Source organism: Methylophilus sp. DW102 (genome assembly GCF_037076555.1).
Classification (GTDB): domain Bacteria; phylum Pseudomonadota; class Gammaproteobacteria; order Burkholderiales; family Methylophilaceae; genus Methylophilus; species Methylophilus glucosoxydans.
Genome location: NZ_AP029023.1, coordinates 461,093 through 575,926, shown reverse-complemented (window position 1 = coordinate 575,926; position 114,834 = coordinate 461,093). Strand labels below are relative to the sequence as shown.

The 114,834-nt window shown below is 51.9% G+C and carries 116 protein-coding genes (2 of these 116 only partly in view); 40 read left to right on the top strand and 76 right to left on the bottom strand.

Features of this window, described 5'->3' with window-relative positions:
- A protein-coding gene (gene queA, locus AACH41_RS02745) for a tRNA preQ1(34) S-adenosylmethionine ribosyltransferase-isomerase QueA (RefSeq protein ID WP_338656574.1) crosses the window boundary here: on the top strand, positions 1 to 987 show its 3' portion. The gene continues 39 nt to the left of window position 1, outside the view; only the last 987 of its 1,026 coding nucleotides appear in the window; its start codon lies beyond the left edge, outside the window; the stop codon is at positions 985 to 987.
- A 71-nt stretch (positions 988 to 1,058) separates the two neighbouring features.
- A complete protein-coding gene (locus AACH41_RS02740) occupies positions 1,059 to 1,931 on the top strand; it encodes a hypothetical protein (RefSeq protein WP_338656572.1) in 873 nt (290 codons plus the stop codon).
- Between the two features lie 74 nt (positions 1,932 to 2,005).
- Here the strand turns inward: AACH41_RS02740 and AACH41_RS02735 are convergent, their stop codons facing one another.
- From AACH41_RS02735 to AACH41_RS02670, 14 genes are all read right to left on the bottom strand, one after another.
- Positions 2,006 to 2,650 carry a lytic transglycosylase domain-containing protein gene (locus AACH41_RS02735; RefSeq protein ID WP_338656570.1) on the bottom strand — a complete coding sequence of 215 codons (645 nt, stop codon included), beginning with the start codon at positions 2,648 to 2,650 and terminating at the stop codon, positions 2,006 to 2,008.
- 65 nt (positions 2,651 to 2,715) lie between these two features.
- Positions 2,716 to 4,425 carry a proline--tRNA ligase gene (locus AACH41_RS02730; RefSeq protein ID WP_313986080.1) on the bottom strand — a complete coding sequence of 570 codons (1,710 nt, stop codon included), beginning with the start codon at positions 4,423 to 4,425 and terminating at the stop codon, positions 2,716 to 2,718.
- Between the two features lie 67 nt (positions 4,426 to 4,492).
- A complete protein-coding gene (locus tag AACH41_RS02725; RefSeq protein ID WP_338656567.1) occupies positions 4,493 to 5,092 on the bottom strand; it encodes a hypothetical protein in 600 nt (199 codons plus the stop codon).
- 46 nt (positions 5,093 to 5,138) lie between these two features.
- Complete coding sequence (locus tag AACH41_RS02720; RefSeq protein WP_338656565.1) at positions 5,139 to 5,648, bottom strand: TPM domain-containing protein; 510 nt, start codon at positions 5,646 to 5,648, stop codon at positions 5,139 to 5,141.
- A 9-nt stretch (positions 5,649 to 5,657) separates the two neighbouring features.
- On the bottom strand, positions 5,658 to 6,479 hold the full coding sequence (locus AACH41_RS02715) for a YgcG family protein (RefSeq protein ID WP_338656563.1): 822 nt from the start codon (positions 6,477 to 6,479) through the stop codon (positions 5,658 to 5,660).
- A 54-nt stretch (positions 6,480 to 6,533) separates the two neighbouring features.
- Positions 6,534 to 7,130 carry a LemA family protein gene (locus tag AACH41_RS02710; RefSeq protein ID WP_194749326.1) on the bottom strand — a complete coding sequence of 199 codons (597 nt, stop codon included), beginning with the start codon at positions 7,128 to 7,130 and terminating at the stop codon, positions 6,534 to 6,536.
- Between the two features lie 121 nt (positions 7,131 to 7,251).
- The gene (locus tag AACH41_RS02705; protein WP_338656561.1) at positions 7,252 to 8,013 is read right to left on the bottom strand and encodes a hypothetical protein; all 762 of its coding nucleotides are present in this window, start codon (positions 8,011 to 8,013) and stop codon (positions 7,252 to 7,254) included.
- Positions 8,014 to 8,023: 10 nt separating this feature from the next.
- Positions 8,024 to 8,485: a ribosomal protein S18-alanine N-acetyltransferase gene (gene rimI / locus AACH41_RS02700; protein ID WP_338656560.1), complete on the bottom strand. Its 462-nt coding sequence runs from the start codon at positions 8,483 to 8,485 to the stop codon at positions 8,024 to 8,026.
- Positions 8,486 to 8,492: 7 nt separating this feature from the next.
- The gene (tsaB, locus tag AACH41_RS02695; RefSeq protein ID WP_338656559.1) at positions 8,493 to 9,194 is read right to left on the bottom strand and encodes a tRNA (adenosine(37)-N6)-threonylcarbamoyltransferase complex dimerization subunit type 1 TsaB; all 702 of its coding nucleotides are present in this window, start codon (positions 9,192 to 9,194) and stop codon (positions 8,493 to 8,495) included.
- 10 nt (positions 9,195 to 9,204) lie between these two features.
- Positions 9,205 to 10,014, bottom strand: coding sequence for a 3-methyl-2-oxobutanoate hydroxymethyltransferase (gene panB, locus AACH41_RS02690; RefSeq protein WP_338656557.1), 810 nt, complete (start codon positions 10,012 to 10,014; stop codon positions 9,205 to 9,207).
- A 60-nt stretch (positions 10,015 to 10,074) separates the two neighbouring features.
- Positions 10,075 to 10,719 carry a deoxynucleoside kinase gene (locus tag AACH41_RS02685; protein WP_338657569.1) on the bottom strand — a complete coding sequence of 215 codons (645 nt, stop codon included), beginning with the start codon at positions 10,717 to 10,719 and terminating at the stop codon, positions 10,075 to 10,077.
- Positions 10,720 to 10,726: 7 nt separating this feature from the next.
- Complete coding sequence (gene folK / locus AACH41_RS02680) at positions 10,727 to 11,221, bottom strand: 2-amino-4-hydroxy-6-hydroxymethyldihydropteridine diphosphokinase (protein ID WP_338656556.1); 495 nt, start codon at positions 11,219 to 11,221, stop codon at positions 10,727 to 10,729.
- The gene (gene pcnB, locus AACH41_RS02675; RefSeq protein ID WP_275356659.1) at positions 11,221 to 12,567 is read right to left on the bottom strand and encodes a polynucleotide adenylyltransferase PcnB; all 1,347 of its coding nucleotides are present in this window, start codon (positions 12,565 to 12,567) and stop codon (positions 11,221 to 11,223) included. The genes folK and pcnB overlap by 1 nt, the downstream gene beginning before the upstream one ends.
- Before the next feature lie 33 nt (positions 12,568 to 12,600).
- Complete coding sequence (locus AACH41_RS02670; RefSeq protein WP_338656553.1) at positions 12,601 to 13,152, bottom strand: cob(I)yrinic acid a,c-diamide adenosyltransferase; 552 nt, start codon at positions 13,150 to 13,152, stop codon at positions 12,601 to 12,603.
- A 62-nt stretch (positions 13,153 to 13,214) separates the two neighbouring features.
- On the opposite strand from AACH41_RS02670, the gene murI reads away from it, so the two are divergent.
- Positions 13,215 to 13,997, top strand: a complete 783-nt coding sequence (gene murI / locus AACH41_RS02665) for a glutamate racemase (protein WP_338656551.1) — start codon at positions 13,215 to 13,217, stop codon at positions 13,995 to 13,997.
- An 836-nt stretch (positions 13,998 to 14,833) separates the two neighbouring features.
- On the opposite strand, the gene AACH41_RS02660 is transcribed toward murI, so the two are convergent.
- Together AACH41_RS02660 and AACH41_RS02655 are read right to left on the bottom strand one after the other, a co-directional pair.
- Complete coding sequence (locus tag AACH41_RS02660; RefSeq protein WP_194749319.1) at positions 14,834 to 15,022, bottom strand: zinc-finger domain-containing protein; 189 nt, start codon at positions 15,020 to 15,022, stop codon at positions 14,834 to 14,836.
- A gap of 31 nt (positions 15,023 to 15,053) precedes the next feature.
- Positions 15,054 to 15,989: a branched-chain amino acid transaminase gene (locus AACH41_RS02655; RefSeq protein WP_275356657.1), complete on the bottom strand. Its 936-nt coding sequence runs from the start codon at positions 15,987 to 15,989 to the stop codon at positions 15,054 to 15,056.
- Between the two features lie 112 nt (positions 15,990 to 16,101).
- On the opposite strand from AACH41_RS02655, the gene AACH41_RS02650 reads away from it, so the two are divergent.
- The 4 genes from AACH41_RS02650 (at position 16,102) to AACH41_RS02635 (ending at position 18,196) form a co-directional block, all read left to right on the top strand.
- The gene (locus AACH41_RS02650) at positions 16,102 to 16,692 is read left to right on the top strand and encodes an SCO family protein (protein ID WP_275356656.1); all 591 of its coding nucleotides are present in this window, start codon (positions 16,102 to 16,104) and stop codon (positions 16,690 to 16,692) included.
- A gap of 164 nt (positions 16,693 to 16,856) precedes the next feature.
- Complete coding sequence (gene bfr / locus AACH41_RS02645) at positions 16,857 to 17,345, top strand: bacterioferritin (RefSeq protein WP_338656548.1); 489 nt, start codon at positions 16,857 to 16,859, stop codon at positions 17,343 to 17,345.
- Between the two features lie 12 nt (positions 17,346 to 17,357).
- Positions 17,358 to 17,834, top strand: a complete 477-nt coding sequence (gene bfr, locus AACH41_RS02640; protein ID WP_194749315.1) for a bacterioferritin — start codon at positions 17,358 to 17,360, stop codon at positions 17,832 to 17,834.
- A gap of 134 nt (positions 17,835 to 17,968) precedes the next feature.
- Positions 17,969 to 18,196, top strand: a complete 228-nt coding sequence (locus AACH41_RS02635) for a (2Fe-2S)-binding protein (protein WP_194749314.1) — start codon at positions 17,969 to 17,971, stop codon at positions 18,194 to 18,196.
- Between the two features lie 169 nt (positions 18,197 to 18,365).
- Here AACH41_RS02635 and AACH41_RS02630 read toward each other — a convergent pair whose 3' ends face one another.
- The gene (locus AACH41_RS02630; RefSeq protein WP_194749313.1) at positions 18,366 to 18,992 is read right to left on the bottom strand and encodes a TetR/AcrR family transcriptional regulator; all 627 of its coding nucleotides are present in this window, start codon (positions 18,990 to 18,992) and stop codon (positions 18,366 to 18,368) included.
- A gap of 147 nt (positions 18,993 to 19,139) precedes the next feature.
- Here AACH41_RS02630 and AACH41_RS02625 point away from each other — a divergent pair, with 147 nt between their 5' ends.
- The 4 genes from AACH41_RS02625 (at position 19,140) to AACH41_RS02610 (ending at position 25,941) form a co-directional block, all read left to right on the top strand.
- Entirely contained in the window at positions 19,140 to 20,315 is a 1,176-nt protein-coding gene (locus tag AACH41_RS02625; RefSeq protein ID WP_275356653.1) for an efflux RND transporter periplasmic adaptor subunit, read from the top strand.
- 9 nt (positions 20,316 to 20,324) lie between these two features.
- Positions 20,325 to 23,420, top strand: coding sequence for an efflux RND transporter permease subunit (locus AACH41_RS02620; RefSeq protein ID WP_338656545.1), 3,096 nt, complete (start codon positions 20,325 to 20,327; stop codon positions 23,418 to 23,420).
- Between the two features lie 27 nt (positions 23,421 to 23,447).
- On the top strand, positions 23,448 to 24,854 hold the full coding sequence (locus AACH41_RS02615) for an efflux transporter outer membrane subunit (protein WP_275356651.1): 1,407 nt from the start codon (positions 23,448 to 23,450) through the stop codon (positions 24,852 to 24,854).
- A gap of 178 nt (positions 24,855 to 25,032) precedes the next feature.
- Complete coding sequence (locus tag AACH41_RS02610; RefSeq protein WP_338656541.1) at positions 25,033 to 25,941, top strand: DMT family transporter; 909 nt, start codon at positions 25,033 to 25,035, stop codon at positions 25,939 to 25,941.
- 12 nt (positions 25,942 to 25,953) lie between these two features.
- Here AACH41_RS02610 and AACH41_RS02605 read toward each other — a convergent pair whose 3' ends face one another.
- The 5 genes from AACH41_RS02605 to glyQ are packed head-to-tail and all read right to left on the bottom strand — an operon-like array spanning position 25,954 to position 30,981.
- Positions 25,954 to 26,667, bottom strand: a complete 714-nt coding sequence (locus tag AACH41_RS02605) for a SprT family zinc-dependent metalloprotease (protein WP_338656539.1) — start codon at positions 26,665 to 26,667, stop codon at positions 25,954 to 25,956.
- On the bottom strand, positions 26,664 to 27,377 hold the full coding sequence (locus AACH41_RS02600; protein ID WP_338656537.1) for a lysophospholipid acyltransferase family protein: 714 nt from the start codon (positions 27,375 to 27,377) through the stop codon (positions 26,664 to 26,666). The genes AACH41_RS02605 and AACH41_RS02600 overlap by 4 nt, the downstream gene beginning before the upstream one ends.
- Positions 27,377 to 27,919, bottom strand: a complete 543-nt coding sequence (gene gmhB, locus AACH41_RS02595; RefSeq protein WP_194749307.1) for a D-glycero-beta-D-manno-heptose 1,7-bisphosphate 7-phosphatase — start codon at positions 27,917 to 27,919, stop codon at positions 27,377 to 27,379. The genes AACH41_RS02600 and gmhB overlap by 1 nt, the downstream gene beginning before the upstream one ends.
- A 21-nt stretch (positions 27,920 to 27,940) precedes the next feature.
- The gene (glyS, locus tag AACH41_RS02590) at positions 27,941 to 30,040 is read right to left on the bottom strand and encodes a glycine--tRNA ligase subunit beta (protein ID WP_338656535.1); all 2,100 of its coding nucleotides are present in this window, start codon (positions 30,038 to 30,040) and stop codon (positions 27,941 to 27,943) included.
- Complete coding sequence (gene glyQ / locus AACH41_RS02585; RefSeq protein WP_338656533.1) at positions 30,037 to 30,981, bottom strand: glycine--tRNA ligase subunit alpha; 945 nt, start codon at positions 30,979 to 30,981, stop codon at positions 30,037 to 30,039. The genes glyS and glyQ overlap by 4 nt, the downstream gene beginning before the upstream one ends.
- Positions 30,982 to 31,152: 171 nt before the next feature.
- Here glyQ and AACH41_RS02580 point away from each other — a divergent pair, with 171 nt between their 5' ends.
- From AACH41_RS02580 to AACH41_RS02565, 4 genes are all read left to right on the top strand, one after another.
- Entirely contained in the window at positions 31,153 to 31,590 is a 438-nt protein-coding gene (locus tag AACH41_RS02580) for a hypothetical protein (RefSeq protein ID WP_338656531.1), read from the top strand.
- Between the two features lie 63 nt (positions 31,591 to 31,653).
- A complete protein-coding gene (locus AACH41_RS02575) occupies positions 31,654 to 32,946 on the top strand; it encodes a TolC family protein (RefSeq protein WP_275356644.1) in 1,293 nt (430 codons plus the stop codon).
- Positions 32,943 to 34,031, top strand: a complete 1,089-nt coding sequence (locus AACH41_RS02570; RefSeq protein WP_338656528.1) for an efflux RND transporter periplasmic adaptor subunit — start codon at positions 32,943 to 32,945, stop codon at positions 34,029 to 34,031. The genes AACH41_RS02575 and AACH41_RS02570 overlap by 4 nt, the downstream gene beginning before the upstream one ends.
- A 2-nt stretch (positions 34,032 to 34,033) precedes the next feature.
- Positions 34,034 to 37,108: a CusA/CzcA family heavy metal efflux RND transporter gene (locus AACH41_RS02565; protein WP_338656526.1), complete on the top strand. Its 3,075-nt coding sequence runs from the start codon at positions 34,034 to 34,036 to the stop codon at positions 37,106 to 37,108.
- A gap of 497 nt (positions 37,109 to 37,605) precedes the next feature.
- On the opposite strand, the gene lnt is transcribed toward AACH41_RS02565, so the two are convergent.
- The 6 genes from lnt to phoB form a co-directional block, all read right to left on the bottom strand.
- Positions 37,606 to 39,084, bottom strand: coding sequence for an apolipoprotein N-acyltransferase (gene lnt, locus AACH41_RS02560; RefSeq protein ID WP_338656524.1), 1,479 nt, complete (start codon positions 39,082 to 39,084; stop codon positions 37,606 to 37,608).
- Positions 39,075 to 39,926, bottom strand: coding sequence for a ChbG/HpnK family deacetylase (locus AACH41_RS02555; protein WP_338656523.1), 852 nt, complete (start codon positions 39,924 to 39,926; stop codon positions 39,075 to 39,077). Before AACH41_RS02555 ends, lnt begins: the two co-directional genes overlap by 10 nt.
- Positions 39,923 to 40,309, bottom strand: a complete 387-nt coding sequence (locus AACH41_RS02550) for a GtrA family protein (protein WP_275356639.1) — start codon at positions 40,307 to 40,309, stop codon at positions 39,923 to 39,925. The genes AACH41_RS02555 and AACH41_RS02550 overlap by 4 nt, the downstream gene beginning before the upstream one ends.
- 7 nt (positions 40,310 to 40,316) lie before the next feature.
- On the bottom strand, positions 40,317 to 41,294 hold the full coding sequence (locus tag AACH41_RS02545) for a glycosyltransferase family 2 protein (protein WP_338656521.1): 978 nt from the start codon (positions 41,292 to 41,294) through the stop codon (positions 40,317 to 40,319).
- Between the two features lie 45 nt (positions 41,295 to 41,339).
- On the bottom strand, positions 41,340 to 42,968 hold the full coding sequence (locus AACH41_RS02540) for a hypothetical protein (RefSeq protein ID WP_338656520.1): 1,629 nt from the start codon (positions 42,966 to 42,968) through the stop codon (positions 41,340 to 41,342).
- Between the two features lie 112 nt (positions 42,969 to 43,080).
- Complete coding sequence (gene phoB, locus AACH41_RS02535) at positions 43,081 to 43,788, bottom strand: phosphate regulon transcriptional regulator PhoB (protein ID WP_194749295.1); 708 nt, start codon at positions 43,786 to 43,788, stop codon at positions 43,081 to 43,083.
- 156 nt (positions 43,789 to 43,944) lie between these two features.
- Between phoB and AACH41_RS02530 the strand changes: the two genes are divergently transcribed.
- From AACH41_RS02530 to nusB, 3 genes are read left to right on the top strand one after another with little or no spacing between them, the layout of a single operon-like run.
- On the top strand, positions 43,945 to 45,618 hold the full coding sequence (locus AACH41_RS02530) for an OFA family MFS transporter (RefSeq protein ID WP_338656518.1): 1,674 nt from the start codon (positions 43,945 to 43,947) through the stop codon (positions 45,616 to 45,618).
- Positions 45,619 to 45,678: 60 nt separating this feature from the next.
- Entirely contained in the window at positions 45,679 to 46,128 is a 450-nt protein-coding gene (gene ribH / locus AACH41_RS02525; RefSeq protein WP_194749293.1) for a 6,7-dimethyl-8-ribityllumazine synthase, read from the top strand.
- Positions 46,125 to 46,595, top strand: a complete 471-nt coding sequence (gene nusB / locus AACH41_RS02520) for a transcription antitermination factor NusB (RefSeq protein WP_194749292.1) — start codon at positions 46,125 to 46,127, stop codon at positions 46,593 to 46,595. Before ribH ends, nusB begins: the two co-directional genes overlap by 4 nt.
- A gap of 99 nt (positions 46,596 to 46,694) precedes the next feature.
- Here the strand turns inward: nusB and AACH41_RS02515 are convergent, their stop codons facing one another.
- The 5 genes from AACH41_RS02515 to AACH41_RS02495 all read right to left on the bottom strand — a co-directional run bounded on the left by AACH41_RS02515 (position 46,695) and on the right by AACH41_RS02495 (position 51,072).
- Positions 46,695 to 47,441 (bottom strand): UDP-2,3-diacylglucosamine diphosphatase, encoded by a 747-nt coding sequence (locus tag AACH41_RS02515; protein WP_338656515.1) that lies wholly within the window; start codon positions 47,439 to 47,441, stop codon positions 46,695 to 46,697.
- 3 nt (positions 47,442 to 47,444) lie between these two features.
- The gene (locus AACH41_RS02510; RefSeq protein ID WP_313985980.1) at positions 47,445 to 47,939 is read right to left on the bottom strand and encodes a peptidylprolyl isomerase; all 495 of its coding nucleotides are present in this window, start codon (positions 47,937 to 47,939) and stop codon (positions 47,445 to 47,447) included.
- Between the two features lie 44 nt (positions 47,940 to 47,983).
- The gene (locus AACH41_RS02505; protein ID WP_275356634.1) at positions 47,984 to 48,547 is read right to left on the bottom strand and encodes a peptidylprolyl isomerase; all 564 of its coding nucleotides are present in this window, start codon (positions 48,545 to 48,547) and stop codon (positions 47,984 to 47,986) included.
- Positions 48,547 to 49,794 (bottom strand): L,D-transpeptidase family protein, encoded by a 1,248-nt coding sequence (locus AACH41_RS02500; protein WP_338656486.1) that lies wholly within the window; start codon positions 49,792 to 49,794, stop codon positions 48,547 to 48,549. Before AACH41_RS02500 ends, AACH41_RS02505 begins: the two co-directional genes overlap by 1 nt.
- A 120-nt stretch (positions 49,795 to 49,914) precedes the next feature.
- Positions 49,915 to 51,072, bottom strand: a complete 1,158-nt coding sequence (locus AACH41_RS02495) for a tetratricopeptide repeat protein (protein ID WP_275356632.1) — start codon at positions 51,070 to 51,072, stop codon at positions 49,915 to 49,917.
- 266 nt (positions 51,073 to 51,338) lie between these two features.
- Here AACH41_RS02495 and cysS point away from each other — a divergent pair, with 266 nt between their 5' ends.
- Positions 51,339 to 52,700, top strand: a complete 1,362-nt coding sequence (cysS, locus tag AACH41_RS02490; protein WP_338656483.1) for a cysteine--tRNA ligase — start codon at positions 51,339 to 51,341, stop codon at positions 52,698 to 52,700.
- Between the two features lie 37 nt (positions 52,701 to 52,737).
- Positions 52,738 to 53,964 (top strand): bifunctional glutamate N-acetyltransferase/amino-acid acetyltransferase ArgJ, encoded by a 1,227-nt coding sequence (gene argJ, locus AACH41_RS02485; RefSeq protein ID WP_338656482.1) that lies wholly within the window; start codon positions 52,738 to 52,740, stop codon positions 53,962 to 53,964.
- Between the two features lie 146 nt (positions 53,965 to 54,110).
- Here argJ and arfB read toward each other — a convergent pair whose 3' ends face one another.
- Positions 54,111 to 54,512 (bottom strand): alternative ribosome rescue aminoacyl-tRNA hydrolase ArfB, encoded by a 402-nt coding sequence (gene arfB, locus AACH41_RS02480; RefSeq protein WP_275356629.1) that lies wholly within the window; start codon positions 54,510 to 54,512, stop codon positions 54,111 to 54,113.
- A gap of 19 nt (positions 54,513 to 54,531) precedes the next feature.
- Positions 54,532 to 56,478 carry an ATP-dependent DNA helicase gene (locus tag AACH41_RS02475; protein WP_338656481.1) on the bottom strand — a complete coding sequence of 649 codons (1,947 nt, stop codon included), beginning with the start codon at positions 56,476 to 56,478 and terminating at the stop codon, positions 54,532 to 54,534.
- Between the two features lie 174 nt (positions 56,479 to 56,652).
- Here AACH41_RS02475 and AACH41_RS02470 point away from each other — a divergent pair, with 174 nt between their 5' ends.
- Positions 56,653 to 57,207, top strand: coding sequence for a C40 family peptidase (locus AACH41_RS02470; RefSeq protein WP_194749282.1), 555 nt, complete (start codon positions 56,653 to 56,655; stop codon positions 57,205 to 57,207).
- A 46-nt stretch (positions 57,208 to 57,253) separates the two neighbouring features.
- Here AACH41_RS02470 and AACH41_RS02465 read toward each other — a convergent pair whose 3' ends face one another.
- On the bottom strand, positions 57,254 to 57,541 hold the full coding sequence (locus AACH41_RS02465) for a SelT/SelW/SelH family protein (protein WP_338656480.1): 288 nt from the start codon (positions 57,539 to 57,541) through the stop codon (positions 57,254 to 57,256).
- A 172-nt stretch (positions 57,542 to 57,713) separates the two neighbouring features.
- Between AACH41_RS02465 and AACH41_RS02460 the strand changes: the two genes are divergently transcribed.
- From AACH41_RS02460 to AACH41_RS02450, 3 genes are read left to right on the top strand one after another with little or no spacing between them, the layout of a single operon-like run.
- Positions 57,714 to 59,141, top strand: a complete 1,428-nt coding sequence (locus AACH41_RS02460) for a S41 family peptidase (protein WP_338656479.1) — start codon at positions 57,714 to 57,716, stop codon at positions 59,139 to 59,141.
- Positions 59,142 to 59,195: 54 nt separating this feature from the next.
- Complete coding sequence (gene coq7, locus AACH41_RS02455; protein WP_338656476.1) at positions 59,196 to 59,837, top strand: 2-polyprenyl-3-methyl-6-methoxy-1,4-benzoquinone monooxygenase; 642 nt, start codon at positions 59,196 to 59,198, stop codon at positions 59,835 to 59,837.
- Positions 59,838 to 59,863: 26 nt separating this feature from the next.
- Positions 59,864 to 60,181, top strand: a complete 318-nt coding sequence (locus tag AACH41_RS02450) for a DUF2322 family protein (protein ID WP_194749278.1) — start codon at positions 59,864 to 59,866, stop codon at positions 60,179 to 60,181.
- Between the two features lie 47 nt (positions 60,182 to 60,228).
- Here AACH41_RS02450 and AACH41_RS02445 read toward each other — a convergent pair whose 3' ends face one another.
- The 7 genes from AACH41_RS02445 to AACH41_RS02415 all read right to left on the bottom strand — a co-directional run bounded on the left by AACH41_RS02445 (position 60,229) and on the right by AACH41_RS02415 (position 65,170).
- Complete coding sequence (locus tag AACH41_RS02445; protein WP_194749277.1) at positions 60,229 to 60,636, bottom strand: VOC family protein; 408 nt, start codon at positions 60,634 to 60,636, stop codon at positions 60,229 to 60,231.
- Positions 60,637 to 60,684: 48 nt separating this feature from the next.
- Positions 60,685 to 61,110 carry an OsmC family protein gene (locus AACH41_RS02440; RefSeq protein ID WP_338656475.1) on the bottom strand — a complete coding sequence of 142 codons (426 nt, stop codon included), beginning with the start codon at positions 61,108 to 61,110 and terminating at the stop codon, positions 60,685 to 60,687.
- A gap of 53 nt (positions 61,111 to 61,163) precedes the next feature.
- Positions 61,164 to 61,577 carry an FKBP-type peptidyl-prolyl cis-trans isomerase gene (locus AACH41_RS02435; protein WP_275356799.1) on the bottom strand — a complete coding sequence of 138 codons (414 nt, stop codon included), beginning with the start codon at positions 61,575 to 61,577 and terminating at the stop codon, positions 61,164 to 61,166.
- Positions 61,578 to 61,870: 293 nt separating this feature from the next.
- Positions 61,871 to 63,280, bottom strand: coding sequence for a D-alanyl-D-alanine carboxypeptidase/D-alanyl-D-alanine-endopeptidase (gene dacB / locus AACH41_RS02430; protein WP_338656474.1), 1,410 nt, complete (start codon positions 63,278 to 63,280; stop codon positions 61,871 to 61,873).
- Positions 63,280 to 64,593: an adenosylmethionine--8-amino-7-oxononanoate transaminase gene (bioA, locus tag AACH41_RS02425; RefSeq protein WP_338656473.1), complete on the bottom strand. Its 1,314-nt coding sequence runs from the start codon at positions 64,591 to 64,593 to the stop codon at positions 63,280 to 63,282. Before bioA ends, dacB begins: the two co-directional genes overlap by 1 nt.
- The gene (locus tag AACH41_RS02420; RefSeq protein ID WP_338656472.1) at positions 64,590 to 64,889 is read right to left on the bottom strand and encodes a type II toxin-antitoxin system RelE/ParE family toxin; all 300 of its coding nucleotides are present in this window, start codon (positions 64,887 to 64,889) and stop codon (positions 64,590 to 64,592) included. The genes bioA and AACH41_RS02420 overlap by 4 nt, the downstream gene beginning before the upstream one ends.
- Entirely contained in the window at positions 64,886 to 65,170 is a 285-nt protein-coding gene (locus tag AACH41_RS02415) for a hypothetical protein (protein ID WP_018987653.1), read from the bottom strand. Before AACH41_RS02415 ends, AACH41_RS02420 begins: the two co-directional genes overlap by 4 nt.
- Positions 65,171 to 65,280: 110 nt before the next feature.
- Between AACH41_RS02415 and AACH41_RS02410 the strand changes: the two genes are divergently transcribed.
- From AACH41_RS02410 to AACH41_RS02400, 3 genes are all read left to right on the top strand, one after another.
- Entirely contained in the window at positions 65,281 to 67,215 is a 1,935-nt protein-coding gene (locus tag AACH41_RS02410) for a U32 family peptidase (RefSeq protein ID WP_338656469.1), read from the top strand.
- Between the two features lie 45 nt (positions 67,216 to 67,260).
- Positions 67,261 to 67,896: a YchE family NAAT transporter gene (locus tag AACH41_RS02405; RefSeq protein WP_338656467.1), complete on the top strand. Its 636-nt coding sequence runs from the start codon at positions 67,261 to 67,263 to the stop codon at positions 67,894 to 67,896.
- 108 nt (positions 67,897 to 68,004) lie between these two features.
- Positions 68,005 to 68,958: a DUF2971 domain-containing protein gene (locus AACH41_RS02400; protein WP_338656466.1), complete on the top strand. Its 954-nt coding sequence runs from the start codon at positions 68,005 to 68,007 to the stop codon at positions 68,956 to 68,958.
- A gap of 130 nt (positions 68,959 to 69,088) precedes the next feature.
- On the opposite strand, the gene AACH41_RS02395 is transcribed toward AACH41_RS02400, so the two are convergent.
- Together AACH41_RS02395 and AACH41_RS02390 are read right to left on the bottom strand one after the other, a co-directional pair.
- The gene (locus tag AACH41_RS02395; protein ID WP_338656464.1) at positions 69,089 to 69,388 is read right to left on the bottom strand and encodes a type II toxin-antitoxin system RelE/ParE family toxin; all 300 of its coding nucleotides are present in this window, start codon (positions 69,386 to 69,388) and stop codon (positions 69,089 to 69,091) included.
- A gap of 2 nt (positions 69,389 to 69,390) precedes the next feature.
- Entirely contained in the window at positions 69,391 to 69,675 is a 285-nt protein-coding gene (locus AACH41_RS02390) for a ribbon-helix-helix protein, CopG family (RefSeq protein ID WP_338656463.1), read from the bottom strand.
- A gap of 181 nt (positions 69,676 to 69,856) precedes the next feature.
- Here AACH41_RS02390 and AACH41_RS02385 point away from each other — a divergent pair, with 181 nt between their 5' ends.
- The 3 genes from AACH41_RS02385 to AACH41_RS02375 all read left to right on the top strand — a co-directional run bounded on the left by AACH41_RS02385 (position 69,857) and on the right by AACH41_RS02375 (position 71,863).
- Entirely contained in the window at positions 69,857 to 70,348 is a 492-nt protein-coding gene (locus tag AACH41_RS02385) for an NUDIX hydrolase (protein WP_275356616.1), read from the top strand.
- On the top strand, positions 70,345 to 71,439 hold the full coding sequence (gene mnmA, locus AACH41_RS02380; protein ID WP_338656461.1) for a tRNA 2-thiouridine(34) synthase MnmA: 1,095 nt from the start codon (positions 70,345 to 70,347) through the stop codon (positions 71,437 to 71,439). The genes AACH41_RS02385 and mnmA overlap by 4 nt, the downstream gene beginning before the upstream one ends.
- A gap of 94 nt (positions 71,440 to 71,533) precedes the next feature.
- Positions 71,534 to 71,863: a hypothetical protein gene (locus AACH41_RS02375; RefSeq protein WP_194749265.1), complete on the top strand. Its 330-nt coding sequence runs from the start codon at positions 71,534 to 71,536 to the stop codon at positions 71,861 to 71,863.
- A gap of 33 nt (positions 71,864 to 71,896) precedes the next feature.
- Here AACH41_RS02375 and AACH41_RS02370 read toward each other — a convergent pair whose 3' ends face one another.
- The 4 genes from AACH41_RS02370 to AACH41_RS02355 form a co-directional block, all read right to left on the bottom strand.
- The gene (locus AACH41_RS02370; RefSeq protein ID WP_338656460.1) at positions 71,897 to 74,095 is read right to left on the bottom strand and encodes a TonB-dependent receptor; all 2,199 of its coding nucleotides are present in this window, start codon (positions 74,093 to 74,095) and stop codon (positions 71,897 to 71,899) included.
- Between the two features lie 250 nt (positions 74,096 to 74,345).
- A complete protein-coding gene (locus AACH41_RS02365) occupies positions 74,346 to 75,002 on the bottom strand; it encodes a PEP-CTERM sorting domain-containing protein (protein WP_194749263.1) in 657 nt (218 codons plus the stop codon).
- Between the two features lie 176 nt (positions 75,003 to 75,178).
- On the bottom strand, positions 75,179 to 75,376 hold the full coding sequence (locus AACH41_RS02360) for a hypothetical protein (protein ID WP_194749262.1): 198 nt from the start codon (positions 75,374 to 75,376) through the stop codon (positions 75,179 to 75,181).
- A gap of 244 nt (positions 75,377 to 75,620) precedes the next feature.
- A complete protein-coding gene (locus AACH41_RS02355; RefSeq protein WP_338656459.1) occupies positions 75,621 to 76,244 on the bottom strand; it encodes a glutathione S-transferase N-terminal domain-containing protein in 624 nt (207 codons plus the stop codon).
- 164 nt (positions 76,245 to 76,408) lie between these two features.
- Between AACH41_RS02355 and nadC the strand changes: the two genes are divergently transcribed.
- Together nadC and AACH41_RS02345 are read left to right on the top strand one after the other, a co-directional pair.
- Positions 76,409 to 77,278 carry a carboxylating nicotinate-nucleotide diphosphorylase gene (gene nadC, locus AACH41_RS02350; RefSeq protein WP_338656458.1) on the top strand — a complete coding sequence of 290 codons (870 nt, stop codon included), beginning with the start codon at positions 76,409 to 76,411 and terminating at the stop codon, positions 77,276 to 77,278.
- A gap of 785 nt (positions 77,279 to 78,063) precedes the next feature.
- Positions 78,064 to 79,854 carry a GspE/PulE family protein gene (locus AACH41_RS02345; protein WP_338656456.1) on the top strand — a complete coding sequence of 597 codons (1,791 nt, stop codon included), beginning with the start codon at positions 78,064 to 78,066 and terminating at the stop codon, positions 79,852 to 79,854.
- 15 nt (positions 79,855 to 79,869) lie between these two features.
- On the opposite strand, the gene AACH41_RS02340 is transcribed toward AACH41_RS02345, so the two are convergent.
- From AACH41_RS02340 to AACH41_RS02230, 23 genes are all read right to left on the bottom strand, one after another.
- A complete protein-coding gene (locus tag AACH41_RS02340) occupies positions 79,870 to 80,403 on the bottom strand; it encodes a cytochrome b/b6 domain-containing protein (RefSeq protein WP_338656454.1) in 534 nt (177 codons plus the stop codon).
- Between the two features lie 8 nt (positions 80,404 to 80,411).
- Entirely contained in the window at positions 80,412 to 80,690 is a 279-nt protein-coding gene (locus AACH41_RS02335) for a PepSY domain-containing protein (RefSeq protein ID WP_275356608.1), read from the bottom strand.
- Between the two features lie 13 nt (positions 80,691 to 80,703).
- Positions 80,704 to 81,750 (bottom strand): alpha-hydroxy acid oxidase, encoded by a 1,047-nt coding sequence (locus AACH41_RS02330; RefSeq protein ID WP_275356607.1) that lies wholly within the window; start codon positions 81,748 to 81,750, stop codon positions 80,704 to 80,706.
- Between the two features lie 4 nt (positions 81,751 to 81,754).
- Positions 81,755 to 82,435, bottom strand: coding sequence for a Fe2+-dependent dioxygenase (locus tag AACH41_RS02325; RefSeq protein WP_275356606.1), 681 nt, complete (start codon positions 82,433 to 82,435; stop codon positions 81,755 to 81,757).
- Positions 82,436 to 82,443: 8 nt separating this feature from the next.
- Positions 82,444 to 84,669 carry a TonB-dependent receptor gene (locus AACH41_RS02320; protein ID WP_338656453.1) on the bottom strand — a complete coding sequence of 742 codons (2,226 nt, stop codon included), beginning with the start codon at positions 84,667 to 84,669 and terminating at the stop codon, positions 82,444 to 82,446.
- Positions 84,670 to 84,966: 297 nt separating this feature from the next.
- Complete coding sequence (locus AACH41_RS02315; protein ID WP_338656452.1) at positions 84,967 to 87,093, bottom strand: TonB-dependent siderophore receptor; 2,127 nt, start codon at positions 87,091 to 87,093, stop codon at positions 84,967 to 84,969.
- Positions 87,094 to 87,275: 182 nt separating this feature from the next.
- On the bottom strand, positions 87,276 to 89,447 hold the full coding sequence (locus tag AACH41_RS02310; protein WP_338656451.1) for a TonB-dependent siderophore receptor: 2,172 nt from the start codon (positions 89,445 to 89,447) through the stop codon (positions 87,276 to 87,278).
- 115 nt (positions 89,448 to 89,562) lie between these two features.
- Positions 89,563 to 90,819 (bottom strand): PepSY-associated TM helix domain-containing protein, encoded by a 1,257-nt coding sequence (locus AACH41_RS02305; protein WP_338657568.1) that lies wholly within the window; start codon positions 90,817 to 90,819, stop codon positions 89,563 to 89,565.
- A gap of 35 nt (positions 90,820 to 90,854) precedes the next feature.
- Positions 90,855 to 93,035: a TonB-dependent siderophore receptor gene (locus AACH41_RS02300; RefSeq protein WP_338656450.1), complete on the bottom strand. Its 2,181-nt coding sequence runs from the start codon at positions 93,033 to 93,035 to the stop codon at positions 90,855 to 90,857.
- Positions 93,036 to 93,105: 70 nt separating this feature from the next.
- On the bottom strand, positions 93,106 to 95,199 hold the full coding sequence (locus AACH41_RS02295; RefSeq protein ID WP_338656449.1) for a TonB-dependent siderophore receptor: 2,094 nt from the start codon (positions 95,197 to 95,199) through the stop codon (positions 93,106 to 93,108).
- Positions 95,200 to 95,257: 58 nt separating this feature from the next.
- Entirely contained in the window at positions 95,258 to 96,091 is an 834-nt protein-coding gene (locus tag AACH41_RS02290; RefSeq protein WP_338656448.1) for an ATP-binding cassette domain-containing protein, read from the bottom strand.
- On the bottom strand, positions 96,088 to 97,161 hold the full coding sequence (locus AACH41_RS02285) for an iron ABC transporter permease (RefSeq protein WP_338656447.1): 1,074 nt from the start codon (positions 97,159 to 97,161) through the stop codon (positions 96,088 to 96,090). The genes AACH41_RS02290 and AACH41_RS02285 overlap by 4 nt, the downstream gene beginning before the upstream one ends.
- Complete coding sequence (locus tag AACH41_RS02280; protein ID WP_338656446.1) at positions 97,158 to 98,102, bottom strand: ABC transporter substrate-binding protein; 945 nt, start codon at positions 98,100 to 98,102, stop codon at positions 97,158 to 97,160. The genes AACH41_RS02285 and AACH41_RS02280 overlap by 4 nt, the downstream gene beginning before the upstream one ends.
- A complete protein-coding gene (locus tag AACH41_RS02275; RefSeq protein WP_338656445.1) occupies positions 98,089 to 98,637 on the bottom strand; it encodes a pyridoxamine 5'-phosphate oxidase family protein in 549 nt (182 codons plus the stop codon). Before AACH41_RS02275 ends, AACH41_RS02280 begins: the two co-directional genes overlap by 14 nt.
- A gap of 139 nt (positions 98,638 to 98,776) precedes the next feature.
- A complete protein-coding gene (gene azu, locus AACH41_RS02270; protein ID WP_338656444.1) occupies positions 98,777 to 99,292 on the bottom strand; it encodes an azurin in 516 nt (171 codons plus the stop codon).
- A gap of 110 nt (positions 99,293 to 99,402) precedes the next feature.
- Positions 99,403 to 99,642: a hypothetical protein gene (locus AACH41_RS02265; protein WP_275356598.1), complete on the bottom strand. Its 240-nt coding sequence runs from the start codon at positions 99,640 to 99,642 to the stop codon at positions 99,403 to 99,405.
- Between the two features lie 102 nt (positions 99,643 to 99,744).
- Positions 99,745 to 100,881 carry a PepSY domain-containing protein gene (locus AACH41_RS02260; protein ID WP_338656442.1) on the bottom strand — a complete coding sequence of 379 codons (1,137 nt, stop codon included), beginning with the start codon at positions 100,879 to 100,881 and terminating at the stop codon, positions 99,745 to 99,747.
- Positions 100,882 to 100,910: 29 nt separating this feature from the next.
- Entirely contained in the window at positions 100,911 to 101,327 is a 417-nt protein-coding gene (locus tag AACH41_RS02255; protein ID WP_194749408.1) for a biopolymer transporter ExbD, read from the bottom strand.
- Positions 101,327 to 102,070, bottom strand: a complete 744-nt coding sequence (locus AACH41_RS02250) for a MotA/TolQ/ExbB proton channel family protein (RefSeq protein ID WP_194749241.1) — start codon at positions 102,068 to 102,070, stop codon at positions 101,327 to 101,329. Before AACH41_RS02250 ends, AACH41_RS02255 begins: the two co-directional genes overlap by 1 nt.
- Positions 102,071 to 102,097: 27 nt before the next feature.
- Positions 102,098 to 102,964, bottom strand: coding sequence for an energy transducer TonB (locus tag AACH41_RS02245; RefSeq protein ID WP_338656440.1), 867 nt, complete (start codon positions 102,962 to 102,964; stop codon positions 102,098 to 102,100).
- A gap of 103 nt (positions 102,965 to 103,067) precedes the next feature.
- A complete protein-coding gene (hemP, locus tag AACH41_RS02240) occupies positions 103,068 to 103,286 on the bottom strand; it encodes a hemin uptake protein HemP (RefSeq protein WP_194749239.1) in 219 nt (72 codons plus the stop codon).
- Positions 103,287 to 103,469: 183 nt separating this feature from the next.
- Positions 103,470 to 104,087, bottom strand: a complete 618-nt coding sequence (gene rpsD, locus AACH41_RS02235) for a 30S ribosomal protein S4 (protein ID WP_338656438.1) — start codon at positions 104,085 to 104,087, stop codon at positions 103,470 to 103,472.
- Positions 104,088 to 104,157: 70 nt separating this feature from the next.
- Positions 104,158 to 104,466: a hypothetical protein gene (locus AACH41_RS02230; protein WP_338656437.1), complete on the bottom strand. Its 309-nt coding sequence runs from the start codon at positions 104,464 to 104,466 to the stop codon at positions 104,158 to 104,160.
- 198 nt (positions 104,467 to 104,664) lie between these two features.
- Here AACH41_RS02230 and ilvB point away from each other — a divergent pair, with 198 nt between their 5' ends.
- From ilvB to asd, 4 genes are all read left to right on the top strand, one after another.
- Positions 104,665 to 106,428: a biosynthetic-type acetolactate synthase large subunit gene (gene ilvB / locus AACH41_RS02225; protein WP_194749236.1), complete on the top strand. Its 1,764-nt coding sequence runs from the start codon at positions 104,665 to 104,667 to the stop codon at positions 106,426 to 106,428.
- The gene (gene ilvN, locus AACH41_RS02220; RefSeq protein WP_018987330.1) at positions 106,428 to 106,919 is read left to right on the top strand and encodes an acetolactate synthase small subunit; all 492 of its coding nucleotides are present in this window, start codon (positions 106,428 to 106,430) and stop codon (positions 106,917 to 106,919) included. Before ilvB ends, ilvN begins: the two co-directional genes overlap by 1 nt.
- Before the next feature lie 52 nt (positions 106,920 to 106,971).
- Entirely contained in the window at positions 106,972 to 107,988 is a 1,017-nt protein-coding gene (gene ilvC / locus AACH41_RS02215) for a ketol-acid reductoisomerase (RefSeq protein ID WP_194749235.1), read from the top strand.
- A gap of 175 nt (positions 107,989 to 108,163) precedes the next feature.
- Positions 108,164 to 109,012 (top strand): archaetidylserine decarboxylase, encoded by an 849-nt coding sequence (asd, locus tag AACH41_RS02210; RefSeq protein WP_338656433.1) that lies wholly within the window; start codon positions 108,164 to 108,166, stop codon positions 109,010 to 109,012.
- 47 nt (positions 109,013 to 109,059) lie between these two features.
- Here asd and pepN read toward each other — a convergent pair whose 3' ends face one another.
- Positions 109,060 to 111,666 (bottom strand): aminopeptidase N, encoded by a 2,607-nt coding sequence (gene pepN / locus AACH41_RS02205; RefSeq protein WP_338656431.1) that lies wholly within the window; start codon positions 111,664 to 111,666, stop codon positions 109,060 to 109,062.
- 150 nt (positions 111,667 to 111,816) lie between these two features.
- On the opposite strand from pepN, the gene AACH41_RS02200 reads away from it, so the two are divergent.
- From AACH41_RS02200 to AACH41_RS02185, 4 genes are all read left to right on the top strand, one after another.
- The gene (locus AACH41_RS02200) at positions 111,817 to 112,020 is read left to right on the top strand and encodes a hypothetical protein (protein ID WP_018987334.1); all 204 of its coding nucleotides are present in this window, start codon (positions 111,817 to 111,819) and stop codon (positions 112,018 to 112,020) included.
- Positions 111,992 to 112,318, top strand: a complete 327-nt coding sequence (locus tag AACH41_RS02195) for a HigA family addiction module antitoxin (RefSeq protein ID WP_338656429.1) — start codon at positions 111,992 to 111,994, stop codon at positions 112,316 to 112,318. The genes AACH41_RS02200 and AACH41_RS02195 overlap by 29 nt, the downstream gene beginning before the upstream one ends.
- A gap of 361 nt (positions 112,319 to 112,679) precedes the next feature.
- Positions 112,680 to 112,871, top strand: coding sequence for a hypothetical protein (locus AACH41_RS02190; RefSeq protein WP_338656427.1), 192 nt, complete (start codon positions 112,680 to 112,682; stop codon positions 112,869 to 112,871).
- Positions 112,864 to 113,967, top strand: a complete 1,104-nt coding sequence (locus tag AACH41_RS02185; RefSeq protein WP_338656426.1) for an LPO_1073/Vpar_1526 family protein — start codon at positions 112,864 to 112,866, stop codon at positions 113,965 to 113,967. Before AACH41_RS02190 ends, AACH41_RS02185 begins: the two co-directional genes overlap by 8 nt.
- Before the next feature lie 161 nt (positions 113,968 to 114,128).
- On the opposite strand, the gene AACH41_RS02180 is transcribed toward AACH41_RS02185, so the two are convergent.
- From AACH41_RS02180 to AACH41_RS02170, 3 genes are all read right to left on the bottom strand, one after another.
- Positions 114,129 to 114,392 carry a Txe/YoeB family addiction module toxin gene (locus AACH41_RS02180; protein WP_338656425.1) on the bottom strand — a complete coding sequence of 88 codons (264 nt, stop codon included), beginning with the start codon at positions 114,390 to 114,392 and terminating at the stop codon, positions 114,129 to 114,131.
- A gap of 8 nt (positions 114,393 to 114,400) precedes the next feature.
- Complete coding sequence (locus tag AACH41_RS02175) at positions 114,401 to 114,655, bottom strand: type II toxin-antitoxin system prevent-host-death family antitoxin (RefSeq protein WP_338656424.1); 255 nt, start codon at positions 114,653 to 114,655, stop codon at positions 114,401 to 114,403.
- Between the two features lie 139 nt (positions 114,656 to 114,794).
- Positions 114,795 to 114,834: the 3' end of a hypothetical protein gene (locus AACH41_RS02170; protein ID WP_338656422.1), read on the bottom strand. 194 nt of this gene lie beyond the right edge of the window; 40 of the gene's 234 nt are visible here — the last part of the coding sequence; its start codon lies beyond the right edge, outside the window; the stop codon is at positions 114,795 to 114,797.

Genomic DNA, 114,834 nt, shown 5'->3' with positions numbered 1-114,834 from the left:
CTGATTGCTCAATATCCGTTACCCAATCGTTCAGAAAGCCGCTTGCTAGAGGTCAATGCGCAAGACGGTTCCATCAAGGATAATTTGTTCCGGCAGATTGGCGAGCAGTTTGCCGCAGGCGATGTGCTGGTCCTGAACGATACCAAAGTCATCAAGGCCAGATTGTTTGGCCAGAAAGCCACTGGCGGACAGATTGAGGTGATGATAGACCGCGTGCTGTCGCCTCAAGAGGCTTATGCGCAAATCAAATCATCCCGCTCCCCAAAGGCAGGGAGTATGCTGCACCTGGCTGGCGAGATGCAGGCTGAGGTGCTCGGCAGGGTGCAGGATATGTTCCATATTCGCTTACTTGGCGAACAGTCGTGGTATGACTTTTTGGAACAGTATGGCCAATTACCTTTGCCGCCGTATATTGAGCACGCGGCAGATGCGACCGACGATAGCCGCTACCAGACGGTGTTTGCCAAGCATGCGGGCGCAGTGGCCGCGCCAACAGCGGGGTTGCATTTTGACGAGATGCTGTTGCAATCGCTAATGGATAAAGGCGTCCATGTGCGTTATGTGACGCTACATGTGGGCGCGGGGACGTTTCAGCCAGTGAAGGTAGACAATATCGCCGAGCACCATATGCATAGCGAGGTTTACCATTTGCCGGAAGAGACCATCTCTACCATCCTCGCAGCCCGTGCTGAAGGAAAACGGGTCACAGCCGTGGGCACCACTTCATTGCGCACGCTGGAAAGCGCAGCACATGCCGGCAAGTTGTTTGCGCACCATGGCGACACGGATATTTTTATTACGCCAGGATTTGAGTTTAAACTGGTGGATCGTTTGATCACCAACTTTCACCTGCCTAAGAGCACTTTGATGATGCTGGTCTCGGCATTTGGCGGTTACGATTTGATACGTGAGGCCTATGCGCATGCCATTGCCCAGTCTTACCGCTTTTTTAGTTATGGCGATGCCATGCTGATCACGCGCAAGTAATCCGCCCAGTATTAAACTTGCAGACTAAAATAACGTCTATTAAACACTGATAAAAACTAGGATACGGAGATATGCAATTCATCCCAAAAACTTTGAGCGGCTTGGCACTGCTATGCCTGACGCTCACCACCCAGGCCGAGATTTTGCCTGAGGCAGAAATCGGCATCAAAATCCCGCTGGCCAAGAAACCAACCACACGCCCGATGGGCGTGGCCTACTTGCCCGCCAACCAGCATTACTACATTGCCGATGGCGGCCTGGCGCCCATGGGCAGCGAGTTTGAAGCGCCCATCTCCAAGTCTGAAGTGCATACGTTTACCGGCGACGGCAAGTATGTGCAGTCAGCCAAACCGGGGTTTGATAACCGCTCGCTCTATTTCAACCCCAATAGCGGCAAGCTGGAGATCATTACTTACAACATTTCTAGCGCGGTAGGCTTTTTGCCTAACACCGGGATTTTCAGCCTGGAAGTGGCCGAGACTGGCGAACTGCTGGGCACTTCTGGCGAAATTTCACAATTCAACCCAGCCTTTGGCGATGCGGCTACCATGCCAAGTTATGACCCAGTGAGCAAACACTATTTCGCCAAGCAAGAGCACGGCAATCTCGTGTTTGTTGTGGATACCAAGCAGCGCGAAAAACTGCAGGAGATCAAGCTGGACTTTGCCAAAGCCAAAGTAGCCCACGATGATGTCAGCGACCATTTTGTCGCCTTCACCGGCGTGGCGGGTAATGAGCTGGCCTTGCTAGACGTAGACCATAAAGCCGTATTGATTTTTGACTTGAACGGGCAATATGTGGGTAAAAGCGCCTTACCCGCCAACATGAAGTTGCGCTCACAAAATCACTTTAATGGACTGGGATACACCAACGGCATGTTATTCATCTATCACGAATCGGAAGGCGAGTTTGGCACCTATTACGGATTCAAGGTCGTCAAGTAACCCATAAAAAACCGCGCTGATTCAAGCGCGGTTTTTTGATTGCTGTCAGGCACACGTCACCTGTAAATCATTTTTTACTGGCTGCTGGTCATATTCACTTTGATCACTTGCGGCGATGGCGTGTAATGCCAATGATTGCGCCAGGCACCCACCACTAGATTGGGATAGTCCGGCTTGCCCAGACTGCCGTTATATCTACCCAAGGCCCGGTAATAATCGCCGCGCTCAATATCCAGATAATGGCGCAATATCGTGCAGCCATAACGCAGATTCAGGCGCATATCAAACAGGTTATGCTCAGGCGTACCAATAGACTGCACCCAGAAAGGCATCACCTGCATATAGCCTCTTGCGCCCACGCTAGAGACTGCATACTTTTTAAAACCGCTTTCAACATGAATCAGGCCAAGCACCAACTGAGGATCCAGCCCGGCGCGTGTGGCTTCATAGTGCACGGACTTGAGAAAATCTTCACGGTAGTGCGCGTCTGGCATGCGCTTGGCCAAGCGAGCTGACATCTCTTGCAACCAGACTTGTGCTGCCTGCTCGGAATCAAAAATCAGACGCGGCGCCGCCAAGTCACTGACGGATTTTTGCATCACAGCTTTAACGCTATTGGCCAGCGGCTCTTCTTTTTGATTGCCCGCCATAGAAGGCGCCGCCCACAGACAAAGGCCGGTGACTAACAAGGCAACCACATAAAAAAACACTTTTTTCATGTTGCCTATTGTAATCACAAGCGGCGTGCGGTGGACGGGCAAAAAGAGGGATTTAATCCCGCTAATTACTCAGCAAGCTTGCGCTGCAAAAAGGCCAAACAATCAGCCACTTGCAGGTTTTGTGCCTCAGCATCGGTGCGGCCTTTGTATTCTACCTTGCCTTCAGCCAGGCCACGGTCACCAATTACCACGCGGTGCGGAATACCCATAAGGTCACTTTCTGCAAACATGACCCCCGGACGCTCGCCACGGTCATCGAGCAAGACATCTACACCCGCCTGTTGCAGTTGCGCATAGAGCTCAAACGCGGCCTGTTTGACGGCCTCACTCTTATCGAGGCCGATCGGGCAGATCACCACCGCAAACGGTGCCATGCTCAAGGGGAAAATAATGCCCTTGTCATCATTGCCCTGCTCAATCGCTGCCCCCACAATCCGTGACACGCCAATGCCATAACAGCCCATTTCCATCACTTGTGATTGGCCGTTTTCGTCCAGGTAAGTCGCCTGCATGGCTTCTGAATACTTGGTGCGCAATTGGAAAATATGGCCGACTTCAATGCCGCGGCACAAACTCAGGGTGCCTTTGCCATCCGGGCTCGCATCGCCTTCTACCACGTTGCGGATATCGGCCACGATGGCTGGCTCAGGCAAATCGCGGCCAAAATTCACCCCTGCCAGGTGAAACTTAGGTTTATTGGCGCCACAGACAAAGTCACTCATCAGGGCCACGGTTCTATCGGCCACCACGCGTACATTGGCATTCACGCCAACCGGGCCAATAAAGCCAGGTGGGCAGTTCAGGTTGGCGCGGATTTCTTCTTCTGTTGCCAGTCGGAACTCTTTCACGCCCTCTACCTTGCCGAATTTCACTTCATTGAGTTGATGATCACCGCGCAACAAGGCCAGCGTAAACACACCATCCACTACCAAGGCCACCGACTTCACGGTTTTGCTCACAGGCACTTCCAGCAATTTGGCCACATCTTCACACGTGGTCTGCTTGGGTGTATCTACTTCACGCATGGCTTCTGTGGCTGCAGCACGGCTGCCAGTCGCCACGGCTTCGGCCAGTTCTACGTTAGCCGCGTAATCAGATTGCTCGCAATAGGCCAGTGCATCTTCACCACTGTCTGCCAGTACGTGAAACTCTTGCGAGCCATCGCCACCAATGGCGCCAGAGTCAGCTTTCACGGCGCGGAATTTGAGACCCAGGCGCGTAAACACATTGCTGTATGCGGTGTGCATGGTGTTGTAGGTATTCACCAGGCAATCGACGCTGGTATGGAAAGAGTAGGCATCTTTCATCAAAAATTCGCGGGCACGCATCACGCCAAAACGCGGGCGAATCTCATCACGAAACTTGGTCTGAATCTGGTAAAAATTTAGCGGCAACTGTTTGTAGCTGCTGATTTCCTTACGCGCGATGTCAGTAATCACTTCTTCATGCGTGGGGCCAAAGCAGAAGTCACGCTCGTGCCTGTCCTGAATCTTGAGCATTTGTGGGCCAAACACCGCCCAGCGGCCGGTTTCCTCCCACAACTCTTTAGGCTGCACGGCGGGCATCAACAGCTCCAGTGCCCCCGCCTTGTTCATCTCGTCGCGCACAATGTTTTCTACCTTGCGCAGCACGCGCAAGCCCAGCGGCATCCAGCTATACAACCCGCTGCCCAGCCTTTTGATCAAGCCGGCACGCACCATCAGTTTGTGGCTGATGAGTTCAGCGTCTGAAGGGGCTTCTTTTTGGGTAGCAATGAAAAATTGTGAGGCGCGCATAAGAATAACTTTAATTAAAATCCGAAAGCGCGATTTTAGCCTTATTCGCTGGCGGCGTCATCCGCGCCTACTCGGCAGTCGCCTCTTTTTGCTGTGGCCGTTGCAAGATCGGACTATCGGTAGGAATGTATCCGTCTTTCCAGGTCGCCATCGGGATGATGGTGGCCGGATAGCCGTTATCGTAGAACCAGCTATCAACCGCATATTCAGCTTGATTGGCCTGCTCACGGATGACGGCGGCCGTATGTGGCCAGCCGGTTAGAAAAAACTTGCGGGTGCGGGTATCCAGAATGTCATGGTAACGGATCAGGCCAGCTTGCTGCATCAGTCGCAGATAGGTCGTACTGTTGATCGCTTCGTCGTTGCAGTCTTGTTGATGCAGGTATTCACTGTTGTTAAACGTCCCGGCACGGTCTGCTGCAGTACCAATTTTGGTACCGACCATGTCCTCCAGCAGGCCGATGGCTTTTGCAATGGCCTCGCGCTCGGCCTCTGCAGTCGCTGGCAGCGGCGTAAATAGTTGCTCGACATTGTCCCATTCGGCAGAACTCAGGCTCAGCACGTCTGACTGGACACAGCCCCCGCCCTGACAAATCTCAAAAGCTTGCAGGGTGGGAGGACTGTGATAAATACGATAGATGTCTTTGAGATCGGCCTGTGCTGGCATCGCGCCCGATAAGCAGGCCAATACAAAACCAGAGAACAGGTGTGCGCTAGAGAATAAGGACGCGGTTAGACAACTCGTTACGCGGCACAGCTTCGGGCGGAAAATGCGCTGCCAAATGTTGGCCAATGGCCTGAATACCGTAAACCACACCTGCTTCAAACTGCCCACTTCTGAACATCCCTTCCATCTGCTGGCAAATCTGCTGCCAGCCTGCTTGCCCCACCTGCCGATGAATACCGCGGTCGGCGACAATTTCTACATCCTGATCGGCCAGACACAGGTAAATCAGTACGCCATTGTTATGCTCGGTATCCCAGATATTCAACTGACCAAACAAGTGAATGGCGCGTTGCCTTGGGGTGAGCCCTAGCAGGATAGCATAGGCAGGCAAGCCAGATTCAATCACCACGCGTATTTCACCGGCATGATGGTGTTCATTTTGTGAGATAGCATTTTCAATATTGGCCAGCGCCTGTGCAGAAAACAGCGCCTTGACCTGGCGAGGATGGCTCCAGGCATGCTTAAACCAGCGTTTGAGAGGATGAATGGGTTTCATGTGTTTAGTTTACCAATCGCCGGAAGCCCCGCCGCCGCCAAAATCACCGCCACCGCCACTGAAAATATCTGGCCCACGGCTGCCGCCTGAGTAGCCGCCAAAGCCGCCCGCAGAATACGGGATACCACTGCCACCGCGCCCGCCCATGGCCAGTGTAAAGACAAATGCCGCCAGGCCGACCAAGCCCATGACCAGCAAAGTGGCCCCCATGAATCCGGCCAGTACACCCAACGCACCGCCAGTCACCAGGCTGCCCGGAAAATCCCCTAACATGCTCTTGAAAATCGCCCCGGCGATAATGGCGGCAAACATCAATATCGGCAGCATGGTCATCCAGCCATCCGCATTTGAGTGATGCGAGGATGATTTATCCGCTGCGGGCAGTTGCTCGCCTTGTATCAGCTTGATCAAGGTATCCGTGGCCAGATTCAGGCCGTTGTAAAACTGGCCCTGCTTGAAGGCCGGCGCCATTTGCTCGGCAATAATGCGCTTGGCAATCGCGTCAGGAATCGCCCCTTCCAGCCCATAGCCGACTTCAATGCGCATTTTTTTGTCGTTTTTGGCGACGATCACAATCACGCCATCATCCTGCTTATCGCGGCCAATTTTCCAGGCTTCGGCCAGGCGAATGCCAAATTGCGCGATGTCTTCTGGCTGCGTGCTGGGCAAGATCAGTACCGCGACCTGCGAGCCAGCTTGCTGTGCAAACTGGCTCAGCTTCTGGTTCAGGGCCGCTTGCTCTTCAGGACGCAAGGTCTGCGTCAAATCGGTAACCGCAGCCTGTAAAGCAGGGATAGCAACCAGATCGTCTGCATGGCTGACCAGCGCCATGCAGAACAGGCACCAGGTAAGAAATAATGCTCTTAAGCGCAAAGCCACCCGCCGTTACTTGCTGTCACCAAAATCGACTTTAGGCGCGCTAGAAATGGCTTTTTCGTTTTCTACCGTAAACGTGGGCTTGGGCTGATAACCAAACATCATGGCGGTCAGGTTGTTTGGAAAGCTGCGTACGGCGACGTTGTATTGCTTCACGGATTCGATGTAACGGTTACGCGCCACGGTGACACGGTTCTCTGTGCCTTCCAACTGCGCCTGCAAGTCCCTGAAACTGGCATCTGCCTTCAGATTAGGGTAGTTTTCTGACACCACCATCAAGCGTGACAAGGCACTGGTCAATTGACCTTGCGCCGCCTGAAACTTGGCAAACGCCTCAGGATCATTCAGCAACTCTGGCGTCACTTGCATGCTGCCGACTTTGGCGCGCGCCTCGGTCACCTCAGTCAGTACTTTTTCTTCATGGCTGGCATAGCCTTTGACTGTCGAAACCAGGTTAGGCACCAGATCGGCCCGGCGCTGGTACTGGTTGAGCACTTCAGACCAATTGGCTTTGGTTTCTTCATCCAGGCTTTGGAACTGGTTATAGCCACAACCAGACAGGCTAAGTGTGGCAGTCAGCAACAACAGAGTGAATAAACGGCGCATATTTGAGACTCCAGTCTTCAATCACTTAAAAATATTTGGTGGTTACGGGCTTGCCACGATTGGTTAGCCACATTCAAACACTTCACAACACTGCAATAGATGCGGCCAAAGAAGTGTTTATTCAAGCCATCAGTTCGCTTTTCTTTGCCAGTAACAGGCACAAGTCCTGCCATACCTCACGCTTGAGCGCAGGTGTTTGCAACATCGCAGCCAAGTCATGCGTCACCACACACGACAAGTCACCCACTGCATGCAACTGACCACGCACGGCTGCGATCTCGGTATGTTGGGCATTTAAAAACTGATTGGCGGCCGCCAGGCCAAATAGCACACAAAAGCGGCTGCTGACCTGTGCGCGTTGCAACGGTTCATGAGTCACGGTCACCTCATCAGCAGGTAACTGCATGGCTTGCATGATGTTTTGCAGCAATTGCTGGCTGGGGGCGTCAACGGGGCGGGTCGAATAGATCAGCCAGGGAGACTGAATCAGCGTTGCAACGCTCTCGGCTGGCGTCTCAGCGGCGATATCCTCTACAGGGTGATCCACCTCAAGCGCCAGTGCTGGCGCGTCAAGCGACACGCTGTGCACGGGGGCCTCTTCAGCAACTTTTGTATCCCAGTTGGAGGGGGAAACATGTGCTGACTCCGCTGTAGCAAGCACTTGGGCCATGGTTGGCGACTCAGTGACAGGTAACTCGGGAGGGGTCTCTGTCACATCTGGAGGGACCGTTTTTTCTGCGACAAGGGTCACTTGCTCGCCCACAGACACAGGCGCTGTTTGCGGCATGGCAGCAGCCATCTCCAGCACTGGCGGCATGCGCACATGCCATGCCGGCAACAACTCCAGTTCACGCAGCATATCGTCACGGGTCAAGCTCATCATGCCCTCCTGCTCATAAGGCCAAGCCCATCAGCACCGCATCCTCGCGGCCGCTCTTAGTCGGATAATAATTGCGGCGTATGCCCATTTCACAAAACCCCAGCGCCTCATACAAGGCAATCGCGGACGCATTGCTGACCCGCACCTCAAGAAACATATTGGCCGCCTGATAGCGGCGAGAGATGGCAATCATCTGCGCCAGCAACGCACGCCCAAAACCCTGCCCCTGAAACGGTTTTGCCACACTGATGTTGAGCAAGTGGGCTTCATCCAGCACCATCATCACCAGCGCATAGCCGACCAACTCGCCCGCCAACTCCATGACCCAGGCGCTATGGCCGGCATTGAGGGAGTCTCTGAAATTGCCCAGGGTCCACGGATGACTGTAAATGGTGGGTTCGATACGCATCACGGCAGACAGATCCTGCTCTGTCATCGGCCTGAAACTGGGTTGAGAATGTGGTAATGCGCTCATATGGCCCTTACAAGGTCTGGCCTTGCGCACGCTCGGCAGCGGTCAACGCCACCCGGTTGCGCACATACAAAGGGGCCGCCTCATGGGCCGCCTGCCCTTGCCCTGCCAAAAACAATGGCTGCGCCAAGTTGAGCATGGCACTGGCTTTAGGCAAACATTCAGTGGCAAATTCACTCACCTGCCCTGCATATTGCGCGGACAAGCCCTCGGCAAACACCAGCCACCCCGAGCCCGCCCCCAACCAACCTTCGCCCGCTATTGCAGGCACCTCATGTGGCTTACACACCACCGGCGGACTCACCGCCAGCCACTGATCCGTTTCGCGGATAAAAGCAGCATGATAGACCTCGCCCATACGTGCATCCAGGCACACCAGCACCTTCTCGGACTGCGTTTGCAGCCACGCTGTCTCAGCCACGGCCAAGACCGAGCTGATCCCTACCACTGGCAAATCTGCACCAAAAGCCAAGCCTTGTGTCACGCCGACGGCAACACGCACACCCGTAAATGCACCTGGCCCCATGCCATAGACGATGCCATCCAACTGAGGCAACTTTACGCCAGCCTTCATCAATAAATGTTGGATTTCCGGCAAGATGCGTTGCGAAGCGGCAGGGCCGGTGACTTCATCAAACGTCAATAACCCGGCCTCGGTTTGCAGGGCCAGAGAAAGCGTTTCGGTGGAGGATTCGATGGCAAGTAATTTCATGGTACGCAGATTAATAACGATGCTTTTCCTCAGGAAAACACCCGGTCTTTACGGCGTGCACATAACTCTCCACCGCGCCCTGCACACTGCCGCCCTGTTGCAAAAAGTTTTGCACAAACCTGGGCGCTTTGTAGTCTTGCGGCGCTTTGTCGGCGGGGCCAGTATAAATGCCCAACAAATCTTGTAATACCAGCACCTGGCCGCTACAGCCTGCCCCGGCGCCTATGCCTATGGTAGGCACCTGAATCGTTTGCGTAATCTGCGTCGCCAGAGCGGCGGGCACCATTTCAAACAGCACCATACTGACGCCGACGGCGGCCATCGCTTGCGCATCGGCCAGCATGGCGCGGGCGCTTTCTTCTGTCTTGCCCTGGATTTTATAGCCGCCCAGCTTTTCAACGGATTGCGGGGTAAAGCCAAGGTGCGCACAGACCGGCACACCGTTTTCAATCAGATAGCGCGCGGTTTCGACCATGTCTCCACCGCCCTCGATTTTGACAATATGCGCGCCTGCCGCGAGTAGGGTTTGTGCGTTAGTGAGCGCAGTTTCCTTATCATGCTCATAGCTGCAAGCAGGCATGTCGCTCATGATGACCGTATGCGGCGCGCCTCTGGCGACCATACGGGTGTGGTAAATCATGTCTTGCATGGTGACGGCGAGCGTGTTGCTGCCGCCTTGTATCACCATGCCTAGTGAGTCCCCGACCAGCAATACATCCACCCCCGCCAATGCCAGCAACTTGGCAAAGGTGGCGTCATAGCAGGTCAGCATGGCAATCTTCTCGCCCGATCTGGCCCTGGTGATCAGAGTATTCAGCATGTCGTTATGTCGTCTTAAAAGGCTGCCCGCAAAAAGCACATGCGTCGCAGCAGACCCGCATCAGAAATTAGGATTAAAGTACTCGCGGCTGCTCTTGATCTGGCTTATGCGTTCGATCAGCAAATCAAAGGCTTCCGGGTCTTTAATGATATTGAGCTTTTCGTTGTTGACGATCAGCAAAGGTGAAGCATCATAAGCATGAAAGAATTCACTGTAAGCCTCAGCCAGACGCGCAATATACTCGCGCGGCATGTCTTGCTCATAGCTGATATTGCGCTCTTCAATACGATCCATCAAGGCATCAACCGGGGTTTGCAGATAGACCACTAGGTCAGGCTTGGGTGCCTTCAGCTGCAAGTGCTGGTAAATTTGATGGTAAAGCGAATACTCTTCATCATCGAGATTCAGGCGCGCAAACAGCGGGTCTTTTTCGAGAAAGAAGTCAGACACCGTAGGCTGGCCAAACATGTCACGCTGCGCCATATCCTCAATCTGCCGTGAACGCTGAAACAGGAAAAACAGCTGCGTAGGCAAGGCGTAGCGTTGCGCATCCTGATAAAAGCGGGTCAAAAAAGGATTGGCTTCGGCTTTTTCGGAGAGTAACTCTACCGAAAACTTGTCTGCCAGCATGCGGGCCAGCGTGGTTTTGCCACTACCAATAGGACCTTCAATGACAACATAAGGAAAGCGGGTAAACATGGAGATTGCTCGTCTAGCGGATTGAATTCGGATCCAGTTTGCGCACGTCGTCGTGCTTGTTTGTTGTCAACCATTCTACAACACTCTGCCCGGATGGCAGCACAAAGTCCGGCACAATTTCAGCCAGCGGCACCACCACAAAGCCGCGCATATGCATGCGTGGATGCGGCAGGGTGAGCAGCGTGGTATCCAACTGCATGCCGTCATAATCGAGCAGATCCAGGTCCAGAATACGTGGCGCATTGGGAAAAGGGCGCTCGCGGCCAAACTGCTGTTCTATCTCCAACAGCAATTTCATGAGGTGTGGCGCCTCGATCTCGGTCGCCATTTGCACCACGGCATTGATAAAGTCTGGCTGGTTATCATACCCCACAGGGGCGGTGGCATAGAGGCTAGAAGCTTGCAGCAGCGTCAAGCCTGGCGTATGCGCCAACACCTCAATGGCTTTGCTAACCTGCCGCTCCGGCTGCTGCAAATTGCCGCCCAGGGCAATCAAGGCAATCGCCATCAGGCCAGGTCTCCACCCGCCGGTTTTTTCTTGCGTGGCTTGCGTCTACGTTTTTTCGGTCCGCTTTCCGGTAGCAGCATAGCGGTACGCTCTTCTGTCCCGGCATCGGCAAAACGCGTCCACCAGTCACCGATTTCTTGCGGCAGCTCGCCAGAGGCACAGCGCAACAGCAGAAAATCATAGCCGGCGCGATAACGCGGATGCGTGAGCAAGGCATATGGCCGCTTGCCCGAGCGCTGTTCAAAGCGCGGCTGCATGGCCCAGATTTCTTTCATGGTGGTCGTATAGCGATTATGAATCGCCATCTTCTCGGCTTGCTTGTCGATGACTTCGTTCATCGCCTCATGCAGCGCAGGAATCATATGTTCGCCACGCTTCTGGTTTTCTTGCCAGGCAAGCAAGACTTCATGCCACAACAAGGTTGCAAACAAAAAGCTGGGGTTGGATGACTTGCCGGACGAAATGCGCTCGTCGGTATTCTTAAGCGCCAGCATGACAAACTTCTCGCCCATGGGCTGCTCAAGTATCACATCCAGCAACGGCAACAAGCCGTGATGTAACTGTTGCGCACGTAAAGCATTGATGCTTTCAATGGCATGCCCGGACAAGAACAGCTTAAGCATTTCATCAAACAAGCGGCTAGGCGGCACGTCTTCAAGTAAATCGGCCAGCTTGCGAATCGGGGTCTCGGTATCTCGCTCCAACTTCAAGCCCAGTTTGGCTGACAAGCGCACGGCGCGCAACATACGCACCGGGTCTTCCTGATAACGCTTGATCGGGTCGCCGATGATACGCAAGGTTTTGGCACGAATATCGGCCACCCCATTATGAAAATCGAGCACTTCCTGCCGCTTGGGGTCGTAATATAAAGCATTGGCGGTGAAGTCGCGGCGCACCGCATCCTCTTCTATGCTGCCAAACACGTTATCGCGAATGATACGGCCACTGTCATTGGTTTCAGCATCGCCCTCACTCAGGTGATGCCCGCGAAAGGTAGACACTTCTATAGTCTCATGCCCCCATAACACATGCACCAGCCGGAAACGGCGGCCAATAATACGCGAACGGCGGAAAACCTTATGCACCTGCTCAGGGGTGGCATTGGTTGCCACATCAAAGTCTTTGGGCGGATGATCAAGCAGCAAATCGCGCACTGCGCCGCCGACGATATAAGCCTGAAACCCGGCCTTTTGCAGCTGGTCGCAGGTTTTGAGGGCCGCCTGGCTGATATGTTTCTGGTTGATTTTGTGCTTGCCCGCCTGGATGATTTGTGCCGCTGGCAATTGAGTGTGTGTATTCGCGCTGGCACGCCGACGGAATACTTTCTGCAGTAATTGTTTAATCATTATTTTGCAATTCGAGCGTCAGCCTGCGCCGCGCTACAGTTTATGTTGGTTATTCCACAAGACATCCGACACACCCGCATGCCGGTTTAAGGTACGACAGAGGACAAACAGCAAATCGGACAAACGGTTCAGGTATTGCAAGGCCACGGGCGTCACCGGTGCTTGCGCATGCAAGGCATGCAACACCCGCTCGGCACGCCGACACACCGTGCGTGCCAAATGACACACCGCGGCTGCCCGACTGCCGCCAGGTAATATAAACTCTTTTAACGGCGTCAATGCTTCGTTCCAGGTATCCAGCGTCATTTCCAAAAACGCGACACGGCCAGCCTGCATAAACGTATGCCCTGGCATACACAATTCACCGCCCAAATCGAACAAGTCATGCTGTATCGCCAGCAGACTGTCACGCACATCCTCAGGCAAGGTTTCAACCAGCAACATGCCTAACACCGCATTCAGCTCATCCACGTCACCCATGGCTTCCACGCGCAGATCAGACTTTGCGACGCGCGTGCCGTCGCCCAGCCCGGTCGTACCGCTATCGCCGGTACGCGTGTAAATCTTGCTCAGCCGGTTGGCCATCCCTGTCACCCGTATAAAATCCGATATAATCCAGCCATTATAAATCATACCGTGCCATTTCGATGTGCTCAGCGATTGCAGTCAACGCCCCAATCGGGGTCATGGATTCCGGGGTCGGCGGCCTCACCGTCCTCAAACACTTAACCCGCCAGCTGCCACACGAGCATTTCTACTACTTTGCTGACAGCGCACATGCGCCTTATGGCAACAAAACGGCGACAGAAATTCAGCAGCGCTGCTTTACCATCGCCGACACCCTCATCACCCAAGGCGCCAAAGCGCTGGTCGTCGCCTGTAACACCGCCACTGCCGCGGCCATCAGCGCCATGCGCGAGCGTTACACTCTACCCATTATCGGCATGGAACCCGCCGTCAAACCCGCGGCAGCGGCCAGCAAAAACGGCATCATCGGCGTGCTCGCCACCACTGGCACCCTCAAAAGTGCGCAATTCGCCGCCCTGCTCGAGCATTATGGTCAGGGTGTACAAGTCGTGACACAAGCCTGCGTGGGACTGGTAGAGTGCATAGAACAGGGGCAGCTGGATACCCCACAGACACTGGCACTTCTGCAGCAGTACTGCCAACCGCTCATAGCTGCAGGCGCAGACACTATAGTGCTGGGTTGCACGCACTATCCATTTGTTAAAAAGCAGATTCAAAAGATTGTGGGGCCTGAAGTCACCTTGATTGATACCGGGGCTGCGGTTGCCAAGCGCCTACATCAGGTGCTGGAGCAAAAGCAGATACTTAATGCAGCTATGGAAGCTGGGGATTTTGTGTTTTTGACCAGTGGAACAGAAGAAACTCAGCAAGTAATGCAAGCCTTGTGGAGCAACTCGGTTTAGCTGATTACGAATAGGGACATCCTAAAAAAGTAATTTTTTATTTATCACTTAAAAGACTCTTCAACTCGTCGCATTCACAGACTACTCTTTCGCCTCTCGTCGAGTCACTTTCTGGTGCTGGTCCCCCAGAAAGTAACCAAAGAGGACGACACCCAGCCATCACGGCCTTGCGGCTCCCTTGCGTTGCTCAACAAAGTAAGCGGTCACGAAACTCGTCCTAGCAGCCTGCACACCCCGCAAGCTGCCGCAGAGCTCAGACAGTCGCTCCCTTGTTTCTTACTTTGTCTCCGCTACTCAGCGTGATGGAATGGGATTTATCTCGCCAAAGTTGCATCGTTGAAGTTTGGACGGTTTGAATCTCCAATTCTTTTGTTGAAACAAATGACGGTTGCGCTCGCATGGTGTTCGGGGTCCCCATCTGCCGCGCCGAGTAGCGCAGACAAAATAAGATTAAGCGAGCGGCTGTTCGAATCCCGCGGTGGCCTGCGTTTTGTGCAGGCCGCTAGGATGAGTTCTGCGAGCGCTTATTTTGACGAGCAACACAGGAAACAAGCGGAAGCTGGGGTGCACTTTCTTTTGGTTACTTTATCTTTGGGCAAGCAAAGAAAAGTAACTCGCCTACAGGCGAAATAGAAGTATGACTATCCAAAGAAATATCCATTTGTACTTCCAACATATGCAACGTTTGCTCTTTTATTACAGCCAAACCAACCCTTCGCCTCGCATGGATTCCAGCCTCCGCGGAATGACGCAGAAATACCAAATGACTTTCCTAAAACTTCTAAACTACGCAACAACCCCACCAAAAAAAACCCACGCGATGCGTGGATTTTGACTTAATGGTGATGCACCTGTGTGCCGGGTTTCAACCGGTATTTCGTCCCGCAGTACGGGCAAGAGACCTGCCCCGTTTTCGCCACATCCAGAAACACTCTTGGATGTGATGCCCACAAAGCAACTTCTTTGGTTGGGCAATGCAATGGCAAGTCTTTGCCGTCTACTTCAAACTCTTTGACATCAGACATTCAAACTCTCCAGCAAACAGGCAACAATTCATTAAACCAGGGTCAGCCAGTGAGCGTACTTGGCGTTTTTCCCTTTAACCACATCAAAATACATACTTTGCAGTTTTTCAGTGATCGGGCCACGGGTGCCTTCGCCAATGGCGCGGTTATCCAGTTCACGAATAGGCGTCACTTCAGCAGCAGTGCCGGTGAAGAAGGCTTCGTCAGCGCTGTAGACTTCGTCACGCGTAATGCGTTTTTCAATCACTTCCAGGCCCAGCTCTTCTTTGGCCAGGTGAATGATGGTGTCACGGGTAATGCCTTCCAGCGCAGAGGTCAGGTCTGGCGTGTACAGCTTGCCGTTACGGATGATGAAAATGTTTTCACCGGAACCTTCAGCCACGAAACCGTCCACATCCAGCAACAGCGCTTCCTGGTAACCATCCTGCGCCGCTTCCTGGTGTGCCAAGATGCTGTTCATATAGTTGCCATTGGCTTTGGCTTTACACATGGTGATGTTGACGTGGTGACGCGCAAAAGAAGACGTTTTTACGCGAATGCCTTTGGTAATCGCCTCTTCGCCCATGTAAGCACCCCAGCTCCAGGCGGCAACAATGACGTGAGTAGATAAGGTTTTGGCAGAAATGCCCATGGCCTCTGCACCATAAAACGCCATCGGGCGCAGATAGCCAGAGTCGAGATTATTCTCACGCACAGCAGCTCTTTGGGCTTCGGAGATGGTCGCTTTATCAAACGGCATTTTCATGCCGAGGATATGCGCACTGCGGAACAAGCGGTCTGTGTGCTCTTTGAGGCGGAAAATCGCTGTCCCCTTGTCAGTTTTGTAGGCACGCACCCCTTCAAACACGCCCATGCCATAGTGCAGGGTGTGGGTTAATACATGGGTGGTGGCGTCACGCCAGTTGACCATTTTGCCGTCGTACCAGATAACGCCGTCACGGTCTGCCATCGAACTCGGTATTGCCATTTAAACTCGCCTTTAATCCGTCAGTCATCAAAAACCAGTATTGTAAACTAATCTGCGCGCTTTTCGCCTATGCTAGAATCCATTTCAATGATGATTTACAAGGATTTTTTGCATGCCTGTGCGATTTAAGTGGCTTTATCTGGTGTTCTCGCTATTGAGCATGCTGCTGGTGGCTTGCCAGCAAGGGCCCTCTGCCCGCTTTATTGGCACCGACCTGACTGGTACCCAGTTTGGGCAGCCGCTGTCTCTCACCGATCACACGGGCAAATTGCGTCATATGAGCGACTTTAAAGGCAAGGTCGTGGTGATGTTTTTTGGTTACACGCATTGCCCGGATGTCTGCCCCACTACCATGACCGACCTGAAAAAGACGATGCAATTACTGGGTGAAAAATCCAACGATGTACAGGTGCTGTTTGTGACGGTGGACCCGGAGCGCGACACGCAAGCGGTGTTGGCGCAGTTCGTCCCCGGCTTTGATGCGCGTTTTATTGGCTTGCGCGGCACCCCGGCTGAAGTGGCGGCCAATTTGAGCGAATATAAGGTGTATGCTGCCAAAGTCAGTGAGCCGGGAAAATCAGGATACACCATGGACCACAGTGCAGGCTTGTATGTGTTTGATAAGACTGGCGCACCGCGTGTTTACGAGGGCTATGGCGAAAAGCCAGAGAATATTGCGCATGACCTCTCGTTGCTGTTATAGCCTCGCTGACTGGAATGATTCACCCCAAGCGCATCAAGAACGATTGTCATTTATGTTTCTATTTAAAATATCATTTAAAATCAAATAGTTACATAAAAATTTCAATTGCATCAATTTATTTTTACTGTATGATGGCTAGCATCTGAAACGTGCAAGGAGCCGTCATGAAGGGCGACAAAAAAATTATAGAGATACTGAACGACTTGCTGGCAGGCGAGTTGTCCGCCACCGATCAATACCTGATTCACGGTGAAATGTATGCCGATATGGGCCTGGTCAGCCTGGCAGAGCATAGCCTGCATGAATCGCTGCACGAACGCGAACATGCACGTGCCTTGATACAGCGCATTCTGTTCCTCGAAGGCAAACCCAATCTGGCCAAGCGTGAATCACTCAATATTGGCAAGGATGTGAAATCCATGCTGGAGTCTGATCTGGCGTTGGAGTACACCGTGGTCAAACACCTGAAAAAGGCTATGGAAGCCTGTGAACAAGCGCAAGATTACGTCACCCGCGAAATGTTGCTGGTGCAACTCGAAGATACCGAAATGGACCACGCCTACTGGCTGGAAAAACAGCTCAATCTGATCAAACTGGTGGGTATCGAAAACTACTGCCAGAGCCAAATGGGTAGCAGCCCTTCTGCTGCATAAGGAGTATCACGCATGCAAGGCGATAAACAAATCATTACCACCTTGAACAAGGTGCTTAAAAACCAACTGACGTCGATCAACCAATATTTTTTGCATGCGCGCATGTTCAAAAAATGGGGGCTCGAGCGACTGAATGACTACCAGTACAAACAATCCATCCGCGTCATGAAAGAAGCGGACGAGGTGATTGAACGCATTCTTTTTCTGGATGGCCTGCCTAACCTGCAAAACCTGGGCAAGTTACTCATAGGCGAAGAGGTGGTGGAATGTCTGCAGGGCGACCTGAGCTTTGAAAAAGAAGTACAGCGCCCGCAACTGGTAGAGGCGATTGCAGAAGCCGAGAAACTGCAAGATTACGTCACACGCGACTTGTTGACCGAGTTGCTTGAAGCGTGTGAAGAAGCCATCGACTGGCTGGAAACCCAGCAAAGCCTGATCGAAGACGTGACCCTACCTAATTACCTGCAATCACAGATTGAGTCTGATTAGCTGATACACGCTAGTGAATCATTGAATTAAGCCGCGAAAGCGGCTTTTTTTATGGCTGCAAGGAACCATATGCCGCTTGACAAAGTCACATTAAATGATAATAATTATCATTAGTGAACTTAATTAGAGGCAATATGTACGTTTGCGTGTGTAATGCAGTGACAGAGCGACAGATTCATCAAGCAGTGAAGAATGGCGCAAAAACCGTCAAGCATTTGAAAGATCAACTGGGCGTAGGGGCAGAATGCGGCAAATGTGCCAGCTGTGCCAAAGCCTGCCTGAAAGAGGCACATGCAGAACAACATCCGGGCCTGGTTAAAAAACTGATCCAGTTAACACCTGTACAATTAGGCGCCGCCTGATTACATACAGTTTCAAAAAAAGGGGCTATCAGCCCTTTTTTATTGCCCGCTTTTGGCAAACATCACTCTTGCCAATCACGATCTTCTCCGCGTGCACAAGTGAGCCAAAAGCAACTCTCAGCGCTTGTCTAATCTCTCAAAACACAGTTACTTTTAACCATCCTACTTGTTAGCTGGCATTTAACTCGTGCTCCAGAACATACCGAATCGTCCTGCCTAACATCGGGATAGTACGTTTCAGTGAAAGGTCAGGATTCCTGATCAACCGGATAGTAAAGCCTTCAAACAAAGAAGCTATCAAATTACAAGCGGTATCTAGCGCCTCTTCTGAGATGTTCATTTGCCGTTGCATCATTCCTTTACGAAAATAACTTTTGATACTTTCCATGGCCGTGGCTTCTGCGCGGCGGATGATATTGGCAATTTTTGGATTGCGTGCGGCCTCGGCAATCACCTCCAGCAATAAGGGCGCATCTGGATCATAGAAAGTATCCATCGCAGTCGTTTCAACGTCAGCAATCAGGGCATCAAAGATATCACCGTCGCCCCGGTTTTGCTCAACGCGGTTAGCAACATTGAGTATTTTGAGCAAATCTTTTTCCACGATCGCCTCAATAATGGCCTCTTTATTCTCAAAGTAATGATAGATGTGCCCAACACTCATGCCCGAAGCTTTGGATATCTGGGACATGCTGGTGCCATGAAAGCCCTGGTTTCTAAAGCACTCAGTCGCGGCCGTCAGCACCTGGTTGCGCCGTAGGTCCGCACGGCTATTCTGTATGTTCGAGAGGGACATGACTTCTCCTGTCATCATTAAAAATAAAAGTTGCTTTTTTAGTATTCTATATTAGAATGATCATTCAATCTAGAATGAATACTCAATCTAATTTAAGGCAACCTGAAAAAAACCAATTTTCATGGCGGCACTTAAAAGGAGAATCCTATGAAACCAACATTACAGACCATGCGTTTGGCGACGGCATTTCCGGTATTGCTCGCTTTATGTGAATTACTTACCAGTTGTCATCAGGGCGCAGCCCCTGCACCGGCAGCCCCTCCGCCAGCAGAAGTGGAAGTCATTAACCTCCAGCCACAATCGGTTAACCTGAAAACCGAGTTACCTGGACGCACATCCCCCTTTCTGGTTTCCGAGATCCGGCCGCAGGTCAGTGGTATTTTGCAAAAACGCCTGTTCACCGAAGGGACAGATGTCAAGGCGGGCCAACAGCTGTACCAAATTGACCCTTCCACATACAAGGCTTCATTAGACAGTGCGCAGGCAAGCCTGAATAAAGCCCAGGCGAATCTTGTGGCTGCAAAAAGCAAGGCTGAGCGTTATCACGAGCTGGCGAGCATACAAGCCGTGAGCAAGCAGGATCTGGAAGATGCGCAATCAGCGCTGGATCAGGCACAGGCAGAGGTAGATTTGGCGAAGGCCGCATTGCAAATAGCAAAAATCAACCTGGCATACACCAGCGTCCTGGCGCCGATTTCTGGACGGGTGGCGAAATCGAACATTACACCGGGCGCCCTGGTGATTGCGAATCAGGAAACCATGCTGACCAATATCCAGCAGCTTGATCCCATTTATGTCGATGTGACCCAGTCTAGCGCTGATCTGTTGCGGCTGCGCCATGACTGGGAGAGTGGCCGCCTCAAGAAGGCAGGAGAAAACCAGGCCGAAGTGAAACTCGTCCTTGAGGATGGCAGTACCTATGCACTGACTGGCAAGCTGGCATTTGCAGACATTACCGTAAGCCAGTCGACAGGCACCGTGTCGCTGCGGGCCATATTCCCCAACCCCAAAGGCGTACTCTTACCGGGCATGTATGTGCGCGCAGTCCTGGAACAAGGCGTTGCAGAAACCGCCATCCTGGTGCCACAACGAAGCGTGAGTCGCGACGCCAAAGGGGACCCTGTCGTGTATGTGCTGGACAAGGATAGCAAGGTGCAACTCAGGAATATTCAGGCGGACAAGACGCTGGATGGCCAGTGGGTGGTACGCCAGGGCCTGAATGCAGGCGACAGACTGGTAGTGAATGGGCTGCAAAAAATACGGCCTGGAATGCCGGTAAAAATTGTGTCGACCGACAAAAGCCGCTCAACCAAGCCAATATAGGGAGTCATCATGTCTAAATTTTTTATTGACCGCCCTATTTTTGCCTGGGTGATTGCGATCGTGATCATGCTGGCAGGCATACTCGCGATCCGGTCATTACCGATTGCGCAATACCCGATGATTGCACCGCCAGCCATCTCCATCACAACCACTTACCCGGGCGCCTCAGCCAAAGCGGTGGAAGACAGCGTCACCCAGGTGATCGAGCAAAAAATGAAAGGGATCGACCACCTGACCTATATGTCCTCGACCAGCGACGCTTCAGGCAGCGTCACCATTACACTGACCTTTGACGCGGGAACTGACCCGGATATTGCACAGGTACAGGTCCAGAACAAGCTCGCGCTGGCTACCCCGCTGCTGCCGCAGGATGTGCAAAAACAAGGCGTGCAGGTCGCCAAAGCTTCCAATAACTTCCTCATGGTGGCTGCGTTTATCTCAGAAGACAACAGCATGTCGAGCATCGATCTGGGGGACTATGTCGGGTCGAATGTCCAGGACATTATCAGCCGGGTGAATGGCGTAGGCGATACGCAGGTTTTTGGGACCAAATATGCCATGCGCATATGGCTGGATCCGGCCAAGCTGCACAATTTTGGGCTGACGCCTGCCGAAATCAGCGCGGCGATCACAGCACAGAACGCCCAGGTGTCAGCAGGACAAATCGGTGGCATGCCTGCCAAAAAAGGGCAAGAATTAAATGCCACGGTGACGGCGCAAAGTCGTTTGCAAACACCCGAGCAGTTTGGGCAGATTTTATTAAAAAGCACCGCCAATGGGGCTGCGGTCAGATTGCAGGATGTCGCCCAAATTGAACTCGGTGGCGAAAGCTATGAGGTTGTCGCTCAATATAACGGCAAACCGGCAACAGGCCTGGCAATCAAGCTGGCAACCGGCGCCAATGCGCTGGAAACGGCTCAAGCCGTCAAGGCTAAACTGCTTGAGCTGGAGCAGTTTTTCCCGGCGGGCATGAAGGCGGTGATGCCGTATGACACGACCCCCTTTGTCAAAGTCTCCATCGAGGAAGTCATCAAAACGCTGGTAGAAGCCATCATCTTGGTATTTCTGGTGATGTATCTTTTCCTGCAAAATATCCGTGCCACACTCATCCCGACCATTGCCGTGCCTGTGGTCCTGCTGGGGACATTTGCCGTGTTGTCCGCCACCGGATACTCGATCAATACGCTGACCATGTTTGCCATGGTACTGGCGATTGGCCTGCTGGTAGACGATGCCATTGTGGTGGTAGAGAACGTCGAGCGGGTGATGCACGAAGAGGGGCTGTCTGCCAAGGAAGCTACCCGCCGCTCGATGACGCAAATTAGCGGGGCCTTGATCGGCATCGCGCTTGTGCTCTCGGCGGTATTCGTCCCCATGGCATTTTTCGGTGGCTCGACCGGCGTCATTTACCGGCAATTCTCCATCACCATCGTATCGGCCATGGTGCTTTCAGTGCTAGTAGCCCTGATTCTGACACCTGCCCTGTGCACCACCTTACTCAAACCACACGCCAAGACACACAACCCGTTGACGGGTGCCTTTAAGGTATTTAACCGTGGCGTGGAACGCACGACGCAAGGCAGTCAATCCGTGGTTGCCCGTATGCTGCATCGTCTTGGCCGCTACGGGCTGATATATGCGCTGATTGTTGGCGTGATGGCGCTATTATTTCTCCGTTTGCCGCAGGCTTTCTTGCCTGATGAAGACCAGGGTATCCTGTTTACGCAAGTGATCTTGCCTGCCGGGGCAACAACAGAGCGCACCCGGGCAGTCCTAAACAAGGTAGAGCATCATTTCCTGGCCGAACAAAAGGAGGCTGTCGCATCCGTGTTCACGGTGTCTGGCTTCAGCTTTGCGGGGAGTGGCCAGAACAATGGGCTCGCCTTTGTCAGCTTGAAAGACTGGTCAGAACGTAAACGACCTGACCTGAAAATATCAGCGGTGATCGGAAAAGCCATGGGCAAATTCTCAACCATTAACGAGGCCATGGTCTTTGCATTCGGCCCGCCAGCCGTGGTCGAGTTAGGAAATGCTTCGGGTTTTGACCTCCAGTTGCAAGACCGGGCAGGCCTTGGGCATGAAGCCCTCATGCAGGCACGCAACCAGCTGCTGGGGATGGCCTCGGCGAATCGGTCATTGGTCGGGGTGCGGCCAAACGGGCAGGAAGACTCACCAGAATACAAGCTGGATATTGATCAAGCCAAAGCCAGTGCCCTGGGCATTTCCCTCGCGGATATCAACTCAGTGCTTTCCACCGCCTGGGGGAGCACTTACGTCAATGACTTTATGGACCGCGGCCGGGTCAAGCGCGTGTACCTGCAAGGGGCCACTTCAGCACGGATGGAACCCAAGGATTTTGATCAGTGGTATGTGAAAAATGCCAGCGGTGAAATGGTGCCATTTTCCTCATTCGCCAGCGCACACTGGGCTTATGGGTCACCCAAGCTGGAACGCTATAACGGTCAATCTTCGGTAGAAATCCTGGGCGCCCCGGCACCCGGGCATAGTACCGGCGAGGCGATGGCCATCATGGAATCATTGGCGGCAACCTTGCCTCCCGGCATCAGCTACGAGTGGACAGGATTGTCATACCAGGAGCGCATGACCGGTTCACAAGCCCCCGCTCTGTATGCTTTATCACTGCTCATTGTGTTTTTATGCCTGGCAGCATTGTATGAGAGCTGGTCCATTCCATTTGCAGTCATGCTGGTGGTGCCTCTGGGGGTCGTCGGCGCCTTGATTGCAGCGTCCATGCGGGGACTCTCCAACGATGTGTATTTCCAGGTTGGCTTGCTGCTGACGATAGGCCTGTCTGCCAAAAATGCCATCCTGATTGTGGAGTTTGCGAAGGAAAAAATGGAGCAAGGCAAAGAGATGACAGAGGCCACATTAGAGGCGTTAAGGCTGCGCTTCCGGCCAATTATCATGACATCGCTGGCCTTCATCCTTGGCGTGCTGCCGCTTGCCATTTCGACTGGCGCAGGCTCTGGTGCCCAAAATGCGCTGGGCACAGGTGTGATTGGCGGCATGCTCACAGCCACCGTACTCGCCATCCTGTTTGTACCGCTGTTTTTCGTGGCGGTACGCAGGGTATTCAAAGGCTAAGGTCGCTCATTAAAAGGAATAACGAACATGAATAAATCACGCTATCCCATTGTGATTGCCAGCCTGCTGCTGGCAGGCTGCATCAACATGCAACCCAACTATGAAAGGCCTGCCGCACCGATTCCTGCACAATGGCAGCCATCGTCAGGCCAAGCAAAACTGACGGGAGACACACTCTCGGCTGAATTGGGCTGGGAGCAATTTTTTACCGACAACGAATTGAAAAAGTTGATCCGGCAGGCGCTGGAAAACAACCGTGACTTAAGGGTCGCCTCGCTCAATATCGAAAAGGCGCGTGCCCAATATCAGATCCAGCGGGCGGCCCTGTTTCCCAAGGTGAATGGCACGGTCAGCGGGACCAATCAACGGATGATGCTGAACTTGCCGACCGGACCCATGACATTTAACAGCCACCAGTATTCGGCAAACCTGGGATTCTCTTCCTATGAGATGGACTTTTTCGGGCGCATCAGCAGCCTGCGCGATCAGGCCGTGTATCAATACCTGTCAACAGAAGAGGCCAAGAGAAGCGCCCAGATCAGCCTGGTGTCTGAGGTGGCGAACGCCTACCTGACATTGGCCGCAGATAGTGAAAACCTGGCGCTGGCACGGGAAACCTTGCGCACCCAACAGGCGACTTTCGACTTGAGTAAACGGCAACTGGCTTTGGGCAGTATCAATGAGCTGACGCTGCGGCAAGTGGAAACCAGCGTGGAATCTGCCCGCGTCAATGTCGCCAAATATATGACCCAGGTAGACCAGGATAGAAACGCGCTGGCACTACTGGTGGGTGAGCCTCCGAATATCAATCTTGAACAGGTGAACAATTTGCAGGCCGTCTCCCAAACCGCCAGCCTGCCTGATGGCCTTCCCTCTACGGTCTTGCAGAACAGGCCGGACGTGCTGGAAGCAGAGCGCACGCTTCAGGCCAATAACGCCAATATTGGTGCGGCCAGAGCAGCCTTCTTTCCGACCATTTCATTGACGGCATCCGCCGGTTTGGCCAGCCCGGAGTTGGGGAGCCTGTTTAGCGGCAATAACCATGTCTGGAGTTTTGCACCGCAAATCGTACTGCCCATCTTCAATGGTGGGTTAAACAAGGCCAACCTGAAGGTTGCCGAAGTCAGCCGGGAGATTAGCGTGGCGCAATATGAAAAAGCGATTCAAACCGCGTTCAAAGAGGTCTCTGACGCGCTGGCATTGCGTGCCACGCTGGAAGAACAATTGTCGGCACAAACGGCACAGGTGAATGCCACGCAAAGAAGCTTTGTACTATCACGCGCCAGATTCGAGAAAGGCCTGGATAGTTACCTGACGGTACTGGATGCGCAACGTAGCTACTACGCTGCGCAACAGAATCTCATCAGCGTCAGGCTGTCGGAAGTCTCCAATCAGGTGACCTTATATAAAGTCCTGGGGGGCGGCGCATTCTGACATCAGGAGCACAAAGGAAACGCGGGCGATCGCCCCCTGACCCGCCAGCGGCCTGGCCATTCGCCTCACTAACCCTTTTAGCACTCAGGTACACAATCATCCAACATTGCCCCTAGCCAGAGAGGCTGGGGCAGCATACCATGTCAGCAAACAGGTAATCATCGTATGCAATCCCCAGATGACAGACACATCGCACGCCACTCTTACCCCATATACACTGGGGCTGTTACTTCTCCCGCCCCTGCTTTGGGCAGGTAACTTTATCGCAGGCCGCGCCGTCAGCCATGAGGTGCCGCCCGTTGCTTTATCCCTGATCCGCTGGGGCCTGGCGTTTTTATGCTTGCTCCCTTTTGCGATCAAACCGTTTTTGCGTGACCGCGTCCACTACCTAAATTACCGCTGGCATGTGCTAGGGACCGCAATGACGGGCGTACTTGCATTTAATCTGCTGGTGTACTGGGGCTTGCATAGCACCAGCGCAACCAACGGGATTATCCTGAATTCGTTTATTCCCTTTCTAGTCGCAATCTTTGGCGGGTTGTTTTATCAGCAACGCTTATCGACCCGTCAATTGCTCGGGCTACTGATTTCATTGATCGGCGTCCTGACGGTCGTCTCGCATGGCGATATACAAGTGCTGCGATCGCTGGCATTTGCTCCTGGCGATATGATTATTTTTGTCGCCATGATCTGCTGGGCGTTGTTTACCTTGTGGCTAAAACAGATTCCAGCGTTTATTGACCGCACCGGGCTCATGCTATGCCAGGTCCTGATTGCGCTGATTTTATTGTTACCGCTCTATATTTGGGAGAAGCAGACCGCCGTGACAACGGTAGACCATATACAAACGGTCTGGTCACTGCTTTATATTGGGATTTTTCCTTCGGTGATTGCTTTCCTGGCTTATGCCAAGGCTGTCACATTGGTCGGCTCGGTGCGCGCCAGCGTGTTTATTCATGCCATGCCGATTTTTGGCTCATTACTCTCCAGCGTATTATTGAGCGAACCCTTTCATGGCTACCAACTGGCAGGCATGCTGACGATCTTTTGTGGTATTGGGCTGGCGAACACAGGCAAGCCTCACTAAAAGCCTGATGAATCAAGCCATGCGATGCAGGATAGGCGACAGGGCCTTTAACGCCTTCTCGGCATGTTCGTATTGCGGAAACAAACTGGCCTGCACCGCATAAAACCTGGCTGAATGATTCATTTCTTTCAGATGCGCCATTTCATGACACACCACATATTGAATCACATGCGGCGGCGCCTGGATCAAGCGCCAGTTCAGGCGAATCTGCTTGCGGCTATTGCAACTGCCCCAGCGTGACTTGGCATTGGAAAGTCCGACACCGCTCACCTGCTCGCCCATTTGGGCGGCAATTAAGGCAACGCGGCGTTTAAAATCAGGCAAAGCCTGCTGCGCATACCATTGCAGCACTTTGCGCGCGACCCAGTCGGGATTGTTGATATAAGGTGAACGGACCAGCAACTTGTCACCTTCGAGCGTGACTGCCTTGCTGGTGGGATGCGCAATTAGGGTCAGCACAATATCCTGGCCCATAAACAACAGCGGCTCACCATCCAGCCATTGCATGGGGGCCACTTGGTTGGCCTCACGCAGAGCCAGCTTTTGCTGTATCCAGCTGGATTTTTCCTGCAAAACTTGCTGCAATTGCGAGGTAGAAATGCGCTTGGGCGCATGGACCACCAAGCCCTCGGCCGTGATTTTAAGGCCTATGGTTCTACGTGCCCGCAGATCCAGCTGGTAAGCAATCGTTTGCCCATTTGGCAGTTGCAACTGCTGCGTGATCACAGATGCTGCATCTCCGTTTCAATCCATGTTTCGACTTGCTGATTCAGTGCATCCGGCTTGAGGCCGTTGGTGGCGATGGCTGGGCCGATCACCACCTGAATCACGCCTGGATATTTAAGGATGGAGTTTTTACGCCAGTAGCGGCCTGCATTGTGCGCCACCGGCAACACCGCGGTTTGGGTATGGCTCGCCAGCCAGGCGCCACCAATATGATACTTGGCGCGGGCACCGGGGGCGGTACGTGTGCCTTCCGGAAAAATCACCACCCACAAGCCACGCTTGAGCCGGTCTTTGCCGTGATTCACTAATTTCTTCAGCGCTTCGCGGCCACTGCTGCGGTCAATCGGAATCGAGCCCACCGCCCACAAACCCCAGCCAAAAAACGGGATCATGAGCAACTCTCTTTTGAGCACCCACACTTGCGGCGGCAAAATGGTTTGCAGGGCAATGGTCTCCCAGGCAGATTGATGTTTTGCCAGAATAATACTGGGCGTGGCCGGGATATGCTCGCGGCCACTGACTTCATAACGCAGATTGCAGGTGACCTTCAGCCACCACATCACCGCATGCGCCCAACCACTGACCCAGCGTGAACGCGTCACCGCGGGCAGCGGAATCAGCAAGATTGCCAACAATGAAAATGGAATGGTCAGCACAAACAGGCCAACATAAAACAGCCAGGCCCGCACATATAGCAGCACCGTTTGCATTACTTGTCCCCGGCGATGATGTGCTGTACCGCAGCGGCCAAATCAGCCACCACAATCGTGTTTGCAGGCACTTCGGACAAGTTATAGGTTTCTTCGCCCTTGCCGGTGCGGACCAGGTAAGGCTGGCAACCGGCTTTGGCGAAGGCCTGCAAGTCTCGCAAGGCATCGCCCACGCCTGGCACTTTGGTCAGCTCAACATTAAAACGGCGGCTGATTTCTTCCAGCATGCCGGTCTTGGGCTTGCGGCAGTCACAATGGGCATCGGCCGCATGTGGGCAATAAAAGACGGCGTCAATACGACCACCGACTTGCGCCAAGGCTTTGTGCATTTTGTCGTGAATGGCATTGAGCGTGGCCATATCAAAATAGCCGCGTGCGATGCCCGACTGATTCGTCGCCACCGCCACCCGATAGCCATGCTGGTTGAGCAGCGCAATCGCCTCCAGGCTCCCCGGAATCGGAATCCATTCGTTAGGATTTTTGATAAAGGTCGCGCTGTCGCGGTTAATCACGCCGTCACGATCAAGAATGACGAGTTTCATGGCTACACTCCTGACGGCTGTTTAGCTGGCCAACTTGGACAAGTCAGCCACACGGTTCATGGCCTGATGCAAGGTCGCCAGCAGTCCCAGACGATTGGCTTTCAAGGCAGGGTCCTCGGCATTCACCATGACCTCATCAAAGAAGGTATCCACCGGCGCCTTAAGCACGGCCAGTGCCTGTAAAGAAGCGGTGTAATCGCCTGCTTCAAACAGCTGATCCGCTTTAGGCTTGGTGTCAGCCAGGGCCTGATACAAGGCTTTTTCAGCCGGCTCTTGCAACAAACTGTCGTTCACTTCGGCCTTAACATCCCCTTCAACTTTCTTGAGGATATTCGACACACGCTTATTGGCAGCCGCCAGCGCAGGCGCTTCTGCCAAATTGGCAAACGCTTGCACGGCACTTAACCGGCGCGGCACTTCTGCCAACTGGTTCGGTGACAAGGACAATACCGCATCCACCTCTTGCGCAGTCGCACCCTGGTCACGCAGGTTTACCGCCAGACGATCAAAGCAGAAAGCCTGGATGGCTTCTGCCACCTCGGCATCCCCATGAAAGACGCTCAGCGTTTGTGCGATTAACTGGTCAAAGGCCAACGGCAAATCGGTTTCCATCAGCATACGCAAAATGCCCAGGGCCTGACGGCGCAAGGCAAACGGGTCTTTATCGCCAGTCGGCTTCTCGCCGATGCTGAACAAGCCCACCAGGGTTTCCAGCTTATCTGCCAACGCCACCACCACACCTACCTGGCTGCGTGGTAAGTCATCACCGGCAAAGCGTGGGCGGTAGTGGTCTTCTATCGCATATGCCACGTCATCGGCCAAGCCTTCATGCTGGGCGTAATAGCGGCCCATAATGCCTTGCAATTCAGGGAACTCGCCGACCATATCGGTCAGCAGGTCAGCCTTGGACAAGCGCGCGGCTTGTGCCACTTTGGCGACAAAGCCATCACCGCCGATGTGTTGCGCAATGGCGGTGGCAATCGCCACCACACGCTCATTACGCTCGCCTTGCGAGCCGAGCTTGTTGTGGTAAACCACTCTCCCCAAGCCCGCCAGACGGCTTTCCAGCGTCTTTTTGCGATCCTGGTCAAAGAAGAACTTGGCATCGGCCAGACGCGGACGCACCACGCGCTCGTTACCGCCAATCACCTTGCTTGGATCGGCCGGATTAATATTGGACACAATTAAAAATTTATTCGTCAGCTTGCCGTTGGCATCCAGTAGCGGGAAGTATTTCTGGTTGGCCTTCATGGTCAAGATCAGGCACTCTTGCGGCACCGCCAAAAACGCTTCTTCAAACTGGCCCAGCAATACATTCGGGCGCTCCACCAGCGCCGTGACCTCATCAAGTAATGCGTCGTCTTCAATCGGCTTTAGGCCTTGTTTGTCAGCCGCAGCTTGCAATTGCTGCGTAATCTCGGCACGACGGGCATCAAAACTCGCAATCACCGCCCCTTCATCCGCCAGTTGTTGCGCATAGGTGTCGGCAGACGTGAGCGTCACCACCGGATTTTTCGCTTCAAAGCGGTGCCCTTGCGTGGTGTTGCCTGCCGTCAACCCCAGGGTTGAAATCGGCACGACGGTATCGCCATGCAAGGCGACCAGTCCATGCGCCGGCCGCACAAAATGAACACTTTCCCAGCCATCATTGATCTGGTAAGTCATCACTTTGGGAATAGGCAATTTGGCTAGCGTTTCATCCAGCGCTTTTTGCAAGCCTTCTTGCAAGGTCGCCCCCGCTTGAGTGGCATCCAGAAACAGAATATCGGCCTTGCCATCGTGCTCCTTGCGCAATTTAGCAACCGCGCTTTCATTCTCACCCAAGGCCTGCAACTTCTTCACTAATGCCGGCGTTGCATGCCCGTTGGCATCAAGACCAACGGTTGCTGGCATCAGTTTCTGCGCGACTTGCTTGTCCGCCGCTTTTTCGGATACCTGTGTGATATGTGCGGCTAAACGACGGGGTGACGCAAAGGAGGTGACTACACTGCCTTCTGCCACCAGGCCAGAAGCTTTCAAGCTCTCGGCCAGCACACTACTAAACGACTCGCCCAGTTTTTTCAGTGCTTTGGGCGGCAGCTCTTCTACAAATAATTCAACTAACAGATTGCGGGTACTCATGCGGCGGCTTTCTTGTTTTGTTCGGCTTGTTCGCTTTCCAGTTTGGCGATGACTTCATCCGCCCAGGCTTTAGGCGCCATCGGGAAGCCCAGACGGGCGCGACTATCGAGATAGCTGGCGGCCACAGCGCGCGCCAGGTTGCGGATACGGCCAATATAAGCCGCGCGCTCGGTGACGGAAATCGCCCCCCGCGCATCCAGCAGGTTAAACGTATGCGCGGCTTTGAGCACTTGCTCGTACGCCGGCAGAGCCAGCTTCACTTCCATCAAATGCTTGGCCTGTTTCTCATGTGCATTAAAGGCCGTGAACAGGAAATCCACATCAGAATGCTCAAAGTTATAAGTCGATTGTTCCACTTCATTCTGGTGGAACACATCGCCATATTTCACGCCGGGCGAGTATTCGAGGTCATAGACGTTTTCCACGCCTTGCAGATACATGGCCAACCGCTCCAGACCATAGGTAATCTCACCGGTGATGGGTTTGCAGTTAATACCGCCTACTTGCTGAAAATAGGTGAATTGCGTCACTTCCATGCCGTTGAGCCAGACTTCCCAGCCCAGACCCCAGGCGCCCAGCGTCGGGTTTTCCCAGTCATCTTCGACAAAACGGATATCGTTTTCTTTCAGATTAAACCCCAGTGCCTCAAGTGAGCCGAGGTAGAGCTCCAGGATATTGGCGGGGGCGGGCTTCAGTACCACCTGAAATTGGTAGTAATGCTGCAAACGGTTTGGGTTTTCGCCATAGCGACCATCTTTGGGGCGGCGGCTAGGCTGCACATAGGCGGCTTTCCAGGGCTCAGGGCCCAGGGCGCGCAAAAAAGTTGCGGTGTGGCTGGTACCGGCGCCCACTTCCATATCGTAAGGTTGCAACAAAGTGCAGCCTTGTTTGTCCCAGTATTCCTGAAGCTTTAAAATAATTTGTTGAAAGGTCAGTACCATGACGCCTGATCCAGATAAATGTAAAACCAATATTTTACCTGATTCAGCCCGGGTAAAGAAATTGCATTCAGGCCTTGTCCAGCTACCTGGCAGCCCGATTTGAAGAGTTGAATGCTTTTTTTACGGCTTTTTGCGATTGTGGCATTCACTGAATTTTGTTAGATTGAGAAGATGAACACTTATCGCACATGGGTATTGTTGTTGACGCTATGGTTTGCCTTGCTGCAAACCGTCGCGCCACTCATGCACGCCCATGCCGCCGGTGATACCGCAGCGGATGACGGTCCGCACATGCACATGGTGGATATCCCCGCCCTGCATACTCAGGCCGAAGCTTCCAAGCACCCTTTTCACTGGCATGTACACTCCAACAAATCGCACGGTCAAATCATCGGCTTAGGCCAAGCCATCAGCGAAAGCAATCCGCTGTCATCACTGATAGATGCCTATGCCAGCTTTTGGCTGCCCGCCGCCATTTTGCCCGCACTACTGTTGCTGGCAATCGCGCTGCAACGATCTGAAAAACCTTTTGAGCGACACCGTCAGGAACGCGCTCCGTCCAATCTCACTCTCGCCTGCCACGCCCCACGCGCACCGCCTTACGCCTGAATAAATACGCGTAGCACCGGTTGGCATTAGCCATCCGTTTGCCTGTTTTATTCAGGAGTCTCTATGTTTCATTTAGTTAGGGGAGTCAACCGCTCCCTGCTGATCGCCTGGCTTGCCGCCTGCGGCGTCTGGCTTGCGCAACCAGCGCTGGCCGAGAAAATGCCCGCCAGTGTCGCCCAGCATCCTACCGAGCACGAAGATACCGTGGCGCTCAATGCACGCCTGTCACTGCACGAGGTTTTGCAGCAGGTGGTGGCCATTCACCCGCAACAAGCCTTGCTGGCCGCGCATCAGCAAATGGTCAACGCACGCAAAATCATGGCAAAAAGCTGGTTGCCCCTGGCACCTAGCGTCGGTTTCTCTCATCAAAACGATGCCTGGCTGAGTGATCGCGATGAGCGCGAATGGCAAGCACAAATGCAAATCCCGATCTGGCTACCGGGGCAACGCGAAGCGCGTAGCCAGGTGGCCAGTTTGGCCGATAACAGCCTGTCACAGGACCAGGCCAGTCTGCAACAGCTGGCGGCAGACTTGTTGCGCAATGCGGTTTGGGAGATTGCCATGCGCCGTAACGAGTTGCGTCTGGCAGAAAGCAGACGCGACACCTTGCGCAGCATTGCCGAGGATGTGCAAAAACGCTTTCGGGCGGGAGAGGTGGCCAGACTCGAGGTGATGCAAACCAGCCAGGAAACCTTGCAGGCTGAGCGCTTGTGGATCACGGCACAGGCAGAACTCATGCATGCGCAATTCCGCTACCAGCAGTTGACCGGTCTGAATGAAATGCCAGCCCGCCTCGAAGAATCCCTCTCCAGCCGTGAAGGCTATACAGAATCCCCGTTTTGGCTGGCAGCCCAGGCAAAAGTCAAGCTGGCAGAAGGGCAGCGTGACCTGACCATGATAGAGCAGCGACAAAACCCGACGCTCACGGTGAACACGCGCACTATGCAAGGAGGGTTTGATAGCAAGTTCAATAGCAGCATGGGGCTTTATGTCAACATCCCGCTGCAAAGCGAAGTGCAGCGTGCGCCCCTGATTGCCAATGCAGAACAAAATATCGGCGATGCCCGCATGCAACTGGAAACCCTGCGCCGCCAGCTCGAAAACAGCCTGCACGAGGCTGAGCACAACCTGCATGTCAGCCGCCAGGAGCTCGCCGTCATCGAGCAACAACAAGCCATCGCCAGTGAAAATTTTGCGCTGGCACGCAAAGCCTATCGGCTGGGCGAGCTTGACCTCAACCAATTATTACGCCTGCAACTGCTGGCTTTTGAAGCTGAACGCAGTTTGAGCAGCCAGCAACTTCAAGTGCAATGGAATATCGCCAAATACAATCAGGCCGTAGGAGTCCTCCCATGAAAAAAATACTGTTATTCACGCTCGCGGCTTGCCTATCCTTGAACACCCTGGCGGCCATACGCTTGCCACTGACCGCGTCACAACTGCAGCAAATGCAGGTGCAATGGGGGCCGTTGAAAGCCCAGCAAACCGGTCTTTCTGCCAGCTATCCCGCAGAAGTCGTCTTGCCGCCCACGCAAACACGCGTCGTCACCGCGCCGCAAGCCGGCCTGATTACCAAACTGAATGTCAGTGTCGGCGATAGTGTGAAACAAGGCCAGGTCATCGGCCAGCTCAGCAGCCCAGACCTGATCGCCTTGCAAAGCAATTATCTGCAAGCAGAAACCCAGGCCAGACTGCATGAGCAAGCCCTCAAACGTGACCAGGAATTATTCAAGGACGGCATTATTGCCCAGCGCCGGATGCAGGAAACCCAAAGCGCCTATGAAACCAGCCAGGCGCTCATGCATGAGCGGCAACAAACCCTCAAGCTGTCTGGCCTGAGCGAAACGCAAATCCATCAGCTGGCGCAAAAACGCAGCATGCAAAACGGCATGGTCATTATTGCGCCTATCAGCGGCCAAATCATGGATCAGCAACAATCCGTAGGTGCACGCGTGGACATGGCCATGCCGATTTTCACGATCATGAATCCTAAGCCGTTATGGCTGATGATGCAGCTGCCGATGACTCAGGCCAGCACACTGACGCCTGGCACAGCCGTCAAATTGCCCAAGTTGGGGCTGAGCGCCAAAGTTGAAACCGTGTTGCGCAAGCTCAACAAAAACAACCAAACAACGCAAGTCCGTGCCGTGATTAGCGAAGGCGCCGAGCAACTGTCTATCGGGCAAATCGTAGATGTGGCGCTGGTTGAGCATACGACACAACACAGTTTTGCCGTCCCGAGAACGGCGGTGGCCCGCCAGGGCGAACAGGCCCTGATTTTTGTGCAACAAGCCAACGGCGTGACCGTCATGCCCGTCAACATTCTGCTGGAAGAAGACCAACAGCTCATTATCAAAGCCGATTTAACTGGCAATGAGCGTATCGCCACGCATGGCGTAGCCGCCTTAAAAGGTTATTGGCTGGGCATGGGGGGAGAATAAGCATGTTGAACTGGCTCATTGAAAACTCGCTCAAGCAGCGGCTACTGGTGTGCGTGTTTGCGATCGGACTGCTGTTCGCAGGCTGGACCGCTTATCAGACCATTGCCATTGACGCCTTCCCGGACGTCTCTTCGACGCAAGTCAAAATTATCATCAAATCACCAGGGATGACGCCGGAAGAAGTTGAGACGCGGATTACCGCACCGATTGAAGTCGAGATGCTGGGCATCCCCAAACAAACCAGTTTACGCGCGGTGGCGAAATATGCCCTGACCGACATCACCATCGACTTTGAAGACGGCACCGATATCTACTGGGCGCGACAGCAAGTCACCGAGCGGCTCAACAATGCCTGGCCCAACTTGCCCGCCGAGATTTCTGGCGGCATCGCCCCCATGACCACTCCGCTCGGCGAAATGTTCATGTTCACCATAGAGTCGGACACGCTCAGCCTGCAGGAAAAGCGCTCGCTCCTGGACTGGGTGATTCGTCCACGTTTGCGCACCGTGCCTGGCGTGGCCGATGTCAATGCCCTGGGCGGACTGGTGCGCAGCTTTGAAATCGTGCCGGATAACACCAAGCTGCAGGCCCGTGGCGTCGCCTTGAGCGAGCTGCAACAAGCCATCAGCGAAAACAACCGCAATGATGGTGCAGGCCGCCTCAAGGATGGCGAAGAGTCTTTACTGGTCCGTGCTGAAGGCGCCTTTAAGACGCTGGATGATGTGCGCCATACCGTGCTCAAAGGTCACCAGGGCAGCCCCATACGCATCGCGGATGTTGCCGAAGTCCGCATCGGGGAATTGACCCGTTACGGTGCCGTCAGCCGTAATGGTAAAGGTGAAGCGGTGGAAGGCCTGGTGTTGGGCTTAAGGGGCGCGAACGCCAGACAAGTGGTGGAAGGCGTACGTGCCAAACTGGATGAAATCGCCCCCACCCTCCCCAAGGGCGTCAATATTCATGTGTTTTATGACCGTGGCAATCTGGTCGAACACGCGGTACACACGGTGAACAAGGCGCTGATGGAAGCGGTAGTGCTGGTGCTGATTTTACTGGTACTGTTTTTAGGTAACCTGCGTGCAGCGCTCACGGTCGCCTGCGCCTTGCCCCTGGCCATGCTCGCCACCTTTTGGCTGATGCAGCAATATGGCATGTCAGCCAATCTCATGTCATTGGGGGGCCTTGCCATCGCCATTGGCATGTTGGTCGACTCTGCCGTGGTGGTGGTCGAAAACATCGTCGAACATCTGGCGCACAAGCAAGCCTCACCCACCACAGATAAACTCGGCATCATTCTCGCGGCCATGCGCGAGGTCAGTGTGCCTGTCAGTGCTGGTATGATCATCATCATGACCGTCTTCCTCCCCTTGCTCAGTCTGCAAGGGTTGGAAGGCAAGCTGTTTGCACCGGTGGCGCTGAGCATTATTTTCGCTCTCGGTTCATCGTTGTTGCTATCGCTCACCATTATTCCAGTACTGGCCTCGTTCCTCATCCGCGACCAGACCAGCGAAAACCCGTGGTTGATCCGGCACCTCAATCACTGGTATGCCAGCGCACTGAACACGGCCATGCAACATAAGCGCCCTGTACTTTTAGCCGCGGTTGTCCTGCTGGTGCTCACAGCCATCGTCTATCCACGGATCGGCAAAACCTTTATGCCCACCATGGATGAAGGCGACATCATCATCGGCACCGAAAAACTGCCTTCTATTTCCCTGCAACAAAGCATCGTAACAGATAACCATCTGCAACAAACGCTGCTACAACAGGTGCCAGAACTCGAAGGCGTTTACTCCAGGGCGGGCGCTGATGAACTGGGCCTGGACCCGATGGGCGTGAATCAGACCGATAATTTTCTGGTGCTCAAACCACGTGACCAATGGCAAGTGCCAGACAAAGCGACGCTGATCGAAAAGCTGCGCCAAGTCATGCACAGCGTTCCCGGACTGGATTACAACTTCACGCAACCGATCGAAATGCGCGTAAACGAAATGATCCTCGGTGTGCGTGGTGATTTGGCGCTCAAAATCTTTGGGACAGACCTCAACGTACTCGACCAGAAAGCGCAGCAAATCATCAAAGTGCTCGAATCCATCCCTGGCAATCAGGATGTCTATACGCCGCAAAACAGTGGCGTGCAATATTTGCAAATCAAGATAGACCGCGTCGCCGCCGGACGACTCGGCCTTAGCGTGGCGGACATCAACACCCTGCTGCAAAGCCAGCTCGAAGGCAAATTGCTGGGTATCGTGCTGGAAGGCAACCGCCGCACCCCGATCTTGCTGCGCGGCAGCCAGATCGTGCGCGAATCTGCCGCCGACTTCAGCCAGCTGATGCTGGCGCTGCCACAAGGTGGCACCGTCCCGCTTTCCAGCGTCGCTCACGTCGTGCGCGAAGAAGGCCCGGTCAAGGTAGACCGCGAACGCGGCAACCGCATGGTCGTCGTCACCGCCAATGTTAAAGGGCGCGATCTGGTCAGCTTTGTAGAAGAAGCCAAGCAAAAAGTGGCACAGCAAGTAGCGCTACCCGAAGGCTACTGGCTGAAATGGGGCGGCCAGTTCGAAAACCAGCAACGTGCCGCCGCAAGGCTTAGCATCGTCATCCCGATTGCAGTCACACTGATTGCCCTGCTGCTGTTCATGACCTTCGGCTCCCTGCCCAAAGCCCTGCTCATACTCGCCAACATCCCATTCGCCATGATCGGTGGTGTGTTCGCACTGTGGCTGTCAGGTGAATACCTGTCTGTCCCAGCCTCGGTCGGCTTTATCGCGCTGCTAGGGATCGCCGTACTAAATGGCGTCGTGATGGTCAGTCACTTCCAACACCTGGCCGAACAAGGGATGGCCGCCAGCCTCATCGCCTACGAAGGCGCCAAACGCCGCCTGCGGCCTGTACTCATGACCGCCAGCATCACCGCCTTTGGCTTGATTCCCTTATTGTTTGCCACCGGACCAGGCGCTGAGATTCAACGGCCATTAGCCATTGTGGTGATTGGTGGCCTCATCACAGCGACCTTTTTAACATTGTTTGTCTTGCCGATTTTGTATCAGCACTTTTTTGGTAGGGAAAAGAGGGGTTAAATGAGCAAGCAACTCTTCTTAGCATTGATGTTTGGCTGACTGGTCAGGCAATCTTTTCGCCTTTAGACCAGTGACTTACCTCCAGAAAGTCACCTCGTCCAGCACCGTGTTGCGGCATAGGCTGAGCTTCAGGTGAAGCCGTATTGGCAGTTCTAGCCAAGATGAGTTTCGCGAGCGCTTAGCCTAAGTCCGGCAAAGCAATGGACGAAATCCCTAAGCCGAGCACCGCAGGGAATCAGCGGAAACTCGGGTGCACTTTCTTTTGCTGACTTGTTCTTTGAGCAAGCAAAGAAAAATCACTCGCCGAGTGGCGAAATAGAACATCACAGATTACAAGCAACTATCCGCGTGGGCATCCATGCCCACCCTACTACTCTATCAATCAACCTTGATGTGGACCAAGAATGTCGTAAGAATCGCCTCTTAAACCCACGCAGAAGTGACTGCGCTAGCGACAAGACTGGTCTACTTCAATCCGCAAACGCAAGCAGCAAGAATTACCTTCTTACCCTAATCCAGATCAATCCTGCCACACTCAAGACCAAAAACGCCCAATTCCCCCACCAAACATAAGGCGTCTGTCCTTGGTAGCTCTGCGCTTCGCCCGTCAAAATCACCGCCTCATCATGCGGTGCATGCTGCAATACCTGGCCATTTTTATCGATGATGGCGGTCGCGCCCGTATTGGTGCTACGCAACACCATCCGCCCGGTTTCAATGGCGCGCACCTGGCTGAATTGCATATGCTGGTCGGCCGCAAACGATTGTCCGTACCAGGCATCGTTGCTGATATTGACCAAGAGCTCGGCTTGCGGCAGTTGCTGGGCAATTTCTTCCCCAAACACGTCTTCATAGCAAATATTGACACCGACTTTTTGCCCGGCAATCAGCAATGGCTGTTTCGATGTGCCGCGGGATAAATCGCTGAGCGGCATATGCAGCCAGTCTCGGTAGATCCAGCCGAACAGGCTTTTAAGCGGAATAAATTCGCCAAAAGGCACCAGGTGGCTTTTGGAGTATGACTGTGTGGGAGAGCTGCCCAGGCTGATGGCGCTATTAAAGTACTGGTCTTGTTTGGACTCAACAACGCCGACCAAGAGGTCGCCTTTTTGCTGTACTGCGTGCTGTTTGAGAGCATCGAGATAGCTGGGCGCAAGTTGGTCAAGCAACACTGGCAAGGCGGTTTCGGGCAGCACCATCAGTTGGGCTCGTGTTTGCTGCACCATGTCGAAATACTGACGCAGGGCCTGTTCCGCGTGCTCAGGCGACCATTTGATGGTTTGGCTAATGTTGCCTTGCAGCAAGGCGACCGAGACAGGTTTTCCCGTAGGCTGCGTCCACGGCACCAGTGTCAGCAGGCTGCCGCCTAGCCACAATAGCGCGAGCATGATGAAAGCAGGTTTACGCTGCGGCGTGATCAGCAGGCAAGCAAGACTGGCAGCCCCCAGCATGAGCAAGGCAGAGACGCCATAGATGCCAACGACAGGCAGAAAACCGCTGAGCGGGCTATCTGGGGCCTGACTGTAGCCCAGAGTCAACCAGGGGAACCCGGTAAAAATCCAGCTACGCACCCAGTCTGACAAAGCCCATAGCAGTGGCGCAGACCATAGCAGATGACCGACTTTCTTTGCCAGGTAACCCGCGATGGCCGGGAACAGTGCCATGAAGGCGCACAGGCAAAAGGTACAAAAACCGGCAAACCACCAGGGCATGCCGCCAAAGGTATGCAGGCTGATATAAATCCAGTAGATACCAACACCGTATAAGCCCAAGCCAAACGCCAGGCCCAGCCTGAACACTTGCGCGGGTGTGGCCGCCTGCTGCCAAATTACCAGCAACGCTGCCAGCGTCAGCCAAGGTAGCCAAAACAGGTTAAACGGCGCAAAACCAAACACCGTTAACGCGCCTAACAGGCATGAAAGAGCGGCTTGCTGCATCCACGAGGCCTGATTAAGCCAAGCATTCATTACGCGCATGGCAGGCCTTTCGGGTGGCCTTTGACCGGCTGTAAATCTGCCATCTTAAGCCAGGCTGAAAAATCGGCGGACTGCATGACTTGCCACTCGATCATGCGCGCAATGGCGATGGGGTCCAAGGGATCCACCGTCTGTGTTGGCCGGGCAGGATGGCACATGAGCACAGGTGGCAATTCGTTTTGCCTGACAGGCGCCAGTTGCTTGAGTTGTCTGGCCCATTCTATCCAGTGTGCCTGATAGGCGGCAGCATCGCCCTGAAAATCATAGACGCCTAATAAGACTGGCGAGACCCGGAAACCAGCCGCACTTGCCTGTCGCTGCAAGGCTTGTGCGCCTAGCCAATGAATAATGCGCGCCTTGAGACCGGTTGCTGCTGGCGGGCTGGAAATACGCAACCAGGGACGTTGATCCACGGGCAGATGGCCATAGCGTTGTTGCATGAGTGTGATCAACGATTCGCGGATGACTGGCAACTGGTGCACATGCAAGTGACCATCAATATAATCAGGCGGCGTGTGCAAGGCCGCTTCAAAGGCATCCAGTTGCTGTGTGATATTCGCCGTCACATCTGCAGGGTTGAGCATGCCGCACAGGCTGCGCATGATCAGGACGGGATGTGCAAAGCGTGAGGTGTGCGCGTACTGCGTGAAATCAAGATGCAAGCCGATGTCTGCCAAATTGCGGATGGCTGGCGTGACATGCCGGGCACTCTCTTGCCAGCGCGGACTCAAGGTCATGCAAGAGGTGGCGGTCAATACGCCGCGCTCGATCAAGGCCAGGATGGCGTCATCAATCTCGGCGGACTGCGCATAATCATCTGCACAAATAATCAGCTGCGTCATGCTTGGCCCTCATGGTGTTGAAACGCCCAAAAGCGGCTGAGCAGCCAGGTGCTTGCCGCGACCATCACCATCACGCAGCCGAGCACCAGCCAGAAAGGCAGCGGCGTATAGTTCAGCCCCAGCCATAACAGGGCCTGATTGCCAAAGAACCCCAATAAGGCCACCGCAAAAAACTTGCAGAATGCCGCCAGATGATTGGCTTGTGTGCCGCGAAAAGACCAAAGCCGATGACCGAGGTAACTGACCGGAAATGCGCATAAGAAACCGATCCAATTCGCCTGTGCCGGTGACAGGCCCCAGGCATGAGCCAGTAGCGCCATGACATAATGGACGGCGGCCGCGAAGGCACCAACACTGACAAACCCGAGTACCGAGGCACGCATGGGACGCTTAGCGGGAATCCGCTGATGGCGCAGGCGTGACGACTTCTGCCACAATGTAGGGTGGCCGCCCTTTGACCTCATCGTAAACACGTGCCAGATATTCGCCAAGCACGCCGATAAACAACAACTGCACACCAGACAGGAACATCATGCTGGCGACGACCGTGGGCCATCCAGGGACAGACTCATGAAAAAACAGCGCATCAATGACCACCAGCAGACCATAAGCAAACGCCAGAATAGCCAGGGTGGCACCAGTCAGGCTGGCCAGACGCAAAGGCAACACCGAGAAACTGGTAATGCCAGTCCAGGCCAAGGCAATCAGCTTGAGTTTTGAATAAGCACTTTCACCATGCAACCGCGGCAATGGGGTGTACGGAATGCCGATCGACTTGTAGCCAACCCAGGCATAGATACCTTTCATGAAGCGGTTGCGTTCTGGCAGTGCACACAGCGCATCGACCACTTTACGGTCCATCAGGCGGAAATCACCGGCGTCGCGTGGGATTTCCACATGGGTGCTGCTACTCATCATGCGATAAAACAGCCGAGATCCCCAGAGTTTGAAAGGCGATTCCTGCTCGCGGTCCTGACGCACGGCATAGACCATGTCATATCCTTCCCGCCACTTTTCCAGCATGGTGTACATCAGATCTGAAGCGTGCTGACCATCGGCATCCATACAAATGACGATCTCACCCTTGGCATAAGTCAGGCCAGCGCTGATGGCGTTTTCCTTGCCAAAGTTGCGGGAGAACTTGACCAGGGTCACACGACACTCTTCCACCAGCGACTGCACCACGAGAGAGGTCTGATCACGGCTACCGTCATCCACCACGACAATGTCCCAGTTGGGCGACATTTGCTGCAAATCTTGCCGGATATTTTGCAAGGTTTTTGCAATATTTTTTTCTTCGTTGTAAGCAGGCACCATCACCGTCATATGCGGCTGGGCAGATTGGCGATGGCTAACAGCAGTGGTCATGGCGTCATACTCAAAAATAACTGGGACTATTGTAGCGGATTGCGGTTAGTTTTTGGCTGGCGTCGCTTTGCGATCCGCCCCTTGCAAGTGACGACGGTCCTTGACTACCGCCAGCCACATGCCATCGCGCTGGACGCCACTGATGAGTTTGCCTTGCATGACCTCGTGGCAATGCATATTGGTGGTGGAGAGGAAAAAATCTGCTTCCTCCCAGCGGCGGGTGACACTGAAGCGACCATCCAGATAGGGCTCAATTTGTGGCGTATCCACACAGGCGGCCACCCAATAAGGCTGGCTGCGCGCGGGCAAATGCAGGGCCGTGAGTTGGGCCGCAGCCGCCCGCAGGGCGCTGGACCAGTAATCGCCCTCCCATTTGAACTGTGCTTGTGCCTGATCGCCAACCAGACGATTTAACCTGACGTATTGATACGGATGCATTTGCACAATATCCACCAGCGTCACCAGCATGAGTCCGGCGATAACCCCCGCCCACAGCGCCTGGGCGTGATAATGCAAGGACGATGTGCACTGCAGGCAGGCCTGCCAAACCGCGAGCACAGACCAGGCAGACAAGATGGCCAGCAAGGGCAAGATAAAGGTAAAGTGTCGGACGCCATTGTACAAAGCGGGACGGTCATCCATGACAAAGACCAACGGAAACAGGATGCCCATCAACAGCGTATACATAGGCATGCGTGTTGCATTGTCGGCCAGGCGCAGTGACCGTCTATTCAGCAGCCATAGTAGGACAACCCCGGCAAACGCCAATAGCGCTGCCTCAGGCAACTTCACCGCCAGATACTGGAACAAATAGCTGCGTGGAACTTCGCTGATGTTATACACCACCCCGTTGGCGATGGTTTGCATATTAAAGTCAAAATGGGAGAACGACTTGGCCGCCTCCAGCATGTTGTCGGCCTCGATCACGCTCCACGGCCAGCACATGGCCATAAACACAAACGCCAGCACTGCCGCAGGCAGCAACACCCACACCATACGCACCAGGCGCGAAAATATCGGGGTATGCAGTTGCCTGTGATCGAGCCAGGCCCGCAGCATGACCAGCAAAACCAGGTAAATCACGGCAAAGGCGCCGCCCACGCGCAAGCCAAGCGCACCGCCGACCGCAAAGCCAAGCAGGACAATGACTCTGCCACTCACCAGTTCCATGTCGCGCACCACCAAGGCGGTGGCATACAGCGCCCACAGCATGCAGGTCGCAAACGGAACATCTTTGGTATGGGTAAACATGGTGCCTGACCACGACACCGTCAAAAACAACATGGTCATTGCCAACAGTGCCAGACGGGGGCCGCCTAGCAACCGGCCAAATTGCGAGACACCATAAAAACCAAGCAAGCCAAACAAGGCCGAGAGCAGGTGTCGGATATCCCAGATCATGACCGGGATATAGGGGTCGAGTGCGGCCGCGATAATATCGAACAGGCCGCCATAGAGATATAGATTACGGTAATGAAAAGCGTCCTGGTCCTTGAATCCCGACTGATACCAGTCGAGCAGCATTTGGCCATAGGTATGCTGCACATACTCATCATTGCTGATGCCATGCTGACGGAAGGTCAACGCCACCCATGCGACCAGTACAAGCCAAAACAGCCGGATCAACCAGCGGTAAAGTGACTCATTCAAGGAAGCATTTGCAGCAGCGTTCATGGGCCTTGCCATTAAAAAAATGAAACAGGCGCAAGCGTATCACGACACCCTGCCGGATGGTAGAGCAAGACCCATGGTCTTGCTCGTATTTTGTCAAATTAAGGAAGAATGCTTATTGCGTACCAGGATCGGTATGCACGGAGAAACGGTAGCCTGAACCGCGGACAGTCTGAATCATTTCCTGATGATTGGAGGCCACCAGTGCGTTGCGTAAACGACGGATATGCACATCCACGGTACGGTCTTCAACAAAGACACGGTCACCCCACACCTTGTCCAGCAGTTGCGTACGGCTATGCACACGCTCCGGATTGGTCATGAAGAAATGCAGCAGTTTGAATTCGGTAGGTCCCAGTGGAATATGGACATTATGACCAGTCACACGATGGGTAGTCGGGTCTAGATGCAAGCCGGCAATTTCAATCGGATCATCTGTCATCTGCGGCGCACGTCTGCGCAACACGGCCTTGATGCGTGCATTTAATTCACGCGGGCTGAATGGCTTGGTCACATAATCATCCGCACCCACTTCTAGACCACGCACCTTGTCAAACTCATCGCCGCGGGCAGTGAGCATGATAATCGGCACTTCTTTGGTCATGCTGTCAGATTTAAGCCTGCGCGCAAACTCGATCCCGCTCATGCCAGGCAACATCCAGTCCAGTAAAATCAGGTCTGGCATCGTTTCGCGTAACAACATTTGTGCATGTTCAACGCTGGTGGCACGGATAGCATGATGCCCCGCCTGTTTGATATTCAACGCCAGCAATTCCTGGATCGCCGGTTCGTCTTCTACCACCAAAATATTCGCTGCAGCCATGACACTCCCTTCGAGCAATATTGAGATCAAACTACTTAATTGAATGCTCGCCAGTTTATGAATGAATTATGACATTTTAATGACAACATCACATAAATTTAATCAAGACTGTTATTGCCTTTTGGGGCAAATTGTAACAATATGTAACAGACGTAAATGAGGGGCTTTATCTTGATTAATCTTTCCAAAGAACACATTACAGCCGGCAATCAGTTTAATCGCTGGCTGGTACCGCCAGCCGCATTGGCAGTACATCTTTCAATAGGCATGGCCTATGGCTTTAGCGTGTTCTGGAAACCGTTAGGCAATGCATTGACCGGACCAGACGGCAAACCTGTTGCCGCCTGTGCTGCAGGCGCATCCACTTTCGCCGACAAATTGGCCGGCACCGCAAAAGCATTGACCGCCACCGACTGTAACTGGACCCAGTTTGATCTGGGCTGGATGTATACCTTATTTTTTGTCTTACTTGGCTGCTCGGCGGCCATTTGGGGCGGCTGGCTGGAACGGGCAGGACCACGTAAAGCCGGCCTGGTAGCCATGCTTTGCTGGTGCGGTGGTTTACTGATTTCGGCGCTGGGCATACACCAGCATCAACTCTGGATGATGTGGCTGGGTAGCGGCGTCATCGGCGGCATCGGCTTGGGGCTAGGCTACATCTCACCCGTTTCCACCCTGATTAAATGGTTCCCAGATCGTCGCGGCATGGCGACCGGCCTGGCGATTATGGGCTTTGGCGGGGGCGCCATGATAGGCTCACCTCTGGCGACTAAGCTGATGGCGATGTTTGCCACACCGACAGACCCTGGTGTCTGGCAAACGTTTGTGGTGCTGGCGCTGATTTACGCGGTATTCATGACTTGTGGTTCGCTGGGTTACCGTGTCCCAGCCGCCAACTGGAAACCTGCTGGCTGGACGCCACCCGATGTACAACACAACCGACTGGTAGCCACCCGGCATGTACACTTGAAAAATGCCCATAAAACGCCACAGTTCTGGCTGTTATGGCTGATTTTGTGCATGAATGTGTCCGCAGCCATCGGTATTATTGGCGCAGCAGCGCCGATGTTACAAGAGACCTTTGGTGGCGTATTGATAGGCCAGCCAGAACTGGGCTTTGCCGAGATCAAGGCAGACGAAGCATTAACCGCCACAGCAGCCGCGGTTGGCGCAGGCTTTGTCGGTCTCATTTCGCTGTTCAATATTTTTGGCCGTATCGGCTGGGCCACCTCTTCCGATAAATTGGGGCGCAGAACCACTTACTTTATCTTTTTTGTGCTGGGTATCATGATGTATGTCTGCGGCACCTATGCCGCCAACCATCATCAGCTAGCCTTGTTCCTACTGGTGTTTTGTGTGATCGCCTCCATGTACGGCGGCGGCTTTGCGACCATTCCCGCCTACCTGGCAGACCTGTTTGGCACGCAGTTTGTTGGTGCGATTCATGGCCGCCTGTTAACCGCCTGGTCGACCGCAGGGATTTTGGGGCCCGTCATCGTCAACTACATGCACGATGTGAGGCTGGAGGCTCATGTTCCGTATGCAGATATTTATGCGCCGATATTCATGACGCTGGCGGCTTTGCTTGGGGTGGGCTTCACGGCCAATTTGCTGGTCCGGCCAGTGGCAGACAAATACTTCATGTCCGACAGCGAACTGGCGGCTGAACAGCAAAGCGGCAAAAAACCGGCAGACAACGCAGTCAGCCTTGTTAACGCGGATACACCAACACCTGCCATACTGGTAAAACTGGCCTGGCTGGCAGTACTGATCCCCATCAGTTACGGCATCTGGATGACCGTACAAAAAGCCTGGTCATTGTTCGCATAATCCGTAAAGCAGCCGTTTGGGTTAAAATAGTACTTTTATGTGTTAATCCACGGACTCAAAGTGAACAAAATTGCCCAAAATCTGGACGGTACCGGTAAAAAAATCGGTATCGTTCTTTCCCGTTTTAACGACAATATCGGTGCAGGTTTGCTTAACGCCTGCGAACAAGAACTGCTCAAACTGGGCGTCGCTGCTGAAGATATTACGCTTGCCAGTGTCCCTGGTGCGCTCGAAACGCCCCTGATTCTGCAGCACATGGCGCTGTCAGAAAACTTCGATGCCCTGATTGCCCTGGGCGCGATTATCCGCGGCGAGACCTACCACTTTGAAGTGGTGTCCAACGAGTCCGCGCGCGGCATTTCCGAAGTACAGCGTGACACTGGCGTGCCCGTCGCCAACGCCATCCTGACCACCGAAAACGACGAACAAGCCGAAGCACGCATGGCCATCAAAGGCGCTGAAGCTGCACAAGTGGCGATTGAAATGGCCAATCTGGTGAATGCACTATGAGTGCTGATCAGGCAGCACCCAGCAAAAGCAAAGGCAGTAAAAACCGCCGCAAATCGCGTGAGCTGGCGCTCAAGGCCCTGTATCGAAACCGTATGAATGCGGGCGACGTCAAACAACTGCGCCTGGACAGTTTGGATGACCCAGACTATTTCAAAGCGGATGAAGCGTATTTCAAGCAACTGCTGACCGGGGTACTCGAGCAGACCGAGCAAATCGACGCCATGATCGGCCAGTTTATTGACCGTCAACTCGAAGAACTGAGTCCAATCGAGCATGCCATTTTGCGTATTTCAGGTTATGAACTGATGTTTGATGTCAGCATCCCGTACCGGGTCGCGATCAATGAAGGCGTGGAGCTCGCCAAAGCTTATGGTGGCATAGACGGCCATAAATACATCAATGGCGTCTTGGATAAAGTCGCCGCGCAAGTCCGTCCGCATGAATTTGGTCAACAAGTCAAAAAGTAATTCTTTGACGGTTTGAACCTGGATCTGACATAAAAAAGACAGCGCTTAAAAGCGCTGTCTTTTTTATGTGCGGAGTGAGTAAGTCACAAAAAATAGCAATTACGCATCAAGTGATAACGTCACCAACCGCATTTCAGCAGCATCTAAACGTGCCACCACTGCGGTATCGTGCCAATCCCCCAACACCCAATGCTCACAGGCATGCTGATCGACCAGCAAAGGATGTATCGCTGGCCGGTGTGTATGGCCATGCAGCAACACATCCGGATAGTGATTATCGTGGATCAACTGGTTGACCGCCTCACCATTCACATCCATGATCTGCATGCTTTGGCTGGCTTTGTTTTGCGCACTCTGGCTACGCGCTTGTTGGGCAAAGGCAATGCGAGCTGCCAACGGCTGCGACAGAAAAGCGTGTTGCCAGGCCGGACTGCGCACCTGCTGACGAAATTGCTGATAAGCCACGTCGTCCGTGCATAGCGCATCCCCATGACTCAACAGAATACTTTTGCCTGCCATCTGCAAGCGTGCAGGGTCTTGGAGTAAAGTGAGGCCACAGGCTTGAGCAAAGGCATCCCCGATTAAGAAATCGCGGTTGCCATGCATGAAATAAAGCTGAATCCCTTGTGCTGATAAAGCCCTAAGCGCCTGGACGACTGGCAAAAATGCTCGGCCATACTCGGCGTCTTGCAGCAGGTCGTCACCCACCCAGACCTCAAAAAAATCACCGAGAATATACAATGCGTTGGCCTGACTAACCACGGTGTCTAGCCAATGCAAAAAAGCCTGCGTTACCGCAGGCCTTTGCGCACTCAAGTGCAGATCAGAAATGATCCAGGTGGTCATGCCCTAGGCAACCAAAACTGCTTTTTCAATCACCACAGGTTCAACCGGCACATCCTGATGACCAGCGCGGCTAGCTGTTTTGACTGCTGTGATTTTATCCACGACGTCCATGCCTTCGACCACTTTACCGAACACGCAGTAACCCCAACCTTGAGTGGTGGGTGCGCTAAAGTTGAGGAAATCGTTATCTTTCACGTTGATGAAAAACTGGGCAGACGCTGAGTCTGGCACCATGGTACGTGCCATGGCAATGGTATATTTGTCATTGCTGAGGCCATTATCGGCTTCGTTTTTGATCGGCGCGTCAGTTGGTTTTTGCTTCATGTCGACATCAAAGCCACCGCCTTGAATCATGAAGTCTTTGATCACGCGATGAAAAATCACGCCATCATAAAAGCCTTTTTCTACATAGCTCAAAAAGTTAGCGACCGTGATCGGTGCTTTTTCTGCGTTGAGTTCTAGCGTGATATCGCCAAAGTTAGTCGTCAGTTTGACCAAAATATTCTCCGTTGATTAAAGGTTGCGACAATCAATAAGCTCAATTAATTGACTATCGTTGCACGTTTGATGATGACCGTACGATAGGGCACATCCGAAAAACCGCGCTGGTTACCTGTCGGTAAGTTGCTGATTTTGAATACCACATCCATGCCAGACACCACTTTGCCAAAGACACAGTAGCCGATACGGTCTGGTTCCGGGCTGGTGTAATCCAAAAACTGGTTATCTGCAACATTGATGAAAAACTGGGCGGTGGCCGAGTTAGGGTCTGGTGTACGAGCCATGGCAATCGTGCCAGTCTGGTTGATCAACCCATTGGCCGCCTCATTGACGACGGGTGCGCGGGTCGGCTTTTCGTTGAGGTCACGGTCAAAGCCTCCGCCCTGAATCATGAAACGGCCAATCACACGATGAAAAATGGTATTGCTGTAAAAACCGTCTTTCACATACTGCAAAAAGTTATCCACGGTTTTAGGTGCCTTGTCACGATAAACCTCTACCGTAAAATTACCCTGATTGGTTTCAAACATGACCTGCGTTGCTGCAATCGCCAGATTCACAGCCAACATCAAGCACACACCTACTAATTTTGACCACACACGCATTAAGCTGATCCTTCGTAAAGAATTTTCCATTCACCGTTTTCCTGCACCCAGTACTGCCGTTTCTTCATGACATTCCTGAGCGCAGCGCTAATATATTCCTGCTCAAAGTCTACGACCACCATATTGCGCTTGGCGTTCGGATAGGTGAACATGCTGACATCAGACAAATTGATATTGACCTTGGGCTTGGCCGCTTGAATCTGGCGTTTGTAACTGGCCCATTTAGACAAATCACCATCAGAGTAAAAGAAGTCAGGCGTGTAGTGCGACAGATAAGCCTCTGTATTTTGCGCCATCCAGTCTTTACGCCAGCGCTCGATCGCCTGTTTGAGATCAGCCTTGGCACGATCTTGCTGACGGGCGGACTCGGGTGTCACCCATTGAAAATCCACCCCGATTACCACGGGCGTATTGCCAGCTTGCAAAATACCTTGCAACGCTTGCATGTCAGGATTGGACAACACAACACAGCCATCACTGGCCCTTGGCGGACGGCTGTAGGTATCGCGTGGGGTGCCATGAATCCAGATCCCCGAGCCTGTTTTACGCTCGTAGCTATCTATTTCGTTCGGGTAGTTGAGCGGATAAGCCGCATCGCCATACAAATCTGGTAAGGGACGGTTCAGTTTGCGCGAAGCAAAATACACACCGATAGGCGTACGTTTGTCGCCCTGGTCTTTTTTGCCGATGCCATTTTTTCCTATCGTGACATAATAGTCAGCCATGTACTTGAGCTCATTGTCATTGCCTTTTTCGTAGACATAGACACGGGAGCGTGCGGTATCGACAAACAGGACATGGCTTTGTTTTTCGGACAACTCAACCAGCAGATTCGGTTGGGTCAAGCCACGATTGCGGTCAAAGTAATTACGAATCCGAATCTCAGCTTCTTCTTTGAAGTCCTGGATACGGCTGACATCGGCGACATGCGCATCGCCAAAGCCATGCAGGATTCTGGCTTTGGCGGATAAGAGATCGCCATGAATCAAGTGCGCCAGTGCAAAATTGGGAGAGATGGCGAGTAACTGATCGACATAATCCAGCGCCTGTTGCAAATGACCTTCTTTGATAGACTGCAAGGTCTGCACCAACATGCGCTCTACCGCATTGGTGTTTTTGCTTTGCATGAACAACCTGGCGGTTAACGCCTCATGGTTAACCGCAGTTGCATTCCAGGGCAAAAGCGCAGCGCTGACAAACGCAATACAACAGTACTTTCTCAACCGACTCATACCATGATTATACAATTGTTTCAGTAAAAACCCGTGTGCTCAGGCCCCAGGCGCCGCAGTGCGGCTTTGGTGTGACCCGCCTCAAGAACACCAGCATGCATCATGCAAGAGGCCCCCAGAGGCAAGTGCGCCAATTTAAAACTTGCCTACACGCTCTTGCTGAATCAACCAGCGACCACCTTCTTTGACCATATTGAGTGTTTTGTTTGAGTTTGCATCCAGGCCGGTTGCTTTATAGGCCTGACGGAAGGTGACTTTTGCCTTGCTGTCGCCCTCCATCCTGACATCGATATTGCTCAACTTGACAGAAATTTTACTTGGCCGGCTCACGCGATCACGACGCGTGGATTCCCACTGTTTGCGCGGCTCACCTGCGGGTGTTTTAAAATCTTTGGCATAGCTGTTCAGATAGCGCTCTACATTTTGTGCCTCCCAAGCATCCGCCCAGGCGTTTACCGCATCCAACACTGCGCGCTCGAGTTGTGCAGATGATTTACTGTCGGCAGATTTAGACTCTGTTGGCTTGGACTCAGCGACCTTGGACTCTACTGGTTTTGGCTCAGCCGGCTTGATCTCCTGCGGTTTTACTTCAGTGACGACCGGTTTTTTAGTCTCTGTCACGGGAGAATTATTGGTCACAGGGGCGGTCGCAGCCGGTGGCGTCACCGCTGCCGGTGGATTCACAGCCGCATTATTGGTGGGCGGCGTAGGCGATACGCTCGCGGCAGGTGGTACAGCTGTCGCTGGACGCGCTTGCGCACGCTTTCCGCCGAACAGATCCGTAATCATGGCCAGCTTATTCTGCGCACGGCTATTTGAAGTATCCAGCTTGAGCGCCTTGTCATAAGCCTCAGAGGCCAGACGTGCATAAATATCGCCCAGATTCTCATGGGCCGTGGCATAACTTGGATGCGTTTTGATGGCAGACTCCAGCGCTTTTCTCGCTTTGTCATATTGCCCCTGATCCGCATAGAGCACGGCCAGGTTGTTATAAGGCTCAGGCAGGCTAGGATATTTGTCAGTCAATTCGGTAAAAGCCTTGATCGCTTCGTCCCGCTTGCCCAGCTCGACCAGAATCACGCCACGCATAAACATGGCTTCGGCATTTTTCGGGTTGGCTGCCAAATAGTTGTTCACGCGATCCAGCGCTGCTGCCTGATTGCCCTGCTCAGAGAGCTGGTTGATTTCGCGCAACTCGACATTGGTTTGACCGGCCAGCACGGTATCGGAGAATGCCGCCTGGCTTAAAAAGACGCCAAGCACGAGTAAATATTTTTTTAATGTTGCGTTCATGAGCTATTACCTGGGTAATCGTTGATTTTTATCAGTATGTTATACTCGGATTGTACTAGAGACAGTGCAAAATTAGGTGAATATGCAGACGAATTACACATCATTTTGTGTTTGGCGTCGCCTCAACCACAACAAGCTGATCAAGCAAGGGATTGTTTGTAGACTGTTTTAGGCAAAACATGCAGCCTGCCTGCTTAACACCAATTAAACACCAGACTATTTCTGCTAATTTTATCACGCATCCATCCTTCTTCAATTTCATTCGCATGCTAAAACTTTACAACACCCTTACACGCAGCAAGCAAGATTTCAAACCGATTCAGCCCCACCAGGTAAAGATGTACGTCTGCGGCATGACCGTGTATGACTTTTGCCACTTGGGACATGCCCGCGTCATGGTGGTGTTTGACATGGTGGCGCGCTGGCTGCGCGCCACTGGCTATCAAGTGACATATGTACGCAATATCACCGATATTGACGACAAAATCATCAAGCGTGCCAACGAAAACAATGAAACCATCCAAAGTCTAACGCAGCGTTTTATTACCGCCATGGACGAGGACTCGGCCAAGCTTGGCATTTTGCGCCCTGACCTTGAACCACGCGCAACCGAACATGTGCAAGGCATGCTGGACATGATCAGCAAACTCATAGACAAAGGCTTTGCTTATCAGGCACAAAATGGCGATGTTTTTTACAAAGTGCGCAGTTTTAATGATTACGGCAAGCTCTCCGGCAAAAGCCTGGAAGACCTGCGTGCGGGTGAACGCGTTGAAGTCGATAGCTTCAAACAAGACCCGCTGGACTTTGTGTTGTGGAAGTCCGTCAAACCTGGCGAACCCTACTGGGAATCCCCCTGGGGCAATGGCCGTCCCGGCTGGCATATTGAATGCTCGGTCATGAGTGCCGCCCATCTCGGCCAGCACTTTGATATTCATGGTGGCGGGCAGGACCTGCAGTTCCCGCACCATGAAAATGAAATTGCCCAATCCGAAGCCACCCACGACTGCACCATGGCCAACTACTGGATGCACAATGGCTTTGTGCGGGTCGATGACGAAAAAATGTCCAAATCGCTGGGCAACTTTTTCACCATCCGTGAAGTGCTGGAAAAATATGACCCAGAGGTCGTACGTTTCTTTATTCTGCGCGCCCATTACCGCAGCCCGCTTAATTACTCTGACAAGCACTTGGATGATGCCAAAGCCTCGTTGACCCGCCTGTACACGGCCTTGCGCGGGATTAAGGTCGATGCATGTGAGATCGACTGGCAACAACCGCAAGCGGCCAAGTTCCAGGCAGCCATGAATGACGACTTCAACACCCCAGAGGCGATTGCCGCCTTGTTTGAACTTGCCAACGATCTCAATAAAGATAAATCTGCGACCACCGCCGCATTACTGAAACAATTGGCTGCGATTATCGGCTTGCTACAACGTGACCCGGAAAGCTTTATGCAAGGCGACACCGACAACACTAGCCTGGATATTGAAGGCATGATCAGTGCACGCATCGCCGCAAAAACAGCCAAGAACTATGCCGAGGCCGACCGGATTCGCAAAGCCCTGTCTGAAGCGGGCGTGATTCTGGAAGATACGCCTCAAGGCACCACCTGGCGTCGTGCCTGATTAAAAACAACTCATTAGCAATCACGAAGGAACTTGGATGCCCGTTAAACTGTCTGCTCCCGCTGCCGGGACCTTACTGCCTGTCAAAGGCGTCAAACTTGGCTTTGCCCAGGCACATATCCGCAAGCCCAACCGTAAAGACATTCTGGTAATGACCCTGCCTGAAGGCAGCAGCGTCTCAGGGGTGTTTACCCTGAACCGGTTTTGTGCGGCGCCAGTGACGGTGTGTAAAACGCATCTGACACTCAACAAAGGCATTCGCGCCCTGTTGGTGAATACCGGCTGTGCCAATGCAGGCACGGGCCAGCAAGGGCTGGATGATGCACTCGCCAGCTGTATTGGTGTGGCGCAGGCGCTCAATATCAGCCCGGAACAAGTGCTGCCATTTTCGACTGGCGTGATTCTGGAGATGCTGCCGATGGACCGCTTGTTAGGTGGCATCCCGAATGCAGTCGCCAACTTACAGGAAGATAACTGGTTAAATGCCGCCGAAGCGATCATGACCACCGACATTGTGGCCAAGGGTACTTCCCGCCAACTGACCATAGACGGCAAGCCGATCACCATCACCGGCATCAGCAAGGGCTCTGGCATGATCCACCCCAACATGGCAACCATGCTCGGCTATATCGCGACCGATGCGGCTATCGCACAACCAGCTCTTGACAGCATCATTCAACATGCTGTGAACAAATCGTTTAACTGCATCACCGTCGATGGCGATACCAGCACCAACGACAGCCTGATTCTGATGGCTACCGGCGAGGCTGGCAATGCCATGATCACAGAACAAAGCCCTGAGTTTGCGGCTTTGCAAACCGCCCTGACCGACGTTGCGATTGAACTGGCACAAGCGATTGTGCGTGATGGCGAAGGCGCCACCAAATTCATGACGATTCAGGTTGAAGCAGGCAAAGATGAAGCGGAATGCCGTAAAGTGGCTTATGCGATTGCCCACTCCCCGTTGATCAAAACAGCCTTCTTTGCCTCAGACCCTAATCTGGGCCGGATTCTGGCCGCCATCGGCTACGCGGGCATTGAAGACCTTGATGTCAACACCATGCAACTTTATCTGGGCGATGTTTTGGTTGCCGAAAAAGGCGGCCGTGCAGCCAGCTATGTCGAAGAACAAGGCGCGGCAGTCATGAAAGAAAGTGACATCCTGGTGCGTGTGGTATTGAATCGCGGCGCGGCGAATGCGACTGTATGGACCTGCGACTTTTCTTATGACTATGTAAAGATCAATGCCGACTATAGATCCTAATAGTTAGCTGACTGCCTCATCGGTAATGAGGCAGTCACAATAAAAAAGCCATCACAAGTCTTCCCATGCTTTGTGATGGCTTTTTTTATTTTGCGCACGCAAAACGCTTTCAACCCAGACAGCGGCCAAGCAAAGGCATGTCTTATTTATGCCTCATCCAGCACCTTGCCCCTACCCTGTTTAACGACCCCACGCAACAACTTTCCGGTCACCCGTCTTTTTTTCGAAGCCAGTGTTGGCCGGGTCGCATGGCGTACCGCGTGCACATGACTTGCCGCTTCGACAATCGCATGCAACCGGGCAATCGCATCGCGTTTATTCGCTTCTTGCGTGCGGTATTGTTGCGCCTTGATTACCAGCACACCTTCTGCACTGATGCGCTGGTCTTTGCGACTGAGCAAGCGGGCTTTCACGGTCTCACTGAGGCTGGAGGCTGGGATATCAAACCGCAAATGGATGGCAGACGAAACTTTGTTGACGTTTTGACCGCCTGCGCCCTGGGCGCGAATGGCAGTGAGGGTATATTCGTGAGCAGCAATCTCAAGCATGGCGCGCAATCCTCACAAATCAAGAAACCCCATTGATCAGTGCAAAGAAGTCTTCCACCTCTTGTTGTACACGCGTGCGTTTGAATGGAGGCAGACTTTGCCAGATACGGCGGCCATAAGGTTTATCCACCAAGCGCGGATCGCAAATCATCAACACCCCGACATCCTGCTCATCCCGAATCAAACGCCCGGCGCCCTGCTTGAGGGTAATCACAGCATAGGGCAACTGGTACTCCATAAAGGCATTCTTGCCTTCGGCGTTCATTTTGTCGATGCGGGCGGCCAGGACCGGATCATCGGGCGGCGCAAACGGTAGCTTGTCGATAATGACGCAGGACAAGGCCTCGCCGCGCACATCCACGCCCTCCCAAAAGCTTTGCGAGCCGACGAGGACGGCATTTCCATGACTGCGGAAGCGATCCAGCAATTCGGTGCGGTTACTCTCGCCTTGCATCAGCAGGGGGTAATTGAGGCCAAGTTCTTCAAACGCATTTTTGAGCAACGCATGCACTTCGCGCATGGCCTTAAGTGAAGTACACAGCACAAACGCGCGGCCACGGCTGGCTTGCAGCACAGGCAAACTGACAGCGGCAACGGCAGCGGCATAAGCACTGCTATTCGGTTCAGGCATACCCGTAGGCACATATAGCAACGCTTGCTGACCGTAATCAAACGGACTTTGCCAATGCCGGGTTTGCGCCGCCAGCAAGCCCATCTGGCTCTGATAATGGCTAAAATCACTTTTGACGGCCAACGTGGCAGAGGTAAAAATCCAGGCACGCGGCTGCGCATTGAGTTGCTTGCCAAAGCCATCCGCCACACTGAGGGGGGTCGCATGTAACTGTACACTTTGGCTAAATACCTCGACCCAGCGCACAAGATTGGCGTGATTGCCTTTTAGCCAGGCTTGCAGCAGGGCGAGCAATGCTTCACCGCGTTGCCAGCACTTTTCCAGCAGCGGATCACGTCCAGCTTGGGTTTCTAGTACCGCGGTCAGGGCGGCGAGTGTTTCCAGCATGCGCTGAAAAGCCTCATCAAAATTTTTCATGGTTTGCGCCTTTTGTGCTGGCATACGCGAACCTTCAAACTGGAACACCAGCCTGAAATCACGGCAAGCCTTTTCCAACGGCGGCACCGCTTCACTCAGCGCAACACAATCCTTGGCCAGGCTCAGGTAAGCCATCTGACTATCCCGCGCCAGATCCATCAACTGTGAGGTGGAGATATCCTCGCCAAAAAAGAGCCCAGCCACCTCAGGCAATTGATGCGCCTCGTCAAACACCACGGTATTGGCGCTGGGTAACAACTCGGCCACGCCCTCATCGCGCAACATGACATCAGCAAAAAACAAATGATGGTTGACCACGACCACATCGGCCGCCAATGCCTGCTTGCGTGCTTCCATGACAAAACATTGCTTGTAAAACTGGCAATCCTGGCCGACACAGTTGTCGCGGGTGGAGGTCACTTGTTGCCAAACGGTGGCTTGTTCCGGCACTTCGACCAACTCTGCTTTATCACCAGTCTGGCTATGTTCAGCAAAGCTTTGCAGGATAGGAATATATTGTGCGTCCTCCCGCGACTGAAAGCGCCCTTCTTGGCTGGCACGTTGCAAGTGATAATGGCAGAGATAGTTGGCGCGCCCTTTGAGCATGGCAACAGACACGGGCACTTTGAGCGCTTCGCGTACCGCTGGCAAATCCCGCTGAAAGAGCTGATCTTGCAGGGTTTTGGTGCCAGTAGAAATAATGACCTTGCCCCCCGACAACAGCGCAGGCACCAGATAAGCATAGGTTTTACCGGTGCCGGTGCCAGCCTCGGCGACCAACTGCTGTTGCTGCTCAATGGCTTCGGCGATGGCCAGCGCCATTTCCTGTTGCTGCGGGCGGCTGCGGAAATCGGGCATGGCTTGTGCCAAAGACCCGTTTTCTGAAAATGCCGAACTGACTTGCTGCGCTAAAGACATGCGTAATTATCCCATGAGCATCGCCAAAACAGACAGCACTTTTGCGACTTCCAGTCAGTCAAGCAACGTACAAAAGGCGCCAAATACTTGCATATCAATATAAAATATGGCATGGTTTAGCCTGTAAAACTTTTTAAACCGCTTCAAATTCAATATAACAAGCCCTTGATTGTGATGAATAAATCCATTTTCCGGCTGGCAGCCTTACTCGTGAGTGTACTGCTCTGCCAGTGCAAAAGCGTTGCCGCGCCCGGGGATGACAAGCGCTGGCAAAACGCCTACAGCTACTCTCAAGCGCAGGTGATGGAGAGTCAGTCCGGCGTCTCTGGCAGCTGGTCTGAAAAGGTCGAGGAAATCATGATCCGCGCCTTAAGCCTGACCGGTGTCAATTACAAATATGGCGGACGCAGCCCTGAGACCGGCTTTGACTGCAGCGGCTTTGTACAGTATGTGTTCATGAATGCTGCGCAGATTGCGCTCCCCCCTTCAGCCCGTACCATTAGCGAAATGGGCAACACCGTCAAACGTGAGGAATTGCAACCGGGCGATCTGGTCTTTTTCAACACCCTTAAATCTGCGTTTTCGCATGTGGGCATTTATGTTGGCAATAACCAGTTTATCCACGCGCCACGCGCGGGGGCAAAGGTACGCATTGAAAACATGGATGAGCGCTACTGGAAATCGCGCTATAACGGTGCCAAGCGACTTGAGGTAGAAGCGTCTCAATAACCGTCATCACCTCTTCAGGATGACGACCAGTCTCCTTCCAGCCCGCTTAAGGACTGACTGGCGTATCGCTGTGCCCGAGCGAACGCTCGGGATCAATCACATCACGGATCAGCTGTTTCAACTCCTTGGCTTCTGGAAAGCGCCCTGCGGCTTTGCGTGAAAAAATCACCGCACCATCACAGCGCACCTCCAAAATACCGCCCGTTCCAGGGACGAGATTGACTGACTTCAAATCGCCATCAAACGTGGTTAACAGCTCCTGCGCCAGCCAGGCAGCCCGCAACAACCATCGGCACTGTGTACAAAACTCGATTTCTACGATAGGCTTTTGCATGTTTTTCTCTAAACAATTATTTGCTAGAAGAGTATAGTCAATTTTATTGAAATAGCGGAAAATGAACTTAACAGCGTTCTATCTACTCTCTGCAACAGGCTGACATCAACTGATGCATCCTGATTCTGAATGAAGTAATATTCTTCGCTTATTTGATCACACAAGGCATGGTATGCGTTCCAAATTAGAAAAGTTCGGCTTGCTGGGTGCAGGCGTATTTGTAGGGATTCTGGTCAGTATCAATATTTCTGCATGGGCAGACCGGACCTCAGTCTCTCAATTACCTATTGATGAATTACGCGTCTTCGCCGAAGTCTTTGCCAAAGTAAAATCTGATTACGTTGAGCCTGTAGAAGACAAGAAGCTGATCAACGAAGCTTTGTCCGGCATGCTGCAAGGCCTGGACCCTCACTCAACCTTTATGGATGCCGATGCTTATAAAGAGCTGCAAGCAGGTACGCAAGGTGAGTTTGGCGGACTGGGAATTGAAGTCGCCATGGAAGACGGCTTGGTCAAAGTAGTTACGCCAATTGAAGATAGCCCGGCTTATAAAGCAGGTCTCAAGTCTGGTGACCTGATCATGAAACTGGATGATGCCCAAGTACGTGGCATGACGCTGAATGATGCAGTTAAACGCATGCGTGGCGTTCCAGACACCAAAATTACATTGACCGTGATTCGCAAAGGCGAGGACAAACCGCTGACCTTCACCCTGACACGAGCCATTATCAAGTCACAAAGCGTGAAGAACAAATGGATTGAACAAGGTTACGGCTATGTTCGTATCACCCAGTTCCAGGAACGCACTGGTGAAGATTTGGCCAGAGCGCTCAAAAACTTGCGTGCAGAAAATAAAGGCTCGCTCAAAGGCTTGGTGCTCGACCTGCGTAACAACCCAGGCGGTTTGCTGGATGCGGCCGTAGGCGTCTCTGCCGCGTTCCTGCCCAAGGATGACTTGGTTGTGTACACCGAAGGTCGTGTCGCAGACTCCAAGATGCGCCTGAATGCAACTCCTCTGGATTATGCACGTCGCGGCAAGTCTGATTACCTTAAAGATTTGCCAGAAGAGTTTAAATCGGTGCCTATCGTCGTGCTGATCAATGCCGGCTCAGCCTCTGCTTCAGAGATTGTGGCTGGGGCGTTACAAGACCACAAACGCGCAACCATTATGGGCATCCAAAGCTTTGGCAAGGGCTCTGTGCAAACCATATTGCCGATGAACAATGGCAGCGCAATCAAACTGACCACAGCGCGCTATTTCACGCCAAATGGCCGTTCGATTCAAGCCAAGGGCATTGTGCCGGACGTGACGGTGGATGATGGTTCCGATCCTAGCCTGAGCCTGCATGAAGCAGACTTGAAGCGCCACTTGTCCAACCCGACCGATGGCAAGAATGCGACTGACAGCAAATCCGTTGACGAGGCAAAATCACGCGCCGCAGCTGAAAAACTGAAGGAAGAAAAACATGCTGAAACACGTGGCCCGATTGAGCCAGCCACTCAGGATGACTTCCAGTTTGTTCAGGCCATGAACTTACTCAAAGGCTTGCCTGTTCAAAAAGCGCCAGAACCTGCTAAAGTAAGCGCAACCAAACCATAATGTTCTGCCTGTTTACACCCGCAGGTGTAAACAGGCCTTACTTGAGACACCACTATGCTGAACTTGCCGCCGCTGACACTAGACAAAGCCATCGCCGTCATGGATATGGGTTTGCGTACGGTGTTCAGCCCGGCAGTCTCCAGCCGCCCTTACCCACCTGCGGAAACCACCCCCGACACGTTAAGTGACCGTGAACGCAAACATGCTGCGGCACTCATGCGCATCAATCATGTTGGCGAAGTCTGCGCACAGGCCTTGTACAGTGGTCAAGCCCTGGTTTCACGTGATCCGGCCAATGTAGAAGCGCTTAAACAAGCGTCTCGTGAAGAGGTGGATCATCTTGCCTGGTGCGAACAACGGATTCAAGAGTTGGGGGGGCGCAAGAGTCTGCTCAACCCGCTCTGGTACGGTGCCAGTTTTGGCATGGGTATCACAGCCGGCCTGCTTGGCGACAAGTGGAATCTGGGCTTTCTGGCGGAAACAGAACATCAAGTTTCTGCGCATTTGCAAAGTCACCTGCAACAGCTCCCGGCTCACGATACCGCATCCAAAGCGATTGTGACGCAAATGAAAGAAGACGAAGAGCACCACGCCCATACCGCAGAGCAACTGGGCGGCGCCAGGTTGCCAGCGCCAGTCAAACTGGCCATGCGGCTGGCTTCAAAAGTGATGACGCGCACCGCGTACCACTTGTAATGATTTGTAGTAACCTAGAGTCAACCATGCAAAAATTTAGTGACAATCTTCTGATGCTGGACAGTGCGGATCACGTCAAACGCATTGAACTGTATGATGAAAGCAATCAGCCTGCCGGGATCATCGAGAACAAACCTGGCACCCAAGGCTCCATCAAGATTTACCATCATCTGTTCAAAGTCTTTGGTGAAATTAACACCGATGCAGCGGTAGAGGGATTGGCCTTATACGCCGAACATACCGAGGATGCGGAAGATCATCCAGGCAAGCATCCCAATATTGACCGCTTGCTCAATGTGTTAGATAAAGAGCTAACGCTCAATATCAAGCTCATTACCGAGTAGCGCCAAACAAAAAAGCCTCTAACACTAGAGGCTTTTTTAATGTCCAGTCACGCAATCGCCGAGAGATGCCGGACGATGGGCGGGTGATAGATAAACTCGAGCAAATGGCCGACGCTGTCGAGGCAATAAAAGCCACGTGAGCCGTCCCGATGGCTTTTTGGTGCTTCTGTAATGCGCACATCATGCGCCACCATATGCGCATACCAGTCATCCACCGCCTGCGCATCTGTCAGCACAAAGCCAATATGATCCAGCCGTTGCATCGGGTCCGGTGTATAACTGACGCGGTGCAAGGCAAACACATCGCCATGATTGGTCAAATACACATTGTCAGGGTCGGGCTGCCATTCGATTTGCATGCCCACCACACGCGTGTAAAAATCCACGGCTGACTCTAGCTCCTTGATAAACAACGCGACGTGACGAATGCCTATCATGCCTTTTGGAATACTCATGCCACGCTCCGTTGATTGATCATGTCAGCCAGTGTCATCATGCGTAGATTACTCAAAGGTCGGCGCCTTGATTTCGAAGCCGTGCGTGATCTCGCAGGCTTTTTGCAGCATGATGCTGGCCGAGCAATATTTTTCGGCAGACAGTTTTACCGCACGCTCCACTTGGGACGCATTCAGGCCTTCACCCGTCACCACAAAATGCACATGAATTTTGGTAAACACCTTAGGCACCGTATCAGCACGCTCTGCCTGAATCTGCGCAACACAATCCACAATGGGCTGACGGGCTTTCTTCAGGATCGTCACCACGTCAAATGAAGTGCATGCGCCCATCCCGATCAGCAACATCTCCATGGGACGCATGCCAATATTACGGCCACCATTTTCTGGCGCACCATCGAGTACCACGGCATGGCCTGTTTCAGACTCACCGACAAAACTGACCCCATCTATCCACTTCACCTGGACTTGCATCTAAACTCTCATTTCACAAGGATAAAAACGTAAGACACCGACACGGGTATTATTTATTTCACGCCCAGCAACTCAACATCAAACACCAACGGCGCATTCGGCGGAATCACACCACCTGCACCACGGGCACCGTAGCCCATCTCAGAAGGGATAATCAAGGTGCGCTTGCCGCCCACTTTCATGCCCTGCACCCCCGTATCCCAACCTTCAATCACTTGGCCACCACCAAGAAAAAAGTTAAACGGCGAATTGCGATCCAGGCTGCTATCGAATTTCTGGCCTTTATGATCGGATTTGTTGGCGTCATAGAGCCAACCGGTGTAATGCACAGTGACATTAAAACCAACTTCAGCCTCGCGACCAGTGCCTACCACCGTATCAATTTTTTGTAATTCAGTCACCTTGGCAGACATTTGCGTAGCTTCCTTTGTATTCGCAGAGTTAGATTGCGCCTGGCAACCCGTCATGGTTAGCAGCATCAACAAGCTGCAACCGATTAATTTCATTCCAGATTTCATGTATTTGCTCCCAGAAAACGTCCGTCATTTTACGCGCTTTTGCCCACAAATTCTTTAGTGTGTTGTTCAACCCAGATTTTCTATTAGGACTTGAAATGACAACGAAGGACAGTTTGATGGATTTTTTACGGAAATTTGAGGTTAATAGTCATTCTATTGGCCGAAAATTTACGCAAAAAAGACGCAAAATGGACAAGTTGGCATTCAAGTAGATTGAAAATCGCCTAATCGAAAATCTGGGTTCAATAACCTTCTATCAGTTGTTTTAATAACAGATCCTGCACCGCACGCACGGCCGATGCCCGCACATGGTTAGCGACGATCACCAGCACATAGCGCTTGCCCGCCTGATCCTGCACATAGCCAGCCAGACTGCTCACGCCCTCAAGCGAGCCGGTTTTGAGATAAGCCATGCCTTTGCTCGTGCTATCGGCCAGTCGCTTTTTGGTGGTGCCATCCATGCCTAAAATAGGCAAAGAAGCCATAAACACCGGCATCGCCGGACGCTGATAGGCTGTGACGAGCAACTGCGCCAAATGTTCCGCACTGATACGTTCATTGCGCGATAACCCAGACCCATTTTCAAGCACCAGCTCAGAAAACACCAAACCACGCTGACGCAAAACCTGCTTGAGTGCCAAAGCAGCTCCGGCTTCATCCGCGGGCGTAAACCCGGCATCTTGCGCAATCGTCAGCATCACCTGGCGCGCCATGACATTGTTGCTCCACTTATTGATGTCGCGCACCACCGAATCCAGCGGTGGCGATGACCAGGTCGTGAGCGGGATCGCCGCATCCGTGACCGGAGCCAGTGCCAATTGTCCGTTAAACTGCCCGCCCAATTGCGCCCACAGTTTTTTAAACGTGGCATACACATATTGCGTATCAGACAGCACACTCAACTCAAGGTAGCGCTCATCACACTGCTCGGGCAGTGTGCCACTAAAGGCCACGGTGACCCCATCCGGCTGCGGGGTGACGCTGTAATGCAAGTCACTGCGCCAGTCATTGCAGGCCCCTTTGCGCGCTTGCATGGTGTTGATGATATGGATATTCGGCAACTCAAATTCTTGCGCGATGAGCACGGCGGGCTTATTCGCCTGACTGCTGACCGAAAAACGGAAGCTGGTATTGCGGCCATTGAGCAATAGCGCACTGGGGTTGGCGTTGTAGGCGCGCCAAGGTTCATCATCCAGCACGGGCCGTTGGCTGACTTCAGGCGCATATAGGGTTAAATCGAGTAGCAGATTGCCTTTGATCTGGCGCACGCCTTGTTGCTGTATTTGTTGCAACAAGCGCCAGAACTCTGCAACATTGAGTGCCGGGTCACCTGCGCCTTTGATGATCAAATCACCCTCAAGCACGCCTTGATTGAGCGGCCCATTGCGATAGACTTCGGTTTTCCAGCGATAGGCAGGCGTCAGCGCCTCTAGCGCAACATAGGTGGTGACCAGCTTCATGACGCTGGCGGGATTCATGGCTTTGGACGCATGATGGCTGATCAAAGGCGGCCCGCCTTCCACCGGCTGTACAACAATTGCTACACTCTCAAGCGGCAGTTGCGCTTTGGCGAGTGCGTCTTGCAAACTGGCGGGCAAGGCCGCCTGCGCCAGCGCCGGCCACAGACTGGCAAACAGTAGCCACCAGCGCATTACATGCTCTCCATCACCGCTGCCCGTGTAGCTTCCACCAGATGCTGCTGATCCGATTGCGTCAGGCAATAGGGCGGCATCCAGTAAACGGTGTTGCCGATTGGCCGCAACAGCAGGCCATGCTTTAAGGCCGCGGCATAACAATCCCGCGCGAACTGCGGGTTTTGCGTCACGACCTCAAAAGCCGTAATCATGCCGCGCTGGCGCACATGTTGCATGGCAAAATCATAGTGCTCAACGGCGCTCAGCAAAGCCTGCGCCGTCTCACGGTTTTGCCCCAGCACATCCGTCGCCTCAAATAGCGCCAATGTGGCCAACGCCGCACTGCAAGCCAGCGGATTACCCGTATAACTATGGCTATGTAAAAAACCTTTGACGGTCTGGTCATGATAAAACGCTTTATACACTTCATCTCTGGTCAGCACCACTGATAACGGCAGGTAGCCTCCTGTGATGCCTTTGGACAGGCAGATAAAATCTGCAATATCGCTGACCTTCTCCCCAGCTTGTTCGCAGGCAAACAGCGTACCAGTGCGGCCAAAACCGACAGCAATTTCATCCGCAATTAAATGCACCTGATAACGACTACAAATTTCACGCGCTCGCTGCAAATACACCGGGTGATACATCGCCATGCCTGCTGCACCTTGTACCAAAGGTTCGATAATAAACGCAGCCAGGGTGGCATGATGCGCGGCCACATAGGCTTCCAGCGCCTCAGCACAACGCAAGGCATATGCCTCTTCCGTTTCACCAGGCTCCGCCAGTCGGCTATCCGGGCTGGGCATTTGTGCCGACTGCAAAATCAGGGGCGCATAGGTGTCTTTAAAAATGGCGACATCGGTCACACTGAGTGCACCCAGCGTTTCGCCGTGATAGCTATTTTGCAAGCTAATGAATTTAGTTTTTTCCGGTTGCCCGATATTGCGCCAGTAATGAAAGCTCATCTTGAGTGCGATCTCGGTGGCACTGGCCCCATCTGAGCCGTAGAACGCGTGCCCCAATCCCGTCAGCGTAGAAAGTTTTTCCGATAACTTCACCACGGGTTCGTGCGTAAATCCGGCCAGCATCACATGCTCTAACTGATCAAGCTGGGATTTAATCGCCTCTTTGATGACGGGCTGGTTATGCCCGAATAAATTGACCCACCAACTGCTGACGGCGTCGAGGTAACCCTTGCCTTCACTATCAAACAACCAGGCACCTTCGCCACGTGCAATCGGCACCAGAGGATAGCGCTCATGATGCTTCATTTGCGTGCAAGGGTGCCAGACGGCACGCAGGGAGCGTTGTAATAACTCAGGGTTGTTCAATGGTAATCCACTTCTCTTTGGTGTTTAATCGCTAGCACCAGCACTAAATTTGCGAGCTCATCATATTGATAGCGCGCCAAATAGCCTGTGCTGCCATGCGAAATCACTAACTCTCTTAAACCGTTTGGTAGCTGCCTGCCAACTAAAGGATGCTTTTTTAACAAATCAATCCCATCACTGATCACAAACAAAATGTGATTCGCTAACTCGAGATGATCTTGATGAAACATGCTGAGCCGAATCAAATCTTCTCGCGCATCCAGCGCATATTCCACTCGGCAGAGTTGCTGGCTCATTTTTTATCTTTTACTGGAATCAAGTCGGGCAGAGGCTGACCATTCAGCTTTGCTCGCACATACGCGTGCACGTCCTCAGCCGCATAAGAAATACCAGTTTCACGATAATGCTGTAAAGATGCCTCAGCCCGTGCCATAAATGCGCGTTCTTGTTCTTCACGTGCAGCCTTTTCTGCAATGGCTTCTACCATAAATGCGTGAGCAGTTTTGTCTGTGTTTGACACTAAGTTACTCACACGATCTTTTAAACTATCGGGTAACTTTAAGCTGGTGGTTGCCATGATTTTCCCCTCAAACCGAAAAAGTGTTACCAAAGTAACACCGCAACCTTTGCCTGTCAAATGCTTCTTTGTGCTATAGTGCGCATCTTATTGATTTATATGCATTATCCATGCAAAAAACCCGCAAACATCTCGAACTGCTCGCCCCGGCAAAAAATGCCGATTTCGGTATCGAAGCGATTAACCATGGCGCTGACGCCGTGTATATCGGTGGCCCGGCGTTTGGTGCTCGCGCCAAGGCACCCAATACCGTGCAGGACATTGCCAGGCTGGTCACGCATGCACATCGCTTTCATGCCGAGGTGTTTGTCGCGCTCAATACGATTTTTCATGACAACGAGCTTGAAGGCGTGCGCCAGCTGGTGCATCAATTGTATGACTGTGGCGTCGATGCATTGATCGTGCAGGACATGGGCTTGCTGGAGATGGACTTGCCGCCTATTCAGCTGCATGCCAGTACGCAAACCGATATCCGTACCGTCGAAAAAGCACAATTTTTAGACCAGGTCGGCTTTAGCCAGCTGGTGCTGGCGCGCGAACTGGATATTGCAACGGTAAAGAAAATTGCCGATGCGACCACCGCCAACCTGGAGTACTTTATCCACGGTGCCCTATGCGTGGCATTTAGTGGCCAGTGCTTTATCAGCCATGCGCATACAGGACGCAGCGCCAACCGTGGGGAATGCTCACAAGAATGCCGGCTGCCTTATACACTGGAAGACCAGAAAGGCCGCATCATCGGCAAAGATAAGCATTATTTGTCGATGAAAGACAACGACCAGAGCGCCAACCTGCGCGCGCTGATTGCGGCAGGCGTCAGTAGCTTTAAAATCGAGGGCCGCTACAAAGACCTGCCCTATGTGAAAAACGCCACCGCGCATTATCGGCAATTGCTGGACGAGATTCTGGAAGAGATGCCGGAATACAGCAAATCTTCGGCCGGACATGCGACGTACACCTTCACCCCGCAACCGGAAAAAACCTTTAACCGCAGCGCCACCGATTATTTTGCCAACGGCAGACAGGCCGATATTGGTGCCTTTGATACGCCAAAATTTGCCGGGGAAGAACTGGGCAAAGTGCGTAAAGTGGGCAAAGACTTTATTGATGTGGCAACCGAAATCGAACTGCATAACGGTGACGGCGTCTGCTTTTTTGACGTCCACAAAGAGCTCGTCGGGCTACGCGTGAATACAGTACAAGCAATAGACAAATACACGCAACGGCTGTTTCCCAATGAAATGCCGACTGATATCCGCAACAACACGCAGCTATACCGCAACCGCGATCATGCTTTTATGCGCCTGCTGGAAAAAGAGTCTGCAACACGCAAAATCGTCCTGGATGCTGTGCTGTATGAAACCCGTGACGGTTTTGCACTGACCCTCACCGATGAACAAGGCTTTAGCGCCACCGCGCAATGTGCCGCCGAAAAACAGCCTGCCAACGATGCAGAAAAAGCCGCCGCCTCCCTGCGTGAAAACCTCTCCAAACTGGGGAATACCGACTTCGTCGCCAATGACATTGGCCTGGAATTGACCCAGTTCTGGTTCATACCCGCCTCTGTGGTCAACCAGCTACGCCGTGAAGCCATCGACCAATTACAAGCCGTCCGCACCTTGGGCTACGAACGCCCGGCATTAAGAACAGCGGCCGAGCCACCAGCACTTTACCCGCAAGACAGTCTGAGTTATTTAGCTAACGTCTACAACCAGAAAGCACGCGACTTTTACCACAAGCACGGCGTCAAACTCATCGCCAATGCGTATGAAGCGAATGAAATGCTAGACGAAGTGCCGGTGATGATCACCAAACACTGCCTGCGCTTTAGCCATGGCCTGTGCCCCAAAGAAGCCAAAGGTGTCATCGGTGTACAAGGCACGGTGACGGCTGAGCCAATGACACTGATTAGCGGTAACGACAGGTATACACTCAAATTCGACTGCAAACCGTGCGAAATGCATGTGATGGGCAAAGTGCGAAAACATATTTTGCAAATCCCGCCGCCGCAGCCGATCACATTTTTCGATAAACGTCCGGCATAAGCCCCTGCTCAACGCCACCAGCCGCACTTGGGAGTCTGAAAAAGCATGACCGAATACGCATACCTGATTAAAGTGGCCATCGCCCTCATCGCCATCGTCAACCCCATTGGTTGCCTGCCGATTTTCATCAGCGCCACCAGCGGCTGGAGTAAAGAAGAGCGCTCGCGCACCGCCCGCACTGTCGCCATCACCGTCATGATTGTGCTGGGTGTCTCAGCCTTTTTTGGCGACCTGATTCTGGACTTTTTTGGCATTACCATCCCCTCGTTTCAGGTCGGCGGCGGTATTTTGCTCTTACTGATCTCCATCTCCATGATGCACGGCAAACAAAGCGCCACACGCCAAACCCCTGAAGAAGCGCAAGACTTAAGCGAACGTGAAGTCATCGCCATCGTCCCACTCAGCATCCCGCTATTGGCCGGCCCCGGCGCCATTTCCAGCATGATCCTCACCGCTCAGCAACATCCCGGCTTTTGGGGGCACTTGAGCCTGATGTTACCAATTGCCTTGATCTCATTATTTATCTGGGGACTGTTACAACTGGCTGATGGCATTACCCACTACCTGGGCAAGATCGGGATTAATATCGTCACCCGCTTAATGGGCTTAATTTTGGCGGCGATGTCGGTGGAGTTTATTGCGCATGGGTTAGAGGGCTTGTTTCCCAAGCTGTTTGGATAAACTTGCCAAGAATACCTACCTGCGGAATACCTTATTGAGGTTGTAGCGAGAACACAAAATGCCAAGCATACTGGCAATTGTTATTTTTACTTTTGAGAAAGAATAATAATGGCTGCAACAGAATTAGACTACGTTTTCTTCCCCTATCATATGAAACAAGTTCAGAGGGTAATAAAGAATGAGTTGTGCTTTAGCCATTACACTCAAGCAGCAACTGCCTTAAAAATTATTCAAAACCAAGAAATCTGGCTCAGAAATGTAACGGTAATGAATGATTTTAAAGAGTTCGAACATGGAAAAAATATGCTTTGCAACCTACTTGAAACCTCATCAGAAGGAAACGCATTAAAGCAAGCATTTGATCAAATAGCTCCAGACATATTTGATGATGTTTTTAAATCATTAAAAAATTGGGGGTTTCACATCAAAAATGATCAATTTATATCTTGTTTTTCAGAGCATCTGCCAGAGGATGATTTGGGAACGCTTTCAATGTGGCGTGCTTATGGAGGAAGATCTGGCGTCTCTATCGTTTTTGATCAAGCGTTATTTTTTAACAGCCCCCCAGTAACTTGCGCTTTCAGCTCTGTAGCATACTTATCAGACCAACAATTGAAAGATGAGATTGCTAATTTGGCAAACTCAATATCAAACAATTTAGACCTTATAAAGACTTTGGATACTAAAAACATAGGTCATATGCTATTTGATATTCTGCGGCTTACTGCACTTTGTAATAAACACCAGGGCTTTCAGGAGGAAAAAGAATGGAGACTCATAATGAATCCAAGCATTCTGCCCGAAAAGAAAAGGCACAATACAGAGTACATAACATATGACATTGAAACCATTAATGGCACACCGCAGAAAATTCTAAAGTTAAAGTTTTCTTCTATGAATTGGGGTAATAAACGATTCAAAGACATGATTAAGAAGATAATTATTGGCCCATGCGAACACCCGTGGATCACTTACGAGTCTTTTGTGATGCTGTTAAGAGATCTAGATATTGAAGACCCTGAAAAGATCGTCCAAATATCAGAAATACCATTGCGTGTTTAGAACTAATAGGTCGGACTCGTTTACAGTCCCGCCGCATGGGAATAAAACACAAACGCTCATAAGGCGCACCGTAAACAGATGCCCTACACTCACTAACCTCCGCAAAACCGTTATGAACTCAGGCATAGCTTCAATCCCGTTCAGCATAGCCAGCCTCATTTTGGCTCCTGATGGCTAAAATAAAAACGGTATCAATCTCTGAAATATAGCGATAAAGTGCGATGTATCCATTTGAACGCCGACCTATGACCAGCTCTCTAAGTCCAGAATCGGCAGGACGACCGATCAGTGGGCTGTGGGTGAGGATGTCGATCGCATGGATGATTTGCTCAATGCGTTGCTGTGGTTTTTCAACCTGAAACGCATTCAAGTGTTCCAGTATCCTTCTAAAGTCCTCGCCCACTTCGGGCGCGAGTTCTATCGTTGCCATGACTAGCGCACAAGCTTGCGGCTTTTGGGTAAAGGAGTTTCCTGGTTGGCAATGTTGGCTTTGAGATAGTTTTTCATGTCATCCCAAGCGATGGACTCCCCTGATGCAATCACTTTCGCATAACGCGCTTCAGCTTCTCCTCTAAAGTCTGCACGTCTTTCATCAAGGGCAGTCTTTTCAGCAATCGCTTCTAGAATAAACCCGTGTGTTGTTGTCCCCGCGCGTTTTGCTGCTTCTGACACGCGCGCTTTCAACTCATCAGGTAATCGAATAGTGGTGGTTGTCATGATGCACTCCAGATATAAAGCCAAACCCAAATGTAGCACATTTGTGCTACAAAATAAACAATGCATTAGTTTGGTGAATGAGGGCTAAACGGACTTTTAGCTGCTCCGCAGCAAAAACTATCCCTCGCCCAATCAATCACATAGCGGTAAAATAGCGTTTTTTTAACGAAACCCGCACATCTTGAATTCTTCTGTTCTGCAACCCTCCAAATCGTCGCATCAATGGAAGCCTAACGTCACCGTTGCGGCCATCATCGAGCAAGATGGCAAGTTTTTGTTAGTGGAAGAAACCACGGACAGAGGTAATCGCTTTAACCAGCCCGCCGGGCATCTGGAAGAAAACGAGACCATTATTGCCGCGGCGATCCGCGAGACGCTGGAAGAGACGGCTTACGATTTCACGCCAGAAGCGATTGTGGGTATTTATCACTGGCAGCATCCGCTTAATGGCATTACCTATTTGCGTTTTGCCTTTACTGGCAAATTGGGTGCGCATTATCCAGAGCAGGCCTTGGATGATGGTATTCTCCGCACAGTGTGGAAAACCGAAGCAGAGATTGCGGCCGAAGGCGAGTTGATGCGTAGCCCGCAAGTATTGTTGTGCGTGCAAGACTACCTCGCAGGGAAACGTTATTCTTTAGATATTTTGAAGCATTTGGGCCAAGCATTATGAGTAAGCCACATGTGATCGTCGGGTTGTCCGGCGGCGTTGATTCCTCCGTGACCGCTTTGTTGTTGAAACAGCAAGGCTATGAGGTCACCGGTTTATTCATGAAGAACTGGGAAGACGATGATACGGATGAGTATTGCTCTTCTCGCCAGGACCTGATTGATGCGGTATCTGCGGCAGATAGAATTGGCATTGACATTGAAACCGTGAATTTTAGCGCCGAGTATAAAGAGCGAGTGTTCGCTAACTTTTTACAGGAATATCAGGCGGGCCGCACGCCCAACCCGGATATTTTGTGTAACGCCGAGATCAAGTTCAAGGCGTTTTTGGACCATGCCATGGGGATGGGCGCAGACTTAATCGCCACGGGACATTATGCACAAGTGCGTGAAAACCCGATCCAGCCAGGCAATTTTCAACTGCTTAAAGCCGATGATGGCAGCAAAGACCAGAGTTACTTTTTGTCACGCCTCAATCAGGCGCAGTTGTCAAAAACGCTGTTTCCGTTAGGCAAATACCTCAAGCGTGAAGTGCGTGAAATTGCACGGGAATATGGTTTGGCCAATGCCGAGAAAAAGGATTCAACTGGTATCTGCTTTATTGGCGAGCGGCCGTTTCAGGAGTTTTTACAGCGCTACCTGCCGCGTCATCCTGGCGTGATGCGTACGCCCGAAGGCAAAGTGGTTGGCGAGCATGAAGGCTTGATGTATTACACCATTGGTCAGCGCCAGGGGCTCAAGATAGGCGGTAGCCGTGAAAGCAATGGCGAGCCGTGGTTTGTCGCCGCCAAGCACATGGCCGATAACGAGCTGATTGTGGTACAAGGCCATGATCACCCGCTTCTGAAATCCGACGGGCTGAAAGCGGGACAACTGCACTGGATTAGTGGCGAAGAGCCGCGTACCAACTGGGTATATGCGGCCAAAACCCGTTATCGCCAGCCGGATGCGCCTTGCGAGGTCGATGCGGTGAATGCAGAAGAAGCAACTATTCGCTTTGGTCAGCATCAATGGGCCATCACACCAGGGCAAAGTGTGGTCGTTTACGAAAGCAACGTCTGTCTGGGCGGCGGCATCATCACGGGTGCGCTTTAACCCGGGTTGAGATCGCAAGCGCGAGGCATGGTTATTGCTTTTGTTTACACCATTTAATCAAAATACACTGCCAAGTGACAAGGAATGACACCTGATGGCCTACGTCTTAAAAAATAACCAAGGTGCGATTATTGCGGCCAGCCCGGATACGCAAGTGGCTGCGGACTGGGTGGAAATAGATAATACCGACACAGAGTATTTGTGTTTTCTGGATGACGAACTCAAAAGGCACCACACCTTCCGTGAGAGTGACATTCAGCTCGCGCGCGTGCTCGAAGACCTGATTGGCATTTTGATTGAGCGTAACCTGATCAGCTTTACCGACTTCCCGAGCCCCGCACAAAAACGCTTGAACGAGCGTCAAACCTTGCGTCACAAAAACAAGCTGCATCTGCTGGGCGATGACGATTTGGGCCCACTCTAGCAGCGGTCGTCAACCGCCAATGTCCCATCTTGGCTAGTAGGTCAGCTCAACCTGAAATTTCACATTCCGGCCAGGGCCGTACATACCCAGGCCGCCCATGGTGCCATCCAGGCGATACAGCGTATTTTTGAGATTTTCACCGATCAGTCGTAACGTCACATGTTTACTCGCCTGCCAACGGGCACCTGCATTCCAAAGCGCATAGCCGTCCTGTGTCCCAAACAGGTAAGGGCTGGCGGTGGTGCCATCCCCACTTAACAGGATATCCCGGTCAGAAACCTTGCGGTAACTGAGGTTCAGATCGACTGCCTCTGAGAGCACGGCGCCCAGCTGCACATTGAAGGTATTGCCTGGCGCGGTATACAACGGCGCACTGACCAGCCCGGTATTAATCCCACCATTGATTCTGGAATACGCACTACGCAGATACCACCCACGATATTGCAAAAAGCTTTCAACCTCAACCCCGTTTCTGCGCTCCCAACCATCTTGCGCAAGATTGCCATTGGCATCTTCACGCAATGAGGTCAGCAAATGCGAGGTATAGGTGTGATAAAAATTCAGCTTGCCTGAAAACCAGATAGTGCTATTGAACAAGTGCGGTGTTTGATAACTCACCCCGGCCTCGGTGGTTTCAGAGCGCTGCGGCACATACAAATCCCCACAAATCTGCGACTTCGGCCCCTTGGTTGTCATGACTTGCGCACGACAACGGCTGAACGGCCCCTGCGTAAAATATTCATCAATCAGGGGCGGCCTGAAGCCTTGCCCGTAATTGCTGTAAAAGGTTAGTTTGTCGGGGTTTTGTTTGGCTAAGGCATCATAGGCCAGGCCCAGACTCCAGGTCTCTTGTTTGAATTTGATGGTACTTGCCTGGCCATAGGGGGCGAGCAAGGCCAAAGTCCCTCCATCAGCCTCTACTTGATAACGGTCCTGGCGATAGCCCGGGATCACTGAAAATGCGCCGAACTCAAACTTTGGTTGCACATAAACGGCATGAAATGACTTGCGCCCTGGCGGCGCTGAGGCATTAAAGCCGTCGGGATAAAGCGCTTGTAACGCGGTCTTCCGATTGTCGAAGAAGCGGGTAATTTCACGTTCGCTGGCGTTGTATTGGTAGCCCGTCAGTAACGAAACAGACCATAGATCTTTCTCAGCAAAGATTGCCCGGTTGCTCAGGTCTACGGTGTTTGTTTTATATTCGTACGTATCCGTCAAATTGCCGCGGCAAGTCGTGGTATCCGCGGGATTTGTCGTATTGATGACACCCTGACACTGCCTTTGCAAGGCATTAAACGTGGAATTGAACGGCGCACCCTGACCAATCACATCTTGCAAATGCGTATGCCCGGCGCCGATAGTGCCCTTAAAGTTGATCCACGGGTGTTGAGGATCGTAGTTCACTGTCTCTGACCAGGTGAGATCATCCACCGAACGCACCACATTGCCAAAGAAACCGGGTTGTCCGCCTGTCGCATCATAGGGTTGTAGCCCGGTATCCTCAAACTTCACCACAGAGGTCACCAACTGCAAGTCTTCGGTTGGAAACACACTGACCTTGAGCAACTGTGAAATAGATTCAATCGCAGAACTTTGTAGCTTGGAGCCATCGCCCAAGGTCAAATTATTGGCCTGCCGATTGGAATAGTTATACAAAATATCCACGCGTTCATCGGGGCGCGCATACAGCAGATAGGAACGTGAATATTCATCGCTGTTATTGCCATAGCCAAACTTGGCCTTGCCGCCATAGTGTTGGCCGGGTTTTAAAAAGTCTTCAGCATTTTTAGTCGTCGCATTGACGGTGCCGCCCAGTGATCCGGAACCACTCGAAATCTGCGGCCCACGTTGCACCTCTATGCTTTTTAATAATTCCGGCTCGATAAATGTCCCGCCCATACGGTATTTCTCAAATCCTTTGGGCACGCCATCCACTTTCACCAGCACGTCTTCATTGTCCACGTAGCCTCGAATCCCAAACGTCATGCCACTCGGCCGTGGTCCGCCAGAGATAGACACCCCTGGCACGGCTCTGACCGCATCAAAAATATTGCTGGGCTGGGCACGTTGCAATTGTTCGCTGGTAATGGTGGTAACCGGCAAGGTTGGATTGATCCCAGTCTCGGGCGCTTTTTGTTTTTTTTCCTGGATGGTGACCTCAGGCAGCGTATCCACCTCCTCGGCCACTGGCTGTTTTATCGTGGGTGCTGGAGACGCAGGGGGCGTTTGCACGTCCGTTGCCTCCACGTCTGGTATTGGCTGCTCAGCCCAGGCGGCGTGAGGCCAAAAAAAACAGGCGAGCCAACACAGCCCCACAAACAAGGTTAACCTTGTGCGAATGAAGCTTTTTTCAGACAGGCAACTGGAGAGGATCGCAAGAGAGCGAGCCCGCTTTAAACCGGTGATGTTCATTTAACGAAAATAAGTGGGCGCGCAAGAAAGGGGCTAAACAGCCCCTTTGCCATGGTCAGCCGAATGGGAATCAGGCTTGTTTTTTTGCGTTGCGGCGCGCGACAAATGCCATCAAACCCAGTCCCAAGCCCATCAGACTAAAGGCCTCAGGTTCAGGCACCGGTGTCACAGTAGGCACAGACACGGCGGCCAATGCCAATTGATCCAAACTCATACTGGATGAATTGGCATTGAATTTAAAGGTATACAGGCTGGAAGCGGCGACATTGCTCCATTTCCAATACAACTCTTGTTCAGCAGTTGCCCCTCCCATCACGGTGCCTTGATCTTCGTTAAACTGCAACACGGAAGTCGCTGTAACGCCATTCAAGGTTGCTGAACTGTTGGCCAGGGTGCCCAAGGTTGCAATACGCAGATAGACATCAAACAGGCCTGTGCTGGCACCGCTCAAGGTCGCGGTGAATGCCGTAGCACCAGAGAAACTATAAATATTGCCCCCGCCAGTGATAAAAGCACCGCCTGTAGTTTCTTGCACAGAAGCGGTGATCCCGGCAGTCACAGCGACATCTGGTGTATTGTCATTGGTGCTGTTAAACACGTTCCACTCAGCATAACTCGCTGGTGTCAGACTCCCCCAGGGATTGGCGGTGTCCCATACTGCCTGGGTCGCAAACGCGGAACTATTGAACAGCATGCCTAAGGTGAATGCCAAAGCTGAAAATTTCATGATTTATTTCTCCTCAACGAGCGCTTGTGCCCCTTCCTCTCGAAGGCCATCGCGCCATTTTTTTAAAATGAAGTCTCACGGACCCACACCGTTGAGTATTTCAATCGCCACGCTTTGCGCATGGCAATAAAATTGAAATTAAAAAATAAAAGTGATGTTGTTTTAATCACGCATGGTCAGGCGCCTTGCTTCTCCTGCCTGGACTCAAAATCAACCACATAGCGGTACTGCTTGCCGCAATCAATAATGACTTCTTTCTGGCCCCGCTTGAGCAGGCGTATATCCACTTTGATGCTACCGAAGCCATCATGAGCGATGAGCTCATCCAGCAGTTCTAGCAATCTTTTTTTGACTGGTGCATTCATTGCCTGCATAGCATGTATTGATCATGTTTTTGAGTATTCTTAAATGATAACAATTATCATTTAGTTTTGCAACGTAAAAATACGATCGGTGATTAAGCTTAAGTGGATAGATGCAGTGAGGCCAAAAGGCAGAATGAAAAAGAAGGCAGACGAGGGGAAAGCGCCGCATCACAAGGTGAACGGCTGAAGATCAACTGGAGAAAATCAAGACAGCATCCCGACAGCTTAGGACGGAATGCTGAGATAAGGTGCCTTAAGGCTGTGGCATGGTTTGCTTGAAGCTGGGACGCTTTACCAGCACCCCGTAATGTTTGGCCAGATTAGGAAACTTCTCTTGCCAGTATTTGCCTTCCCATTGCACATTTTTAAAACGCAAGTCTATGTAGCCCAGCGCGGTGCCCAGGGCAATGTCTGCCAGACTGAACGTTTCGTTGACACACCACTTTTTCTTTAGCAAGTCATTATCAAGCACGGTCAGGCCAGCCGTCACCTTGGCAAATTGCTTTTCTATCCATGGCGCAGACTGCTGCACCTCTGGCTTGCGTTGTTCCAAGATCACCGCCACGGCAGCATCGCACACACCATCGGCAAGTGACTCCCAGCGACGGACCTTGATTTTGGCTGAGTGGTCTTGCGGAATCAGGTGGGCCACCGGCGTACGATGATCCAGATACTCGACAATCACGCGTGAATCATACAAGGCGTCGCCATCATCCAGCACCAGCACCGGAACCTTACCCAACGGGTTGTGCTGGCTCACGGGACAATCCAGCGCAGACAGCACGACCTCCGTCAAAGTCAGGTCAATATGTTTCTCAATGGCGACGATACGCACTTTACGTGCATAGGGACTGTTAACCGTATATAAAAGCTGCATAGTGTGATGTGAGCCGGATTGAAGAGTACTTTTACCGAAAAAATACCCCATGACGCAATACGATGGTACAAAACTCGCTGGTCTTGGGGTGCTTTTATTATAATAGCTTTTGCCATGGGCTTAGAACGCTCATCTGCATAAATTTTAAATTGACTGAGCTGCTCATGACTACTGCATCACTTTACCAACACTTGCCCGACTACTTAAATGCCGATCTGATAGCGGCGCAAGTGCAATCGGCCCTGGCAGAAGACCTGGGCAAAGGCGACCTGACCGCTGCACTAATCCCTGCCGGCACCCAGGCCAGCGCGACCATTATCAGCCGTGAGGCTGCCATTCTCTGCGGCTGCGCCTGGGCGCAACAGTGCTTTGCGCAGTTGGATCGCAGCATCCAGATCGAATGGCTGGTAAAAGACGGTGACCGCGTCGTCCCCAATCAAGCGCTGGTCCATATTCATGGCGACGCTCGCGCCATGCTCAGTGCCGAACGCCCGGCCCTCAACTTTTTGCAAACGCTTTCTGCAGTAGCCACTCACACCCGCCGCTATGTTGACGCGATTGGTGAACTCCCTACTCAAATTCTCGATACGCGCAAGACCCTGCCTGGCCTGCGTCTGGCACAAAAATATGCTGTGCTCGCTGGCGGTGGCGCCAACCAACGGCTGGCCTTGTACGACGGCATCCTGATCAAGGAAAACCATATCGCCGCCGCAGGCTCGATTGCCGCCGTGCTTGAAGCCGCCTTCGCCATGCGCAGCACGGATAATATCCAGATCGAAGTGGAAACACTGGATGAACTGCAGCAAGCGCTGGATGCCGGCGCCACCAGTATCTTGCTCGATAATTTCACGCTGGAAGACTTGCGCAAAGCTGTCGCAATCAATCAAAAACAAGCCTTGCTGGAAGCATCGGGCAATGTGGACTTAACGACAGTGCGGGCGATTGCGGAAACAGGCGTAGACCGGATTTCGATTGGGGCACTGACTAAAAATATTCAGGCGGTGGATTTGAGTATGCGGATACAGATGAAGTGATAGAACATCCGCGCAGACGATTTAAATAACGCAGTAAAAAGTTATTCTTTAAGCTTTGGCTAGATTGAATAACCATTGCTTTCACCTTTAGGTGACCGTTCTTTACTGTGCCACTCGATTTGCCGGGCGGCCATCGAAACTCGCCCTAGCGGCTTGCACAAAACGCAAGCCACTGCGGAGCTTAAACAGACGATGGCCGAAGACCCCCGCCAATCCTGCGTTGCACTCTTTTAATTAAAGCGTGCGGCAGAGGGGGACCCCGAACACCAGATGAGCGTAACGGTCAGTGGATTGAATAAAAGAATTGGTTTTTGCAAGCGTCCAAACTTCAACAGTGTGACTTTGACGAGATAAATCCCATCCCATCACGCTGAGTAGCGCAGATGAAGTGGGAGCTTTCTGCCATCAACTGTTTGAGTTCCGCAGTGGCTTGCGGTTTGTGCAAGCCGCCAGGGCGAGTTTTGATGGCAGCCCACTTTACCGAGCAACGCAAGGCAGCCGAAGCCAGTGATGGCTGGGTGTCCTCCTCTTAGATTGCTTTCTGGTAGAAAAGCACCAGAAAGCAACTCGCCTAGAGGCAAAAAATATCTCTTTAAGAAACATCCATCAAGATTTTCCCCAAATCAAAACTTAATAACGCTCAACAATAAGTGACAGATTCAAATTAAAAACCTTTAGACACCCCGGGCTAAACACATTTCAAATCTAACCAATATGACCATTTCTGCCACCTCCTGATGGCATGACTCTTGCATCATTTGCAGCTAGTCTAGCCAGCATGTGACATGAATAGTCCAATCCCCGTTTCCTCGCCCAAAACCATAGAGAGCCTGCGGCTCTCGGATTTGTTACGCATGCTGGTTGCTCATGGGCATGCAGATAAAGTCCAGGCTGAAAAGCTTTATAAAGATCGCAAGCGGGACAGCTCCAAAATTCACCCGGTTGTGATTGTGGCCGAGCAAAAATGGCCGGATTTACAAAACCCCAATCAATTATTGACTGTAGAGGCCCTGAGCCGCTTTGTGGCAGAGCAGGCTGCAGTGCCTTATTATCAAATCGACCCCCTAAAACTGGACTTTAGTGCCGCGGCGCAAATTGTGTCGCAAGCCTATGCCGAGCGCCTGCGCATCATGCCGATTACGGTCAGGAATGGGGTGGCCACAATTGCGACGGCCGATCCATTCCACCAGACCTGGCTGCATGATCTGGAGCGGATGCTGAAGTTGCGCATTGAAGTGGTGATGGTGAATCCGCTGGACTTGCAGCGTTATTTGCCCGAGGTGTATCAGCTTTCTGCAGCGATTCAATCTGCGAATGCCGCCAAGGCCGGGCAAATTGTCGGCGTACAAAACTTTGAACAGTTGATTGAGCTGGGCAAAGACCGCCAACTGGATGCGAATGAACAGCACGTGGTGAGCATTGTCGACTGGTTGTTTAAATATGCCTTCGAGCAGCGCGCCAGTGATATCCACCTGGAACCGCGCCGCAATCTGGGCTTGATGCGTTTCCGCATCGACGGTGTATTGCATCAGGTTTATCAGCTGCCGAGCAATATCATGAATGCGATTACCAGCCGCATCAAGCTGCTGGGGCGGATGGACATGGTGGAGAAACGCCGCCCGCAGGATGGTCGTGTCAAAACCGTAGACACTGATGGCAAGGAGGTTGAATTACGCTTATCGACCATGCCGACCGCGTTTGGCGAAAAACTGGTGATGCGGATTTTCAAGCCGGACGTGCTGGTACAGGATTTTCAGTTACTCGGTTTTTCCAAGCGTCAGGGCGAGCAATGGGCACAGTGGACTCACCAGCCCAACGGCATCATTCTGGTCACCGGGCCTACCGGCTCGGGCAAAACCACCACGCTGTATACCACACTCAAGCAATTGGCGACCGATGAAGTCAATGTATGTACGGTAGAAGACCCGATTGAGATGATAGAGCCGGCCTTTAACCAGATGCAGGTGACACAGAATATCGGCCTGGGCTTTGCCGAAGGCATACGTACACTGATGCGCCAAGACCCCGACATTATCATGGTCGGCGAGATCCGCGATCAGGAAACCGCCGATATGGCGATTCAGGCCGCGCTGACCGGCCACCTGGTGCTATCCACGCTGCACACCAACGATGCGCCATCGGCTGTCACGCGCTTGCTGGATTTAGGCGTGCCTGCCTACCTGATACATTCCAGCCTGCTAGGGATTATGGCGCAACGGCTGGTGCGCACCTTGTGCCCGCATTGCAAAACAGAAGCCACCATTTCTGACGCAGAATGGGCCAGCGTTACGCGCCCGTTCAAGGCCGCCAAACCGGCAAAAATCATGAAAGCCGTGGGCTGCAAGGAGTGCCGCAACACGGGTTACCGTGGTCGCACCGGGATTTATGAGATGCTGACACTCACACCGACCTTACGCAAACTGATCACGCCTGAAACCGATTTGATCCAACTCAGACAGGCTGCCACGCAAGCGGGGATGCAACCTTTGATGCTAAACGGTGCTGAGAAAATTGCGGCAGGCCTGACAACCGTAGACGAAGTGCTCAAGGTTGCCCCACCGATTGAAGTAGATTAAAGGCGCAAGGCCCGCTTATTTGCGTAAGTGAATGCGGCCATGCCACATTTGCCGCACTAAATGCTGCTTGGACAAGCGTCCAATCCAGATCACCGCAACAATATGCAACGCAATCACGGCCATCAGTAACCAACTCAACAGTGCATGAGTTACAACCGGCCCCTCTTCGCCCCAAAAGGCATCGGTGCGGCTTAACCAGCCAGTCAGCGCCAGCAAGGCAATCAGCATCCAGATGACATACACGGCCCATTGACCTAGGGGATTGTGCCCGACATGCACAGACAGTCTTGCTTGACGCACTTCTGCAATGTGCAAGCGGATGTCACGCAGGCCGGGCAGATGAAAGCGCGAACTTGGGTATGCGCTAAAACACCCGGCCATGATGCGGATCATAATGATTGCCAGCACAGCGTAGCCAACCGTGCGATGTAGCGCATCCGTTTCATACCAGACATGGCTCATCAGCCACAATGCCATCACCCCGGCTGCCACCAGCCAGTGACTCAGACGCACCCACCAGGGCCAAAGCATTGCGGATGGCTGCAACATCTCCCCACTTAGTCTTTCAAGCCGATGGCTTTGACGATCGCCAGCGTTTTCATGTCGAAGTAAATCTCAACCTTCTTACCCTCTTTGTTACGGCCATAAATTTCATAACAATTACCATCTACTTTAAATTTTTTGATGGTATAGCCTTCTGCTTCCAGCGCTTCCTTAAGGGTATCTTCTGAAGCCCACTCCTCTTTTGGATAGGATTTGCAATCCGCCGCGGCCAACGCAGCTTGTGCATGCAGCAGGCCGATTGCCAACAAGAGTGAAAAACCAATTTTTTTCATCAAAACGTCCTTTTCATGATTCAAACAATTCTACCTGGCGCAGCTCTGCCAAATTCGAAACGCCAGTCAACGCCATGGTCATTTCCAGCTCATCACGCAATGTGCGGATCACTTTTGCTACGCCCATCGCGCCTTCTGCAGCCAGGCCCCAGATGTAAGGGCGACCAATACAAACGGCATCGGCGCCCAACGCCAGCGCTTTAAACACATCTTGCCCGGAGCGGATACCACTATCCACCAGGATTTTGCATTGGCTACCCACGGCAGCCACGATCGTTGGCAGCACTGCCGCCACTGACGGAGTGCTATCAAGCACGCGGCCACCGTGATTGGAAATGACCACGCCGTCACAGCCGCATTCCACCGCCCGCCGGGCATCCTCTACATGCATCAGACCTTTCAGTAGCAAGGGGAGGTTCACTTGCTGCCTGAGCCAGGCCACATCGTCCCAAGTCGGCGCCTGCGTCATCCAGCCATCGAACACTTGGCTTTGGCCCGCTTGCACAGGACGCATGCTGAGTGGCTGCGCCAGATTGACTGCCGAAATCCTGTCTGGTAAATCAATTAAAGCTTGCTTGACTGGCGCATCGACAGTGAACACGACTGCGCTGATACCAGCTGCCACGGCTTTATGCAATAACGCCGCGGTTTGCTCGCGGTCACCTTGCCAATAGAGCTGAAACCAGAGCGGTTGTTGTGCCTGCGCTACAATCTCGCTCACAGGTTGACTGGCCAGACTGCTCACCATCATCTGCCCCTGCTGGGCATTGCAAGCGACAGCGGTGCCAATCTCGCCATCGGCATGAAACAAGCGCTGATAAGCCACTGGCGCCAACAGGATGGGATGCGCCCATTGCTCGCCAAAAATGCTACAACTCGTGTTCGGTTGATGGAGGGGCAGGAGTGGACGTGGACAGACCTTCTTGCTTTGCCAGCCCGTTTCGTTGACCTGCAATTGCAACCCGTTCCCGGCATCTGACTGCAAATAATGCCAGACATCAGCTGGCAATTTGGCTTGCGCTTGCTGGGCAAAATAGGGGAGCAAAGGTAAGGACTGCATTCGCTTAGAGCGCCCACTGGCGCAACAGGTTATGGTAAATGCCGGTTAACTGCACCACTTCTGGCGTTTCCCCTTGTTGCTGGCGCAAGCGGACCAAGGCCATATCCATATCAAATAGCATGCGCCGTTGCGCGGCGTCGCGCACCATGCTCTGAATAAACATAAAGCTAGCCAAGCGCTCACCACGCGTGACCGGCGTCACCGCATGCACCGAGCTAGAGGGATAAATGACGATAGCACCCGCTTTGAGCTTGATGCGCTGGTCACCAAACACATCCTGCACCACCAGCTCACCGCCTTCATATTCATCCGGGTCGTTAAAAAACAGGGTAGCCGAAACATCTGCCCGTACCCGCGCACTGCCATCCGGCATGTGACGCATGGCACTATCGACGTGAAATCCATAGGCATTGGTCTCACCCGCATAACGATTCACAAAAGGCGGCAAGATTTTGTCTGGCAAAGCGGCCGAAAAAAATAAAGGATCGCGCTGCAATGCCTGCAACACGATCCTGCGGATTTGTGCCAGCAACGGGTCGTCTTCGGCCAGCTGCTGGTTGTTTTTAACACTGGCTGCCTGAATACCGGCGGTTGTGCGGCCATCCACCCATTGCGCCTGCTTCAGCAAGGCACGGATAGTATGCAGCTCTTCTTCAAGCAAAACCCCCGGTAAACTTAACAGCAAATTAACTCCTAGAACTTGTACTCAGTAGTGACGATAGCCTGGCGACGGTTGCCTGGTGTCAAGAAAGCACCATTATCATAAATCGCATCATAATAGGTTTTGTCTAGCAAGTTCTTGATATTTAAACGCACCGCCCATTTCGGTTGTTCGTAAGCCACCATCGCATCGACGCGTGCATAGCCAGGCGCTGTATTTGGCTTGAAAGATCCATTTACAAAGAGCGCATTTGCATTAGTGCCTGAAGCTACTGGACTATAACCATAGCGATCCGCTTTAGCCTCAACGCCACCACCCACTTTCCAACCATTGCTCCAGTCGTAAGTTGTCCAAAGATTAAAAGTTGTACGCGGCGTGTTCCTTGCACGCACACCAGCCAGTCTTGAGTCAGCAAAAGTTACGGCTCCTGTCGTGGCATTAATGTTTTCAGCTACATTAATGATATAGGCATCCAATAAAGCAAGACCAGCAAAAACGTCCCAATGTTCAGTGACCTTACCAGCCAACTCAACTTCAAGTCCATTTGTCCTTCTACGCTTAGTTAAAATAGGGGTGTTACCAAAAGTTGCTAAATCGGTATTACGCTCCCAATCTTTAGTTGTTGTAAACAAAGCCGTTCTTAAAGCCAAATCACCATCCATAAATAGCCACTTGCTTCCAACTTCCAGCGTTCGACTACGCTCTGGAGGTTGCTTAGCAGTCGTCAATTGATACAAATCAGCAGTTGGGCTAAATGAATTGCTGTATGTAATGTAATAATGCTGATCTGTAGTTGGCTGCCAAGAAAGTCCACTTCTATAGCTATTTTGACCATAGTCAAGATGAGGGGCTGCACTAGTTGTGTAGTCAGCTTTCATTTCATCACGTCTAATACCCACCAATGCCGTCCAATGCGGCATAAACTCCACGCTATCCTGTGCGTACACCGCATAATTGTTTGCACTGAATTTTGCATATTGTGCATTGGCAGGCGTAATGGCTGTCTCTGCATCCTCAGTGTAATATGGATCTGCAGTTGTACCTAAATTACGCAATGAATTCCGGTAAGATTTTTCATGCAAGTATTCAACACCTGTTAATACAGAATGCGTCATGCCTGCCAAAGTAAGCTTAGTGCTAAAGTCTGACTGTAGATTGTATGTTTCGTAATCCTGGGTTCTTACTTGGTTACCTCCATTTCCTGCCGCCGCTGTGGGAGGAAGAATAATGGTGCCAGTCTGCGGCGTTTTTGCCCAATAAGCACGTTCATACTCAGCGTGTCTTAACTGTGTGCGTAACTGCGTGTCATCGTCAAACTTATGGGTAAAAATACCTGTAGTGATGTTGGTGTCACTGTTATCAAAGTTTTTACTGTTTCCATAAAATGTTTTATCGTCAATTTTAACCCCTGAAACAGTAGTATCAATTGGTCGCTTATTCAAGAACAAGACACCATAATCTGGAACATCTCTAGTTCGCAAATAGACATGATTTAGGAATACTTCATTCTCAGTACCGATACCTGCACCAAAGCTGACCGCAAGCCCTTGTCGATCAAATTCCGGATGATCCCCGTTTGCCGGGTTTTTTCGGTAGGTTTCTTCGTGTCTATCCATGACATTGACACGAATCGCCGCCGTGTCTGTGAGCTTTTTATTAAAGTCGCCCGTCGCTTGATGATAATCATAATTACCTAGGCTACCTGTCACGACATTCTTATCGTTTAACTCTGCCATCTTGGTTACCTGGTTGATGACCCCCCCCGCTTGACCACGGCCAAATAACATTGCCGCAGACCCACGCAATACATCCACCTGCTCAAGGTTAAATGTTTCACGGTTGTACTGCGCGGTATCGCGCATGTTATCCAGATAAATATCACCAAAAGTATAAAAACCGCGCAGGTTAAAGTTATCACCGGATCGTCCACCTTCAGCAGCATTCACTGATAAGCCAACCACATTACGCAAGGCTTCACGCAGTGAGCCCACTTGCTGATCATGCAGCAATTCTCTGGTTAGCGTAGTGACTGCCTGCGGCACATCTTGCGGATCCTGATAGGTTTTACCGACGCGGGTCTTGGTCGCTTGATAGCCTTTGTTAGGCGCATCTTGAATTCGTTGCGTTTTGACCTTCACCTCGGTCATGGTCTGAGTCGCGTCTGCAGTTTTTTTCTCTTCATCTGCCGCGATCGCAATTGCTGGAAGCGCCATCATCAGCGCTATCGTCATTGTTTTTTTATTAAAGCCGGATGGCATAAATAGTTCCCGTCATTGATTGAATGAGTTAATTGCTGGCTACTGGAAACAATGCTCGTTGGCTTGCAAATTGAATAAGCACGAATGATAACAATTCTCATTTTTACAAGCAATGAAAGGTTGTGCGAGAATTTATTTGTGCAAATGTAAATACTGGTGGAAATCCAAGCGTCATATAGCTCAAATTGTGCGGTGCCGTTTAATCGAAGTAGGTGCGGCCTGTGGTCTGGGCACAAACCGCATCAGGGCAGCTAGCCTGACGCCAATATCAAGCTAGCTGTGTGTGACAGGGGCCAGTTAAAAATCCAGGCGCAGATTGGCCTGCAAGGTTCTTGGTCGGCCGACGCCTAACAGGCTGTTCCCTGCGGTACTCCAGTAGTCTTTATCCGTGACATTGTCGACCACGACCTGAAAAGTGGCTTTTTGCTTGCCCAGCAGGGTCTTATATCTGGCCCCTACCGACCCAATCGTGTAGCCATCTATGCTGGCTTGATTAAATGCATTCACCTGCTGCTTGCCGCTATAAAACAAGCCAGCACTCAAAAACAGGCCAGGGACCTGCGCAATCTGGTATTCGCCAAACAGACTGGCAGTTTTCTCTGGCGTATTTTCTGGCGTATTGCCATTGCTAGCCGCGTCAGGTGTTTTCAAGGTCGCATCCATCAACAGGAAAGAGGCGGCGACAGACAGCCTCTCCGTCAACTCGCCAGTAGCAGCAAATTCCAAGCCTTGATAATTCGCATCCCCATTGACTTTGAAAGTATTGGTCACCGGATTGGTAAACGCTGCGGCGCGCTCAATATCAAAATAAGCCAATTGCAGCAAAAAGCGGTTAAACAATTGGGTTTTTACGCCAATTTCTTTTTGTCTTGATTTTGCCGGGTTCAGCAACTCGCCTGCATTGGCCCGGTTAGCTGGTGCCTGACCACTATCTTCAAACCCTTCAATGTAACTGGCGTAGAGAGAAATATTTGGCTGAAGTTTGTACATCAGCGCCACGGAGGGGATGACTTTTTTGGCGTTGAAGCGCGTAGCCGTTGCCGTGCCTGCATTGGTGGCAATGGTCTCGGTGTCATAACGACTTTGCCGCGCACCTGCCATGAGGGTCCATTGGTCTGTCAACGCCATTTGATCAAATACATACACGCCTCGATCCAGAATTGTCTGGTCAGATAAACGATTATTGGAAACCGCCGCAAGCACAGGAACAACTCTGGGATTGAAATAGTTTTGAGCAACAGAAGTGCTGGCAAACATGGGTGTCACGCCTTCACGCTGATTACTGGTGTACCCCAAGGTGAGCTGATGCTTGATGGGGCCCGTTTCCAGCAAGCCGAGTAACTCGGTTCTAAAATTGGTGTTGGTAAAGACCTGATTACGCACAAACGACACCTGAAGCTGCCCTTCTCCGGTCAGTGGGTTAAAGTTCTGAAACTGTGAAAAGTTACGGTCGCGCTCCGTCTTGGCTCGTCCAGCTTCAAACAACCAACTCCAGTCATCACTCAAGGCATAATCGGTCCTGAACAGAATATTGGTTGCCTCAGCATCATAGTGCTGCCATTTGCCCGCCAGGTTTTGCGTCGCTGCTGGCACAGGCGGCAGCGTGATCTTACCGTTGACAGCATTAGGCACTACAATCGCTGCCTGCTCTGAAACATCTTTGCGGTAATGCTCAAGGTCAAGTTTGAAAGACAATTTATCGTTTGCACGCCAATCCAATGCGGCTGAGACCAGACCACGGCTGCCGTCATAATGGTCAATGCCAATATCTTCGCTGCCAGTGACCACGTTAAAGCGTGCGCCAAACTGCTGTTCAGCGCCAAAACGCTTGCCATAGTCGACATGAGCACTACGCGCGCCAAATTGATTGGTGGAGAGGGTGAGGCTTTTGTTTTCAACTTTTCCAGCGCGCTTGGTCACTAGGTTGATAATGCCAGAAGGCGGCACCAAGCCGTAATACAGAGACGAAGCCCCTTTGAGCACTTCTACCCGCTCTTTGTTTTCTAGTGGGGTATCAATCAGATTAATAATCGGCAACGAACCATTGAGCCGGTAGTTTCCGCGGTTCTCGACCAGAATGCCGCGGATCGCAATATTGTCATAAGTCGAGCCACTCAATTGCGAGCGTGAAACCCCTGCGGTGTTCCGCAATGCGCCAAACAATGAATTGGTCGCTTGCGCATCCAACACCTCACGCGTCACCGTGTTCACGGTCAAGGGCACGTCCAGCGGATTCATGTCTCTGAAAGTTCCGACCTGTACCGTGTTTGAGTGAAAACTCTGGCGACGGCTGGTCGAAACCTCAACTTCACCCAGAGTTTGCTGATCGTCATCAGTGTTTGTTGCAGCTGGCGCAGAAGCAGTCTTCCCAGCCTCCCCCTGCGCCCAAACAGCCGACATCGGCAAGGCTAACAACAACGACAAATAAACTGTTTTTAATCGAATCACGGTCACACAACACTCCCATTAAATAAAGCTGGCTACTGGAGTGCGAAACTCGATGGCTGGCAAACAACAAGATCAATCTGATTTTTATTTTCACAACCCTCAGCACCCCTCCCTGTCAGGGGCCAGTAAACATACCGGATTGCTAAGAGGTTGGCGCTTTAATAACGCCACGTAAGTGTGGCTAAAGCGCTCATGGGCGCAGCATAGTAAGCTTGGCCCGCATAGGCATAACGCAAGCTGGAGAGATACTTCTCATTGGTCACGTTATAAACATTCAACGCCGCATCCCAATGCTGGTCAATCTTGTAATTCGCCATGAGATTTAAAACAGCGTAGCTACTTTGTTTATAGCGAATATCATTACCGTTTAAGGCGATATCCACATGTGTATCACTCTGCCAATTGACGCTTGCGCCTACCTTCAGGTTGTCTACGGAGGGGACCTTGTAAACAGTCGTCAGATGCACAAGGTGGCGGGGGACAAATGGATTTACATTTTGATCGTTCTCACCTTTGATGCTCATTAAACGTGTGTAACCTGCATTGATACTTAAATGCTCACTGAGCTCACCGGACAGATCAAACTCATAGCCTTTAGTAGTGGCTTGAATGCCTCTATAAATTGCAACCGGACCCGTCGTTGGTACTGATACAGCTTGATTCTCTTGCTCGGTTCTAAACAATGCAAATGAGCTATTCAACGTTTTGTTAAACCACTCACTTTTAATACCCGTCTCATAATTTTTGCCTTGTAGTGGAGCGAGGGGTTTCAAGTTAGAACCCCGCTCTACTTGTGGCCTGTAAATGCCGGTGTAACTGGCATACAAAGAGTGCTCTTCACTCAAATCGTAGACGGCGCCAGCGTAAGGGGTGAATTTATTATTCTCATTCGCTGATTGGTCAACGCTATACGCCACGCCTTTTAACTCGTAGCTAAGCAAACTGCCACCTATCGTTACTTTTAAAGCCTCTGTTGGGTTAAGCTTGGCTGCGGTGTAGATGTTGGTAATCGTACTCTGGTAATCCGAGCTTTTACTTTTAGGACCGAATGTTGGCATTGGGAAATCACCCAAGGCATCAAAGCTACTGACAAACACATTGCCAAGCGTATCTCCAGTACGAGAGTACTCTTTCATATATGACCTGCTCCAGGTCGTGCCCACGACCAGCTCATGCTTACGACCAGCCAACTCAAAAGGCCCATTCGCGTAAATATCAGCCACGTGGTCTTTGGTCTGAAAGCTGTAAATATAAGGGTAGCTGGTATAGGTGCCCAAACCAGTCGCGCGATTTTCATTACCAGCTACATAGTTATACCTGCCTTCAGATGCAGTATCTTTGTGGGTTAACTGACCTTTGACTTTCCATTCATTATTAAAATAATGCGTCAGTTCAGCAAAACTGACATGGGTGCCCACCCGCATATATGCCCAATCAGTGGCTGGGGAATCTGACACTTTATAATGTCGCTTGGTCCCATCGGAATACAATAATGGCAAGCTTCCAAAGTTATTGCCGCTGGAATCATTCTTTTGGTAAGTGTGACCAAATGCCACATTCGTGTTCTCGGTCAAGTCTGCCTCAATGACTCCATACGCCACATTTCTTTCGTTACTGTAGCGGTCAAGGTAGGAGTTTCTATTTTGATTCGTCACGACCAAACGTCCGCGTACACTGCCATCAGCATTTAGAGCACCAGAGACATCAGCATCTAAACGGCGATTGTCCCAAGACCCTATAGAAGCATTGGCTTTTGCTTGGAAATCCGTCGTCGGACGTTTACGAATAAAGTTAATGGTTGCCGAAGGATTACCGGTCCCGGCCACTAGACCATTGGCACCACGTAACACTTCAATACGGTCATATACCGCCATATCCAAATCGCCATAGTTTGTACCACTAAAACTAATAGGAGAGTTGAGCCCATCAATTTGAAAGCTCGTAATGTTCAGCCCGCGTGCTGTATATTCGGTACGGTCTGTCTCAAACTGCTCAACTTTAATGCCGGTTGCATAAGACAAGGCCTCATTCACACTGAGCACACGAAAATTATCTAATAGCTCACGGGTAATGACCGAAATAGACTGTGGCGTCTCACGAATGCTGGTATTTAACCTGGTTGCCGTTGAAATAGACTTTACCGTGTAAGACTTCGTTTTTTCAGACGGCCGATTTTTTTCTGCTTTGGAGGTAATTTTCACCTCTGGTAATGAATCAAGCTCTTTTTTTTGCCCAGACTCTTCGGCACTGGCCAAATAAGGTAGAGCAAGCATCAACGCGGCTAAAAGGTGGCGATGGCGAAATAGATATTTTTGTTGTGTACTACGCACGAGATTCCCCTGTAAATGAACTGCTGGCTACAGGAGTGATGACTCGTTGGCTTGCTTTAAAGCATTAAATGATAACAATTCTCATTAAAAAGTACAAGTTTGGTGTCCGCTTTTATCAATGCGTACGCAACGAATTCATGCGCAGCATTCCCTCAGAAATGCTTCGTGCCTTGCGCTTTTTCCACCATAAATACACGCCCGTTGCAGAAAGCGTGGCCACCACCATTCCCATGACAGAAATCATAATCCTGCCGGGCAGGCCCAAGATACGGCCAGAATGCAGGGGGAATTGGGCTTGCACAATCACATCACCTGCTGTGCCTTCCCAAGGAATACGTTTGCCAACATAATGTGCATCCAAACCATCGTAATACAAACGCTTATGGCCGGCACCTGCCACACCATGATCGGCATCAGGATAATAAAAATCCACATTAAACAACTGGTATGCCGCGCTATAAGAAATGCGTCCTGCTGGCTCATGCCAGCCTTGCCTACGCGCCTCCTTGATCGCCATCGCCAGCACTTTTCCATAATCTACCTGCGGTGGTAATTGTTGTGAGACCGGTAAGCGCGGACGTATATCTGAAGGAGTGGGCGTCAGTGTGAACGCAGACTTCATGACTGGCATAAAGACTTCACGGCGTAAATTAAGGGCAAAGGCAGAAAATGCCAGAATCATCAGCAATATCCATGTCCATAAGCCAAAAGCACGATGCATATCAAAGTAACGTTTGTGCGTACTGCTGTTCCAGCGCATTTTCCATGCAGGCCACCAGCGCTTCCAGAACGAGGCTTGGGTGTTCTGTTGTACTTTGTGCAATTTGGTTTTTGCGGTGTTGGCAAACTTGGGCAAGGTAAGATAAAAACCGACAAAACTATCAATCAGCCAAATCAGCGCAACGCCGCCTAACAACCATAGTCCCCAGCGGTCGATTCCCCACATTTCGGGCAGGTGCAAACTGTAATGCAGCTTATACAAAAAAGAGACGACATTGGTCCGATCTACCGGCCACACGGCGCCCCACTCCCGCTTGCCTAGCTCCTGGCCGGTGACGGGGTCAATAAACACCTGGTTAAATTTAACAGGCACCATGCCATCCGGTGGATTAGATAATGGCCTGACGCCAATGGTCAGCGTATGCCCCTCTTCAACACTCAGCGGAATCGAACTGACCTGAACTTGTGGATAGCGCTCTGACACCTGTTTTGCAAGCACTAATGTCGACTGATGCGCACCTTGTGACTTGCTATGCATCCACGCTGGATTCAGTAACGTATCAATCTCGTGATCCCATGAAATAATGGCACCAGTGAGCCCGGTGATCATTAGAAACAAAGCACTAGCCATGCCTAACCACCGATGTACCAATAATAAAGACGAACGCAAAACAAATTACCTCGTATTTAAAAATCAAGCTGGGCGCTGACGGTGATAGTCCGTGGCGCACCCAACACCAGATAGCCGGAATTAGAGGTTAGCCCTGCATAACCACCTGCAGAGGCCCAATAATCACGATCTGTGATGTTATCAATACGGCCACGAACGGTTAATAAATGCCCTTCAATCTCAGTCGCATATCTTGCGCCGATATCTAAACGGGTCCAACCTGGCAGTCTTTGAGTGTTTGTGCCATTACCATACACATGGCCAGTAGTAATCACACGCGCATCAAATGTTAAACCAGGCACCATAAATGCATCCCACTCTAGACCCAGGTTAGCTTGTTGATCTGGAATACCAATCGTTTGCTTATCTTCCGTCGAGGCATTGCCCGTATTCTTCTGTTTGGCATCCAACCAGGTAATCCCCCCCAACACCCGCAAACTGGGCGAAATCTGACCATAAGTCATCAGTTCAACCCCTTGGTGCTCTTCTTTCCCTTGCGAAGTAAATACATTCGCCGCATTGATAAAACCGCGTGGTTTCTCAGTGGTAAAGTAAGCAGTAGTCACCCGAACCTTACCAAAATCAAACTTGGCTCCCACTTCTTTCTGTTTTGAGACATAGGGGGCAAGCGTCTCACCTCGATTAGCGGTGGTTCCTGGAGCTGTTGCCCCTTGTGACAAGCCTTCAATGTAATTAGCATAGAGAGAGATGCCGTCCCAGGGTTTTACTACCGCACCCAACACAGGGCTCAGCTTCGTCTTGTCGTACGCACTACTAAACACGCCATTGTAATCATAGGTTGTCGCAGCTATTTGCTGACTTCTCACCCCTAGCGTCAACAACAACTGATTATCTAACATGGCCAGTGTGTCACCTATGGCAAGGCTACGTAAAATCGTTCTACCTGTCGTATTCGGATTATCCAACACACCACCTGAACCTGCGCCTGCAGTAAATGCAGGCAGGGCATAATAAGTTGGGGCATATAAGTTGGTATTGAGCTGATTACCAGAATCAAACGTATACGCTGCTTTTTTCTCAAAATGATATAAGTTTGCATTTAATACAACGTCATGGCTGATAGAACCCGTTTCAAACTTACCTTTTAGGCCAACTTCACCGGTTCTTACCGAGTCTTCTCTGGTATTGTCAAAACGATAGAAAGTACCCGTGCCAGTCGCAGAGTTGTTGACTGTCAAATTTGCTAACGAGTTAGCTTCATGTGACTCACGGAAGCCTCCGGCAAAGTAAGCTGTCACTTTGTCAGTTAAATCGTATTCACCACGCAAAGTCCCGAAGGTGTCCCGCTCATTAGAGTAAGACCATGGCTGTGCCCAGTTTGAATCGCTACTAGGCGCTCGCGGTACACCTGTCGACGCAGCAAGCGTGACGTTTGTGCGCGTTTGCTTCAGATGATTATCCTGATAACCGATATCCCCAGACAACCGCAAATTCTCGCCGCGCCAATCTAATGCCAGCGAAATCAGATCAACTTCAGCATGTTCTTTATCAACTGCAGTACCGCCATCACGCCTAGACACATTCAACCGAATACCGGCACTGTCATCCGGGCCAAAACGTCTTGCCACATCTGCAGAAATAAGTTGTTGGTTACCAGAACTCCAGCCAGCATTTACTAAGCTCAATGGATCATTTGGTGCTCGCTTTGGCAGTAAAGAAATCGAGCCTCCAATGGCATCCCCATTCGGGCTTGTCCCATTTAAGAATGCGGAGGCACCACGCAGAACCTCAACACGCTCAAAGAGCTCGGCCGCAATATACTGTCTTGGAAGTATTCCATACAACCCGTTATATGCAACACTATCGGAATACAGTTGAAAACCACGAATAAAATATGACTCCTGAAAGTTGCCAAAGCCACGGGCAACGCGTACGGAAGGATCATTTAGTAACACATCCCCTACACTTTTTGCCTGTTGGTTCTGGATCAACTCATTGGTATAGGCGTTGATTGAAAATGGGGTATCCATGGCATCTTTATTACCAAGCACGCCAACCCGCCCGCCTTTCGCAACCTGTCCGCCAGCATAAGGCTTCATCAGGCCTTTAGCATTCGCATCAGCAGAAGCTTTCACTTTCACCTCGCCCAAAGTGTCTAATTCAGACTCTTCAGCGGAAGCATCCATAAAAACCGTTGCATACATGACTGCAATCAGGACTTTTTTATAAGCGTTCATGTTTGATAACCTCAAAAAGTTAAAAACCAAGCACGTAAGCGGTGCTTGGTTGTATATATAAAAGTTGGTGTTAAAAGGTATAGTTTGCAGAGAGGACAGCATTCTGGCGTTCGCCATATCCACAATCTTGACCATTGCCGCGACACCAGGAAATAAACTCCTTATCAGCGATATTTCTAATCGTGGCGCGCAAGTCCCATTTCCCATAGTTAAATCCAACCATGGCATCGAACAAGGTAACTGATGGCACTGTGGGCAAACCACCAAAACCGACGTTGTCACCTAAATAACGCACCCCCACCCCAGCGCGCCAATTTGAGTTGATTTTGTATTGTGCCCAGGCTGACCCCAATTTTTCTGCGACATATGGCAACCTAATTTTGGTCGTGTCGTTAAACGCATTCATGCGACTGTAGTTGCCAAGCAGCTCCCAATCACCCATTCGATGCTTGGCCTCGACCTCCCAACCTCTGGTTAATGCACCGGTTTGTTGCAAACCACCCGGGGTGTTCCCTTGAATAACTCTATTGAGTTGCTCAATCTCAAACCAAGCAAACGCTGCTGATGTGTTGCCATCTGGAGAGTAATATTTCATCCCAGCTTCGTGTTGTTCTCCTTCAGTAGGTTTTAGCACACCATTATTCCCATCAGTACCCAAATTCGGCACAAATGCTTCAGAGTAATTAACATAAGGTGAGACTCCACTCTCGAACCGATACATCAGACCCAAGCGTCCCGTGGTTACTGAATTACGCGCATAAACATCTGGCGTAGCACCAACCTTGAGCAAGGTATTTGTCGCATGATCTCGACGCAGAGCTCCAGAAACAACCCAGGGGCCCCATTCCATATGTTCGGTCAAGTAAAAGCCCGTCTGCACGATTTTGTTATTGTCCCGTTCAGCGCCGACTAATGCACCATAATCGACATTGCCATATACCGGGTTATAAACATTGATGCCAAATGCAGAGGTTGTAGAGGTGTAATTACGCTCTGTCCATAATGCATCTTGGTAATCCATTCCTAAAGACACCAAATGCTTGGTCGGTCCTAACGCAAAATTGCCCTGCAAGCGTGTATCGCTTGAAAATACATTGGTACTGCGGTCAGCAGCGTGAATGGTACGCTGTATATTGCCTGTGCTATCAGGGTTAGCTCCAACTCGAGTCCAGTGTTCCCGTGTGATCGTATCTGAGTTAACTTTTCTCAAATTTGCCACAAGTTTAATTTGGTCAGTAATCGCCTGATCTACGAACAATGACACTTCGTCTTTTTTGGTGTCGTAGCGATCCCAGCCAGGCTCCCCGACAAAGGTCCGGCTGGATATTCGACCTAATGGTCCTGGAAGGATCGTTCCTCGAGAAGGCAAAAACTGTGCTGAAACCGTACTATCAGTTTCCTGATGCACATACTGCATAGTGATACTGGTTTTATCACTTGGCTGCCAAGTCACCGAGGGCATAAACACCACGGCATCATCTTTCACATAATCAACCTGTGTACCACTGTCTCGCTTTAAAGCCACCAGTCGATAAAGCCATTCGCCATCCTCACTCAGAGGACCTGTAAAGTCGATACCGAGTTGCTTACGGTCATACATACCATATTGCAGATTCACTTCACGTGCGGCTATTTTTTTGGGGCGTTTGGACACGCTATTCACAATACCACCCAAATCTGACTGCCCGAACACAGATGAAGAAGGCCCCTTCAAGACTTCTATGCGTTCAAGCATATAGATATCCGTTCTGGTGTTATTGTAGGAGCCATACAAATTACGCAAACCATCTTGGAACATAGATGGAGTTAAGCCGCGAACTGAGGCAGAGTCTATTCTGGTATCAAATCCAAAGTTACCAGCATAGACGCCAGCACTGTAAGTCAGAGCATCCTGAATATTCAAAGCCCCCATTTCTCGTGCCTGCTCGACATCCACAACAGTGACGGACTGAGGCATATCTTGCACTGAAACGGGGCTTTTACCCACTGAAGTCGCACGGTCTTGCGTAATGAATTTATCTCTTTTACTACTTTTTTTCGCGCTCACAGACACCTCAGATAAGGTATCGGTTTCAACTTTGGGTGCTACTTCCTCACTGGAAGCTATTGCTGGGAGAGCAATCACAAATACAAGCGGGATTGCAGGGATACGAAACGAGTACATACAAAAACTCCAGTAAACAATCGCTGGCTACAGGAGATAAATGACTCGTTGGCTTGCATTAATATATTGAATGATAACAATTATCATTCATAAAATCAACAGAAGTGACTAGGGCCGCCTCGGGAGCAACCAGCATTTGCCCTTGCTCGGTGACCGCGCTGACCAAATTAACTTCGTACAACTCAGCCAACGTCGACAGGGCAATTTGCCTGCGCGGATAATCGCCGATGAGACGCCCGGCTTTAATCAGCACGAGCCGGTCGAATCCCTGCAAGGCCTGATTGATATCATGCAAGATGGCGAAAATCGCATGCCCACGCTGGCGGGCAAACTGATCCATGGCGGCCATCAGTTGCCACTGCAAGCCCGGGTCGAGCGCCGCCATCGGCTCATCCACCATCAACATGCCTTGCTCGATATCCCACAATTGCGCAAAGACCCTGGCAAGGTGGACGCGCGCCTTTTCGCCACCGGACAGGGTATCGAACCGGCGCGACAGCAAGTGCCGGGCACACGCCAGTTCTGCCGCCTGACGCACTATCACATTTAAATCAGGATCGACCATTCTGGCGACCCGGCCAAGACCAATCACCAGTTCAACGGGCAAACCAAAGGCGACCTCATGCGACTGTGGCAAGATGGCGCGTTGGCGGCTTAAGTCGACCAGTGACCACGTTGTCAAACAACGCTCACGCAGCCTGACTTGGCCACTACTGGGCACATGCTCGCGCGCGAGCAACTTGAGCAAGGTAGATTTACCGGCGCCACTGGGTCCGAGCACCGCAATCCGCTCACCTGGCTGCACGGTCATCGAAAACGGACCAAAAACATGGCCGCCTAATTTGAGCGTCACGGCTTGCAGCTCGAGCAAATGTGCAGCGCGATGGCTCATAGATGACCGCCTTTTCTGAGGCTCCCGAGCAATAGCAAGAAGAACGGCGCACCCAGCAATGCCGTAAAAATCCCAACTGGAATTTCTGTGGGAATCGCCAGCGTACGAGCCGCAGTATCAGCCAATAGCAACAGGATGGCGCCAACCAGCATGGCAAGGGGAGATAGACGACGCTGATCAGGCCCGATCAATAAACGCACAATATGTGGGGCGACCAAGCCGATAAAACCGATCATGCCGCACCAGGCGACGGCAAACCCGCTCAATAGCGCCACCAACACAATGACACGGCGGCGTAATTGACGCACGTGAATGCCGACATGCGCGGCCGCCGCCTCACCGAGCGCCAGTGCATTCATTGCATTCACCAGCCGTTGCATATAGGCCAACGCGCCGATTAACAACAGCGACAACAACAGCACCAGCCGCCAACTGGCACTCGCCAGCGACCCTAACGTCCAGAACGTGAGGCTACGCAGCTGTTCATCCGTCGCCAGATAGGTGCATAAGCCTATGACAGCGGTAGCCAGCGCATTGAGCGCAATTCCGGTCAGTAACAATCCGGCAATCGAATCAGCCGTGAGCCAGCGCGCCACGCCATCCAGCAAAAAGCAGACACTTACCGCACCGACAAAAGCCATCAGTGGTAACAGCCAATAGCGTAAAGTGATGGGAATCTCTATTCCCGAGCCAGCCAGCAGCACAATCGTTAACGCCGCCGCGCAGGCGGCACCACTACTCACCCCCAGCAACCCCGGGTCGGCCAGCGGGTTACGAAACAGGCCTTGCGTGAGCGCGCCCGACAATCCCAAGGCAGCCCCAACCAGTGCCGCAAACAGAATGCGCGGCAATCGCAGATTCCACAGCACATAAGCACCGCCTGTGAGCGGATGAGCGGAGTCATTCAACCAGCCGATGCGCCAGTCAGCCAACGTCACGGGGACGGCCCCCGCCCAGGCCGACAATGCGAGCAGGATGAGCAAGACAAGACCCAAACCCCAGGAAGGATATGTTGCAAAACGGGTGGTTAGGCGCTCGCAGAAGACCGGCCAGCCGGTTGCGCTAATCATAGGGTCATGGCCTTGCCGAGCAATTGATCAAGTGCGGCGACGGCCTGCGGCAATCGTGGCCCAAAACCTAGCATGAACATTGCTTCCAGCGCCACAATCCGGCGATGCTCCCCGGCAGGCGTCTGCGCCAGGCCAGGCAGCCGCAGTGCGCCTTCGACTCCACCCACCACCGCCAGCCCTTGCTCTGTGAACAAAACGATCTCTGGCTGCGCCGCAATCACGGCCTCGGGGGTCAACGGTTTAAAGCCCTGAAACCCCTGTACCGCATTGCGTGCGCCCACATAATGCAACATGGCCTCGGCACTGCTCCCCTGCCCTCCCACCATGACCTGGCCGGGGGCGTGTGACAACACAAACAGCACACGTGAGCCCTGCCCTTTACGTGCCAGAATCGGCGCACGCACACGTTGCCAGTCGGCTTTGAGTTTGTCTACGTACTGCGTCGCCGCTGGCGTACGATCAAGCAAACGCCCAAGCTGTTGCATGCGATCTACCACGCCTTCAAAGCGGTCATGCGCCGCCAGAATACTTAGCGGCACACCTGCCGCCTGAACTTGCCTTAGTACGGCCGGGGGCCCGGCATCCTCAGTGGCGACCACCAGGGTCGGCGCCAATGCCAGAATCCCTTCGCTGGACAAGGTGCGTGCATAGCCAACACTGGGTAACCTGGTGGCAGCCGCCGGAAAAAGCGAAGTGGTATCTACACCGACCAAGGTCTGGCTGGCACCGAGTGCATATATCATTTCTGTCAGAGCACCGCCGATACTGACGATGCGCTGGCTCGCGGGCCCGGTGTCTGCGGCCCACACCAAAGACTGGGGCAATAGGGCTGTGATTCCCAATGCACCCGCTTGCTGTAAAAATTGCCGTCTGGCCGCCACTGAAGTGTTCATGGCATGAATACGTGTTTTCTGCTTATCCATGCCATCAAACCAACGCATCCAGATCCGCCTGACTGGCGCTATCTGGCGCACGATGGCCTTGTTCGTTACGGTGCGCCACCTCAGATAAATCCTGGCCGGTCAGGCGATAGGCTTTGGCAAAGCCAGCCACATAGCTGCCCTCTAACGGTGTTAAGGCATACAGGTGAAAGTCCGTCAGTTTGGCGATCACTTCCATAAATTTGCCAAATTTGGCATGAAACTGATCCATCACCAATACAAACGTAGCTTCATCCCTAGGCACTTCTTGCGCCTGGCATTGCAGCACAAGACGCTTTCTGGCAAATGGATGGATGGCTGCCTGCTCGCTTTCGATAAACATCACCGAGCAACGACCGTGATGTTGCAAATTGGCGCAATGGGCGGCCAACTCACTCACATAAATATAAAACCGCTGCTCGTGCTCGACAAAAGTGGCATAGCTGGCTTCAGGCCATCCCTGATCACTGGTGGTCGCTAACTGCAGGGATTGAAACTGCCGGTGGAACGCATTGGCTTCAGTGCCAACGGCCTGTAATTTTTGTGTGTCTTGCATCGTGTTCTCCTCAAACGCACTCATCATGTTTTAGCCGCGGTAACGCTTTGCTTTTACTGCCAGTAAGAAACAAAGTGACCGCCCGCAACTGGGCCCTGTGCCCATTTGAACCTGCCGGTGCAGGCAGGTTCTGCAAGGACTAGATCAGCTTGAGCGTGCCTTTCATCATCGAGGCATGGCCGGGGAATGAGCAAAAGAAGACATAACTGGCTGATGCATCCAGCTGCTTGGGTGTAAGGCTGGTCTCTGCACTCTCACCACCGCCAATCACCTGGGTGGCGGCGAGCACGCGACTGTCCTGCGGTTTGACAAAAGACTTGGCGATGCCTGCCTTCATGCCATCTTGCAATACGCCCTGTTCATCAGCCTGTTTGCTGATTACCAGGTTATGGCCCATGATGTTTTTAGCCATGGTGCCGGTATGCTTCAAGCGAATAGCAAAAGAGGCACAGGCTTTGGGCACAGCAATTTCCTTGACGTTATAGGTCATGGCATCCGTGGCTTCTACCGTGACTTCACAATGATCTGCGGCCTGCGCAGAGGCTTGTAGCAATAAAGTGCTGGCAACCACGGCCAGCGGCGCGGCTTTTAACAATAAGCGCGCTGAAAAAGAAGGCCGGTTCGCGGAAAGGCGGGGGTTAAAAGTGAGTTTCATCTATGCTCCAATCATCCAATTTAAAAACTGGCTGGCTACTGGAGTGACGACTCGGTGGCTGGCTAAACTAAAGACGGCCCGGCAGCTTGCCGGGGCAATCAAAAAAAGACTTACTTGCGGGCGCGCCCAGGCTGGCCGGGCAAAAAACGGGCAGGCAAGCGCGGCTTGCAAAGATAGTAATAAAGGCTGATCACAATCGGCAGCGCCACCGCTGCATCCGACAGCAATTCGCGGGCATCATCTACCAGCAAGGCGGTGACCAGGCCCAGAACAGTGATGAGGCCAATGACCAGCGGCCATAAAAAGATTTGTGACAGTGATTTATTTTGCATAAACAGATGTGTGACCATGATTCATGTTCGCCTATTGAGACATCGCCGTTGAAACCCCAGAGGTTTAAATTCACAAACAGTGTCGATATTCACAAAAACGCTATTCATAAAACCAGATGCTCAGCTCGCCTCACTTAGTATGATGCGCGTTTGAATATCCGGCACATATTGGTGGCGCTTTTTCCACCAGAGCTTGAGCCCGGTCCACAACACCACAATACTTAATAGATCCAGCACCGCCCAAATCCACTTCAAGGTCATGCCACCATAATCGCCAAAATGCAACGGCTGCGACACCAGCAAGCCCACCAGATACCAGGGCAGCGGGCGACTATCGGTCAGCTGTGCGGTCTGTGCATCGACCAGTACCGGCTTGAACAGGCGCTTGGTCAGCGGGCTATCGCCACGCATGAAAATGCCATAATGATGCTGGCTGGTATAAGGCGTGCCGGGAAAAGCGATAAAGCCTAATTGCATCTCGGGTTCGGCACGCTGCGCCACTTGCAAAGACTGCTGCAGTGAGGCAAACGCTGTCGGTGGAGGCAGGTTTTTATAGGGCGCGACCATTTGCGCCATTTGGTCAAATTGCCAGTATTTAATCAGCAAATCCGACCAGGCATTGATCACGCCGGTCGCCCCCACCACCAGCAACCAGCAGAGCGTGACGATGCCCAGAAAGTTATGGATATCAAGGCGCTTGAGCTTGTCGCCACGCTGGTGACGAATCTCGCCAAACGGCAGTTTGCGCATGAAAGGCGCGTACAGCACCACGCCGGAAATAAGGGCAATCAACAGCAAAAAGCCCATCAAACCCAGAAACAACATGCCAGGCAAGCCCGCGAATAAATCAACATGCAGCTTGAACATCACATATAAAAAGCCTTCGTCATCCTTGGGCTCACCCAACACCTGTGCCGTACGCGCATCGAGTACCACATTGTGGGTATTCGCGATGTCAGTCGGCGTCGCACCCAAGCGGACCACCCACTGCAAGGGCTCGTCTTCTTCGCGGTACATATATTGCGGCACCAGCTTGGGGTAACGGGCTTTGGCCGCCGCCATCAGGCTATCCATGCTGGCATTGGGCCCGGCATGACTGATCACAGGCGTTTCAATCTGGTCACCCAGCAGATGATGCAGCTCATGCATAAAAATCAGGGGCAGGCCGGTCAGGCATAGCAGCAACATGAATGCTGTACAGACCAGACTGCTCCATTTATGGATCCATGCCCAGCGGCGGATGGTTTGCTGTTTCATATGCAATGGTTAACTCAGATGAATTTGAATCAAGGTTGAGGCTGGCTGACAAAGCCAATTTTTTTCATGCCCGCTGTTTGCGCCTTGGCCAACACCTCGGCCAGCACCTGATAGCGGGTGTTTTTATCGGCACGAATCTGCAACTCTGACTGCTGCTGTCTGCCCGCCTCTTCCTGCAACTTGGCTGCTAACTCTGGCGCCTGGATTTCGCTATCGTTCCAGAACAGCTTACCGTCGGCATCCACCGCCAGATCAATCACTTCCGGCTTTTCCTCCAGCGGCTGCGAGGTGGCCTGAGGCAAATCAATCTTGACCGCATGTGTCAGCAAGGGCGCAGTAATGATAAAAATCACCAGCAAGACCAGCATCACATCCACCAGTGGCGTGGTGTTGATTTCACTCATGGGCTGGGTGTGTTCACCCGCGCTAAAAGGATTTTGCCCCATCATAGGTTGCCACCTTTGCTTGCGACTTTAGCGTGCAGCTCAGTCACATTGGCAGGTTTCTGACCTTGCTTGATCATCAATGGCGCACCCGTAGTCAGCAAGGTATGCAAGTCTTGCGCAAAATTCTCGAGCTCGGCCATGACACTGCGATTCGCCTTGATAAAGGCGTTATAGGCCAACACAGCCGGGATCGCCACTGCCAGACCAATCGCCGTCATAATCAAGGCTTCACCAACCGGGCCGGCCACCTTGTCGATGGTCGCCACGCCGGATTGACCAATCGCGGTCAGCGCGTGGTAAATCCCCCACACCGTGCCGAACAAACCAACAAATGGAGCCACGCTGCCCACAGAAGCAAGGACAGACAACCCGCTCTCCATGCCTGCCTGCTCTTGCGACAAGGTACGGCGCAACTGGCGTGCAACAAACTCATCCTGGCTGCAAGCCGCGCCCAGAGACTGGCTGGCATGTTGCTGATGGTGCTGGGTAGATTCCACGGCAGTCAGCGCCAGGCGGAACGCTGGTGATTGCATCTGCGTATCCTGCAGGGCCTCTTGCAAAGTCGCTTTGCGCCAGAACTGCTTAACATAAGCCGTGACTTCACGCTTGTGCTTGAAGACTTGCCAAGCCTTGACCACAATAAAATACCAGCTCATGACCGACATGGTCAGCAGCACCAGCGCCACGATGACCGAGACAACCCCACCCTCGGTAATAAATGCCAAACCACTAGTTGATTGCATCAAACGTTCCTTTCAATAAAAACTGATTTAATTTTGTGTGAGTGAGAAAGACAATGGCACATTGACGAAAGCGCTGAGCGCCTTGCCGCCTTTGCGGGCTGGCTCAAACCGCCATTGCTTGACGGCATTGAGTGCCGCCTTGTCCAGCCGCTCATAGCCACTGCTTTTAAAAATCTCTACCGACTCCGGTTGACCTTCTGCCGACACCAGCACCCTGAGCAACACGCGCCCCTCTTCACCGGCGCGCTGCGACAACCGCGGGTATTCCGGCGCCGGGTTGTTCAGGTAAGCCACGCCAAACTTTGGCGGCTCCTCTTTTTCTTCCACCTCGTGCTTGGGTGGCGCAGCAGGCGCAGGTGCGGGCTTGCTAGGGGCAGCCGCTTGCGGTGCTTCCAGCGGCGGCGCGGCAGGCTGGGTGCTGGCTTCAAACTTGGGCTGATCTGGCGTGGTTTCCGTGATCCGCTCCACCACTGGTGCCGGGCGCTCTATGGGCTTGACTGGCGTTTCTTTTGGTTTGATCACCGGTTTCACCACCGGCTGCTGCTTGATGATGGGTACCACCTCTGGCGCAGGCGCCTCCTCTTTTTTTGCAGGCAAGGTAATCAACGATACCGTGATTGGCTCTGGCTTGGGCAACTCAATGAGTTCCTCTTCAAACAGCAGAAAACTGGCGATCACCAGTGCATGCAGCGCGACCACCAGCAGCATGCCCACTGCGTGCCATCCCTGGCGGCGGTCACGCATGAGCAACTGCTCAGTCGCCAGTACTGACCAGCGAAACACCCCCGCCAGCTCGCCCAACTGCCGCTTATGCAAACTCAACTCAGGCAAGCTGGTAGCCGACATCCGGGTGGGCTTCAACGACAACCCACGCAAAGACTCACGTTGCGCCATTAGCGTCCATCTCCTACAAAAAGACTGTTTATTAAAGTGCTGAAGGCAACCTGCTGGTTGCCTGCTTCACATTGATATTTCACCACACCCAACGCGCTCTTAATCATGAAGAGACGCCATGCCCTATATTGTCCTGACACTTGGTCAGCAGCAATTTATTTTGCCTGGTCCGGGTGAGTCGGTACTCATCACGACCATGCATAATGGCTACCACGCCGCGCTTCCCCAGCAATTCATTGGCATCCACCACAGGCACGCCGGTCTGAGTCGCGTTGGCGGCATTTTGCCCTTGATTCAACTCAGGCTGCAAGCGATTCGTCATCTACAATCCAGTCCAAAAAAAAGCCGACTTACATGCTTGCGCACTGCGGCATCAGATTTCAAGGAACACCCTTACCAGGGGTAATTTGGCGCATTAAAAACACGCCTATTTGAGCAGTGACATGTTGGGGTTAGGAGCACCACTCAAATTCATTGGCCTGCAGGCTTGCACCTGCACGCGAAATTAAACGCGGTTAGCGTAGTATTCAACCACTTGCTGCACTTCAATCGGGAACGGCACATCCTCAATGGATGGCAAGTGACCAATTTTTGCCGAGGCGGTCGTTGAATCCACAGATAACCACTCGGGGATAGTCAGACTGGGCGTCGCCATCGACTCGGCTACCATCGGAATTTTGCGACTTTTCTCTTTGAGCGTGACCACATCGCCCACTTTCAAGCGCACGGAAGCAATATTGACAGGCTTGCCGTTTAACAACACATGCCCGTGATTGACCAACTGGCGCGCAGCAATACCCGTCGGCGCAAAACCGGCCCTGAACACCACGTTATCCAGACGGCGCTCAAGCAAAGACATCAATTTGTCACCGGTAGGCTCCGAACCTTTACGCGCTTCCAGCATCAGCTTGCGCATTTGCTTCTCGCTCACACCATAGTTAAAACGAATCTTCTGCTTCTCCACCAACTTCACGGCAAAATCCGAGCGACGACGACGCGAAGCCTGCTGACCATGCTGGCCAGGCGGATTGGGTCTATCTTCAATCGACTTGCGTGACAACCCTGGCAACTCCACGCCCAGGGCGCGCATAATCTTGAGTCGAGGTCCGGTGGTTCTTGCCATTTCAATACTGCCTTTCTTAATCTTTTGTTTTTTGTATACGATGTACTCTACTTAATGCAACGAGCGCCTATCACTGTATGGTGGCCGACGGCGTCACAAATTCAGACACCGCCTGCTGCATGGCAAAGGTTTGATGCGCTTGCAACAACTCCTGCCATTCACGCAACAATTGCCTGGCCGCCGAGGTGATCAAACCACTCTCTGCATACTCAGGCGCATTCAAGGTCTGGGCCAGACTGCAACCCAACAAGGCCAAATCCTCCGAGGGATTCATGGCATAGCGTGTTGCCACACAACTCAGCGAAACCAGCACCGCACTTGCGGTCGGCAAGTCAGGATCGAACAACTGGCTGGGTGATGCGCCTTGTAAACTTTGCATGGCGTGTATGCCTCTCGTTAACTGTTATGCAAATGATAATGTTTCTCATTTATAAAGTCAACTATTGATTGCATGGATTGCAATATGGCATCCGACGCAACTGAATGTCGGGCTCGGTCAGTGCGAAATCTTGACCAAATTAGTAAAGCAAGTTAATGTATAGGGTTCAACATTTATTAGCCGAAAAATCAAGGTTTTATGGACGCCTCAGCCCACTCTGCGACAGACACCCACGCCAAATCCATGACAGGTGCGGACATTGTTGTCTCCTGCCTGAATGAAGAAAAAGTCAAATTCGTCTTTGGCTATCCAGGTGGTGCGGTCTTGCATATCTATGATGCTTTATATAAACAGAATGGCTTCAAGCACATTCTGGTGCGTCACGAGCAAGCGGCTGTGCATGCGGCAGATGCCTACTCACGTGCAACGGGGGACGTCGGTGTTGCCTTGGTCACCAGCGGTCCAGGTGCGACCAATGCGGTAACCGGCATTGCCACTGCCTATATGGATTCGATTCCACTGGTGGTGATCAGTGGTCAGGTCCCGGTACCAGCGATTGGCATGGACGCCTTCCAGGAAGTCGACATGGTGGGGGTGACCCGCCCGTGCGTGAAGCACAACTTCCTGGTCAAGCACGTTAAAGACATTGCGCCGACCATCAAGAAAGCATTCTTCATCGCCAAAACCGGCCGTCCCGGTCCAGTGGTCGTCGATATTCCTAAAGATATCACGGCGCACGTGGCTGACTTTATCTACCCGAAAACGGTAGAGATGCGTTCTTACAACCCGATTTTGAAAGGCCATAGCGGCCAGATCAAAAAAGCGGTCAAGCTGCTGCTGGGTGCAAAACGTCCGATGATTTACACTGGCGGTGGCCTGGTATTGGGTAATGGTGCGGCTGAACTGGTAAAACTAGCTAAGGCTTTGAATTTCCCTGTTACCAACACCCTGATGGGGTTGGGCGGCTACCCTGCCACTGACAAACAGTTTGTCGGCATGCTGGGCATGCACGGGTCTTATGAAGCAAACATGGCCATGCAGCACTGTGACGTGTTGCTGGCGGTTGGCGCGCGTTTTGACGACCGCGTGATTGGCAATCCCAAGCACTTTAGCAGCCACAAACGCACCATCATTCATATTGATGTCGACCCATCCAGCATCTCCAAACGCGTCAAGGTTGACGTGCCGATTGTTGGCGACGTGCAATCCGTGCTGTCTGACATGAACGAAATTTTGGCGCAAGAAGAAAACCAGAGCACAGACACCGCCGACTGGTGGTCACAAATCAATGAATGGCGCGGCATCCAGTCGATGGATTACGCCTATTCAGACACCGTGATCAAACCACAATACGTAATCCAGAAGTTATGGGAAGTCACCAAAGGCGAAGCCTATGTGACTTCTGACGTGGGCCAGCACCAGATGTGGGCGGCGCAATACTACAAGTTCGACAAGCCACGTCGCTGGATCAACTCCGGCGGCTTGGGCACCATGGGCGTGGGCTTGCCATACGCCATGGGTTGCCAATTTGCCGACAAAAATGCACAAGTTGCCTGTGTGACCGGCGAAGGCAGTATCCAGATGAACATCCAGGAGCTGTCCACCTGTGCGCAATACGGCCTGCCGATCAAGGTCATTCTGTTGAATAACCGTTATTTGGGCATGGTACGTCAGTGGCAGGAGTTCTTCTACGAGAACCGCTACTCAGAATCCTACATGGATAGCCTGCCTGACTTTGTCAAACTGGCCGAGTCTTATGGCCACGTTGGCATGCGCATCACCGATCCGGCGGATGTAGAAGGCGCCCTTAAAGAAGCGTTTGATAGAAAAGACAAATTTGTATTTATGGACTTTTTAACCGACCAAACAGAAAACGTCTTCCCGATGGTTGAAAACGGCAAGGGCCTGTCAGAAATGGTATTGAGCCCACGCACGGCCAGCCGCCTGAAAGGGGAAGAATAATGCGTCACATTATTTCACTGCTGATGGAAAACGAAGCAGGCGCCCTATCACGCGTGGCCGGCCTGTTTTCTGCCCGCGGTTACAACATTGAATCACTCACGGTGGCGGTCACCGAAGACCCTACCCTGTCTCGCATGACGATTGTGACCACAGGCTCCGATGATGTGATTGAACAAATTATCAAGCAACTCAACAAGTTGATTGACGTGGTCAAAGTGCTGGATCTCAACGATGGCAAGCACATTGAGCGCGAACTGATGCTGGTCAAGGTCAAAGCCACCGGCGTCCATAAAGACGAAATGAAGCGCATGTGCGACATTTTCCGCGGCCGTATTATCGATGTGGCCGACAATAGCTACACCATTGAGCTTACCGGCTCTTGCAGCAAACTGGATGCGTTTATTGAAGCCATAGACCGCAGCGCGATTCTTGAAACCGTGCGTACGGGTGCTTCCGGCATTGGTCGTGGCGACCGCATCCTCAAGGTTTAACCGAAATTATTTTTTACAGACAAAGCATTTGTATTGAAAGGCAAAAGCAGAGATGAACGTTTATTACGACAAGGACGCCGACTTAAGCATTATCAAAGGCAAAAAAGTGACGATTGTGGGCTACGGTTCCCAAGGTCATGCACACGCAGCCAACCTGCGCGACAGCGGCGTGAATGTCACCATTGGTTTACGTAAAGGCGGCGGCTCCTGGGCCAAAGCCGAAGGCGCTGGTCACACCACTTTAGAGATCGCAGCAGCAGTTAAAGACGCTGACGTGGTCATGGTATTGCTGCCAGACGAAACCATGGCAGAAATTTTCAATGCCGAAATCGCGCCTAACCTGAAAAAAGGCGCAGCACTGGCATTCGCACACGGCTTCAACATTCACTACAACCAGATCGTGCCACGCGCAGACCTGGACGTGATCATGATCGCCCCTAAAGGCCCAGGCCACACCGTGCGTTCCGAATACCTCAAAGGTGGCGGCGTGCCTTCATTGATCGCGGTTTACCAAAACACCTCAGGCAAAGCCAAAGAAATCGCCTTGTCTTACGCCGCAGCTAACGGCGGCACCAAAGGTGGCGTGATTGAAACTGACTTCCGTGAAGAAACAGAAACTGACTTGTTCGGCGAACAGGCAGTGCTGTGTGGTGGCGCGGTTGAACTGGTGAAAGCCGGTTTCGAAACGCTGGTTGAAGCTGGCTATGCGCCAGAAATGGCCTACTTCGAGTGCTTGCACGAGTTGAAACTGATCGTTGACCTGATGTACGAAGGCGGCATCGCCAACATGAACTACTCCATCTCCAACAACGCGGAGTATGGTGAGTACGTGACAGGCCCACAAGTGATCAACAGCCAGTCCAAAGAGGCTATGCGTCAATGCCTGAAAAACATCCAGAATGGTAACTACGCTAAACAGTTCATCCTGGAAGGCCGTACTAACTACCCAGAAATGACGGCTCGCCGTCGTTTGAACGCTGCTCACCCAATTGAGCAAGTGGGTAACAAACTGCGCGCCATGATGCCTTGGATTGCGAAAAACAAACTGGTTGATCAGTCTAAGAACTAATTCTAGACCTTGAATCAGTACCTAAGGTTGGGTTGATGACAAATTAATCCGGCCATAGGTAAAAAGCACAGGCCGATGTATATCGCCTGTGCTTTTTTATTTGTAAAATCATGAATAAAGACATGATAAAAACAAGTGCTTGCAACACACTCGAACTGAGAGATAAGGGATAGAAGTGAAACTCGCCATTCTGCTGCAATATATCGCCCCCAAACAATTACTGACTGCAGCTGCCGGCAAGCTGGCGCACTGGCAGGCTGGTCGCCTGACTACCGCCTTTATTGGCTGGTTTGTGCGCAAATATCATGTAAATATGGAAGAAGCACTCAACGGCGATATTGCCAGTTACGCCTCGTTTAACCTGTTTTTCACCCGCCCACTGAAACCAGGGGTTCGTCCGTTGGCTAATAATGCTTTTATTTGCCCAGTCGATGGTGCCATCAGCCAGTTCGGCAAAATCGAACTAGGCCAGATCTTCCAGGCCAAAGGCCATCATTACACGGCGCAGGCGTTAGTCGGTGGCGATGCAAACTTGGCGGCTAATTTTGACAGTGGCAGCTTTGCCTGCCTGTATCTAAGCCCCAAAGATTATCACCGCATCCATATGCCATGCGCTGGAAAACTGCTGAGCATGACGTATGTCCCTGGCGATTTATTCTCAGTGAATCCCCTGACTGCCGCCAATGTGCCAGGCCTGTTTGCGCGTAACGAGCGCGTGGTCTGCACTTTTGAATCCGCCCAGCATGGCAAGTTTGTGTTGGTTCTGGTCGGCGCAACCATCGTTGGTAGCATGGCGACCGTTTGGCACGATGCCAAAGACCACATTATCAACCCGCCACGTCCGGGCAAAGTGGTGCATTGGAATTACAGCGACCGCAACATCAGCCTGAAACAAGGCGAAGAAATGGGCCGTTTCCTGTTGGGTTCTACCGTGGTGATGTTATTTGAAAAAGACGTACTGGAGTTTAATGCCAGCTGGCACCCAGGCAAACCAATACGCCTGGGCGAGGCCATGGGGAAATAGTGCGAACAGACCATTAAAAAAAGCGGAGTTTAAGCTCCGCTTTTTTATTAGCCATTCAAGCTCTTACTCACCACTTCAAACACATCACCCGACAAATTAGGCGTATCCAGCACCGCTTGTAGCGCCGCTTTCATCTGCGCCTGCAAGGCAGGTGTGTAGCGCTTCCACTCACGCAACGGCGTCACAAGGCGCGCGGCAATTTGCGGGTTGATGCTATTGAGCTCGATAATTGCATCGCGCAAAAAGGCATACCCTTTGCCGCTAGGATCATGGAACTTGACCGGATTGTTAATGGCAAACGCGCTATACAGCGAACGCACGCGGTTAGGATTTTTGATGTTGAAATCGGGGTGCGCGCGCAATAAGGCGAGGTCATCAAAAATTTGCTCGCGGTTGGCAATCGCTTGCAATGAGAACCACTTGTCGACCACCAGCGGATACTTTTCAAAGCGGGTATAAAAGTCTGCAAACACCTCGGCCCGTTGCGGCTGTGTACTGTCAGACAAGCACGACAATGCAGTCACCCGATCCGTCATATTATCTGCTGCGTCATAATGCGCTTTGGCGCGTGCGGCACAACCAGTGCCATTGGTGGTGGTAAGCATCTCTAACACGGCGGCCTGTAAAGCACGGCGGCCCATGGCTTGCGGGGTAATGGTGAACTCGCCCGGATTGGCGTTGGCCTCATACAGCGCGGCCAAAGCGTCTTTATGCGCACGCTTGATCTGGGTAAGGATGCTGCTACGCGCCGCATCAATGGCTGCCGGGTCTATCACCGGCAGATATTGGCCAATGACACCTATCATGGGCAAACTCAAGGCGCGCGCCAGCAAGGCTTTGTCACCCTGTCCGCTCAAGCCTTGCGCAATCAAGGTGCCGACATCGGCAATAAACTGGCTGATATCCGCCTGCGGATCTGCCATCACGCGCTGTATGGTGCGCAGCGCCAGCGTCTGCCCGGCCTCCCATTTGTTAAAGCCATCGGTGTCATGCACCTGCAACAGGCGCAAGTCATCGTCACTTAAATCGGTTTCCAGTTTGACCGGTGCCGAGAAGCCACGCAGGATCGAAGGCACTGGCTTGGCAGCAATGCCATCGAAAGTGAATGATTGCTCACGTGCCGTCATTTCCAGCACTTGCGTAGGCACAATCTCGCTGCCGTCCGCGGCCAGTAAACCCACCGCAATCGGGATATGCAAGGGCTGCTTGTCGGTCTGACCCGGCGTCTCCGGCTGCGATTGTTTAAAGCTTAGCGTATAACGCTGCTGAGCCGCATCGTAATGGCTGCTGGCGACCAAGGTGGGCGTGCCTGCCTGTTTATACCACCTGAAAAACTGCGTCATGTCCCGGCCAGAAGCTTCAGCCATGCACTGCACAAAATCATCACAAGTCACCGCCTGGCCGTCAAAGCGGTCAAAATACAAATCGGTGGCCTTGCGGAAAGTCTGTGACCCAAGCAAGGTATGCTGCATGCGAATCAGCTCAGCGCCTTTGTCGTAGATAGTTTTGGTGTAAAAGTTGCTGATCTCGATAAACTGGTCCGGCTGCACCGAATGCGCCAGCGGGCTGCCATCTTCAGGAAACTGCAAACGGCGCAAGCCATTTACATCGTCAATCCGCTGCACGGCACGCGAGTTCAAGTCTGCACTAAACTCCTGGTCGCGGAAAACAGTAAACCCTTCTTTCAAGGACAATTGGAACCAATCACGGCAAGTCACGCGGTTACCCGTCCAGTTATGGAAATATTCGTGACCAATCACGCCTTCCACACTCATGAAATCGCTATCGGTTGCCGTCTCTTGATGCGCCAGCACCAGCGCGGTGTTAAACACATTGAGCGAGGTGTTTTCCATCGCGCCCATATTAAAGTCGCTCACCGCCACAATATTAAACAGGTCGAGCTGATACTCGCGGCCATACACCTCTTCGTCCCACTTCATCGACTTTTTCAGTGACTCCATGGCATGACTACACTGGCCTTCGTCGCCCGCACGCACATAAATGTGCAAATCTACGGTGCGGCCCGTCATGGTGGTAAACGTATCCGCCACCCGCACCAAGTCGCCCGCCACCAGTGCAAACAGGTAGCAAGGTTTAGGGAACGGATCATGCCAGACACGGTAATGCCTGCCATCCGGCAAGCCGCCCTCTTCCTGCAAATTACCATTCGACAACATCACCGGATACGCCTTGGCATCCGCCTCAATGCGCACCGTAAACACGCTCAACACATCCGGCCTGTCCTGATAATAAGTGATGCGTCTAAACCCCTCAGCCTCGCACTGCGTGCAATACGTGCCTTGTGATTGATACAAGCCCTCCAGCGCCGTATTCGCCTCGGGGTTAATCTCGCTCACAATAGTAAGCGTGAATTCATCCCCCGGACTCGCAATCGTCATCTGCCCATCGGCCACCGTGTAATCGCTCAATGGCACACCATTTTTTGCCACTGAAACAATCGTCTGCTCTTCACCATCCAGCACCAAGTCGCTCGATACCCCCACCGGGTTTTTCACATACTTCACTTCAGACGTGACGATGGTTTTGCCCGGCAAGAGGTTAAAACTCAAATTCACCTGCTTCGCCAGATAGGGCGCGGGCGTGTAGTCTTTGAGGTAGATAGTTTTTGGTGCAACAGCGTTTTCGGTTCGCATGGATTTACCTGAGAGTTTTTAGAGTTAAGTGGGAATTATATTTGAGAGTAGGCATTGTAGGATTGGTTTAATCATTCTTTCACCACAAAGCCTTATCACATGTTAAATTAATTGTTTTAACTCGTAGGTTAATGCGAAAAATAATTAAACATGCCAACCCAATTTAGTAAAAACCCACTGATATTGGAATTGCCAGATGCGGCGGAAGAGGTACTTATAAACGCAGGAATTGCCGCAGACCCAGACACTTTTGAGGTTAGCGAGGCACAATTTAGAAAAATGCGTATTAAAACTAACTCGTTTAATGAGAGGGTAATCATTGCGGATGAAAAAACAAATGAACCAGATGCATAATCCACCCCATCCGGGTGAAACACTACGTGACGATATATTGCCCGCACTCGGCCTATCTGTAACCGAAGCCGCCGAGCAATTAGGGGTAGCCCGCCCGACTTTATCCAAAGTGTTAAATAGTCGCGCTGCCATTTCTCCGGAAATGGCCATACGCCTCGAAAAATGGCTGGGGATTGAGAGCGGCGGGCGTGCAGATATTTGGTTGGCAGAACAAACAGCCTATGACCTCTGGCAAGCAAGAGAAAAGGTCAGTGTTCAGGTAAAGCCGCTAAAGGATGTTTCACTCACAAAAAAATAGCTTTGCTACTAGTTTTGCTTACCATGAGACATGATGCCCATGGCTATGCGCGAATGAGGCTTTAAAATCGAAGCAAATTGTCACATTAAATCTGAACTGCTCGACGCCATTGAAGAAGCATGACTCAATGCCGGAATATTTGCCGTCCCAGACACGGTTGAATACTCTTACAAATAATCAGGGTTGCTTGATTACTAATGGTGGTCAGTTTGTGAAATATGGCAGTAGTATTATTGGGGTTTTAAACGTCGTAACAGTTAAAATATTTTCAACATTCAAATATCTTTTAATTATTTAATTAATTTGGCAACTGACTACCCCGTCATTCGAATTATCTTTAAATTTATTTTTAAGGAAAAATATGAGTTGGATTATTCAGAATAAAGATTGGCTTTTTAGCGGTGTAGCAATCACCATACCAATTGCAATTGCTGGCTGGTTTTTCTCTACCAAATCAAAATCTTACAAACAATCTCAAAAAGGTGGTAACAATTCAATAAACATACAGGTGGGTGGCAACTTTAAAGCAGGCAATGATAAAAATCATGACTAGACAAAACCAAGAAGGTGGCGATAGTTCAACAAACATTCAAGCTCAGCAAATTGTATTAAATGTGGGGATTGATGAAAAACGTGCAAGAGAAATCTATCATGAAATGAATTTGCAGTTGAGAAAGGACTACTCTCAAGAGGCTTTAAATGTAGCTGATAGCAGGATTTCGGAGTTTGAAAACAGCTTAATGTCGAAAATGGAAAGGATAGATGGCGCACTTGAAGCTTTCACGGATCCAAGCTTTCAATTACTTTTAGTCGAAGCGCAGAAAACAGCCGCGTCAACTGAAAGGCCAGCAGACTACGAGCTTTTGTCTGAACTTTTAATACATAGATTTTTGAAGGGCCAGGACCGCACTATTAGAGCAGGAATCAATCGTGCAGTCGAAATAGTGGATGAGATATCGAACGATGGCTTGCTAGGTTTAACTGTATCTCACGCTATTAGCTATTTTTACCCACTTAGCGGCGGAGTTAATTTTGGATTGGATGTATTGAATGATTTATTTGGGAAAATTTTATATAGTCCTCTTCCCAAGGATATAGAGTGGCTAGATCATGTTGAAATACTTGATGCTATTCGCCTTAAACCTTTAAAGAGTCTAAACAAAATACAAAGCATTTATTCAGAAAGATTGTCTGGGTATCTGGATGTTGGAATAAAAAAAGAATCAGAGAATCATATTAAAGCAATAGAGCTTTTAAAGCTTAATAGATTACCTCTAGACTTATTAGAAGAGCATTCATTAAATGAAGATTATGTGCGCATACTCGTTGTAAATAGAAAAGAGATAAGCTCGATTATATTAACCGAATTAGTACCGACGAAAGACTCGGTTGTACAGATTTCAAAAAATCCGAACGATGAGCAAATAAAAGCTCTCCAGCTTATATATGATCTATATGTGCAGGACCATAATTTAAGAAATATCAATGCTTCTTATTTTATGTCAGAGTGGAATAAAAGAGATAATCTAAAAATGATTAGTGACTGGTGGAATAACATCCCTACAGCCTTTCAAATCACATCTGTTGGAAGAGTATTAGCCCACGCAAACGCGCAAAGGTGTGATAGTAAACTACCCCCTCTAAACTAGTTATGCATAATATTGGAATTAGCCTAGCAATAAAAAGCGCCTCTAACTGAGGCGTTTTTCGGTTAGTAAATTCTGTCAAACATTTCAATTAGCTTAATTGTCTTCATCAAGCTTTTTTCACAAACTCCTGCTATCAGGGTCAGGTCTTGCAAAACAACATTTTAAGCATAGTGATACCGACATGCCACTATCTGCAACTCTGACTCCGTCACCTGATAAACCAATCGATTCACATCATCAATCCGGCGTGACCAAAAGCCAGTTAAATCCCCCTTGAGTGGCTCAGGTTTTGCAATACCAGTAAATGGCTCACGTGCGGATGCTTCAATCAGCATATTGATGCGTTTGAGTGTTTTTTTATCCTGCGTTTGCCAGTAGAGATAATCCTCCCAGGCCTTTGGCGTGAAGACGATCAGCCTTGCCATCGTGCAAGCTACTCTTGAGTCAGCGTTTTTGGCTCAGCTTTGCCTGCTTTAAGCTGCGCGATTGACTCGGCCAAATGGGCTGCGTTGGCTGGGCTTTGCAGCAGGTGCAAGGTTTCCATCAGGCTGTTGTAGTGATCTAGCGACATCACCACAGCGTTGGCTGCATCACGGCGGTTGATGATGGTGACATCCACATCGTTGACCACTTTATCAAGGACAGTTTTTAAAGAGTTGCGCGCTTCGGAATAACTGATGACGTGCATGAGGCCTCCAACTTGTTCAATTAATTGTGCAAGTATATGCTTAATCTATAGGGTTTTCAAACCACGGTCGTCAAATTTAAAAAGCCGCTCTCGCACACAGCTCGGTGGTCAGGTCTTGAAAAAAACTACATTTACCCCCTCATGGCCTACGTTTTTTCCACCCATAGGGTTCACCAGAC

Coding starts and splice junctions, on each gene's coding strand:
- glyQ (WP_338656533.1), bottom strand. CDS start 30,981: ATGGTACTGACCTTTCAACAAATTATTTTAAAGCTTCAGGAATACTGG.
- AACH41_RS02715 (WP_338656563.1), bottom strand. CDS start 6,479: ATGGCGCTGGTCAGCCATGCAGACGATCTGGTTGCTATCCCTGCTTTA.
- AACH41_RS02575 (WP_275356644.1), top strand. CDS start 31,654: ATGTTTCATTTAGTTAGGGGAGTCAACCGCTCCCTGCTGATCGCCTGG.
- AACH41_RS02545 (WP_338656521.1), bottom strand. CDS start 41,294: ATGACCACTGCTGTTAGCCATCGCCAATCTGCCCAGCCGCATATGACG.
- AACH41_RS02735 (WP_338656570.1), bottom strand. CDS start 2,650: ATGAAAAAAGTGTTTTTTTATGTGGTTGCCTTGTTAGTCACCGGCCTT.
- AACH41_RS02360 (WP_194749262.1), bottom strand. CDS start 75,376: ATGCAGGCAATGAATGCACCAGTCAAAAAAAGATTGCTAGAACTGCTG.
- AACH41_RS02450 (WP_194749278.1), top strand. CDS start 59,864: ATGCAAAAATTTAGTGACAATCTTCTGATGCTGGACAGTGCGGATCAC.
- AACH41_RS02620 (WP_338656545.1), top strand. CDS start 20,325: ATGTCTAAATTTTTTATTGACCGCCCTATTTTTGCCTGGGTGATTGCG.
- pcnB (WP_275356659.1), bottom strand. CDS start 12,567: ATGATTAAACAATTACTGCAGAAAGTATTCCGTCGGCGTGCCAGCGCG.
- lnt (WP_338656524.1), bottom strand. CDS start 39,084: ATGCGCGTAATGAATGCTTGGCTTAATCAGGCCTCGTGGATGCAGCAA.
- bfr (WP_338656548.1), top strand. CDS start 16,857: ATGAAGGGCGACAAAAAAATTATAGAGATACTGAACGACTTGCTGGCA.
- AACH41_RS02705 (WP_338656561.1), bottom strand. CDS start 8,013: ATGATGAGCTTGACCCGTGACGATATGCTGCGTGAACTGGAGTTGTTG.
- glyS (WP_338656535.1), bottom strand. CDS start 30,040: ATGAGTACCCGCAATCTGTTAGTTGAATTATTTGTAGAAGAGCTGCCG.
- AACH41_RS02660 (WP_194749319.1), bottom strand. CDS start 15,022: ATGTCTGATGTCAAAGAGTTTGAAGTAGACGGCAAAGACTTGCCATTG.
- mnmA (WP_338656461.1), top strand. CDS start 70,345: ATGAGTAAGCCACATGTGATCGTCGGGTTGTCCGGCGGCGTTGATTCC.
- AACH41_RS02655 (WP_275356657.1), bottom strand. CDS start 15,989: ATGGCAATACCGAGTTCGATGGCAGACCGTGACGGCGTTATCTGGTAC.
- AACH41_RS02345 (WP_338656456.1), top strand. CDS start 78,064: ATGAATAGTCCAATCCCCGTTTCCTCGCCCAAAACCATAGAGAGCCTG.
- AACH41_RS02505 (WP_275356634.1), bottom strand. CDS start 48,547: ATGCGTGTGTGGTCAAAATTAGTAGGTGTGTGCTTGATGTTGGCTGTG.
- AACH41_RS02555 (WP_338656523.1), bottom strand. CDS start 39,926: ATGACGCAGCTGATTATTTGTGCAGATGATTATGCGCAGTCCGCCGAG.
- AACH41_RS02475 (WP_338656481.1), bottom strand. CDS start 56,478: ATGTCTTTAGCGCAGCAAGTCAGTTCGGCATTTTCAGAAAACGGGTCT.
- AACH41_RS02280 (WP_338656446.1), bottom strand. CDS start 98,102: ATGCGTTGGTTTGATGGCATGGATAAGCAGAAAACACGTATTCATGCC.
- nusB (WP_194749292.1), top strand. CDS start 46,125: ATGAGTGCTGATCAGGCAGCACCCAGCAAAAGCAAAGGCAGTAAAAAC.
- AACH41_RS02320 (WP_338656453.1), bottom strand. CDS start 84,669: ATGCCATCCGGCTTTAATAAAAAAACAATGACGATAGCGCTGATGATG.
- AACH41_RS02230 (WP_338656437.1), bottom strand. CDS start 104,466: ATGCAAAGTTTACAAGGCGCATCACCCAGCCAGTTGTTCGATCCTGAC.
- AACH41_RS02265 (WP_275356598.1), bottom strand. CDS start 99,642: ATGGTCACACATCTGTTTATGCAAAATAAATCACTGTCACAAATCTTT.
- murI (WP_338656551.1), top strand. CDS start 13,215: ATGTGCTCAGCGATTGCAGTCAACGCCCCAATCGGGGTCATGGATTCC.
- AACH41_RS02395 (WP_338656464.1), bottom strand. CDS start 69,388: ATGGCAACGATAGAACTCGCGCCCGAAGTGGGCGAGGACTTTAGAAGG.
- AACH41_RS02740 (WP_338656572.1), top strand. CDS start 1,059: ATGCAATTCATCCCAAAAACTTTGAGCGGCTTGGCACTGCTATGCCTG.
- AACH41_RS02580 (WP_338656531.1), top strand. CDS start 31,153: ATGAACACTTATCGCACATGGGTATTGTTGTTGACGCTATGGTTTGCC.
- gmhB (WP_194749307.1), bottom strand. CDS start 27,919: ATGAAACTCGTCATTCTTGATCGTGACGGCGTGATTAACCGCGACAGC.
- AACH41_RS02445 (WP_194749277.1), bottom strand. CDS start 60,636: ATGAGTATTCCAAAAGGCATGATAGGCATTCGTCACGTCGCGTTGTTT.
- AACH41_RS02460 (WP_338656479.1), top strand. CDS start 57,714: ATGCGTTCCAAATTAGAAAAGTTCGGCTTGCTGGGTGCAGGCGTATTT.
- AACH41_RS02550 (WP_275356639.1), bottom strand. CDS start 40,309: ATGCGTGCCTCGGTACTCGGGTTTGTCAGTGTTGGTGCCTTCGCGGCC.
- dacB (WP_338656474.1), bottom strand. CDS start 63,280: ATGCGCTGGTGGCTACTGTTTGCCAGTCTGTGGCCGGCGCTGGCGCAG.
- AACH41_RS02285 (WP_338656447.1), bottom strand. CDS start 97,161: ATGATTAGCGCAACCGGCTGGCCGGTCTTCTGCGAGCGCCTAACCACC.
- ilvC (WP_194749235.1), top strand. CDS start 106,972: ATGAACGTTTATTACGACAAGGACGCCGACTTAAGCATTATCAAAGGC.
- AACH41_RS02400 (WP_338656466.1), top strand. CDS start 68,005: ATGGCTGCAACAGAATTAGACTACGTTTTCTTCCCCTATCATATGAAA.
- rpsD (WP_338656438.1), bottom strand. CDS start 104,087: ATGGCAAGAACCACCGGACCTCGACTCAAGATTATGCGCGCCCTGGGC.
- nadC (WP_338656458.1), top strand. CDS start 76,409: ATGACTACTGCATCACTTTACCAACACTTGCCCGACTACTTAAATGCC.
- AACH41_RS02260 (WP_338656442.1), bottom strand. CDS start 100,881: ATGAAACAGCAAACCATCCGCCGCTGGGCATGGATCCATAAATGGAGC.
- AACH41_RS02435 (WP_275356799.1), bottom strand. CDS start 61,577: ATGACGGGTTGCCAGGCGCAATCTAACTCTGCGAATACAAAGGAAGCT.
- AACH41_RS02245 (WP_338656440.1), bottom strand. CDS start 102,964: ATGGCGCAACGTGAGTCTTTGCGTGGGTTGTCGTTGAAGCCCACCCGG.
- AACH41_RS02465 (WP_338656480.1), bottom strand. CDS start 57,541: ATGCAAAAGCCTATCGTAGAAATCGAGTTTTGTACACAGTGCCGATGG.
- AACH41_RS02725 (WP_338656567.1), bottom strand. CDS start 5,092: ATGCCAGCACAGGCCGATCTCAAAGACATCTATCGTATTTATCACAGT.
- AACH41_RS02420 (WP_338656472.1), bottom strand. CDS start 64,889: ATGAGCCAGCAACTCTGCCGAGTGGAATATGCGCTGGATGCGCGAGAA.
- AACH41_RS02195 (WP_338656429.1), top strand. CDS start 111,992: ATGAAAAAACAAATGAACCAGATGCATAATCCACCCCATCCGGGTGAA.
- AACH41_RS02290 (WP_338656448.1), bottom strand. CDS start 96,091: ATGAGCCATCGCGCTGCACATTTGCTCGAGCTGCAAGCCGTGACGCTC.
- cysS (WP_338656483.1), top strand. CDS start 51,339: ATGCTAAAACTTTACAACACCCTTACACGCAGCAAGCAAGATTTCAAA.
- AACH41_RS02185 (WP_338656426.1), top strand. CDS start 112,864: ATGACTAGACAAAACCAAGAAGGTGGCGATAGTTCAACAAACATTCAA.
- AACH41_RS02190 (WP_338656427.1), top strand. CDS start 112,680: ATGAGTTGGATTATTCAGAATAAAGATTGGCTTTTTAGCGGTGTAGCA.
- AACH41_RS02600 (WP_338656537.1), bottom strand. CDS start 27,377: ATGCAAACGGTGCTGCTATATGTGCGGGCCTGGCTGTTTTATGTTGGC.
- AACH41_RS02340 (WP_338656454.1), bottom strand. CDS start 80,403: ATGTTGCAGCCATCCGCAATGCTTTGGCCCTGGTGGGTGCGTCTGAGT.
- AACH41_RS02415 (WP_018987653.1), bottom strand. CDS start 65,170: ATGGCAACCACCAGCTTAAAGTTACCCGATAGTTTAAAAGATCGTGTG.
- AACH41_RS02470 (WP_194749282.1), top strand. CDS start 56,653: ATGAATAAATCCATTTTCCGGCTGGCAGCCTTACTCGTGAGTGTACTG.
- AACH41_RS02670 (WP_338656553.1), bottom strand. CDS start 13,152: ATGGCCAACCGGCTGAGCAAGATTTACACGCGTACCGGCGATAGCGGT.
- AACH41_RS02375 (WP_194749265.1), top strand. CDS start 71,534: ATGGCCTACGTCTTAAAAAATAACCAAGGTGCGATTATTGCGGCCAGC.
- tsaB (WP_338656559.1), bottom strand. CDS start 9,194: ATGAAATTACTTGCCATCGAATCCTCCACCGAAACGCTTTCTCTGGCC.
- AACH41_RS02275 (WP_338656445.1), bottom strand. CDS start 98,637: ATGCAAGACACACAAAAATTACAGGCCGTTGGCACTGAAGCCAATGCG.
- AACH41_RS02625 (WP_275356653.1), top strand. CDS start 19,140: ATGAAACCAACATTACAGACCATGCGTTTGGCGACGGCATTTCCGGTA.
- pepN (WP_338656431.1), bottom strand. CDS start 111,666: ATGCGAACCGAAAACGCTGTTGCACCAAAAACTATCTACCTCAAAGAC.
- ilvB (WP_194749236.1), top strand. CDS start 104,665: ATGGACGCCTCAGCCCACTCTGCGACAGACACCCACGCCAAATCCATG.
- AACH41_RS02295 (WP_338656449.1), bottom strand. CDS start 95,199: ATGTACTCGTTTCGTATCCCTGCAATCCCGCTTGTATTTGTGATTGCT.
- AACH41_RS02175 (WP_338656424.1), bottom strand. CDS start 114,655: ATGCACGTCATCAGTTATTCCGAAGCGCGCAACTCTTTAAAAACTGTC.
- AACH41_RS02710 (WP_194749326.1), bottom strand. CDS start 7,130: ATGCGCCGTTTATTCACTCTGTTGTTGCTGACTGCCACACTTAGCCTG.
- AACH41_RS02200 (WP_018987334.1), top strand. CDS start 111,817: ATGCCAACCCAATTTAGTAAAAACCCACTGATATTGGAATTGCCAGAT.
- AACH41_RS02565 (WP_338656526.1), top strand. CDS start 34,034: ATGTTGAACTGGCTCATTGAAAACTCGCTCAAGCAGCGGCTACTGGTG.
- AACH41_RS02635 (WP_194749314.1), top strand. CDS start 17,969: ATGTACGTTTGCGTGTGTAATGCAGTGACAGAGCGACAGATTCATCAA.
- AACH41_RS02730 (WP_313986080.1), bottom strand. CDS start 4,425: ATGCGCGCCTCACAATTTTTCATTGCTACCCAAAAAGAAGCCCCTTCA.
- AACH41_RS02405 (WP_338656467.1), top strand. CDS start 67,261: ATGACCGAATACGCATACCTGATTAAAGTGGCCATCGCCCTCATCGCC.
- bfr (WP_194749315.1), top strand. CDS start 17,358: ATGCAAGGCGATAAACAAATCATTACCACCTTGAACAAGGTGCTTAAA.
- AACH41_RS02515 (WP_338656515.1), bottom strand. CDS start 47,441: ATGACCACCTGGATCATTTCTGATCTGCACTTGAGTGCGCAAAGGCCT.
- AACH41_RS02440 (WP_338656475.1), bottom strand. CDS start 61,110: ATGCAAGTCCAGGTGAAGTGGATAGATGGGGTCAGTTTTGTCGGTGAG.
- AACH41_RS02720 (WP_338656565.1), bottom strand. CDS start 5,648: ATGAAACCCATTCATCCTCTCAAACGCTGGTTTAAGCATGCCTGGAGC.
- AACH41_RS02540 (WP_338656520.1), bottom strand. CDS start 42,968: ATGAACGCTGCTGCAAATGCTTCCTTGAATGAGTCACTTTACCGCTGG.
- ilvN (WP_018987330.1), top strand. CDS start 106,428: ATGCGTCACATTATTTCACTGCTGATGGAAAACGAAGCAGGCGCCCTA.
- argJ (WP_338656482.1), top strand. CDS start 52,738: ATGCCCGTTAAACTGTCTGCTCCCGCTGCCGGGACCTTACTGCCTGTC.
- AACH41_RS02335 (WP_275356608.1), bottom strand. CDS start 80,690: ATGAAAAAAATTGGTTTTTCACTCTTGTTGGCAATCGGCCTGCTGCAT.
- phoB (WP_194749295.1), bottom strand. CDS start 43,788: ATGGCTGCAGCGAATATTTTGGTGGTAGAAGACGAACCGGCGATCCAG.
- hemP (WP_194749239.1), bottom strand. CDS start 103,286: ATGACGAATCGCTTGCAGCCTGAGTTGAATCAAGGGCAAAATGCCGCC.
- AACH41_RS02610 (WP_338656541.1), top strand. CDS start 25,033: ATGACAGACACATCGCACGCCACTCTTACCCCATATACACTGGGGCTG.
- arfB (WP_275356629.1), bottom strand. CDS start 54,512: ATGCTTGAGATTGCTGCTCACGAATATACCCTCACTGCCATTCGCGCC.
- coq7 (WP_338656476.1), top strand. CDS start 59,196: ATGCTGAACTTGCCGCCGCTGACACTAGACAAAGCCATCGCCGTCATG.
- folK (WP_338656556.1), bottom strand. CDS start 11,221: ATGGCGATTGCCTTGATTGCCCTGGGCGGCAATTTGCAGCAGCCGGAG.
- AACH41_RS02330 (WP_275356607.1), bottom strand. CDS start 81,750: ATGCAGTCCTTACCTTTGCTCCCCTATTTTGCCCAGCAAGCGCAAGCC.
- AACH41_RS02390 (WP_338656463.1), bottom strand. CDS start 69,675: ATGACAACCACCACTATTCGATTACCTGATGAGTTGAAAGCGCGCGTG.
- AACH41_RS02300 (WP_338656450.1), bottom strand. CDS start 93,035: ATGAACGCTTATAAAAAAGTCCTGATTGCAGTCATGTATGCAACGGTT.
- AACH41_RS02365 (WP_194749263.1), bottom strand. CDS start 75,002: ATGAAATTTTCAGCTTTGGCATTCACCTTAGGCATGCTGTTCAATAGT.
- rimI (WP_338656560.1), bottom strand. CDS start 8,485: ATGAGCGCATTACCACATTCTCAACCCAGTTTCAGGCCGATGACAGAG.
- AACH41_RS02530 (WP_338656518.1), top strand. CDS start 43,945: ATGAGGGGCTTTATCTTGATTAATCTTTCCAAAGAACACATTACAGCC.
- AACH41_RS02630 (WP_194749313.1), bottom strand. CDS start 18,992: ATGTCCCTCTCGAACATACAGAATAGCCGTGCGGACCTACGGCGCAAC.
- AACH41_RS02495 (WP_275356632.1), bottom strand. CDS start 51,072: ATGAACGCAACATTAAAAAAATATTTACTCGTGCTTGGCGTCTTTTTA.
- AACH41_RS02180 (WP_338656425.1), bottom strand. CDS start 114,392: ATGGCAAGGCTGATCGTCTTCACGCCAAAGGCCTGGGAGGATTATCTC.
- AACH41_RS02410 (WP_338656469.1), top strand. CDS start 65,281: ATGCAAAAAACCCGCAAACATCTCGAACTGCTCGCCCCGGCAAAAAAT.
- AACH41_RS02615 (WP_275356651.1), top strand. CDS start 23,448: ATGAATAAATCACGCTATCCCATTGTGATTGCCAGCCTGCTGCTGGCA.
- AACH41_RS02570 (WP_338656528.1), top strand. CDS start 32,943: ATGAAAAAAATACTGTTATTCACGCTCGCGGCTTGCCTATCCTTGAAC.
- AACH41_RS02255 (WP_194749408.1), bottom strand. CDS start 101,327: ATGGGGCAAAATCCTTTTAGCGCGGGTGAACACACCCAGCCCATGAGT.
- panB (WP_338656557.1), bottom strand. CDS start 10,014: ATGCTGAATACTCTGATCACCAGGGCCAGATCGGGCGAGAAGATTGCC.
- azu (WP_338656444.1), bottom strand. CDS start 99,292: ATGAAACTCACTTTTAACCCCCGCCTTTCCGCGAACCGGCCTTCTTTT.
- AACH41_RS02250 (WP_194749241.1), bottom strand. CDS start 102,070: ATGCAATCAACTAGTGGTTTGGCATTTATTACCGAGGGTGGGGTTGTC.
- AACH41_RS02355 (WP_338656459.1), bottom strand. CDS start 76,244: ATGCAGCTTTTATATACGGTTAACAGTCCCTATGCACGTAAAGTGCGT.
- AACH41_RS02650 (WP_275356656.1), top strand. CDS start 16,102: ATGCCTGTGCGATTTAAGTGGCTTTATCTGGTGTTCTCGCTATTGAGC.